The organism is Dactylosporangium sp. CS-047395 (genome assembly GCF_050942185.1).
In the GTDB taxonomy this organism is placed as follows: domain Bacteria; phylum Actinomycetota; class Actinomycetes; order Mycobacteriales; family Micromonosporaceae; genus Dactylosporangium.
This window is the reverse complement of the sequence record NZ_CP192015.1, coordinates 6,722,877-6,838,219: the sequence shown is the minus strand read 5'-3', so window position 1 is coordinate 6,838,219 and position 115,343 is coordinate 6,722,877. Positions and strand designations below refer to the sequence as shown.

The window sequence follows — 115,343 nt, the reverse complement described above, 5'->3', positions numbered from 1 at the left end:
AACTGCGAGGCCCCCGCCCGCCCCGCCGCGGCCGAGCGTACCCAGCCGACCGTGAGCGCGCCGAGCTGCGCCGCGCACACGAGCACGAGCAGCGCGGCCACGGTGACCGCGCCGCCGAGTCCCGGGATGAGCAGCCCGGCGGTGGCCAGACCGCGCGCGACGACGGCGGCCACGGGCGACAGGAAGACCGCGAACAGCAGGCTGCCCTGCCAGGACCCGCGCAGTTCACCGAACAGCTCCCGCAGGTTGTCGACGAACTCCGCGCGGTCCTCCCGATCGGTCAGCACGCCACTACAGAAGCGCACCGGGGCGTTCTGATACGTCACGGCGTGATATCAACTGCGCTGTGTCCGAAGACGAGCCACCCCCGAAACAGTCCTATACGTTCCTCATCGTGTGCGGCGGCCTCGCGCTGCTGATCCTGATCGGCGCCGCGATCTACATCGGCCTTGACCTGCGCTCCGCGAACCAGGTGACCGCCGAGCGCGAGGCCGCCGACCAAGCCACGGCCTCATCGGTCGCGCCCGGCTGCGGCCGGCACGGCTGCGCCCCCGGGCGGAGCCTGCCGGTCATGTTCGACATCTGGTTGTCCGCCGCCGGTCTGGAGATCGTCTCCACCGGCGACGGGCAGCGCACCGGCACGAACGTCCTCTCGCTCGGGTTCCCGGGCGGCGGCGCCCTGACGGCCCACGTGTCGCACGACAAGAGCGTGCTGAACGAGGTCGACTGCGTGCTCACCGCCAACACCGGTTCGCCCGGCACGTTCGACTCCACGGGCATGACCATGCTGCAGGACTGCGCCGCTGCGACCCTGTCCGCCGGGGCCGACTCCACGCCCCGCTCGCAGACCTGGATCGGCCAGATCGTCGCCAAGCCGGAGACCGGCAGGTGGACCTGTGGCGCGGTCGCGATGCAGGCGACTTCCGACCCGGACCACCTCGAGATCGATGTGTTCCCCGCCCCCGACCCGAACGCGGCCTGCGGCTCCTTCTGAACCCGAGGTCGCGGTGTTGTCATGAACCCGTGCGGTGTGTTCGTCATGGCCGCCGGGCAGGTTGGAATCGGGCAGCCGACGGGGAGCACTCGGGTTCCGGGGCGTTGCGTCGCCGCGGTCCGCGGATAGGCTGGTTCATGGTGTGGAGGCCTGAGATGGCGCCGCTGCCGACCGAGGTGCGCGTGACTGCGGGCGGGCCGGTCGAGTTCCGGTTCGAGCGGCGCGGCGACGACGTCCTGCTCATCCTGCACGGCGGGCACATGCGCGCCGGGCTGGCCCTGGGGGAGGAGCCGTTCGCCGCGGCCGGTTTCTCGATCCTGGCGCCCTCGCGGCCCGGGTACGGGCGGACCCCGGTGCGCAGCGGCCGTACCGTGGTCGCGTACACGGACACCGTCCGGGCGCTGTGCGCGGACCTGGGTGTGGCCCGCGTCGCGGCGGTCGTCGGGATCTCCGGCGGCGGCCCGACCGCGGTCGCGCTGGCCGCCCGGCATCCGGACCTGGTCGAGCGGCTGGTCCTCATCAGCGCGGTCGGCCCGCTGCCGTGGCCGGACCGGCGGACCCGCATCGGCGGCTGGATCGTCTTCGCGCCCGGCGTCGAGGCGGCCACGTGGGCGGGCATCCGGATGCTGCTGCGCGCCCGGGGCCGGCGGGCGCTGGGCTCGTTGCTGTCCCCGCTGTCGACCGGCCGCGGACCGGCGGAGCTGACCGGCGACGACGCCGGGCTGCTGCTGCGGCTGTTCGCGGCGATGCGGTCGGGCCGCGGCTTCGTGCGGGACCTGCGCCCGGCGCCGGACCTGTGCGCCGCGGTGGCCCAGCCGGCGCTGGTGGTCGCCTCGCGCACCGACGGCGGGGTGCCGTTCGCGCACGCCGAGGCGCTCGTCGCCGGGCTGCCCCGCGCCGAGCTGGTGGAGAGCCGGGCCGCGGGGCACTTCGTGTGGTGCGCGCCGGACTGGCCCGCGCTCGCCGCCCGGATCGACACCTTCCTGCGCCTCCCGGCCGATTAGCCTGGGCCCGGCGGCCGCGCGCCGAGGCAGGACCGGACCGGGGGCTTCGGCGCGCGGCCGCCGGCGAACCGTCAGGCGAAGGCGAGGTAGCGCAACCACAGGTAGACCGCGGAGATGGCGACGGTGACGGCGGCGGCGACAAGGCCGTACTTGGTGAACTGCCAGAAGCTGATCCGCTGCCCGGCCCGCTCGGCCAGGCCGAGAATGACGACGTTGGCCGACGCGCCGACGGCGGTGGCGTTGCCGCCGAGGTCGGCGCCGAGGGCCAGGGCCCACCACAGCACGTGCGGGCCGCCGTGGCTGCCCTCGGCGGCGGCGAGGTCGGCGACGATCGGGGTCATCGTGGCGACGTACGGAATGTTGTCGACGATCGCCGAGAGCACCGCGGACCCGCCGAGCAGCCCCATCGCGGCCAGGTGCGGGTCCCCGGCGACCGCGTCGGCGATCGAGCGGGACAAGGTGCCGACGGCGCCGGTGTGCACGAGCGCGCCGACCATGACGAACAGCCCGGCGAAGAACGCGAGGGTCGGCCATTCGACGTCCTTGACGACCTCGCCGGCGTCCAGCCGGGACAGCGCCAGCAGCCCCAGGCCGCCGACGATCGCCACCACGGACGGCTCGAGGTGCACGACCGAGTGCAGGACGAACGCGGCGGTGACGAGCGCGAGCACGGCCAGGCTGACCACGAGCAGCCGCGGGTCCCGGATCGCGTCGCGCTCCCGCAGCCGCGTCACCGTGGCGGCCCGCTCCGGGTCGTAGCGGAACGCGGAGCGGAACATCACCCGGCACAGCGCGACGAACACGACGACCAGCACCCCGATCAGCGGGGCGAGGTGATTGAGGAAGTCGTTGTACGACAGCCCGGCCCGGCTGGCGATGATGATGTTGGGCGGGTCGCCGACGAGCGTCGAGGTGCCGCCGATGTTGCTGGCCATGGCCTCGGCGATGAGGTACGGCGCGACCGGCACCGCGAGGCGCTGGCAGACCAGGAACGTGACCGGGGCGATGAGCAGCACGGTGGTGACGTTGTCCAGCATCGCCGAGGCGACCGCGGTCACCACGACGAGGATGACCATGACCGGGAACGGCCGGCCGCGGGCGCGTTTGACCGCCCAGATGGCCAGGTACTCGAATGCACCGGTCCGTTTGAGCACGGCGACGACGAGCATCATGCCGAGCAGCAGGACGATGACGTTCCAGTCGATGCCGGACTCGGGGGAGAAGAACGCGTGTTCGGCGTCGGTGGCGCCGATCAGCAGCATCAGGACCGCCCCGCCGAGCGCGGCGGCGACGCGGTGGACCCACTCGGTGGCGATCAGCACGTACGCGCCGGCGAACACGGCGACGGCGATCCAGGCGGTGATCGTCACTCGGCGAGCATCCGGTCGAGCAAAGCGTCCAGGGTGATCGCGCCGAGCAGCTGGCGCTGCTTGTCCACGACGGCGACGAGTGGCGTCCGGGTGCGGGCCATCACGGCGGCGATCTCCAGTACCGTGGCGGCCGCATCGACAACGGCCAGCTCACGCTTCTCCGAGGGCAGGGCCTGCGCCACGGTACGGTCGCCGAGCTCGCGCAGCAGCAGGTCCGCGGCGGACTCGTCGACGACTCGCGCGAGGGCCGGATCGTCCTGGCAGTACTGCGGTATCGCCATGCGCAGCACCTGCGTGCCGGCCAGGATCGTGAACGGGTAGCCGCGCTCGTCGAGCACGATCAGCCCCGGCAGGTCCTGCCCGGCCAGGAGCCGCGCCGCCTCGATCGCCGGAGTGTCGAGACGTACCACCGGAAACTCGGCGGCGAGATCTCGGGCCTTCATGGCGTGGTCCCTTCGGTCGGCGGGCGGCGCAGCAAGTGCCGGCCCTTTGGTGGCGAGCCGTCACCGGCCCGGGCATCGCGGTGGCCTACCGCACCACGCCGGTCTGGTGGGCGTAGATGACGGCGTGGATGCGGTCGCGCAGGCCGAGCTTGGCCAGGATCCGGCTGACGTGCGTCTTGACCGTGCCCTCGGAGATCGCCAGCCGGGCGCCGATCTCCTGGTTCGACAGGCCCTCGGCGATGCGTTCCAGCACGTCGCGCTCGCGGGCGGTCAGGGCGGCCAGCGGCGCGGTGTCGACGGTCCGCGGGCCGGTGGCGACGAAGTGCTGCACGAGGCGGCGGGTGACGGTCGGGGCGGCGACGTTGTGCCCGCCCGCGACGGCCCGCACGGCCTGCAGCAGCTCGCCGTCGAGGGTGTCCTTGAGCAGGAAGCCGGCCGCGCCCGCGCGCAGGCCCGCGTAGACGTACTCGTCCAGGTCGAACGTCGTCAGGATGATCACGTGCGGTGGCTCCCCGGCCGGGTGCGCGGCCCGGATGCGGCGGGTCGCCTCGATGCCGTCGATGCCGGGCATGCGCACGTCCATGAGCACGACGTCCGGGCGGGTGGCGGCGACGACCGTCAGCACCTGCAGCCCGTCGGCGGCCTCGCCGATGACGGACATGTCGTCGGTACCATCGATGATCATGTGAAAACCGGCCCGCACCAGCAGCTGGTCGTCGGCGATGACGAGACGGATCACGCGACGAGCTCCGCGGGCGTGGCGGCGACGGGGAGCCGGGCCCGCACCTCGAACCCGCCGCCGTCCGCGGGTCCGGCCCGCAGGTCGCCGCCCAGGGCGCGGACCCGCTCGGCGAGACCGCGCAGGCCGTTGCCCGGCACCGGCGCGGGGACCGGGGCGCCGTCGTCGGCCACCCGGACGGTCACACCGGCGGCGTCGAACGCCAGGCCGACCGTGCAGCGGGCCCCCGGCGTCGCGTGCTTGAGCGCGTTCGTCAGCGCCTCCTGCACGATCCGGTAGGTCGCCAGCTCGACGACGGCCGGCAGCGTCGGCGGCTCCCCGGTGACCCGGAGGTCGACCGGGGTGCCGCTGTCCCGCACCCGGTCGATCAGGGCCGGCAGGGTGGCCAGGCCCGGCTGGGGCGCGAGCTCCGGGTGCGGTCCGGTGTGCACCAGGCCGAGCAGCCGGCGCATCTCGGCCAGTGAGGCGCGGCCGGTGGTGACGATGTTGCCCAGCGCCGCGTCGGTGCGGTCGGGCTGCCGGGTGAGCATCGCCTTCGCGCCCTGTGCCTGCACGACCATCACGGACAGCCCGTGCGCGACGACGTCGTGCAGCTCGCGGGTGATGCGGCCGCGCTCGGCGGCGACGGCGAGGGCGGTGCGCTGCTGCTGTTCGCGTTGAAGGTCGTCGGCGCGGGCCTGCAGCGTCGCCAGGTGGGCCCGCCGGGTCCGCGCGCTGTCGGCGACCGCCCAGGTGGCCGCGAGCAGTAGCGCGGGCACGCTCACCGACCGGACGACCTCGAGCAGGACCGGCAGGAGGTTGCCGTCCAGCATGCCGTACGCCGCCTTGCCCAGCCGTTCGCCGCCGGTGGCCGGGGACGCGGCGCTCGGCCCGGCGAACAGCGCGAGATGGTTGCCCAGGCCACCGGCGAACAGCACCGCCTCGGCGGCGACCAGCACGGCGACCACGGTCCGGCGGGCGTGGTGGGAGCCGGCCAGCGCGTACATGGCGACGAGCACGGCGGCGTCCAGCGGCGGCGACTTGAGGAACGGGTCGAGCAGGTGCGCGCCGGCCGAGACGCCGGCCAGGAGCATCGCGGCGAGCGGCCGGCGGTGCCGCAGCGGAATCGCGGCGACGGCCGGCACGGCGAACAGCCACCACCACAGCACGTGGGTGCGCCACGCCGCCGCCGAGCCGAACGTGTAGAGGACCTTGTCGTCCGGTTCGAGGAACATCCGGGCGGTGTCGCTCCACAGGAGGGTCGCAGCGGCGAGCACGGCGACGAGCGCGACGTCCAGCCAGAGCCGGCGGCGCCCGGGACTGAGCTGCATCGGCCCAGCGTACGTGGGGCAGCGGGGCCGGACATCCGTCGTAGGACAGATGCCGGGGTCGGCCGGCGGCCAGACGCGCGCGGCGGCCCGGGCGGCGAACCTGGGGCCATGACACGTCGACCGTTGATGGTGATCGCCTTGCTGGCCGCGCTGACCGGCGGGCTGACCGGCGGCCTCGCCGGCTGCTCGTCCGGCTCCGGCGGCCCGGGTGCGGCGCCGAGCGCGAGCTTCGACTCGGACCGGGCGCTGAGCATCGGGCGCCGCTTCGCGCAGTGCGCCCGCGACCACGGGTACCCGGCCTTCCCGGACCCCGACATCCAGAACGGCGATCTGGTCTGGCCGGCGCAGGGCCCGGACCTCAAGGAGCAAATCCGCTCGATCATGGAGCAGCAGCCCGAGTGCAAGGCGATCATGGACGAGTCGATGTCGCTGGCGGACCCGCACCGGGACCCGACGCCGAGCGCCGAGGACATGCAGAAGCTGCGCGCCTTCGCCAAGTGCATGCGCGACCAGGGCATCGAGGGCTTCCCCGACCCGAAGCCCGACGGCACCTTCCCGCTCGTCGGTACCCCGCTGGAGCAGGAGGGCAAGTCCGAGCGGGTGCTGAGCGCCATCGACGCGTGCAAGCACCTGTACGACAAGAAGATCGCGATCTCGTGAGGGGCCGGGGATGGACGGGCGGCGCCGCGGTGCTCGCGGTCGCGGCCGGCCTGGTCGGCTGGGCGGTGACCCGCCGGCCCGCCGCCGCGCCGGTCGCCGGGCCGCAGGTGCGCACGACGACCGCGCCGGTGGCCCGCGGGGATGTGACGGCCCGCGTGCAGGTGGCCGGCGCGCTGGGCTTCGACGGGGCGTACACGGTCGTCAGCCGGCTTCCAGGGGGCGTGGTGACCGCCGTGGCCGCGCCCGGGACCGCGGTCGTGCGCGGCGCGGACCTGTTCGCGGTCGGCGGCGTCCCGGCGGTGCTGCTCTACGGCACCACGCCCGCCTACCGCGACTTCGCCCTCGGGATGAGCGACGGCGCCGACGTGCAGCAGCTCGAGCAGAACCTCGTCGAGCTCGGCCTCGACCCGCAGCACGCCATCACCGTCGACGGGCACTTCACCGACGCCACGGCGACGGCGATCCGGCGCTGGCAGAAGGCCCGCGGCCGGCCCGTCGCCGAGCGCACCGGGCAGCTGCCGCTCGGCCAGATCGTGTTCCTGCCCGGCGCGCTGCGCGTCGGCGAGGCGCTCGTCCAGCCCGGCGGCTCGGCCGGGCCCGGCGCGCCGGTGCTGTCGGCCTCCTCGACCGCCCGCGTCGTGCGCGTGGCGCTGACCGCCTCCCGGCAGGCCACCGTCCACGCCGGCGACCCGGTGCAGGTGTCGGTGCCCGGCCTGAACGCGGCGGTCGCCGGCACGGTGCGCGAGATCGGCACGGTCGCCACGGTGGGCACCGAGAGCAACGGGCAGGCCGGGCCGGCGACGGTACCGATGATCGTCACCGTCACGCTCCCGCCCGGCGCGCCGGTGCTCGACCAGGCCCCCGTGCAGGTCTCGATCACCGGGGCGCAGCGGCGCGGCGTGCTGCTCGTCCCGGTGACCGCGCTGCTGGCCGGGGCGGGCGGCGGCTACCAGGTCGCCGTCGTGGACGCGGCGGGCCGGCGGCTCGTGACGGTACAACCGGGGCTCTTCGACGAGAACGCCGGCACGGTCGAGGTCTCCGGCGAGGGACTGGCCGAGGGCGCCCGGGTCGAGGTGCCGGCCTCGTGAGCGACGTCGTGCTGCGCCTGCACAACGCGGGCCGGACCTACCCGGGCACCCCGCCGGTCGAGTCGCTGCGGGGCGTGGACCTGACCGTGGGTACCGGCGAGATGGTGGCCGTCGTCGGGCCCTCCGGCTCCGGCAAGACCACCCTGCTCAACCTCGCCGCCGGCCTGGACCGCCCCACGTCGGGCACGGTCCACCTGGCCGGCCGGGCCGTCGCCGACCTCACCGACCGGCAGCTGTCCGGCCTGCGCGCACACGCCCTCGGGGTGGTGTTCCAGCAGTTCTTCCTCCTCGACCAGCTGTCCTCAGTGGACAACGTCGCCACCGGCCTGCTGTACCGCGGTGTGCCCGCCCGGCACCGCCGGCGCGCCGCGGCCGAGGCGCTGGAGCGGGTGGGTCTCGCGCATCGGGCCGTACACCAGGCGGGCAAACTCTCCGGCGGCGAGCGCCAGCGCGTGGCGATCGCCCGCGCCATCGTCGGGCGGCCCGCGCTGGTCCTCGCCGACGAGCCGACCGGCAACCTCGACAGCGCCACCGGCGCCCAGATCCTCGCCCTGCTGCAGGACCTGCACGCCGGCGGTGTGACCCTGCTCGTCATCACCCACGACGCCACCGTCGCCGCCGCCTGCCCCCGCCGGGTCCGGCTGCACGACGGGCGGATCGTCGCCGACTCCGACTCCGACTCCGACTCCGGAGGAGCCGCATGAGATCCCGGGTGCTCGCCGCGGACCTGCTGCCCCTGGCCACCCTCGGCCTGCGCAGCCGCACCCTGCGCGCCGCACTGTCCACATTGGGCATCGCGATCGGCATCGCCGCCATCGCCGGCGTGCTCGGCATCGCCCGCTCCAGCCAGGCCGACCTCCTGGCCCGGATCGACCGCCTCGGCACCGACCTGCTCACCGTGGCCAACGGCACCCGCGTCGGCGGCGACGAGGCCAAGCTGCCGGCGACCGCCCCGACCGGCGTCGCGCGCACGGCGGGCGTGGAAAAGGTCACCGCCACCGCCGCCATCCGAGGTGTCCAGGTCTTCCGCACAGACAAGATTCCGTCGTACCGCGGCGGCGGCATCGAGGTCCGCACGACCGACCCCACGCTGCTCGACACCCTCGGCGGCCACCTCGGCACGGGCGTCTTCCTCAACGAGGCCACCGGCCGCTACCCGGTCGCCGTCCTCGGCCACGCCGCCGCCTCGACGCTCGGCATCACCAGCGCCGGCCCCGGCACCCGCATCTGGGTGGACTCGCACTGGTTCGTCGTCGCCGGCATCCTGCGCCCCTTCGAACTCGCCCCGGAGATCGACCGCGCCGTGCTGATCGGGGAGCCGGTAGCCGCCGAGTACTTCGGCTACGACGGCCACCCGACCCGCCTGTACGTGCGTACCGACCCCGACCGCACCTCGTCGGTCGCGACAGCGCTGGGCCGGGCGGCCAACCCGACCGAGCCCGGCAGCGTCACGGTCAGCCGCCCGTCGGACGCCCTGGCCTCCCGCCTGCTCGTCGCCGACTCGACGACCGCCCTGTTGCTCGGCCTCGGCGCCGTGGCCCTGCTCGTCGGCGGCGTCGGCATCGCCAACGTCATGGTCATCTCCGTGCTGGAGCGGCGTACCGAGATCGGCCTGCGCCGCGCCCTCGGCGCCACCCGCGGCCACATCGCGGTGCAATTTCTCGGTGAGTCGCTGCTGCTGTCGGCCTTGGGCGGCGTGGCCGGCACGGTGCTGGCCGCCGCCGTCACGTACGGGGTGGCGACGTACCGCGGCTGGCAACCGCTGCTGCCGGCGAACGGGGTGTGGGCGGGGCTCGGCGCCGCCCTGGTCATCGGGGCGGCCGCGGGCCTCTACCCGGCGGTCCGCGCCGCCCGCCTGAACCCCACCGACGCCCTGCGGACCACGTGAGCGGGGTTTCCGACAGTACGGTGTACCGCCTCCGGGATCCGCGGGATGCTGCCGTCATGTCGCTCAATCTGCTGCCGTTACCCGTCGACATCCCGTGGCGGCGCGTGCTCGCCAGCGGCGACATGCTGGCCGGTGGGGTGGACTTCGCGCGGTACCCGCTGAAGTGGCGCAGTTCCCTCGCGCTGTTCTACTTCCTGCCGGAGGTGGACCAGCCCGAGTACGCCGACAGCCGGATCGTCTACTTCCGGGTCGTCTGCTCGATCACCGGATACCAGCCGACCCGGGAGGAGCTGCCGGCCCGGCCGCAGGGCGAGGACGCGTACGCCGCCGCGGCCTGGACCACGATCTCGCGGTTCCTGGACAGCTACTTCCCGTGCGTCGGTGCGCTGGCGCAGGTGGCGTTCACGTCCGGGCCCGGGCTCGTGCGCGGCCGGGACTTCGCGTCGATGCCGGTGATCACCGACTTCGAGCCGAAGAAGCGCGAGGTGTTCGAGGCCGTCACCGAGACCGGCGAGCTGATGAGCCGCTCCTCGACCGGGCTGCAGGTGACGAAGGGCAACAGCTCGACGCGCTCGACGGAGTCGTCGGACAAGGAGTCGGGGTCGCTGGCGATCGCGGCCGGCGTGCCCGGGTACGGCTCGATCGCCGGCACCTACGGCCTGGAGTCGACGACGAAGCAGGGCTGGAGCAGCACCCAGGTCGACATCAACCAGTCCGACGCCAGCCAGGAGCGGCGCGAGACCACGTCGCACACCACGCAGCTGACCCAGATGTACCACCAGCTCGACTCGTACCACCTGGGGACCAACCGGGCGCTGTTCGTGCTCTTCCCGCGCCCGCACACGCTCGCCGCGCAGCTCGGCGACGGCAAGGACGGCCTGAACTGGATGCGCAAGCTGGAGGGCATCCAGGAGTTCTTCTTCGTCGTCGAACAGCCGAAGAGCGCCAGGATGCTGTGCCTGTCGGCGCATCTGGACACCATGCACGTGGCCCGGACGACGCACACGGTCACCCGGATGGTCCGCGACCAGTTCCAGCAGCCGGGCGAGGTCAAGGTCGACCACTGGTTCACCAACCCGTCCGCCGACTCCCCGCAGACGTTCGTCGACGAGGTGAAGCTGCCGGCCGGGTTCCGGGTCGACAAGTCGCGCGGCAACGGCGGCTACGACGAGCACCTCACGGACATCATCAACGCCGACCGGGTGGTGACGGTCTTCAACGACTACATCCAGATCGTGACGACGGCGTACCCGAACCCGCCGAAGCCGCCCGCCCATCCGGAGAGCTACCCGTCCACCCCGATGACGCGTGCCGTGCTGACCGCGACCTACGTCGTCTACGGCGAGCAGGCCGAGCCGCACCCGGTCGTCGACGAGGTGGTCAGCAGCGGCGCCTTCGCCACCGGCCGGCACCTGCAGGCGTGCCTGGAGTTCGGCGAGGAGGGCCGCCCGCCGCGCATCCACACCCCGGACGACCGCGACCGGCTGGAGCAGGAGCACCCGTACGTGACGTTCGAGGCGCCGCTGCCGCAGAAGTTCTCGCTGCCGGACGGGCACGACACCCAGCTGCGGGGCGTCAACGCGATGGCCGCGGACCTCAAGGAGTTCATCGTCGCGAGCGTCAACAGCCCGCGCCGGTACGCGGTGGGCGAGCACACGTTCGCCGAGACGGATCTCGCCACCCGGGCCCTGCTGGCCCCGCGGCTGCGCGACCGGCTGCGCGAGGGCCACGACCGGGTCGTGCTGTCCCGCCGGTTGCGTGAGGAGCTCGGCGAGGCCGCCGACCGGGTCGCCGCGCTGCCGCTGTCCGAGCTGGCGGCCGGGTCGGCGGCCGACCTCGCGGACCGGCTGGCCGTCTCGCCGCAGACGCTGCAGCGGGTCCGCCTGGAGCAGGTCGGCCTGGCCGTCACCCGGACTACGGCCGCCGCTGAGCGGCCGCCAGGTCCTGCAGGTACTGCGACGTGAGCCAGGGCGGCGAGGCGATCGGCGCGGTCGGCGGCACGTCGATGTAGCTCGGCCAGTCGCCGACGAAGCGGACGGTGAAGCGCTGGCCGGGTGTCCGCACGCCGAGCCGGCCGAGCTCGTTGGAGACCATCCGCCCGAACGCCCCGTTGATCTCCTGCTCGCCGAAGTAGTACGTGGTGCCGATGTTCCCGCCGCGCCGCCACGAGCCGCCCATGAGGTCGTCGATGGGGTGCATCGCCTGCAGTCCCTCGCGGTCGTGGCCCATGAGGTCCATCCAGCGGCGGGCCCAGCGGCGCAGGCGGTTGTCCAGCGCGACGGGGCGGACGCCGCGCTCGAAGTACCCCTGCTCGGTCATCGCCCACTCCAGCACGGACCGCACCCAGTTGGCGGTGGTGGGGTTGATCCGCATCACCGGGTCGTAGGGGATGATCACCTCGGGCAGCGGCGGCCCCTCGAGTTCGGCGGCCACGACGGGCAGCGCCCGGCTGCGCTGGGCCGTCGCCACCGCGCCCACCGCCGGCGCGACGGCCCGCCGCCAGCCGAGGGCGTCGGCGGCCAGCGAGGCCACATATCCGACGCCCTTGAACACCTCGGCGAGGCGCGTCTCGACGAGCATGATGTCGAGGGCGTCGAGGTCGGTGTCGGACCAGCCGATCCCGCGCAGGCCGTGCTTGCCGATGGCCAGCAGGTTGCCCGGCAGGTTGATCAGCCGGGCGAGGAAGTTGCTGACGCCGATGAACGTGTTGGCCAGGAGGTTCGTCACGACGTTGCCGGTGTCGACGCCCCGGTGCTGCGGGAGCAGGTCGCTGGGGTCGTGCGGGTCGTAGTACCAGAGCGGCTTCTTCGCTTCTTCGGAGAACCAGTCCCAGGCCTGCCGCGGCAGGCTCGGCGGGCCGAGCGCCTGCTTGGCCCATCCGGTGGGGTCGGCGTGATCGGCGGGGTTGTGGCCGGCGAACACGTAGGGCGAGGGGCTGTCGGCGTAGAGCAGGGGATCGCGGTCGAGGAAGGCGCCGAGGGCGGGGGCGTAGAGGCGCTGCGGCGTCGCGTACAGGCCGGTGTCACCCAGCGGCGGCATGCCCCGCCACCGGACGCCGTCGGGGACGCCGGGCTCGGGCGTGCCGTCGGCGGCGAACCCGGCCGGGGCGCCGAACGGGTCGTACCGCAGCCGCCGCCGGACGCCCCCGGCGGCGTCGGTGACGAGGATCGTCGACCACGCGTCGTCCTGGTGCTGGTAGTGCGGACCGGCGCCGTCGACCACGCACAGCGGCGCCGGCCACAGCGGGTGCGGCGAGGTCTGCCGCAGCCCGCCGCCGATCGTCTCGTGCACGGCGTCCCCGGCGTACCACCGCTCGAACGACGTCCCGCCGCTGGTGCCGGACCGGACCCGCGCCAACGGGTCCCGGCGCAGCTCCGCCACGACGGTGCCGGTGGCCGTGTCGGTGACGGCGACGACCCGGCCGAGGGCGTCGAGGCGGTAGCGGAACCGGCCGTCGGCGGTGCACCGGCCGTCCGGGCCGTAGCTCAGCACCTCGGCACCGGCCTGCACGATGCGGTGGTCGGGCCCGGTGCCGTAGGCCAGGTCGGGAACCCCGCCGTTGCGGCCGCGGCGGGCCACCCGGCCGTCCCCGCCGTCGAGGTCGTAGGCGACCCCGGGCGCGCCGGCCGCGCCGAGCCTTGCCGCGTCGACCTGGGCCGCCTGGGCCGCCGCGGTGCTCGCGTCCGGCAGCGGGCCGAGGCCGAGGCCCCAGCGCGCCTCGACGAGCCGCCCGGCCCCGTCGAACCCGTGCAGGACGTCGGCGCCCGGTGCGCCGAGACACTGCACGAGCGCCCGGTGGCCCCGGTCGTCGTGGCGGATGCGGCACGACTCCAGCAGGGCCTCGCCGGTGCGGTAGTCCACGCGGACCGGACGACCCAGCGTGTCGTGGCCGTAGTCGGCGCGCACCCCGTTGCCGTAGGTCGCGCGGTCGAGGTGGCCCTGGGCGGTGTACGCCAGGTCGAGCAGGACGTCGCCGGGTGTGCCGCCCAGCGCGCCGGCCGCCGTCAGCACGACCCGCGCCGGGCGGCCGTCCGGGGTCTGCTCGGTGCGTTCGGTACGCCCGTCGGGGTACACGAGGTCGACGGCGCCGGTCGTGTCGTCGTACGCCAGCCGCACCGTCCGCCCGGCCGCCCGCTCCTCGACGAGCCGCCCGAGGCTGTCGAACCGGCGGCGGACCTCGGTCACCCCGTCGGCCGCCCGGGTCAGCCGGCCCAGACCGTCGTACCCGAACTCGTACGGCGGCACCGGGTCGTAGCCGGGCGCGGCGGCCGACGTCAGCGCGACCGGCCCCGGATGCGCCCCGAACGTCAGCGTGGTCTCGTTGCCCGACGGCATCCGCCGGCGCAGCGACCGCTGGACCGGGTCGAAGGACCGCTGCCAGGTCAGGCCGTCGGGCCCGGTGACCGCGACCGGTTCGCCGAAGGCGTCGCGCTGCCAGGTGGTGCCCCGGCCGGCCGGGTCGGTGCAGGTCACGGCCCGGCCGTCGGCGTCGTACCCGACCCGCGTGCGCAGCGCCAGCCCGGCCGGGTCGACGACGGTCGCCGTCACGTTGCCGTGCGCGTCGGTCTCGAAGTCGGTACGCACGCCCTCACTGACCCGTTCCGCCAGGACGTCCCGGTTGTCGTAGCGCAACTGCGTCACGTCGCCCGCCACATGGCTGCCGGTGAGGCGTCCGCGGCCGTCGTAGGTGTAGGCGTGCACCGTGGACACGCCCTGCTCGCTGACCGTCAGGCTGACGAGGTCGCCGGCCGGGTCGTAGCCGAGGGTGCGCACGCCGCCCAGCGGGTCGGTGGCCGAGGACAACCGACCGCAGCCGTCGTACCGGTACGTCCACGGCGCACCCCGCGGCGGCTGGACCGCGATCACGTTGTCGTCGGCGTCGTAGCGGTAGCTCGTCGTCAGCGGCACGGCCGCCGCCGGGTCGGTGTCGAACGCCCAGTTCGTCTGCGACCGGGTCCGGCCGCGCTCGTCGTAGTCCCAGGTGGTGCGGGCCAGCGGCGTGCCGTCGGCCTCGGTGACGGCCAGCGCCACCACCCGGTCGCCGGCGCCCCAGGTGTACGTGCACACCGCGCCGGAGGGCCGGGTGACGCTGCGGATGCGGCCCCACACGTCGTACCCGTAGCGGGTCACCTGGCCGAGCGGGTTCGTCGCCCGGGTCACCCGGCCGGCGACGTCGTGCGCGTATGTGGAGGTCCGCGCGGCGCTCGTGCCGGTGGCCTCGGTCCGGCGGACGAGGGCGCCGTTCTCGCCGTACACGCTGTCGACGCGCAGCCCGCCGGGGCTCCAGGTGGTGACCGCGCGGCCGTCCGCGTCGAGTTTCTGCCGGTACCGCCGTTCGGCCGGGTCCCCGGCGGCGGCGATCGCCTGCACCGCGTGGCCGAGGGCGTCGCGCACGATCCGGTCGGTGAGCTCCTCCCCGGGCCGGGCGCCGGGCCGGGTCAGCTGGACGAGGCCGCCGGAGTCGTCCAGCCACCACCGGGTCACCGCCGCGACCCCGTCCACCTCGGGCGCGGTGACCTCCTCGAGCTGCCCGAGCAGGTTGTGCCGCAGCCCGGTGCGCCGCCCGCCGGGCGCGGTCAGGGCCGCGGGGAAGCCGAGCGGGTCGTAGTCGACGGCGGTGGCGAGCGCGGCGGTGTCCGGATCGGTGACCGTCCGGTGGATGCAGCCGCCGGTGCGCCCGCCGCTCAGGTACTCCATTGCCACGCGGCGCCCCGCGGCGGATGTCGCGGCGACCGGCTGACCGGCGGGATTGTGCTCGATGGTCAGTACCGACGGCTGGATCGTGCCGTCGTCGAGGGTCGCGGCCGGCAGCTCGACGCGGGCGAGCCGTCCGGTGCCGCCGGCCGGCGCGACGTCGAAGTCGTAGCGCAGCCGCGTGGTGCCCTGCCCCTCGGTGCTGACCTCGGTCGGCAACTGGTACCGCGGCTCGTACTTCGCCGCGAACAGGGTGCGGCTCGGCACGATCCCGGTGACCGGCGCGGCGATCTCGACCCGCAGCAGGTTCCCGCGCGCACACGGGTCCGGATTGCCGGTGTCGTAGGTGCGCAGCATCCGGATCCCGGACGGCCCGACCGCCTCGACGGTGTTCCCGGCCGCGTCGTAGGCGGCCCGCGTCACCACCACCCGCGCGGTGCGGTCGCGGTTGAGCCGGAACCGATGGTCGAGCAGATCGCCGCGCCAGTTGAAGGTGTACGTGTGCAGCGCCCCGTCCGGCCGCCGCACGCACGACCGGGCCGCGGGGACGTCGAGGTTCTCCTCCAGCGACGGGACGTACTGGATCGGCTCGTACCCGAAGCGGTACTCGTAGTCGCCCGCCAGCTGCCGGGTCACGGCGTTGAACGACCAGCCCTCGCCCGGCCCCGCGTACTCGTTGTGCACCGCCACCCGCCCGTCGGCGTCGACGATCCGCAGGATGTTGTGCCGCATCGCCGGGTGCTCGGCGCTCGCGTCGTACTCGTACCGGGTGACCACGCCGCCCGGGTAGCGCGCGGTGCCGGGCTGGATCACGCGCACCAGATGCGCGGCCTCCCCGTCGTGGTCGTAGCGCACCTCCCGCACCCCGGTGTCGTCGGTGACGTGTTCGAGGAGGCCGCAGTCGCCGTACCGCAGCAGCAACCCGCGCCCGGCGTCGTCGAGCACGGCCGCCAGCCGGTCCTGGCTGTCGTAGCTGAACCGCAGCCGGTTGCCGAACCGGTCGGCAACGCCCGTCAACGGCGTGCGCAGCCCGTCACCCCACCCCGCGGGCCGGCTGAACTGCCAGCGCAGCCCCTGCGGATGGACCAGCTTGAACCCGTCGGCGGTACGCTCGAGGCGCGCGGTGAGCCCGGCCTCCGGCTCGAACCCGTCCGCCACGGCGGTGAACCGCCGCTCGGCCAGCCGCCCGGTCCACAGCGCCACGTCGCCGCCGGTGAGCGGGCGCAGGAAGACGTTGTAGTTGTGGTCCCACCCGTACCCGAACGGCCCGTAGTAGGGTCGCCCGCTGCGATAGCACCGCTCGAACCGAATCGGCAACAGCGGCGTCGGCACCACCAGATCCGTCCCCGCCACCGTGAACGCCCCGGTGAAGAGGTCAACGGGATCCGCCTCAGCGGCCGGCCGCGCGGCACTCGGCCCGGCGTGCGACGGGTGCGGCTGCCCCGGCTCGGGCTCGTTGCGCTCGGCCCGGCGCAGCATCGCCTCAACCTCCGCCGGCGTGAACCCGGGATTGAGGATCGCCCCGACGACGCTGGGCGGCTTCGGCTCGACCCGCTCGAACACCGCATCCGAGGGCCGCTTCGGATCAACAGCAGTCGGCGACGGTACCCGCGTGATCTTCACATTCGCCCGCACGTCCGGCGCGTCCTGCTCGCGCGGCGAGTCCTCCCCGTTGGGCGCCACCGGCGCGCCTTGACCCGCGGGCGGCCGCTTGGGCGTGACCGGCTGCGGCGGCGGCTTCGGCGGCACCCGCGCGGCCGTCTCCTCACGGCAGGCCCGCTCGGCCCGCGCCAGCGCCTGCACATCGGCCCCGACCCCGACCGCGGCGTTCTTGTTGGCCTCCTCGTAGAGCTGCTCGAACATCTCACACGCGGAGTCGGTCTGCAGGATGATCCGCCCGTCGCCCTTGTACGAGGACTCGTCGCTGATGATGTAGATGTCGCCGTTCCAGTCGTCCGCCACGAGGCCCGCCCTCCCCGGCCGCCCGCACTTCCCCCCGGCTTCCCCTGCCCGGATGCTACGAGCGCAGCCCCCGCAGCGAACCACTTCGGACGGGACTTCGACACCTCTAGGCTGGCCGCAACCAGGACGACCGATCCGCCACACCCGGGAGACCGCCGTGCCCGACGCCGCCATCGCCGAGTGGTCGGCGCGATCCTGGCGGTCGGCCCCGCTCGTGGCGTTCGACCTGGAGGGCACCGGCGCCCAGGACGGCGACGGCGAGGCGATCCTGGAACTCGCCGCCATCCGGCTGCTGGACGGCGCGCCGGACATGGCCACCGCCTACGCCACGGTGATCAACCCGGGCCGGCCGGTGCCGCGGCGCGCCTGGATCGCGCCGAGCCTGACCGGCGACGTGCTCGCCGGCGCGCCGCGCCTGGACGCCGTGGAACCAGGGTTGGCCGCCCGGCTCGACGGGTGCGTGCTCGTCGGGCACAACATCGGTGTCGACTGGCGGCTGCTGCACCGGCGCTGTCCGGCGGTCGCGCCCGCGGCGCTGCTCGACACGCTCAAGCTCGCCAGAGCGCTCGCCGTTCCCGGGTCGCACAGCCTCACCGCGCTGCTCGACACGCTCGGCTTGACGGCCGAGGTCGACGCGGCCGGGAGCCGGCCGCACCGGGCCCTGTGGGACGCGGCCGGGGCGGCGGTGCTGCTCCGCGGACTGGTCAGCCGCTCGTGGGGCGGCGACCCGACGCTGGCCGAGCTCCTGAGCGCCGGGCAGCGGCCGTCGGCCGACACGCTGTTCTGAAGGGCTCCTGACCAGGCGCCGGCCGGCCCTGCGGGACGATGACGGAACAGATCCGATCGGCGGTCATGCCGTCCGGACCGTCGACGGCAACTTTTCCGGCTCGTGTACACCGACACGGTCACCGCCGGCGGCAAGCGCACCTACGAGTTCCAGATCACGCTGTGGCTCATCCAGTGACGGCGAAGCCCGGCTCGGCCTTGAACCGCGGATCGAGCCGGACGGTCGGCAGCAGCCGGCGCATGAGCTGCCGGGCGAGGGTCAGCGGATGCCCGGGGAATTCGGCGTCGTACCGCGGATCGTCCGCCCGGTGCGCCGGCAACCCGCCGGTCAGGTCCGGCGCGTAGGGCGAGGGCACGAAGAAGTCGTTCGGGCCGAGCCGGTCCATGAGGACAGCCTCCCGGAATCCCGTCGCGCCGTGCTCGGGCGCCTGGAGTTTCAGGACCGTGCTGCAGGTCGCGCGGGGGATCGTGCAGGAGGCGAGGAACACCTGCCCGTGCCCCTGCGGATGGCGGATCTTCACGAGCTGGCGCACGGCCGGCACGCCGTCGACGAGTTCGACGTCGGAGTCGATGAGCCCGGCGCCGGCGGCCGCGGTGTGCCGGGCCAGGGCCGCTCGCAACGGCGGCACCGGATCGAGCGGGGCGGGCAGGTCCGGCGGCAGGTCGAAGAAGTGCAGGCTCAACACGATGCCGTGCTCGTCCTGCCAGGCGAGTTCGTCCAGCGGCTGGAAACCGCTGAGGTCGAGTTGCGTGATCGGCGTCCCCGTCATGGTCAGCATTCTCACCGATCCCGCCGTGTGCCGCCGGCCCGGTCTCGGGGATGCTGGGGGGCGTGGAGTACGTGTCCAGAGTGCCGCGACCGCCGCTGGACGGGCTGATCGACGACCTCTACTACCTGGAGGGCGCGCCGCCGTACGCGCGGCTGGTGCTGCCGCCGATGCCCGCCGCGTTGCTCATCGTCAACCTCGGGGCGCCGTTCCGGGTCCGGGGCGGCGGGGACGTCGCGACGGGGGAGTACGCCGACGGCTGCGTGGTCACCACCCCCACCCGCGCGCTGGAGTTCGGGTACCCGCCGCAGACCCGCTCCGTCGGCGCGCACATCAAGCCGTGGGGGCTGGCGCCGTTCCTGGCGATGCCGGCGGCCGAACTGTGCGACCGGCCGGTGACGATCGAACAGGTCTGGGGCCGGCGCGCCGCCGCCGAGCTGCGCGACCGGATGGCCGGCGCGGGCGGGCCGCAGCAGATGCTGACGCTGCTCGAGGAGGAGCTGATGCGCCGCTTGTACGAGACGACAGGGCTGGGCCTGGTCCGCCACCTGAGCAGCGTCATCGCGGCCACCGGCGGAACCGTGGCGATCGGGGACCTGGGCGCGGCGGCGGGCGTCAGCAGTACACATATGGCCCAGGGTTTCAAAAAGCTCATCGGCGTCACGCCGAAACGGCTGGCCCGCACCCACCGCTTCGCCGCGGCCGTGTTCGCGCTCGATCCGGAGGGGCCGGTCGACTGGGCCGACCTCGCGAGCCGGGCCGGCTACTTCGACCAGGCCCACTTCGGCCACGAGTTCCGGGCGTTCACCGGCCTGACCCCGACCCGGTACGTCGAGGTCCGGCGCCGGTTCCGGCGCGAGCACCCCGGCCACGCGTTCGAGGGCTGGCCGCTGCCGCTGGATTGATTTCTTACAAGAACGCCCGCCCTTCGGCACGCTACTTTGCGGACAGTCAACGTTTGTGGACAGTCAACTTTTGTGGCAGTCAACGCGGAGGAGCGCACCGTGGGCAAGGTGGTCATGTACGGCTCGGTCTCGGTCGACGGCTTCATCGCGGACGAGCACGACCAGCCGGGCCCGCTGTTCGACTGGCTGACGGGCGGCGACGTCCCGCTGGACGAGAGCGGTTTCCTGAAGGTGTCGCGGACGTCGTACGAGTACATCCGGCCGTACTGGGACCAGATCGGCGTGACCATCGCCGGCCGCCACGTCTTCGACCTGACCGACGGCTGGGACGGCAAGCCGCCGAGCGGGATCGACCACGTCGTCGTCGTGACCCACCGCCCGGCCCCCGACGACTGGGACCCCGCGGCGCCGTTCCACTTCGTCTCCGGCGTCGAGGCAGCCGTGGCGAAGGCGCGGGAGCTCGCGGGCGACCGGACCGTGGAGGTCGCGGCGGGCGACGTGGGCGGGCAGGTGCTCGCGGCGGGGCTGGTCGACGAGGTCCGCATGGACATGGTGCCGGTGGTGTTCGGGTCGGGCAAGCGGTACTTCGGCTCGGTCGACGCGCAGCACCTGCTGGAGGACCCGGACGTGGCGATCCAGGGCAACCGGGTGCTGCACCTGCGCTACCAGGTCCGCCGCTGAGCGCTCACAGCCATCCCTCGTCCCGGGCGCGGATCAGCGCTTCGGTGCGGTTGGCCGCGCCGATCTTCGTGTACAGATCGCGCAGCAGGCGGAACATCATGCGCTCCGAGTACCCGGCCCGCTCGGCGAGGCGGGCCACGCTGTCCCCGGCCGCCAGATGGTGCAGCCACTGCTGCTCGTCGACGGTCGGCGCCTCCGGTTGCGGCTCCAGCCGGTCGGGCCGGGCCAGCGCCCGCAGGACGGCGGTCGGCAGCAGCGTGTCGCCCCGCACGGCCGCCTCGAACGCGGAGCGCAGGGCGTCCAGCGGCGCATCGCGCGGCACCGCACCGGACGCACCCGCCGCGAGCGCCCGCACGTAAGACGGCACGCTCGCGTCCTCGAGCAGCGCGAGCACCGTCGGCGCCGCGGACGTGTTGCACATCTGCGCCAGCGCGGTCCAGTCGGCGGCTGCCCGTACCGTGAACAGCACCATCCGCGGCTCGTCGACCCGCGCCCAGGCGAGCACGTCCTCGGGCGCCTCGGACGCGAAGCCGGCCGCGGCGAGCAGGGTCATGACGCCATGGCGGAACGACGGCAGCGGATCGCTGACGGCGATCCGGAGCACCGTCGGGACCTGCGGCGTCCTCGGCGAGCGGTCTGGCATCGATCGTGATGGTGCCGGATCCCCGTGTGCCGGGGACGGTGCCGCGCCGGGCTGTGGCGGCATCCTGACCGTCTGGATGCGTCATGGACCCGCGGGGACCGGGTTGCCTAGCGTCGAAGGGGCGCAATCCACCTCCGGACGATGGGTGGGGGCCATGTTCAACCGGCGCTTTCTGTTCCAACGCGACGATCCTGGCGGAGATAGCTCGGGTTTCAGCGCGCGCTCCGTGCTGATCGTGCTTGGCTTGGTCGCCGCCCTGATCTGCATCGGGTGGTTGCTCAACGGTCGATGACGCCGGCGGCACGGCGCAGACGGGCCAGCACGGCAGGATCGCCCGCCGGCTCGAACTGGTCGAGCAGCATCGACAGGCGCCGGATCACGCCCGGTGCCCTGGTGAGTCGCCGTGCCGTGCGAAACTCCCGGCACGCCCGGTCGGTGACCGGCTCCGCGGGCCGGTTCTGCCCGGCGCGGGCGAGGGCGACCCCACCTGTCGCGAGCCCGAGGAGATCGAACTCGTGGTAGCCGGCGTGCGGTGCGGGGCGGCCGAGCAGTTCCGAAGCGTCGGTGAAGGCCTGCTCCGCCGCGGCGGGCTCCCGCTGCCGGAGTCGGATCATGCCCTGGTAGATGTACCCCTGGGCGGTGGCATCGTGCCGCACCGCCGCCGTGACGAACTCATCGGCCTTCGCGTCGTCGCCGGCATGCAGGCACGCGAGCGTCAGGATCTCGTTGGCCTCGCGCGCCAGCGAACGGTTGCCGATCTCCATGCCGATCCGGGCGGCCTCCTCGGCTCGGCGTACAGCGTCCGCGCTGTTGCCATGATCAAGCAGCAGATGGGCGAGGAAAATCAGGACAGATGCGGCTGTCGGCCTGGATCGGGCCTCGTCGGCCAGGCGGAGGGCGCCCGTCAGCTCGGCCTCGGCTTCCCGGTAGCGGTCAGCGTTCACCTCCAACTGCCCGCGTGTGGCCTGGATCGCGATCCGCCGCTCCACGGCCTGAGGGTCATCGGCCCGCGCGGCGAGCCGGTCGGCCCGGGCCAGCAGGCGGCGCATCCGCCGGAAGCGCCCCATCCGGCTGGCGCTCATGGCGAGGTGGAGATACGTCGTAGCACGCACGGGGCGATAGCGGCCATCCAGCAGCAGCCCCAACAGCGCGAGCCGGTAGAGCCGGTCCCCGGTCCGGGCCTCGCCCAGCCGGTGATGGGCCTGCGCGCGGTACGGCAGCAGCCGGAACAACGTCTCGGTCGCCAAGCGTCGCAAAGCCAGCCGGCTGGCCTTCCGCACCAGGTACAGCACCTCGGCCGGATCGTGCTCGGGCTCATGGGCCCAGACGAGGTCGCAGAGGCGCCTGAGCTCGCGGCGACCATCACCGTCGAAGGAGCCGGCCAGCCCCTCCAGCCGCCGGACCAGCAGCTTGCCGTGGCCCATCCGCTGGAGATGGCGGGCGTTGATCTCGCGGATGAGGTCCATGGCGCGGGCCGCGTCGCCGGCCTCGAGGCGGAGGTCGATCTCGGCGAGGTGTGCGCGCAGGTCGTGCACCTCGATGATCTGGTCGTCGGGCCGGCGGGTCGCCGCGAAGTAGTCGCCCGCCCGCTCCCGCAGCGCCGCCAGGTCGAACGAGGCGTGGCCGGAGGGGATCGTGTCGAGCAGGCACTCGCGGTCGGTCGGTGGCGTGAAGTACAACGGACGGCCGTCTTCGAAATCGCGGCGGATGAGGCGGCGCTCGTGCAACTCGGCCAGCGCGGCCGCGCTGCCCGCGCCGATGGTGAGGCCGTCGAGCAGGTAGTCGACCGCGGCTGCGCTGACTGGGCGGCCGAATACCGCCAGCGCCTGCACGGCACGTTTCTCGTCGATTTCGAGGCGTTCGACGGTCCGGGCGAGCAGGCGCGGCACGACGTTGGCGGCGTTCGAGGCCTCCTCGGCGAAGGTGATGACGCTGCTGATCGTGTCGCCGCGGCCGGGTTCGAGCAGCCCGTAGGCGAGTTCGAGCGCGCGCGGCACGCCGTGGGTGGCGCCGATGAGCCAGTCGAGCTCCTGCTGACTCGTGCCGTCGAGCGGGCCGTGGCCCTGCTCCGCCAACACTTTGAGGAACTCGAGCGCATAGTCGTGTTCCAGTCCCTCGTCGAGGCGCAGGGGCGTGGCGCCAAGCGGCGGGGCCGCGCCGGGCTGCGCGACGAGAACCGTCGTGACCCGATGACCTCCGCGCCGGACGAGATGGTCGACGAGATCGCGTAGCTCGGGATCATCGATGCGGCCGTCCCCGTCGAGCAGCGCCTCGGCATTGTCGATGACGACGATGGCCCCCCGGCGGCCCAGCGCGTCGAGCACGACGTCGAGCCGGTCGCGCCAGTGGGCCGAGCGCCGCTGGCCGCTCGGGACGGCAGGATGGTCGGCGGGCAGCATCCGCACCAGGTACCGCAGCAGCTCCGGCGCATTGACCGGCCGATACCCGTACACGGGCAGGTAGATGAACGCCTCGACGTCGAGCAGGTCCGGTTCGGCGCGCAGCCGGTGCAGGAGCCGGCCCATCAGTCCGGTCTTGCCGTTGCCTGGTGGCCCGAGCAGGGCGATCAGCGGCACGTCGGGCGCCCCGATCATCCGGACCAGCTCGGCCAGGTACAGGTCCCGGTCCTGGAAATGCCCGTCGGGCACGACCGGCGGTTCGATCGGCACGTAGAGCGGGCCGGCCTCTCGCTCGGCGGGGTCCGGGCCGCGGTCGCGGGCCCGGCCGGCGTCGATCGCCTCGATCGCGTCAGTGCGGCGCGCCTCGGCCGCGTCCGGATCGGCGATGTACGCCCGAATCCGCTCGATCTTCTCGTCGAGCCGCCGCACGTACGGCCGTGCGCCGGCCTCGCCGAGCCGCTGGAAGAGCTGCTCGCGGCGCCTGACCAGCGAGGCGAGCTGGCGTTCGGCAGAGCCGGCCGCGCGCAGCCTCCGCTCCAGGTCTTTCCAGCGGCTCGCCGCCGGTCCGTGGGCCTCGACGCAGTCCAGATCCGCCGCCCACTCGGGTTGGTGGGCATGGGGATCGACGCGGACCGCGATGACATCCATCCCCATCTCGCGGGCGCGGCGCACGTCGTGGCGGCCGGACTCCGACCCGGTGGACGACAGCACCAGCAGCAACAGGTCGGCCGCGAGGAGATCGTCGCCGTTGTCCTGCCACACCTGCGCGGGTGTTCCGGTGTACAGCAGCCACTGGGTCAGCTCGGCGGCGAACACTTCACGGCTGGGCGCCTGGGTGCTCGCCGTGACGAGGTGGTTGCCGGTCGGGTGGTCGGCGGGGGCGTCGGCCCGCAACCGAGCCACCAGCTCGAGGTACAGATCCCGGAGCGGACTCGACGTCGGCATGAGGAGGATGATCAGCGGCAGTAACCAGTCATGGGCCTGCGCCTCGCGGACCACGCGTTTGTACAGGCCGGACCGGGTGCCGTCGAGCTTGTCGAGGTCTTGGCCGAGAGACAGCAGAAGCGTGTCGAGGTCATTGCGGTCGCCGGACCGTTCGAGCTCGTCGCACACCACCAGGAACTGGGCGGTGGTCAGCCTCACGATGGGCATGGAGTCACGCCCGGGGTTCCAGGGCGGCGCCGGTGTTCCAGCTGAGGGTGGCCGCCCGCAGTGCCGCGATCGGAATCCCCTCGTTGTAGGCGGCCGGCCGGGTGTTGTCCGCGTCGCCGCTGTGGTGCATGGCGAGCAGCTCCCCGTCGGAGCCGAAGCACGGGCCGCCGGATGAGCCGCAGGCGGTCGCGGCGGTGTACCGGACCCGCGTTCCGCTCCGGTTGTGCCCCAGCAGCTTGCCGAACGCGACCTGCATGGGCTCGCCCTTCGGGTGCTGCACGATGTACACCACCGGGTCCGCGTCCGGGTCGCCTCTGCCGGGCGGCAGCCGCAGCCAGCCGCGCGGGTCGGTGGTCTCGGCCGGTTCGTCGCCGGGCCGTCCGTCGAGGCGCAGCAGCGCGAAGTCGAGCTCGTCCGGGCCGGGCTCACCGGTCGGATGGCGTTCGAGGTCGTGCCGGCTGCCGGGCTGCCCGGTGACGAGCCACTCCCGGTGCAGGCCGAGCACCGTGGCGGGCTCGAGGCCGCGGCCGTCGGCGGCCCGCTTGTGGTCGAAGCGGACCGTGACGTCGGCCGGGCGGGCCGCGCCGGCGAGGACGCGCTCCAGGACGTGGTACGCGGTCAGCACCAGGCTGGGGCCGACGAGGAATCCGGTGCCGGTCTTCGAGTTTCGCCCGGCCGGCACCGAGACCTGGCACACCCGGCCCTCGATCTCCAGCAGGCGGGTGCGCCACGCCACGATGTCCAGCGGGGTGTTGCCGCTGACATAGGCCTCGAGCCGCCGGCCCTCCACCCGCTCGCCGGTTGGCAGCACGAACGTCGGCGGCACCGTCGAGCGACGCGCGAAGGCGGCCAGCCCCGGGTCCTCCGGGCGCTCCGCGCTGGCCGCGTCCACGAGTGCGCGCCACCACAGCTCGCGGCTCGCGGCCTTGATCACGCTGAGTAGGGCGGTGTGGAATCGTTCGGACCGGGCGGCGTAGCGGTCGAGCCGCTTGTCGAACCGCCCCAGCAGCAGCCCCTCGAAGTCGTCCTCGTCGAAGGCGGCGAAGAGCAGGTCGCGCAGCTGGACCATCTCCGGGCCGCTCATTTGCGGTCGGGCCATGGCGGGCTCCCTCGGTCGAAGCCATCGACACCCGTTGCTATCGCGTACCGTATGCAGGCTTTAGCCGGACAGCAACGGCCGAACGGTCGGCAATGTGACCCGTCCGCTCGGTGGAGTCGCATTGACCGTGCGTGACGGCCGGAGGAGAGTCCTGCCTGAGCACACCGGCCGCGAGGGGGCGGAACCATGGCGTTCGAGATCATCGAGGGGCCGGGCGGCGTGACGACGCCGTACGGCGTGGTGCCCTTCGACGAGCACGGGAACTGCACCGGCCCGGCGGCCCGCGACGAGGCCGTCGCCCGGGCCGCCGAGGCGACCGACGTCTTCCTGTTCAGCCACGGGTGGAACAACGACTGGGCGGCCGCCACCGGCCGGTACCGCGAGTTCATCGCGCGCTACGGCGAGGCCCGCCAGACCGGTTGGCCCGCACCCGACCGGCCCTACCGGCCGCTGGCGATCGGGGTGTTCTGGCCCAGCACCGCGCTCGTCGCCCCATGGGAGCGGGCGCCGGACATCGCCGCGTCCGTGGCCCGTGACGCGCAGCGCAGCGACGAACTGCTCGCGCTCGGCGCCGCGCTGGCACCGGCCGATGCCGGGCGCCTCTACGAACTGCTCGACCGCGGCCGGCTTACCGCCGCCGAGGCCGCGGAGGTGGCGCATCTGCTCGCGCCGGCGCTCGACGGGCCGGCCGACGAGCTGCGCGCGGCCGGTACCAGCGCCGAGGATGCCGAGGAACTGGTCAAGGCCTGGGGCAGGATGGACAACCCGGCCGCGTCCAGCGAGGCCGGGGAGGACATCCCGGACGACGACGAGCCGGAACCGGGGGCCGCGCCGGCCGTCGCCGGCGGCCTGGGCTGGCTCGACCCGCGCGGGATCATCCGGGCGGCGACGGTGCTGCTCATGAAGGACCGGGCCGGGCGGGTCGGCGCGGCCGGCGTGGCGCCGCTGCTCGAGGCGCTGTGCCGTGCGCCGGGCAATCCGCGGGTACACCTGATCGGGCATTCCTATGGCGCGAAGGTCCTGCTCAGCGCCTTGTGCACGGCCCCGGCCGACACCCCGCCGGTCGACTCGGTCCTGCTGCTGCAACCGGCCGTGTCGGCCTGGTGCTTCGCCGGCGCCGGACACGTGCCCGGCAGCGACGGGCCCGGCGGATACCACGCCGCGCCCGAACGCAGCCGCGAGCCGATCGTGACCACCTTCAGCCGCCACGACGTGCCGCTGACCCGGCTCTTCCACTGGGCGGTGCGGCGGGCCTCCGACCTCGGCGAGGTCTCCATCGCGGCCGGCCCGCCGAGCCGATACGCGGCACTCGGCGGCTTCGGGCCGCAGGGGCGCGACGACGACGTGCGGGTCCTCGATCCCGTGCAACCGCCGCAGGTGTACCCGCTGGGCCCGGACCAGCGCCGCATCATCGCCGTGCGCGCGGACACGGTGATCGGCGGGCACGGCGCGGTGACGAACCCCGCCACCGCGTGGATGCTGCTGAGCCAGGTCCGGGCCGGCCCGGCGGCCGCACCGCAGAACACCGTCCTGCGCATCCGTCTGGACCGCACCGGCCCCGGCCCCGCACGGGCCGCGTTCGAGCTGCACCCCACCGACGGGATGGTGGTGCCGATCGGCTCGGTGCCGGTGCGGCAGCTGGGCCTGCCCGACGTCATCCGGTCCGCCAGGGACGTCCGCGAGTCCGGCTTCACGCTGCCGGCGAGGATGAGGGATCTGCTGGCGCAGTGGCTCGTCGACCACCGTCGCGCACCGCTGTGGCTGGACCTGTCGGCGCCGCGCGGGTACCTGCACCTGGTGCCGTGGGAGCGGCTGCTGTCCGCGCCGCTGGGCCGGACCGTGCTGCGGCTGCCCGACTTCACGGTGCCCAGCAACGCGACCGGCGAGAGCCTGCGGATCGTCCTCGTGGCGAGCGAGCCCCGGACGACGTCGATGACCCTCAAGGCCCGGACGGTCGCCGACCTGGCCCTGCACTGGCGGCAGTTGACCGGCCGGCGGGTTTACCTGCACGTGTTCACGGATGTGCTCGGGCACGATCAGCTGCGCACCGACCTCGGGCACCTCGATGGTGTCACGGTCGCCGGTCCGCCGCCCTCGACCGGGTGGCTGGGCTGGATCGAGGACCAGCTGGCGGGTACGGCGATCGACGTGCTGCACTTCGTCGGTCACGGCTACCTCGCCGGGGAACATGGCTGCCTGGCGCTGGCCGCCGACGCGGTGGGCGGCGACGAGGCGACCGCCCGGCTCATCGGCCCGGCCGAGCTCGACGATTTCATGTGCCGGACCGGGGCCTGGTCGCTGTGCGTCTCGGCGATGCCCTGGAACGCGAGTATCGCCGGGCTGCGCGAGCTGGCCGACGCCACGGCGCGCATCCGGCCCGGCGTCACGATGCTGCACGACCTCATGTACGACGATGACCTCAAGCAGTTCGGCGCGGCCGTGGGGCTGTTCTTCGGCGGGACGGCGCCGGCTCAGCCGCTGCCCGCGGTGGCCGGGTGGACAGAGCCCGGCGCATCTGGGCCGCGGGCAACGTTCTCGCCGTACGAGAGCGCGACGACGCTGTTCGACGCGGGGGAGTACCTGTCCGACACCCGCCAGGTGCTGGCCCTCGACCGCACCCCGACGTGGGTCGCGACCGGCACCCGCATCCTGGAGGGCGCCCAGGTCGACTGGTCCGGCCCGAGCGGCGCCCCGGACGACCCGGACGCGATCGCGGCCCTGCGCGACGTGACCGAGCTGTTCAACGCCCATGTGCGTCGCCAGACCGGGGGAACGTCATGACGCCCCGGCTCTACATCGAGTTCTTCGAGACCCCGCGCATCGATGCCCCGCCCGAGGTGAGCGTCCGGCTGCGGGAGCCGGGCGGCCGGCCGACCCAGCACACGTTCGACTGCTCCGCCGATGACCCGGTGTTCGCCGCGCTGCGCTCCGGCAGTACCGACGAGGAGGTGGTCCGGGCGGCCGGCGAGCGCCTCTTCGCGGCGCTGTGCACCAACCCGGTGCTCGTCGAGGACCTCAGCGCGGCACTGCTCATCCAACTCCCCGAGCGGCGGCCGATCTACCTCGACGTCAGCAGCCTCAGCGCCGGGCAGAACCTGCCGTGGGAGGCGCTGTTCGCGCCGGCCCTGGGCGACTTCCTCGGCCTCGACGAGCGTTGGCCGGTCGGGCGGATCATCACCGGGCGGCGCACCGACGGACTCGGCGAGCACCGGCTCGCGGGGCCGCTGCGCATCGCCGCCGTACTGTCCTGTCTCGACGTGCCGGCGCTGGAGCAGTGGGAGGCGATGCGCTCCGCCCTCGACCTGGCCGCGGTGCCGATCTCGGTGCTGCTGATCGCGAGCGAGAACGACCTCCTCGGCGCGGTGCGCCGTGACCGCCCGGCGTGGCTGCACGACGCGGTGAAGGTCCCCGAGGACGAGGCGGCGCTGCGCAGGCTGATCGGCGGCTTCGAGCCGCACGTGCTGCACCTGTTCTGCCACGGCTCGGCCGACCGGGGCGGGCCGCACCTGGAGATCGCGGTCTCCAGCGACTGGGACGCCGGCATCCCCGAGCGCAGCCACTTCCTGGAGGCCGCGGGCGTACGGGCCCTGGTCGAGCCGCCGACGCCACCGCCCTGGCTCGTCGTGCTCAACGCGTGCGCCACCGCCGCCACGCCGGACGACGCCGGGCCCACCGTGTCCGCCGACACCGGCCCGCAGGCGCTCGCCAGCGCGCTCGTCGGCGAGTTCGGGCTGCCGGCGGTGATCGGTATGCGCGAACCGGTGCTGAGCCAGGACGCGGCGAGCTTCGCCCGGATGCTGTACGAGCGCCTGCTGACGATGCTCGCCAAGGGTCCGGCCGCCGAACCGTCGCGTGTGGTCGTCGACTGGGCCGGACTCGTCGTCTCCGCCCGCGACGCCCTGCGCCGGCGGGGCGGCCTGCTGCCGAGCGCCGCGGCCCGCCGGCACCCCCAGTGGACGCTGCCGGTCGTCACCGTGCGGCCCGAGGCGTTCGAGCTGGAGATGCACGCCGAGCCGCCGCCCGGACCCCGCCGCCAGGTGCAGCTGCGCGCCGAACTGTTGCAACAGCTGGTGTCCCGGCTGCCCGCCGATACCCCGGCCGAGACGCTCGCCGCGCTCGAGGAGGAGCTGCGCCACGCCCGGACCGAGGTTGATCGGGAGGAATGAGCGGCCATGGCCGAAGATGACGACCTGGTGGCGGCGCTCGAGGAGGACGGCGTACCGCCGCTGCCCGCGGACCGCATGCTGGCGCTCAACGGTTGGTCGGCCGGAGCGGCGTTGGCCGCGCCGGTCGCCGAGCGCCGGGCCCGCTGGATCACCGGCCTGTCGCCGGTCGCTCGCGGCCGGATGCTCGCCCCGGCCGGTCTCGACCCGTGGCGGTGGCAGGACGAGCGGCTCGGCTGGGGGCTGGTGCTGCCCGAGCGCGAGGAGCTCAGCGTCGCGCAGCGGGCCCGGCCCGACGACGCGCCCGAGCCGATCCGGCAGCTGTTCGCCGACCGCCCGGGCGCGAAGGTGCTGCGCTACCGGACAGGCAAGCGGCTGGCCGACTTCACGCTGCGCGACTACACCGCCGACGGGCGCCGCCTCCCGCACATCGCCGGCCCGACCGGGACGGGCCCCGGGCAGATTCCGGCGTACCTGCTCATCGCGGCCTCGCCGCGCGAGATCCCCTGGACCGTGCAGTACGCGCTCAATCTCGTGCGCAACGTCGGGCGCCTCGATCTCGACGAGGACGGGCTCGCCAACTACGTCACCGCACTGCGCGACGGGTGGAAATCGGCCTCGGCACGGTACGACAGCCCGGTTGTCTGGTCCGTCGACGACGGCTCGAGCATCACCGCTCTCATGCGCGACGCGATCGGCGAGCCGCTCGCCGGGAAGCTCCGCGGTGACAAGGACATGCCCCGGACCTGCTTCATCGACGGGCGCACCGAGCCGGCCGACGGCGCCGCGCTGATCGCCGCACTGGAGCGGCAGCGGCCCGCGCTCATCGTCACCACCAGCCACGGGGTGACCCCGCCCCCGGTTGACGCCGACCGGCTCGGCCTGCCCGTCGACGCCACCGGCCGCCCCCTTGACCTGGCACGGCTGCTGCGCGACTGGCAACCCGACGGCGCGATCTGGTACGCGCACGCCTGCTGCTCGGCCGGCAGCGACGGGCCCAGCCAGTACGACGGCCTCTTCGAACCGGGCTCCATGGTCGCCCGCGCCCTCGCCGACGCCGCCACGCTCGGCCCCCGCACGGCCGCGCTGCCCCGCGCCCTGCTCGGCGCGGCCCGCCCGGCCCGCGGCTTCATCGGCCAGGTCGAGCCGACGTTCGACTGGACGCTGCGGTTCCCGGCCACCCGCCAGCGCCTCACCGAAGACCTGCGCCGCACGCTGTACGAAGAACTGTGCGCCGGGCGCCCCGCCGGCTACGCGCTGCACTGGGTGCACGGGACCGTCAACGGGTTGCAGTACTTCACGGAGAAGGCGGTCAAGCGCTACAACGAACTGCCGCCCGGTCCGGAGCAGGACGAGGCGCTGGACATGGCGCTGTACCACAAGGTGACGGGCCTGGACCGCACCGCCACGGTCCTGCTCGGCGACCCGACGGTCGCACTCCTGCCGCCCGCGGCCTAGCAGAATGCCGGGATGACGTTGAGGATCGCCAGCACCCAGCCCGCCGGTGCCGTTGACCCGCGCGAGAACGGCCGCTCCGCGCGTGAGCTGATGCGGGTGGCCGCCGCCGATAACGTGCGCCTGGTCCAGTTTCCCGAGGGCTTTCTCTCCGGCTACGCCAAGGAACAGGTCGCCGACTGGAGCGACGTCGACTGGCCCGCCGTCCGCGAAGAAATCGAGGAGATCGCCGCCCTCGCCGCCCAGCTCAGGATCTGGGTGGTCATGGGGTCGGGCGCAGGCGCACGCCGCGATCCAGAATTACTGGCTCAGCCTCTCGGTGCCGGCGCAGTGTGCGGGGCTCATGCGTTCGACGATCTTCGGGCCGGACGGGAGCGAGCTGGCCGAGGTCGCCGGGCCCGGGCAGGTGGCCGCCGTGGTGCTCGATCGCGACGCGGCGGAGTTTCGCATCGCGTTGCGGCATGCGCGGCCGTGGCGGGCCGAGGCGGGTCGGGGTGACATCTACCGTAGCCGGCGGGTCGAGGACGGGCGGAGCAGCGATCGCACGGGGTTGTGACGCATTTGTACGACCTGTGGGGTGGGGCCTGCGGGGTGGGCCGCTGGATGTACCGCTCGGTAACGTCCACATGCCCGTGCTGGTCGTTTGCCATTGCCACATGGCGCCGGTGTGGGCCCGTCGAGTCGCGATCGTTGCGAGCCGGGGAACCAGGTAGTCCGGGGTGAATCCGTCGGCCTCCCGTCAGTGGAGGTCGTGGTAGGGCGTGCTTCCCGTCCGAATCCGTCAGCTAACCCGGTAGGCGGTATCGGAAGGAGCCTTGATGCACCAACGCTTCACCGCGCTGTTCCACCGGCCGGCCCACGCGATGCGCGAAAAAGCGCTCGAAAAAGCGCGTGGGAAAGCCCTGCGCCGGCCCGTTCCGGCAGTACTCGGGGCGGCCTCGCTGATGGTGGTCTCCGTGGCCACCGCGGCGTTGTTCAACGCGGGCGGCAAGCCGGCCGCCGAGGCCCACCCGGTGGGTACCGCCGCGCTGAGCACCGCCACGCCGCCCGCCCAACCCAAGGCGACGGCGCCGGCCCCGGATCTGCTCGACACCGCGCCCGCCGCGAACACGGTCAACTTCGACTTCCAGTTTCAGCCCAACTTCTACTACTGCGGCCCGGCATCGACCCGGATCGCGCTGACGTCGGTCGGCGCCGACCTGTCGCAGGACGACGTGGCGCATCGGCTCGGCACCACGGTCAACGGCACCAACTCGGTCGCCGACGTGACGCGGGCCATGAACAGCGTGCTCGGCAAGCCGGTCTACGAGGCCCGCTTCATCAACGGGCAGCGGGCCTCGGCCGGCGAGGCGCGGGAGCTGCAGTACGACGCGGTCCGCGCGTTGAGCACCGGCCGGGCCCTGGTCGCCAACATCGTCGGCGGCGCCACGGACGAGTCCGGCACGTACCACGAGTTCTCCGGCGGACACTACATCTCGCTCGTCGGGTACCGCGACCACGGCCGTTCCGTGCTCATCGCCGACCCGTCGGGGATGTTCGGCCCGCGCACCTACTGGATGTCGACGGACGCCCTGGCCAACTGGGCCGCCAAGCGCGGCTACGTGGCCTGAACCACCGGTGTGGGAGGCGGCCACCGGCGGTCGCCTCCCAGCGCCGACAGCTCGTCGAACGTCGCGCGCGACGGCAGGTGGGTGAGCAGGTGCCGGACGTTGCGCTTGGCGAACCGCACGTCCTCGTCGCCGGTCGCGGTCAGCGCCAGGTCGATCTGGCCGGCGACGTAGTTCTGCAGCGCGGTCGCGGTACCGCGGAAAGAAAGTCTTGGAACGGCACTCGCGCGGGCCCGATAGCCGTCGAGCAGCGCCCGCGCCGCGGCGACGTTGATCCCGGCGCCGGGCTGCACCGTCCAGTTGACCAGTGCGGAGCTCAGCTCCCAGGCCGGCGGCAACCCGGCCGCATGCTCCCACCCGGTGACGACCAGCGCGCCCGCGCCCTTGCGGACGTTGCCGGGCGTGAGGTTGTTGTGGCACAGGACGGGCTCGTCGATCGGCGCCCGGTCCTCGGCCAGCGTTTGCAAATACCGCAGCGTCGGTACTGCCTGTGCCAACTCCGCCGCCCACCCCGCCCTCTGGTCCGCGGCGAGGTCCGCCAGCTCGGACCAGCCCCGCCGCTCGAACCGCACCGAGCTCCACGGGCACAACCCCGGCGGCGGTACGCGCAACCCGTGGATCGTGGCCAGGACGCGGCCCACCGCACCGGCCACGGCCGCGCTCACCGGGGCGGCGAGCGGCGGGCCGGAGTGCATCCAGGAGTACACCCGCCAGCTTTTGCCTTTGACGGTCTCGGTCACGCTGCCGGCGATGCTGCGCACCGGTGCCGGTAGCGTCACCCCGGCGAGCGCCGCGGCCTCCTGGAAGCGCGCGTTGTCCTCGCCGTCGGTCGGCGGGTGGACGTCGTCCACGGTCCGCGGCGCCCACCGGCCCCGGTCGGTCTCCAGCGACCAGCGGCGCCCGATCTCGTCGGGGCGGGAGACCGACCGCATCGGCGCGGTCACGGTGCCGAGCCCGAACCGGTCGGCGAGCTCCTGGGCGAGGTCCGGCTCGGCCACGGCGCCGTGGTCCTGGCGGCGGGCCACCTCGGACTTGAGCTCGGCCCAGCCGCCGAAGCCGTACTGCTCGGCGATGGACGCCTGCGCCCCCGCGAGCGTCGCGCCGGGGTCGGTGTCGCGCAGGCCGGCCAGCAGGTCCTTGGCCTGCCGGCGCAGATGGTCGAGGTTGGGATGGTCGGGCAGCGTCTTCACGGCGGCACCTCACTCCAGGCAGCGGTCACCAGAGAGGTTGGCTTCGAGCCTGCCGGCGGATTCCGGTGCGCACCCCACGCGCTGATGGCAGCTTACTGCAGGCCGTGGGCGAGCAGGCTCTCCGCCGTCTCGGCGATCGTGTCGGCGATCGGGCGGGGCTTCCAGCCCAGCACCCGCTCGGCCTTGGCGCTGGTGGCGTCGAAGTCCCGGCCGAGCTGCGGGCGCAGCGCGCGCAGCGGCGGGCTGACCAGGCTCAGCGCCCGGGCCACCAGCAGCGGCATCTCCCGGGCCGACACCTTCGCCGCGCGCGGGCCGAGCCGCTCGCGCAGGATGCGGGCCACCTCGGCGACCCGCAGGCTGCGCCCGGCGACGGCGAGGAACCGCTCACCGGCGGCGGCCGGGTCGGTCATCGCCCGCAGGTGCAGGTCGGCGACGTCGCGTACGTCCACCCAGCCGGACCCGAACGGCGGGCACGCCGGCAGCGCGCCGGTGAGCATGCCGCGGATCACGCGCAGCGACGGCGGGTCGTCGGGGCCGAGCACCGGCCCGAGGACCGCGCCGGGGTGCACGGCCGCGAGCTCCAGCGCCCCGCCCTCCTCCGCGATAAATTGCCAGGCGGCCCGCTCCGCGAGGGTCTTCGACCGCTGGTACGGCGCGATGTCCGCCTCGACGTCGGTCCAGTCCTCCTCGGTGAACGGCGTCGAGCGCGGCGCGTGCCCGTAGGCGATGGCGCCCAGCGCGCTGGTCAGCACCACCCGGCGGACCCCGGCGTCACGGGCGGCCCGCAGCACGCGCAGCACGCCGTCGCGGGCCGTGGCGATCATGGCCGCCTCGCTCTCCGGCGCGTTGCGCAGCGTCGGCGAGGCGACGTGCAGCACGTACTCACATCCGGTGACCGCCTCCGCCCACCCCTCGTCGCGCTGCAGGTCGGCCGGGACAACGGTCAGCCGCGCGTCGTCGAACTCGGCGGCGGCGTGCAGCTGTTCGCGCAGGGCGGGCTCGCGGCGCCGGTCGCGGACGGTGGCGCGCACGTCGTACCCGGCCTCGAGCAGGGCCAGCGCGCACCAGCCCCCGATGAACCCGGAACCGCCGGTGACCAGGACGGTCGTCATCCAATACTCCTCGGTCGCACGTATCTGGAGAGGTCTCCAGATACGGTAGTGGAGAGGTCTCCGGATAGCAAGCGGTCCCGGTCGCCGGCGCGGGCATGAACCGGCCCTCGCTGGGCAGTGCACCGCGGACCGGGAGGGGTGCACGTGCCGACCAGCGAGGTTGCGACGCCCGCGCTGTCCGGGGCGGTGGTCGTCGGGGTCGACGGCTCGGCCGGCGGCGAGCGCGCGATCCGGTGGGCCGCCGCCGACGCGGCCCGGCGCGGACGGCCGATGCACCTGCTGCACGTGTGCGAGGGTCCGGCGCTGGTCCACCCGCCGCCGGGGCTGTGGCTGCCGGTGCCCGCCGAACCGGGCGTGGCCGGCCACGCGGCCCGGCTGCTCGAATCGGCCGCCGGCCTCGTCCGCCAGGCGGCCGCCGGGGTGCACGTCACGACGCAGGCCGTCGGCGGCCGGCCGATCCCGACCCTGCTGGCCACGTCCGAACGGGCCGGGTCGATCGTGCTCGGCCGGCGTACCGGCGGCGAGTTCAACACCCTGCTCGGCGGCTCGACCGTCGCCGCGCTCGCCGCGCTCGCCGCCTGTCCCGTCGTCGTGGTGCGGGAACGGTCCGGCGGGAGCGGCCCGAACGCCGGGCGCGTGGTCGTCGGGGTCGACGGCACCGCGGCCTCGGAGCCGGCCCTCGCCTACGCCTACGAACAGGCGGCGGCGCGCGGGGCCGGCCTCACCGCGATCCACGCGTACCAGCTACCGGTCGATCCCGCCCTCGGCGGCCGCCTGCCCGGCTCGTTCGAACTCGGCGCCCGGCACGACGCCGCCCGGCGCGTGCTGGACGAGGCGACGTCCGGCTGGCATCGCCGGCACCCGGACGTCGACCTGCGGCTGCACGCCGAGCTCGGCGGCGCGGCCGGTGCGCTCACCCGGGCCGGCCTCGACGCCCAGCTCCTCGTCGTCGCGGCCCACGGGCACGGGGCGCTCGGCCGGCTGCTGCTCGGATCCGTCAGCCGGGCCATGGTGCACCACGCACCCTGTCCGGTGGCCGTCGTCCGGGCCGACCGGGCCAACGGACCCGCCAACGGACCCGCCACCGGACCCGGCGCCGCCCCGGTGGTCCCGCGCGGTCCGGTCAGAGCCCGAGGTCGCTGAGCAGCCGGTGGGCGTGCCGGCGGGCGCCGACCACGGCGCCGATCGGGGCCGCCGGTGCCGCGGCGGGGTGGCGGGCCGCGACGTCGGCCGCGCTCAGCAACAGGTTGACGGTGAAGGGCTCGACGATGTCGGCGCCGATGACCCGCCGCATGACGGCCGAGCGGGCGGCGGCGTCCGGCGCGGCGAAGGCCAGGGCGGCCAGGTCGCGGCCGGCGAGGTACAGCCCGGCATGGGTGAAGCCGGTCAGCGCGAGCTGCCGCGACGGCTGCCGGACGACGTCGCGCAGCGTCAGCCGGCCGTGGGCGAAGGTTCGGTCGCGCTCGCACCGGCGCAGCAGCGCGCCGATCCGGTCCGCCTCGTCGGGGCTCAGGTGCCCGGTCCGCCGGTGCCCGCCGATCCAGTCGTGGTAGTCGACCGTCCAGCGGTGCAGGTCGGCCGGCTCGGGGTGCCAGGCCGACAGCAGGGCCGCCAGATGGAGCACCTCGTCCCACTCCCCGGGCGCCATGGCGGGGACGTGGCCGGGATGCCGCTGCAGCGGCCGGCCGAGCGGGCGCGAGACGACGAGGGTGCAGGCGTCGTTCCAGCGATGCTCCTCCGCCGGCAGCCGCGGCGGGTTCAGGCAGAACGCCTGGGCGACCCGGAGCCGGCGCTGGAACCGGCGGGCCGCGGCCGGGTGGTCCGCCGTGCGGATGACGACCGTCACCGGTTCGTCGTGCCAGCGGCCGGTGACGGTGAGCCCGGAGGCGGTGTGCCGGGGGCGGGTGCGGTGGTCCAGCACGAGCGTGGGCGTGCGCACCGCCGGCGTCCAGAGCTGCCGGTCGGGGCCCGGCCGGGCGGGCGGCCCGATCACCGCGGCGGGCGGCTCCGGCGGCCGGGGCCCGGGCCGCGTCGCGGTACGGCGCGACTGCAGCATGCGGCTGCACCGGGCGGCGATGCGGGCGAGCAGCGCGAGATCCTCGGCGCTCCACGACCGCGGGGCGACGTCGATCGCGCAGAGCGCGCCGAGGACGTGGCCGTCGCGGTCGTGCACCGGCACCCCGGCGTAGGCGACAACGCCGAGATCGCGGATCGCCTCGCTGGTGTGCAGCACCGGATCGCGGCGCACGTCGGTGAACGCGAGGGGGGCGTCGGCGCCGACGACGTACTGGCACACGGAATGGGTCAGCGGCGTCTCGCGGCGGTGCTGCCACGGTTCCGGCAGCCCGACCGCGCCCGGCATGACCTGGCGGTGCCGCTCCACGAGGACGAGCAGCGCCACCGGAACGCACAGGGCCCGGGCGGCCAGGTGCGCGAGCCGGTCGCACCACGGCACCGGCTGCGCGTCGAGGCCCGTGCCGGCGACCGCGTGCAGCCTGGCCGCGTCCCGGATCGCCGCCGCGCTGGTGAGCACGTCGATCACGGCACCTCCTGCCCGCCGGGTCGCGGCGCATGCAGTGTGGTTGACATACGTCCAGTTGTAATCGGCGGGTACACATGCTGTCATCGGCCGTGTAGCCGCCATACCGGCACGAACCGGGCATGGGCCGGACAGCCTTCAGGCGGGCGGTACCCGTCCGGCCGGACGGGCGCGGCCCGCCGGTGTGGCCACCCCGAGCCCGGCGAACGAGCGTCCGTTCCCGCGGCCGCCCCGGTCCGCGTCACCGCGCCGGGCCCGGCTCGCCGTGCAGGCGCAGCCAGCCGGTGCGTACCGCCGCCGGGGTGACCGGGAAGCGGGCGGCGTCGTCGGCCGGTGCGATGTCGTAGGCCGTGACGCCGCCGCTGCCGTCCGGCTCCGCCCAGGACCACACGCCGTTGACCTGTGGTGGCCGGGGCAGCACGATCGTCGGGGCGGTGCCGGGCGGGGCCGGCGGCCGCAGGTCGCTCAGCAGCGGGCCGAAGCGGACGGTCAGGGCCATCGCCGCCATCGCGTCGGCGATCAGGCGCTGGGGCAGGCGCAGGGTCTGTACCGGCAGAACGTCTGTCACCAGGTGGACCGGCAGGTGCGGGTCCATCAGCAGGGTGAGGTCGGTGCGGGCCGCCTCGTCGAAGCGGATCGTCGGGAAGGCGCCCGGGGCGATCGGCTGGACGTAGCCGGTGGTCAGGTCGCGCGGGCGGTAGGCGGCCCGGAACTGGGGCCCGCTCAGGTAGCCGATCAGCCCGTCGCCGCGCAGGGCGGCATCGCCGACGCGCACCGGGAACGGATGGTCGGCGACGGTCGACGGGACCGGGGCGACCGTGTGCGGCCAGCGCGGGTCGGTGCGCGGCGGCCGGCCGGGCGTGCCGCGCAGGGCGGCGCAGACCAGGGCGAGCGGGCGGCCCGCGAGCGCGGCCAGGTAGGTCTCGTCGCCGCCGCCCGGCGGGTCGATGGTCCACAGCGTGGTGTCGATGGTGCGCAGCAGGTCCGCGAAGGCCGCCGGGCCGGCCGCCACCAGGTCGTGCAGGAACCCGGCGAGGACCGGGAACGGTTCGGTGAGGGCGGCGAGGGTGCCGGCGGCCGAGCCGGGCGCGGGCAGCCAGGACAGCCGCGGCCCGTCCGGCCCGGCCGTCTCGGTCAGCTCGCCCAGGGCGGCCCCTTCCGGGGCGTAACAGGCGAGGGCCTCGTCGAGCGGGCTCGGTACGATCCAGGCGCACACCAGATCCGCGGCCGAGCCGGGGTCGTGCCCGCCCGGGGCGGTGCCGGGGCCGCCCGGCGTCCAGCTGACGTCGAGCCGGGCCGGTTCCAGCAGCCGTGGCGGCAGTTGGGCGTAGCGCGGGCCGAGGGGCTGGTGCGGTACGAGTCCCTCGCCGAGCGCCGGGCTGAGGCTCCCTGCCCCCGTGGCGTCGAAGACGTCGACCCGCTGCCCGAACCGGTCGACCACGCTGACCCGCAGGAACGTGAACTGCCCGGCCCGCATCTGCTGGAACCCGCCCGGCTGGTCGGCCATCGGCATCGCGACCGCACCGCCGCCGATCAGGTCCGCGATCGTCAGGTCCGGCGGCAGGACGACGGCGGTGGCGTCCGGGGCGCGCAGGCTCACCGGATCGCGCAGCGCCAGCTGTTCGTTGAAGCCACTCAGCGCCTGCGAGAGCAGATCCCAGGAGTCGACGGCGGCGGCGAACGACGACAGCGCGGCCGCCGCCGGCTCCGGCAGCGTGGAAAGGTACGTGTCCAGGCGGGCCTTGAAACCGGCCGAGGGCTGCGGGGTCAGCAGGCTGCGGCCGCTGAGCACCATCGGCGGGCCCGGCACCTGACCGGGCTGCGGCCCGGGATAGGCCCAGGTGGTCGGCCAGCTCGCGCGGTACGCGGTTCCGTCGAAGCTCCACAGGCCCATCGCGAGCGGGTGGTAGCTGACCTGCCACTCCAGGAACAGCGGGGCCCAGGGCTGGGTCCAGGGCTGCGGCAGGATGGCCGGCAGCGGCCCGTTCGTGCTCGACCCGCTCGCCATCAGCGCTTCGGCCGCGCCGGCCAGCTCCTCCTCCGCCGCCGGCCGCCCGGCCGCGCGGGCCGCGATGGCGGCGACGGCGCCGGCGTGCACCGGGTCGAGCAGGTACGTCTCCATCTGCAGGGCGACGAACGCGGACACCACCGTGGTGGAGATGTCGGACGCGACGGGGAAGGCCGCGACCGCCGGCAGGGTCGGGAGCATGTTCACGGTCACCAGGATGTCGATGTCCGGCGGCGCGATCGTGCCGTCCGGGAACCGCCCGTCCGGCCCGGCCGGATCCCCCTCGGCGGACCGGGCGGCCAGCGGCAGGGACAGCGCGCCGACCGTACCCGTGCGGCAGGGCAGCAGCCCGCGCGCGTCGGCCCCGAGGTGCTCGTCGAACGCGCCGGCGCGGACACCCGCGATCACCACCACCGGGTCGGCCGCGATCCGGAACGCGGGCAGCTCGGCGCGCTTGAGCACCGTGCCCGGGGGCAGTGGGTGCCGGGCGGTGTAGGCGTCGATCGCGGCGGCCAGCTCCCGCGCCGAGGCACCCCACGGCATCCGGGCCCGCGCCTGCTCGACCTGCCGGCGCAGCGCGGCGACCCGCCCGGCCAGGCTCTGCGGCCGGGCCGGGTCGAGTTCGGCGGCGAACTGCGCGTCGGTCAGGTCCGGGGCGACGGCCGGCCCGGCGTTGCGGCGGCCGCGCTTCCACCACAGCTCGTACAGGTCCCGCTGGAGCGCCCCCAGCCGGCGCGCGGCCTGATCGTGGGCCCGCTGGACCTCGTTCAGCCCGGCGAGCCAGTCCGGGTCGGCGGGCGGGCGGCCGGTGCCGGGCGCCGCCCCGTCGTCACCGTCCTCGGCCGGGACCACCTGCCACACCGACCCGCCGGGGCGTGCCCCGAACCAGGCGTCGTGGATGCGGGCGCCGAGCTGCGCCGGTCCGTCCGGCTCGTCGAGGGTGTGCAGCAGGTCGTACTGGAACGCCTCGAGCAGATCCGGATCGAACCCGGATCCGGGCCGGTCGGCGGCGCGCAGCAGCGCGGTGACGGCGTCGACGGTGGTGTTGCCGACGGCGATCGCGGCCGCTTCCGGCCGGGCGGCGACGGCCGTGCGCGAGTAGGTCAGGGCCCGGATCGCCCCGTGGCAGACCGTCGTGTCGGCCGCGCAATCGGGCGGCGCGGACCAGCCGAGCTCGGCGAGCCGGGCGGCGAGACCGGCGGCCTGGCGCGCGGGCGCGAGCACGTCCGCGGCGGGGTCCGCGTACCAGCCGACGACCTGATAGGACAGGATCGTGCCGTCCGCGACGTCGTCCGCCGGGTCGTGCAGGGAGAACACCCCGGCGGCATGCGGCTGGTACGCCGCGAAGGCGATGTTCCCGGGCGCCACCGCGGTGAGGAACGGGGCCCGGCGGGTCCGTGGCTCGCGCCAGGCGGCGAGGGAGTGCACGCGGCCGATCCGCGTCGGCGTCGGGGTCGGTGCGGCCGGGTCGAGGTAGGGCGACGCGCCGTCGGGACCGAGGTAGTCGCTCTCCACGGACCCAGCCGCGGGTCCGGTCCGCGCCGCCGGGCGGCTGGTCCGGCCGGGTCGCGATCCGGGTCACCAGCCACCGGTTCGGCGCCGCCGGATAGGTCGTCGTGCCGTCCGCCGGGTCGTGCCGCCCGGTGCGCAGCGCGGCGGGCAGGACCCACTGGAGGTGGACGCCGTCACGGTCGGGACGGGCGGCCCAGCCGGACCCGGTCTCGGTGAAGGGCCGGGGCTCGGGCGAACCGAAGCCGGGCAGCTGGGCGTAGTCCATGTCCCAGCGGGTGAAGCCCTGGGCCCGCACGCCCGGGTTGACCAGGAGCGCCTGGAGCTGGATCGGGACCAGCAACGCGACGGACACAGGACTCACGCCTTCCCGCTGTTCGAGGTGGTGTGCAGGGTGAGCCGGTGGGCCGCGGCGAGCAGTTCGGTGGCGAAAAGAGCGGATCCCATCGGTACCGCGATGCCGGGCATCACCTCCCGCAGCCGTGCGTCGATGGCCTCGGCGAGCTCCTGCACCCGGACGACGGAGGCGTCGACGGTCCGGGTGAACGCGGCGTGCAGACCGGGCTGCCCGGGCGCCGGGAATCGGCTGCCGAGCTCGGTGCCGTCGGGCCGGCGCAGGACCACGCCGTCGTCGGCGTCGAAGGCGAAGTGCAGGCCGTGCCAGGGCTCGGTGAGCGTGACGGTGTCCGGCACGCCGTCGAACAGCGCGAGCAGGATCGTGTCGGCGAGCCGGTCCAGGCGCAGCAGCGGCACAGGCTCGCCACCGGCGCGGCCCTCGACGGCGAGGCCGGGCCATCCGGCGATCACGGCCGAGCGCAGCAGCAGTCCGGTACGCCGCTGCGGTCCGTCCACTGTGTCCGGTGGGGCGGGCGCCACCCCGGCCGCGGCGGAGGCGGCCATCCCGGCCGGTGCGGTGCCACCGGTGGGCACGTGCAGATCCGGGCGGCCCCGGTCGGCCGCGCGGACCGCGCCGACCTTCGCGGCGACGAGGTCGACCAGCGGCCGGCTGATCGCCTGATGCAGTTCCAGGTCGCGGCTGCCCTCGACGCCGATGCTCAGGGCCCCGTCGATCAGGGCCGCGATCCAGCCGCTGTCGAGGTAGAAGAAGCGCAGCGACTCGACGGGCAGCATGCGCTCGTCCGGGATCAGGTGGTGGAACGGGACCCGGTGCAGCAGCGCGAGCTCGGCCAGCCAGCCGGTGGCGGCGTCGGTGGCCGGGCCGCGGGCGTGCTCGGCCAGCAGTTGCTGGACGTCGGCGCGGGACAGGAGATCCTTGAGCTGCTCGACCGGGTCGAACCCGCCGCCGCGCCCCGGCCGGCGCGGGACGAAGCCACCCGGCAGGTCCGGCTGCGGCGGCGTTGGCGGCGCCGCCTCGAATCCGTCAAATCCCTCGAATCCCTCGTCGCCGCCTTGGAGGTAGAGCGGCGAGAGCGGCAGGTCGACCGCCGCGGCGGCGGCCAAGGTGGGCAGCTCCGCCGGAGGCGCGGCCGGCACGGCGGTCAGCCGATCGCCGGCCCCGTCGGTCAGCAGACTCGCGAACATGTCCCGGCCGCGGACGGCGAGCAGGTCCGCAGCCGTCACCGCCGCCACCGCGGGCGGCGCGGGCGGTGGCGACGGGACCGGCGGTGAGGCCGGCGCGAGGTCGGCGAACAGGGGCGAATCGGCCCGGGCCCGCAGCGTACCCACGATCTGGAACGCGGCGCGGCGGGCGTTGACCATGGCCACCGCGAACCCCCGGTCGGCCAGCGCCGCGAGCCGCCCGGCCTCGAACGCCGCCGCGTAGGAGACGTCGAAGACGCCCTCGGACTGCGCGTAGATGGTCACCTCGGCGGCCGTGGCGTAGTGCGGGGTGCCGTCGACCGGTCCGGGCAGCGGCGGCGCGGGGTACGGCGTGAACGGCCCGCGGTACCAGGCGAAGGTCCGCTCCCCGGTCGGCAGCCGGTAGTCCAGGGCCGCATAGCCCTGCTGGAGCCGGGTCAGCGCCGCGGACGGCGGCGCGTCCGCCGGCACCGGGATGCGCGGCAGCAACGCGGTCGGACCGGCCGGGGCCAGACCGGTCAGCAGCCGCCCGAGGTCGCCGCCGGCGGCCGGGTTCGAGGTGAACGACCAGGAGGCGAGCACGGCCAGCCGCAGCCGGACGTCCGCGCCGTCCGCCGGGGTGCCGTCCGCGCCCGGCAGGTAGGCGGCGAGCCCTTCGAGGGACACAAGGCAGGCGAGGCTGGCCGCACCGTCCGCGGGCAGGCGGTTGGCCACGACGACGGCGTGCCAGCCGTCCCGGGCCGCCTCGCCGGCCGCGCGCGACGCGGTGTCGGTACGCCGCACATGCGCCAGCAGCCGCGCCTCCCCGCCGGTGGGTGCGATCGCGGTGAACCGCTGCCGGGGCAGGGTCAGGCTGGTCATCTCGGCGGCGAGCACCTGCGGGGACAGCCCGTCCGCGGCGATCGCCGGTGGGCGCACCGCCGGGTCGGACCGGTCCAGGAACTGCGCGACGGTACCGCTGTGCAGCGCCGGACCGGACCCCAGTTCGTCGGCCCGCAACACCAGCAGCGCCAGCCAGGGTGCGTCCGGGTCGGCGCTCAGCCGGCGTTCCCAGGGCAGGGTGCGCCGGTTGAGCACGATCGACGGCAGTGTGGCGCCGAAGTCGCCGGAGCTGTTCGCGGGCGGGTACACCTCGCCGACGTCACCGGCGTCGAGCACGAACCGCGGCGCGTCGACGGTGAAGGACTGCGACCGCGGCGCGAAGTAGGCGCCGGTGGACAGGTCGTCGATGCGCTGCTCGGCGGTCAGCTCGTAGGTCCCCGCCGCCAGGCCGGGCCGGAACCCGTCGTAGAACTGCACAGCGCCCGGCGGCAGCGTCGGCTCGCTCATCGACTTTCCTCTCCAGCTGGTACCGCCCCGGCGTCCACCGGTGCGGCTGGTCTCCGCTCGCGCGCGGTCCGGTCAGGCCGCGGCGCCGCTCGCGCGCGGTCCGGTCGGGCCGCGGCGCCGGTCGGCACGGTCCGGTCAGGCCGCGGCGCCGGTCGGCAAGTTCCGGTCAGGGCGCGGCGCCGGTCAGCATCGGCTCGTCGGTGAACAGCGTCCCGGCGGCCGCGGCGAAGGCGTCGAGCGGGCCGTTGGCCGGCGGTGCCGCGCCGAGGTCGCCGAGGGCCGCGAACAGGGCGGTGCGCGCGGCCACGGCGGCCGGGCCGGCGATCTGCGCCGCGATCGCGCCGACCGCCCCGGCGTGGGCGGCCACCGCGCCGACCGGCTCCGCGGCGGTGCTCAGGGGCAGGGTCGCGCCGGTCGGAAGCTCGGTGACGCCGAGGGTGCCGGCGGCGTCGACCGGTCCGCCGCTCCACCCGGCGGTCGCGGCCGGCGCGGTGAGGGTCAGGCCGGTGAGCCGGTCGGGGACCAGTTGCGCGTCGCCCGGGTCGAGCGTCGCCCCGGTCCCGGTGCCCCACAGCGCGGCCGGCACGTCCGCGGTGACGCCGGTCGCGTGCCAGCCGGTCGCGGTCAGGTCGATCTCGGTGGCGCCGCCGCCGGCGATGCGCCGCAGGACCACCGTCTGGCGCACCGTCAGGCCGGTCCGGCGCAGGGGCCTGATGGCGACCGCCGGCCCGGACAGGACCGGGTCCTGCGCCGCCGAGCCGAGCAGCACCTCGGTGACCGGCACGGCGTTGCGCAGGGTCACGGCGAAGCCGTCGGCCCGCACCGGCCACGGCGCCGGTTCCGCCGCCCCGCCCGGCTCGCCGGGACCGGCCTGCGGCGCGGCCAGCCCGGCGGTCGCGGCGAACGTGGTGCTCGCCGCGGGTGCCGGCAGCAGGTCCTGGAAGCCGGCCCAGTCCAGCCGCGGTGCCTCGCCCGGGTCCTCGGGCGCGCCGAAGGCGACGGTGAACGTGACGACCCACAGCCGGACCGTGACCGTGCCGCCGGTCGGGGGTCCCCACAGCTCCAGCTGCGCGCCCGCCTCGAGGTGCAGGGTCTTCGACGTGAACAGCAGGTTGGCCGTGTACTCGATGCCGACGCTGACCCCGACCCTGGTCCGGAACCGGAACGGCGCCCACGCGACCAGCAGGTCCGCCTGCGCGGTGAACCAGGCGGTCAGGCTGCCGTCGTGGTAGCGCACGTCCAGTGTCCCGCCGGCCATGATCGCCGACGGGGTCAGGGCGAAGTAGGCGGTGCCGGAGATGCGGACCGCCGCGTCGAGCGACCAGCTGAACCCGACCCGCGGTACGACCGGGTAGTGGTCCGGCGCGTCGAACGCCGGGTGGTAGCCGCCGACCGTGATCGCGAAGTCGCCCGCGTTGCGGTGCTCGCCGAACCAGGCGTAGAAGGCAAACCCGCCAGTCAGCACGCACGCCGGGTCGAGCAGGTACGAGTTGCGGGTCAGTGCCGCGGAGAGCGCGAAGACCCCCTCGCCGGGGCGCAGCACGCTGCGGAGCTGGAGCTGCAGTTGTGCGTACGGGCGCGCGGCCCCGCTCGACGGGAACCGGGCGGTGGTGACCCCGAGCAGCAGGACGGTCAGGGCGTTGCCGAGCTCCACGGCCAGCAGGGCGGTCGTGTCGACCTGCCGGTACGTGTGGAAGCGCACCCCGGCGGCCAGCCACGTCTGCCCCGCCGCGGGCCGCAGCCACGGTTGCGGGCCGCCGGTGAGGGCGGCCAGCGCCTGCGCCGCACCGCTGTCCGCCGCCGGCTCGGCCAGGCCCGCCACGAACGGGAACTCGGCCACCTCGGTCACCGCGGGCAACCGGAGCGTGGAGTTGTAGCCGAAGCCGGCCGCCAGCGCGGTGACCGAGAAGGCGGGCGGCCCGCCGAACGCCGCGCCGGCGCGCAGGAACAGGAACATCGACGGCAGCCCGTCGACCTCGGTGTACGAGCCGTACGCCAGGGCGCCCCAGGACTGCGCGGTGACCGCCGCGCCGCCGTCGTAGCGGAACGCGGCACCGTCGGCCGGTGGGACCGCGGTGAACCCGCCGAGGATCGCCAGCGGCGGGTTGGCGTAGGACAGGGCCAGGCCGCGCAGCGCGAACCGGGGCGCGAAGTCGGTCACCGGCACGCCGATCGCCGCGCCCTGCAGGACCAACGAGAATCCGTCGGCCTCCAGCGAACCGTCGAGCAGGAACCACACCGCGGCGTCGGCGAACCGGGCCCCGACCCGGTCCAGGGTGACCGGCCCGAACGCCTTCTGCACGTCGAACCACACCGTGCCGTCCGGATCCGGCGGTGCGGCGACCACCCCGCCGGGGCCGGACGACGGGCCGACAACAGAAGACGCCGGGCCGACAATAGAAGACGCCGGGCCGACAACAGAAGACGCCGGGCCGACAGGAGGAGACGCCGGGGCCGGGGCGGCACCGAGGGCGATCGGGATGTGCTGCGCGCCGAAGCGCAGCACGGCCGCCACGGCGAGGGCGGCGCCGGTGCCCTGCTCCGGGAACCGCGGATAGCCGACCGGCACGAGGGCGTTCGCGTCGGAAGCCAGCTCCGGCGTGATCGGGGCGCCGGACAGCACCACCTGGAACTGCTCGGCCGAGCAGGTCTCGTCGCCGCCGAGCGCGGCGCCGACCAGCGGCAGGTCCGACAGCCCGACCGAGCCGCCGACGGCCAGCGTGGCCAGGTAGTGGGGGCCGCCGTCCGGCGCGGCGGGCAGCGCGACGAAGACCGCCGCGCCGTGGGCCGCCGACCGGGCGGCGACCATCAGCCGCCGGGTGGCCGAATCGTAGGTCAGGTCCGCGCCGGTCAGGGTCAGGTCCAGGCCCGGCGGGAGCGGCGGCACCGGCAGGTCCAGCCCCGCGGCCAGGTCGTTGAGGGAGAGCGGAGGCTGCTGCGGATCGGCCGCCCAGTGCGCGTCGATGCTCGTGTCGCTGTGCCCGTCGCGCCGGTCGAGCGCCACGGCGCAGACCATCCGGCCGATCGTCAGCGTGGCGGTGGCGCGGACCGAGAACCCGTCGGCGTCGTCCGCGGTGACGTCGACGTGCAGCTTCAGGGCGAGCTGGCCGGCGCCGCCGAGCGGCAGCCGCACGTGGGCGGTGCAGGTGAAGTTGCGGTCGGTGTCGAACCGTACGAGGAGCTCGTCGACGAGCATGCCGGTCAGGGCGGGCGGCAGGGCGACGGCCCCGAACCGCCCGGCCAGGTCGGCGATCAGCGCGCCGGCCGTGATGCTTCCCCGCTCGCTGGTGGCGCCGGTGAACACCCACACATCACCGGTAGCGGGCCGGCGCGCCTCGATCAGCAGGGCGGCGCCGCCCAGGTCGAGGCCGGCCACGAGCGCGCCGGAGAAGCCGGTCGGCCCCTTGGTCACCGTCAGGCTCACCTCGCGCAGCGCGAGCGGGCCGATCGCGAGGTCGTCGTCGGCGGCGGTCAGCTCGAACGTGTAGGTCCCCGGGTCCGGCTGCGCGCGCAGGGCCAGTTCGGTGACGACGATGTCGGGGAAGCCCCGGGCGGTGCCGAAGCAGAACTCGAACAGCCGCCGGAGCCGGATGCCGGTGCCGGCGGCGAGCCGCCCGGCGAACCCGAAGTCGGGCAGGTCCACGCTGACGTCGATGCGGACCCCGGCGAGCGTGACGTGGCCGGCCAGCACGGCGTGGCGCAGCGCCCCGGCGTACGGGTCGAAGCCGATGGTCACCCCGTCGATCCCGATCTCGCCGAGGCCGACCGCATCCGTGCCGCTGCGGACCGCCTCCCGCAAGGCTTCGCCGCCGACGAACCCGGCGACGTCGGCCAGGCTCGGCAGGACCCCGTCGGCCGGGACGATGCTCAGCTCCCACGGTCCGCGGCCGCCGAAGTCGACCGCGACCGTGCACTCGCGCCCGATCGTCAGCGTGGCCTGCAGCCGCGCGCCGAACCAGGCGGACGACAGGCCGCTGGGGCTCGACCGGTGCGTCCGGCTGAGCGTGAAGCCGACGGAGCGCAGGACGAGCCGGTCGGGCACGACCACCCAGTCGACGGCCGCGCCCAGCCGCAGCACCAGGGCGCTCACCGGCGTCGGGCCGTTGCCGATCAGCAGGTCGAGCCCGTCGATGCCGACCTCGGCGGCGAGGGGCCCGGCGACCGGGAGGGCGGTGGCCGGGGGCGCACCGCTCAGCAGCGTCATGAGGTCGGCGAGGCTGCGGGCCGGGTGCCCGTCCGTGCCCAGGGTGCAGCGCAGCCCGTCGCCGGTGACCTGGCCGGCGACCGGCAGCGCCAGCGGACCGAGGTGCAGGACCGCGTCGAGGGCGGCGCCGACTTCGGCGACGCCGCCGGCCGCGGCGCGCCCGACGGTCAGCGTGACCGTGCCGGGTGCGAGCGCGTCCGGGCCGAGCGCGCTGACCGGCCACGCGCCGCCCGCCCGGCCGCTGACGGTCAGGCGCTGCGGCCAGACGGTGGTGTCGGTGAGGGCGAAGGACACGGCGGCGAGTTCGAGCCGTCCGCCGGGCAGGCCGCGCAGGAAGCCGGCCAGCCGGGCGTCGTCGATGGTGCCCTGGTCCAGGGTCAGGCGTCCGGCGGTGACCTGCGACTCCAGCCGGGTCTTGAGGTCATCCAGCGGAAGGCCGGCGATGTCCATCCGTTGCCCCTCAGTAGATCGTGTACGTGTGGGCCGCCGGAACCGGCAGGTAGCGAATCCAGCAGGTGACGGTGCACCGCCCGGTGGCCGGGGCGGCCGCATTCGTCGCCGCGGCCGCGGCCGCACCCGCGCCGGCGGCCGCCCCGGCGCCTGCCCCGCCGAGCACCGCGGCGGCGTGCGTCGCCTGCTGGACCAGGTTCAGCAGGGTCGCGTGCACGACTCCGCCCAGGGAGCCCGCGAGGCCGGCGGCGGCGGCGGCGACCGCGGCCTCATTCGCCGGCACCGGCACCGCCGCACCGGTCGCCGCGGCGTGGACGGCCGCGACGATGGCCGCCGCCCCACCGGCGATCGTCCCCGGCGCCGCGCCCGCCGCGACGGTCGCCGCGATCGCCGCCGGTGTGGCGCCGAAGCCGTGCGCCGCGCCGAGGGCGGCCTGGACGACGGCGGTGACCCTGAGGTCGCGCGGGCCCGCCGAGAGCACCGCCTTGGCCAGCTCCGGCAGCAGCCCGCCGGGCAGCGCGAGACCCAGGACGCCGGCCGTCTGGGCGGCCCCGGTCACGAGGGCGGTCGCGAGCAGGCCCCGGGCGTCGTACTGCGACTGGGCCTGGGTGACGTCCAGCCGAACGTGTCCCGGCCGGACGGGACCGGCCAGCGGCACCGGGTCGCCCGCGATCTCGGAGCAGTCTCCGCCCGCATGTTGCGGCCCACCTACATTGTGCGGGAACTGGTATCCGGTCAGAAAGTTGGGAATCGGCCGGAACTGTGGCGGCGGCGGGGTGGCGGCGTCGGGATAGCCGTCCAGGATGGCGACGGTCCGGTCGGCCGGGTGGTAGTACTGGTTGCTCGTCGAGCAGGAGATGATGACGGCCTCCGGGCGCATCCGCCTGATGAACGAGCGGCTGGAGGCCGTGTCCGCACCGTGGTGGCTCGCCTTCACGACGTGCACGCGGCCGGCGACCGAGTCCTGGTCGTTGAGGTATTCGGCGATGGTCCGTTCCTGGCCCGATTCGATGTCGCCGCCGATGTAGTACCGGAATGTGCCGAACCGCAGCTCGAAGGCGAGGCTCATCTCGTTCTTGATCTTCTCGGCGTTGCCGAGCGGGGCGACGGCGCGGTAGAGCGAGTTGCCGGCGTCCTCGCGGACGAACCGGTTCACGGCGATGCACGTCATCGTGGGCGCGTTGGGCCGGGGCTGGTTGATCGGCTCCCCGCCCGAGTCGGTCCACAGGATCTCCCGGCCGACCAGCCAGTACGGATGCCACCACTCGGCCAGGTGGGCCGGGTTGATCACGGCTGCGCCCGGCACCACCAGCGGCGGCGGCGCGTTGACCGCCGGGTTGTGCGGCACCGCGCCGTGCGTGAGGAACGTCCTGGGCTGGATGCGGACGTTGTTCACCGCACCGGGGCGCACCCGCACACCGCCCCGCTCCTTGACCGGCTCCTGGATGTTGGCGACGTTGCGGGTCACCCGGACCCTCCCGGGCCGGACCCCGATCGCGTCCGCGTAGAGGCGGTAGTTGACCTCGTCCCCGGGCGGCTCGCCCTGGTCGAAGACGAGGGTGTGGTCGTAGATCCCGGCGCCGTGGCGTTCCAGGAGGTTGCGGACGCCGTTCATGTGGTCCGCGTCGTAGTGCGTCACCACGACGATGTCGAGCGGGTGCTGGCCGGGCCCGATGCCGAGATTGGCGGTGTTGGTCAGGTAGTCGTGGACCCTGTTGCCGGCCGGGACCCGGCCCCCGTCGACGAGGCAGGTGCGCATGGACGGTCCGTGCATATGACCGACGCCGTCGTCCTGGGCCACGATCAGCGTCGCGTCGCCGGAGCCGCCGATGTCGATGTGGTGGATCTCGAGGGTCCAGGTCATCGGCGCGGCTCCCGGCGGCTCGGCCCGCGGCACCGCCACGAGATCGTTTCCGTGCCGGAGCCTATCGACCGCCGGCCGGCGGCAATGTAAGTGATCCGACTCGGCGGGAGTGACGGCGCCCGGACGTGTCGTCACCGTGGGTGAGCAGGGATCCAACGAAAAGTTAACAGAATTCCAACGCCCCCCGGGCACCATCGATGGACGGCTATTCAACGGGGAGGTCGGGTGCTGTACGTCGCGCTGTTCGGCCGGCTGCTCGTCGCCACCGTCTTCGCGGTCTCGGCGTTCACCAAGCTCCGCAGCCGCGGCGCGTTCGGGGCGTTCCGGCGCTCGACGCGCCGCATGGGCATCCTCCCGGAGCGGCTCGTGCAGCCCGTGGCCGCACTCGTGGTCGGGTGCGAGGTGGCGATCGTCGGGCTGCTGGCGGTACCGACGCGGATGACGGGAATCGTCGGACTCGCGTTGGCCGCGGCACTGCTGGCCGGACTGGCCGGGGCGATCGGCATCGTGGTGCGGCGCGGGACGGTGACGACGTGCCAGTGCTTCGGGCACAGCGCGATGCCGCTGGGGACGTTCCACATTGGACGCAACCTGGTGCTGATCGCGATCGCCGCCGCGGCCGCCGTCGGCACCGGGAGCGCGGACGCCGACCCGGAGCTGGGCGGGGCGCTGCTCGCCGCCCTCCTCGGGGTGCTCGGCGGCGCGCTGGTCACCGTGCTGGACGACGTGCGGTCGCTCCTGCACCCACCGAAGACTTCTGCCATCCGGCAGGGGAGTGCTCATCCCACGAGGAGGAGATCGACATGAAGAAGCTGACCCACAGCCTGCTCAAGCTGGTCGTGCCCACGGCCGACGCGAAGGCGACGCCGGTCCGCGGCACGTGCGGCTTCGGCTGCGGCAGCAACGGCGTGCTCAGCGCGAAGGGCGCCGACGGCCGCCGGCCCTGCTGCTGACGATTTCCCCGAACACCGGGCCCGGCGGTGCGCACCGCCGGGCCCGGCCCTCCGACGAAGGAGAGTCCCGATGCTCGTCACGCTCACCGTGGTGCTCACGATCGCCGTCGCGCTCAACATCGTGCTGACCTTCGCCCTGCTGAAGCGGGTGGCGGGCAGCGAGGCCCGGCTGGCCACCCTCGAGCGGGGGGTGCCGACGATGTCCGACATCGGCGAGCGGATCGAGGACTTCACCGCCACGACGACGGCGGGGGAGACGCTGACCCGGGACGAGCTTGCCGACGGTACCGTCATCGGCTTCTTCGACCCCGACTGCGAGGTCTGCCAGTCGCACGTGGTCGCGTTCACCGCCGCCGCCACCGCGCTCGGCGACCCGGCGCGGACCCTCGCCGTCGTGCGGGAGGCGGAGGAGGCCGAGCTCATGGTCGCGGCGTTCGGGCCCGGCGTGCGCACGGTGATCGAGCGCCGCCGCGGGCCGGTCGCGCGCGCGTTCCACGTGATGGCGACCCCGTCGTTCTGCACCGTCGGGCCGGGCCAGACCATCGCCAGCCACGACTATCAGCAGCCGGCCCTGGTCTGACCGGCATGAGCGGAGCACAGCGGCTCGGGCTCGCGCCGGCCAGGATCGCCGCCCACGTGCGGGCCGCCGTGGGGCTCGCGGTGGCCGCGGCGCCCGGCCGGACCGCCGTCCTGACCGCCGGCACCCTGCTCACCGCGGGCCTGCCGGTGGCCGCGGCGCTGCTCACCCGGGCGGTCGTCGACGGGATCGCCCGCGGCGCCACCGGGCCGGGCTGGACCGGGGCGGTGGCCGCGCTGGCCGGCGTCGGGGTGCTGGTCGGGCTCGGGCCGGCGATCCTCGCGTACGTGCGGGCCGACGTCGAACGGGCGGTCGCCCTGCTGGCCAAGGACCGGCTGTTCCGGGCGGTCGACAGGGTGGTGGGCGTGGCGCGGTTCGAGGACCCGGAGTACCTCGACCGGCTCATGCTCGCCGACGAGTCCGGTGGCCGCGGCCCCGGCCAGGTCATCGACAGCGCGTTCGGCGTGTTCGGGGCCGTGCTCACCGTCGGCGGCCTGGTCGCTTCACTGTGGACGGTCAGCCCGGCCGTCGCCGTCGCCGTGCTGCTGTCCGGGCTGCCGGTGCTCGCCGCCGAGCTGATCCTGGGCCGCGAGCGCGCCTGGACCGAGTGGGACATCAGCCCGGCCAAGCGCCGCGAGCTGTTCTACCGCGACATGCTCGCCACCGAGCAGGCGGCCAAGGAGGTCCGGCTGTTCCGCCTCGGCGGCTTCCTGCGCGAGCGGATGCTGCGCGAACGGCGCAGCGCCCAGGCGGCCGAGCACACCACCGACCGCCGCGCCATGCTCGTGCAGGCGGGCCTGGCCACCACCGCCGCCGTCGTGGCCGGCGCGGCCCTGCTCATCGTGACCGCCCAGTCCCGCGCGGGCGCGCACAGCGTCGGCGACATCGCGATGTTCCTGGCCGCCGTCCTCGGCGTGCAGACCGCCCTGGCCACCGCGGCCGCCCAGGCGGCCAAGGCGATCCAGGCCCTGCTGCTCTTCGACAGCTACCGATCGGTCCTCGCCGACCCGCCCGACCTCCCGGTGCCTGCCAGAAGTGCGAAGACCCCACCGTTGCGCACCGGCATCGAGCTGCGCGACGTGTGGTTCCGTTACGGGCCAAACCATCCGTGGGTACTGCGTGGGCTCACCCTGACGCTCCCCGCCGGCCGCGCCACGGCCCTGGTCGGCCGCAACGGCTGCGGCAAGTCCACGCTCGTCAAGCTGCTGTGCCGCTTCTACGACCCGACCCGCGGCGCGATCCTCTGGGACGGCGTCGACCTGCGCGAGCTCGACCCGGCCGACCTGCGCGCCCGGATCAGCGCCGTCTTCCAGGACTACGTCAACTACGAGCTCAGCGCGGCCGAGAACATCGGCGTCGGCGACCTGCCCGCCCTCGACGACCGCCCGCGCATCCACGCCGCGGCCGACCGGGCCGGCATCCACGAGCTGCTGGCCGGGCTCCCCGCCGGGTACGACACCATGCTGGGGCGCCGCTTCAACGCCCCCGACGCCAAGGGCACCGACACCACCGGCGTCAACCCGTCCGGCGGCCAGCGCCAGCGCATCGCCATCGCCCGCGCGTTCCTGCGCGACTCCCGCGACCTGGTCATCCTGGACGAGCCCAGCGCCGGCCTGGACGCCGCCGCCGAGCACGAGGTCCACGCCCGCCTGCGCGCCCAACGCGAGGGCCTGACGAGCGTCCTGATCTCCCACCGCCTCAACGCCATCCGCGAGGCCGACGACATCGTGGTCCTGTCCGGCGGCACCGTCCACGAGCGCGGCGACCACGCCACACTGCTGGCCACGGGCGGCGAGTACGCGACCCTGTTCGCCCTGCAGGCCTCCGGCTACCAACCGGCGGAAGCGTGAGTCCAATGTGGATGGCGCTGCCGCTGCTGGCTCTCGTCGCCGTGCTCGTCTGGGCGAGGCGCAACCTGGTGCTGGTGCGCGTCGACGGCCCGAGCATGCTGCCCACCCTGGCCGACGGCGCGCAGATTCTGGCCCGCCGCACGACCCGCGCGGCCACCGGACGGCTCGTGCTGCTGGCGCCGGCGGCGGAGGCTGGAGCGGTACAACAGGGGGATCCTGGTCGGTTGTGGTTCGTGAAGCGCCTCGTGGCCACGGCGGGGGAGCCGGTGCCGGCCAAGCTGACCGGATTCGCGGCACTCGCCGGGCACGTCACGGTGCCGCCCGGCTGCCTGGTGGTGACCGGCGACAACCCTGCCGAGAGCTACGATTCGCGCCAGGAGGGCCCGATCCCAGCCTCCCGCCTGCGCGCGGTGGTGCTGCTGCGGCGATAGTCCCACCGCCACCGTGCGGCCGGGAGCATCGCGCCGTACGCCAGGCCGGCGAACAGCACGAACAGCGGCGGAGTCCACAGTGGAGCGGCTAGCGCCACGATCCCCCCGACGGCCGCCCAGCGACGCCGGTGGGGCGCGCGGCCGGCCCAGCGCAGCAGCACCGCGAGCCCGGCGAACGCGACCGTGAGGGCCGGGACGTCCGCGAACCGGTGCAGCGGATCGGCCATCGCGTAGGCGGCTACGCTCAGCGCGAACCCCGGCACCGTCACGGCGGCGAGCAGACCCGCGCGCGGGCCGGGCAGCGTCCACCGCCGGCCGAGGTGGACCAGCGCGACAGCGGCGACGAGGGCCGCCGCGGCGAGGCTGAAGCGCAGGCCGTCCACGGTGAGCATCGGCTGGTGACCGCGCAGCCGGGCGAGCAGCACCACGACGTCCGGGATCAGCCGGGCCACGCCCGGCAGGACTAGCAGAGGGTCTCAAGCATGATGCTTGACAGGTGGCTATAGTGATTGCAGATCGCAATCACTTTGGCGGAGGGGAACCCGTGCTGACGCAGGTCGCGGATGGTGTGCTGGTCCACGAGAGCGAGTTCATCAAGAGCAACGGCATCGTCGTGCAGGGGCCAGACGGGGTGCTGCTCGTCGACCCCGGCGTGGTGGAGCAGGAGATCGCCTGCCTCGCGCGGGACCTGGCGGGCCGGGCCGTCGTCGCGGGCTTCTCGACGCATCCCGACTGGGACCACGTGCTCTGGCTGCCCAGCCTCGGCGAGGCGCCGCGCTACGGCACCGCCGAGTGCGCCGCCGCCATCCGCGAGCAGCTGGCCGACCCGGACGCGAAGACCGCCATCCGCGACCACCTGGAGGGCACCGGCATCGAGGACGACGTGCCGCTCGAGCTGCTCGGTCTCGTCACCGCCCTGCCCGCCGGGGCCACCGAGTTCCCCTGGGACGGCCCGCGGGTGCGGATCCTGGAGCACCGGGCCCACGCCCAGGGCCATGCGGCGCTGTTCATCGAGGAGCGCGGGGTACTCCTCGCCGGCGACATGCTCTCCGATGTCCTGGTGCCGATGCTCGACTGGGAGGATTCCGGCGACCCGATCGCGGCGTACCTCGCGGCGCTGGACCTGCTGGAGCGCACGGCCGGCGGGGCCGAGGTCGTCGTGCCCGGGCACGGGTCGGTGGGCGGGGCCGGTCAGGTCAAGGCGCGCATCGACCTCGACCGCGCGTACGTGCTCGCCCTGCGCGACGGGCACACCCCCGACGACCCGCGCATCGGCCCGAACGCCCCGGCCGGCTGGGAGTGGGTCAACGACGTGCACCAGGGGCAGGTCCAGCAGCGGGCGGCCCGTTGACGATGCCCGCCAGCCGCCCGGCCACGGCAGGACGGTGTCCCGTGCCCGTCGGGCCGCCGAGGCCGTGTCGGCGCGGAGGCCCGTCGTAGCCGGGTGGGCCGGATCGCGAACTGATGAGGACCGGGGCCGAAGGGTTTGGCGGACTCGGCCTGGGTGGGGCGGGTGATTGCGTACGTTCGCCCGTATTGCCGCATTTGCGGTTTTCTCCCCGGGAGGGATCGCCCGTGCGTGCACGATTGCTGGTCAGACTGAGCCTCGCGGCGGCCGCTGTGCCGGGGCTTGCCTTCGCCTCTCCTGGCGTGGACCCGACAGCGGACCCGTCGGCTTCCGCCACGGTCTCCGCGTCCGTTTCCGAGTCGCCGTCGCCGAGTGGCGAGCCTTCGGTGAGCGTTCAGCCTTCGTCAGATCCGGTTGATGACTGGCCGACCGGGGCTTGGCCCTACTGCACGAGCGACCTCGCCCAGTACTGCATCGAGTCCGCCTCCGTCACCCCGGGCAACGGCGACCCGGCCCACGAGGTCAACGGCAGCGTCACCACGTTGCCGGGGGTGGTGAAGTCGTTCAACTGGGCGGTCAGCGGGTACGACGGGGACGGTCTGATCCGGCTCACCGTGCGCACCGGGGATTTTCAGCCTCGGTACACCATGTCGCTCGCCGAGGGGCTGGAGCTCACGCGGTCGGCCGGGAAGCTGGTCATCGAGGGGCGCAACACGCACATCGACTGGATCAGCGGGGACGCGGCGGCCGCTTGCGTTGCCGGGCGGGACTGTGGCGATGACACCACGCGGGCCGATGCGCTCGGCAGTGGGATGCGGTTCATGGGGAACACGCAGGACATGGCGACCTGGGACGCGCCGGAGCGGGCGGCCCTGGACGGGTTCTATCTCGCCTCCGATGCGCAGGCCCGGCCTACGACCATCATGTTCGGGACCTATCCGGAGCCGTACTGGTCGCTGCCGTACCTCGGCAACCCCCATCTCGACGTCGACGGGAAGCCGGTCCGGGGCGGGTTCAACGCGTTCATGCCGGCCGGGTACTTCACCGCTACCGGGACCACCGCGCACGAGGCGGCGACGGTCGGGTTCGATGTGCAGAGTACCGACGCCGGGAGTGGTGAGAAGGTCAGCGTGCCGGTCACCGTCGAGGAGCGGGACGGCGGGGTGATGCTGACCGTCACCGACCTCGGGTACTCCATCCACGAGATCACCGTCTACAACAGAGCATCCACGGCGCCCACCCCGACGCCGACGACGCCGACCACGCCGACGACGCCGACCACGCCGACAACGCCGACGACGCCGGCTCCGACGCCGACGACGCCCAAGCCGACGACGCCGTCGACCGCGGTGCCGGCGACGCCGGCGGGGGTGGCGGCCAAAGGCGGGGCGGGGACGATCGCGGTTTCGTGGGCATCGGGCGGTACCGACGCGGAAAGCTATGTCGCCACAGCACAACCCGGCGCGCATCAGTGCACCGCGCAGGCGCCGCGGACCGGGTGCGAGATCGGCGGGTTGACGGACGGGACGCCGTACACCGTGACGGTCACCGCGAGCGGGGCCGGTGGGACGTCCGCGGCCAGTGACGCGGTCACCGCCACGCCGGCCAGTCCGCAGATTCCGGCCACGGTGCCGGTCGGGGACGGGCCGTTGAGCCGGGGGCCGGCCACGGGGCAGACGCGGACGATCACCGTCAGCGGGGACGGGTTCGCGCCGAACTCGCCGGTCACCATCGCGATCTACTCGACGCCGGTCGCGCTGGCCACCGGGACCGCGGACGGCAGCGGGCATGCCGAGCTGCAGGTGGTCATTCCGAACAGCTACGCCGGGGATCACACGCTCGCGCTGGCCGGGATCGCGCCCGGTGGCGGGCCGCGGGTGCTGACGCTCGCCGTGAAGGTGGCCGCCGCCGGGACGCTGCCGGTCACCGGGCCGCCGGTGGTGCCGCTGACCGCCTACGGCGCCGCGCTCGTGCTGCTCGGGCTGCTGGTCCGCGGCGCCACGCGGGAACGGGCCGTGTCGGTCAGCCGATGACCCGGCGCCGGCCGGCGAGGTAGCCGAAGACCACCAGGACCACGTCCAGCCCGATGATGCCGGCCAGGGCCGGGGTCCACGAGCCGGTGGCGTCGTGCAGGGCGCCGACCACGATCGGGCCGGCCGCCGCCACGAGGTACCCGACCGACTGGGCCATGCCCGACAGCGCGGCCGCCTGCGTGTGGTGGGTGGTGCGCAGGCCGAAGAACGACAGGGCGAGGACGATGCCGCAGCCGCCCGCGATGCCGGCGAGGCTGCTCCAGACCGCGCTGTACTGCGGGGCGAGCAGGATGCCGGCGGTTGCCAGGCCGTACAGGACGGGGGTCATGACACCCAGGAAACGCTGGTCCCGGAAGCGCGCGATCAGCGCCGAGCAGGCCACGCTGCCCGCGATGCCGAAGCCGTTGAGCAGCAACTGGTGCACGCCGGCGGCGGTCGCGCCGATGCCGGCCGCGGACTCGATCGACGGCAGCCAGGTGATGAGGATGTAGTAGCCGGTCGACTGCAGGGCCATGAACGCGGTGACCTGCCAGCCGAGCGCGGTCCGCCACGGGTTGCGCCCGGCCGGTCGCGCGGGCCCGGCGACGTCCGCGGGCGGCGTGGTCCGCCGGCTCAGCTGCGGCAGCATGACGGCGATCGCGATCAGGGCGAGGCCGGCCCACATGCCCAGCGGCAGTCGCCAGCCGGCCGCGGTCAAGGCCGCCACCGGTACCGCCACCCCGGCCGCCGTCGCCGCGAACACCGACTGCACCGCGGAGTAGGCGCCGGTCACCTGCCCGATCCTGGTCGGGAAGTCGCGTTTCACCAGCGCCGGCAGCACGACGTTGAGCACCGCGATGGCCACCCCGAGCAGCGCGGTCCCGAGCCACAGCAGCGGCCGTCCGGGCAGCGAGCGCAGGACCAGCCCGGCGGTCAGCCCGGCCAGCCCGCTGCCGAGCGCCCGTTCGAGCCCGATCCGCCGGGCCAGCGCCGGCGCGAACGGCGACACCACCGCGAACGCGATGAGCGGCAGGCTGATCAGCGCCGACGCGGTCAGCGAGGACAGCCCGAGGTCGTCGCGCAGTTCGGCGAGCACGGGCCCGACGGTCGTGATGCCGGCCCGCAGGTTCCCGGCGACGAGCAGGAGCCCGGCCAGCACCAGGGCGGGGCTGAGCGTGCGTACGCGGGCGGGGGCCTGTTCAGTGATCGTCATTGCTGGTGTTCCCGTTGCAGTTCGAGGCGAAGGCGTGGGCGAGGACGGCCATGCGCTCGGCCGCGGCGGCCGCCGCGCCGGGGTCGCGGGCCTGGACGGCGGCGACGATCGCGGCGTGCGCGGCGTCGATCTCGGGCAGCTCGTCCGCGTACGCGGCCAGGTCGACATCGGGCGCGTTCAGCCGCATCAGGGACTGCTCGTTGCCGCCGGCCCCCCGGTACAGCTCGGCCAGCAGCGCGTTGCCCGACGCCTCCATGAGCAGCCGATGGAAGGCGATGTCGGCGGCGGCGTACGCGGCCCCGTCGGCCGCGGCCGCCCGCGCGGCGAGCGCCTCGCCGAGTCGCGCACGCTGCTCGGGGGTGGCCCTGGTCGCGGCGAGGCGGGCTCCCTCGCGTTCGAGCAGGAGCCGCACCTCGGCGACGTCGTCGGCCCGGTCGTGCGCCAGCCGCCGCGCGAGCGCCGGGGCGAGGTCGCTGGTGGCCAGGACGAACGTGCCGTACCCGGCGCGCGCGCCGAGCAGCCCCGCGTGCACGAGCGAGCGCAGCCCCTCCCGGACGCTGTTGCGGCTGACCCCGAGCTCGCGGGTGAGCTCGTGCTCGGTGGGGAGCAGGGCGCCGACCGGGAACTCGCCATCGGCGATGCGGCGCCGCAGCTGGTCGGCGACCTGCTCGGCCAGGGACACGTTCGGCGTCAGTCGGGGCACGCGCCCAGTCAAGCATTGAGCCAATTGTTGGACAAATGATTGTGCCGCAGGTCATGTCAGGCGCGGGGGAGGCGGACGGCGATCTCCACGCGGCGGTTGAAGGCGCGTCCCTTGAGGTTTGCGCTGCCGTCCGGGTTGGTCTCCTCGACCAGCGGGCGCGTGCGGCCGAACCCGATCGCGTCCACGCCGGTCGCCTTCAGGCCGTGGGCGGTCAGGTAGTGCTGGACCGTCGTGGCGCGCTGCACCGACAGGGTCTGGTTGCCCGCGGCGTTGCCGGTCGCGTCGGTGTGGCCGCGGACCTGGACGGCGCCGCCCGGGAGCTTGGCGTTCAGGACGGCGACGGCGCGGTCCATCTGGTCGGGGGCGTTGAGTTCGGCGTGGCCGGTGGCGAACAGGTTGTCGCTGTTGAAGATGAGGACGAAGACGCGCTCGTCGGTGTCGGCGGCGCGGGCGAAGATCATCTCGGCCGAGATGCCGGTGAGGTCGATGTCCACCCCGGGCAGGCGGTACAGCGAGTCCTTGACCAGCGTTGTGCCCTCTTCGGGCTCGTGGGCGGTACCGATGCTGCACGGGATTTTCAGGACCAGGCCACCGCCGAAGTCCTGGGTCGAGCAGAGGGGGTCGGGGGTGCCGTCGTCGTTGTAGTCGTCCAGGGCCGGGGTGCCGGCGGACGCCGAGGTCGCGGCCGACGACGGCGGCGGGGGCAGCGGAAGCGGCAGGGCGGTGTGGCCGGTGGAGCAGGCGGCGAGGGCGAACAGGGCGGCGAGCGGCAGAAGACGGCGCATGGGGCACTCCGGTTCGAGGGGTCGGGGGCGTTCTTCGTTGGTACCGGTACGCGTGCGGCATCGAGATCCGTGCCAGCACGGGACCAGGTTCCGGGCCGGCCCGTTCCCGGGACCAGAGGCCACGGTCTCGGCCGCTTCCCGGTCCGGCGGGACGATCTCCCGGCCGGTCCGGGAACGGCGGCGATTGCGGCGGCGCAACCGGTCCGGCATCGTCAGCGGCATGAGCGCCGTCGCCGGGTCGCGTACCGCCTGGGCCGTGGCCTGCCTCGGGGTCACCGCGCTCGGGGTCGCCGTCGCCGTGACCGCGCTCGTGGCCGTGCCGGTGCCGTCGCCCGAGTTCCGGGACAGCATGATCGACTGTGTCGCCTACCTCATCCCGTACGGGCTGGCCGGCGCCTTCCTCATCCACCGCCGCCCCGACCTTCCGTTCGGCTGGCTGCTGGGCGGGTCGGCGGTGCTCCTGGCCGTCGCGGGCGCCGCGGAGGGGGCCGGGGGCTGGGCCCTGCTGCACGAGCGGGGCGGAGACTGGCCGATGCTGCTGGTCGCGACGGGCGGGTTCGAGTTCGTGGCGGTGGCCGTACAAGGGCTGATCAATGTCCGGTTTCCCGGCGGACGGATCGAGTCCCGCACCGGGCGCGTCCTCAACGCGCTCATGGTCGGCGGGCTGGTGCTCATGGTCGTCGGCGGGTTCCTCGGCTCCGAGACGGCCGGCACGATCTCGGCGCAGGCCGGGCGGACCGTGCGCAACCCGCTCACCGGGGACGGCCCGCTCGCGCACCTTGCCGACTTCGCGCAGATCGGCGGCCCGCTCGTGGTGCTGATCGGCCTGCTCGCCGGGCTGCACATCGTCGTGCGCGCCCGCCGGGCCCGCGGCGTGCAGCGCCAGCAGCTGCTGTGGCGGGCGATCGGCGTCGTGCAGGCCCTGCTGCTGTTCCCGCTGGTGGTCCTCGACCTCGTGCCGTCCGCGGCGTTCATCGCCGACGGGACGGTCTTCGTGGCCACCCTCGTCGTGCCTATCCTGGTGTACCGCCTGTGGGACATCGACACCGTCATCCGCCGCTCCATCGGGTACGCCGCGGTGACCGTCCTGCTCGCCGTGGCCTACCTGGCCGTGGCCGCGCTCGGGGCCGCCGTCGCGTCGCAGTGGGCCGGCATCGTGGCCGGCGGGTTCGTGGTCGCGCTGGCGTACGGTCCCGCCCGCACCGCCACCCAGCGCTGGCTGGACCGGCGCTTCTACGGGTTACGCAGCGACCCGTACCGGACGATGAGCGACCTCAACCGCCGCCTGGCCGCCGTCGCCGAGCCCGGCACGGTGCTCCCGGCCGCGGTGAGCGGGGTGGCGCGGTCGCTGCGGCTGCCGTACGTCGCGATCGAGCGCGACGGCCAGTTCGTCGCCGCGCACGGCACCCCGACCGGCGGCTCGCCGCAGCGCTGGCCGCTGACCTACCGCGGCGCCCCGGTCGGCGCGCTGCTGGCCCATCCGCGCTCCGGCGAGACGGAGTTCGGCCACCGCGACCGCGCCGTGCTCGGCGACCTGGCCGCTCAGCTGGGCGCGGCCGTGCACGCCGAGGCGTTGACCGCCGACCTGATCGAGTCGCGGCAGCGCCTGGTCACCGCCCGCGAGGACGAGCGCCGCCGCCTGCGCCGCGAGCTGCACGACAGCCTGGGCCCGATGCTGACCGGGTTCGGCCTGAACGTCGACGCGGCCCGGGCAAGGCTGGCCACGGTACCGTCCGCCGCCGCCGCTGACGCCACGCTCGTCCGCGCCCGCGAGGTGGCCACCCGGGCCATCGACGAGCTGCGCGGGATCGTCTACGACCTGCGCCCGCCGGCCCTCGACGACCTGGGGCTGGTCGGCGCGGTGCGGGCGAACGCGGCCCGGCTCGCGGAGGGTTCCGGCCTGACCGTGGTGGTGACCCCGGACGACGCCGGCGACCTGCCCGCCGCGGTGGAGGTGGCCGCGTTCCGCATCGCCGTGGAGGCGATCAGCAACGTCGTCCGCCACGCCCGGGCGAGCACCTGCACCGTCACCTTCGAACGCGCCGGCGGCCCCAGCCTGACCGTGGCCGTCACCGACGACGACCCGGGCGCCGCGGGCTGGACCCCCGGCGTAGGTTTGCTGAGCATGCGCGAGCGCGCGGGCGAACTGGGCGGCTCCTTCACCGCGGGCCCGAGCCCGTCCGGCGGCCGCGTCCACGCCCGCCTCCCACTGGCGGCCGCCTCATGATCTCGATCCTGATCGCCGACGACCACCCGATGGTCCGCGAGGGCCTGCAGGCCGTGTTCGCCGCCACCGACGACATCACCGTGGTCGGCGAGGCGGTCGACGGCGCCGAGGCGGTCGCGCTGACGGCGTCGCTGCACCCGCGGGTGGTCCTCATGGATCTGCAGATGCCCGGCCTGCACGGCATCGAGGCGACCCGCCGGATCGCCGCCGACCACCCCGGCACCGCCGTCCTCGTGCTCACCATGTTCGAGCACGACGACATGGTCTTCGCCGCTGTGGCCGCGGGCGCGGTCGGCTACCTGCTCAAGGGCGCGGGCGGGGCGGACATCGTGACGGCGGTCCGCGCGGCGGGCGCCGGCCAGGCCGTCTTCGGCGCCGCCCTGGCCGCCCGCCTGCGCACGTTCTTCGCCGCCCCGCCACCACCGGAGCGCGCCGCGTTCCCACAACTGACGGCGCGGGAGCGGGTGATCCTGAACGGGATCGCGGCCGGGCTGACGAACGCGCAGATCGCGCAGCAGGAGTACCTGTCGGTGAAGACGATCGCCAACAACGTCTCCACGATCCTGGCCAAGCTGCACCTGACCGAGCGCGGCCAGGCCATCGTCGCCGCCCGCGAGGCCGGCCTGGGCCGCCGGCCGCCCGACTAGCGCTGGGCGTCCTACCGGCCGCCGGCGAGGATCAGCACGCCGATGCCGATCAGCACCACGGGCAGCAGCACGTGCCCCCACCGGCTGAGGGCGCGGGCGACCAAGGGCCGGGTCGCGAAGTACCGCCCCGCCGCGATCCACAGCGCCACCAGCACCAGGAACACCAGGACGTACCCGCTCATCCCGGCGGGGCCGGCCGTGGCGAGGACCGGGACGTACACGCCGATGTTGTCGCCGCCGTTGGCGAAGGTCACCGCCGCCACCTCCAGGGCGCGTGGGGCGGCCCGGCCGGTGGTGGGGGAGTCGGGGTCGTCGTGGCGGTGGCGCCAGGCCTGGACGGCGGCTCGGATGCCCAGGGCGAGCGGGAGCAGGCCGAGGTACGCGACGGCCGGCTCCGGCAGGAAGGTCGCACCGAATGCGGCGGCGACGGCCACGCCCAGGATGGCGGCGAACCCGAGGTACTGGCCGATCGCGATGCTCCGCGCGGCGTGGCGGTGGCCGGCGCCCTGGGCGAAGAACAGCGCGAGCACCACGAGGTCGTCGAGGTTGGTGACGGCGAACAGGCCCGCGGCCTGGGCGAGGAGGATCAACGGCGGGCGGCCATCACGGCCATGGCGCGTGCCGCCGAGCGGGCCAGGCGTTCCTGGTCGCGGCGGCGGGTGGCGGTGGCCGAGAGGAGCCACAGCAGGCCCAGCAGTTCGTGGTCGTCGCCGCGCAAGGGGTGGACGTTGACGGCCTTGAAGCCGCTGGCGGGCATCGAGGGCAGGGCGGGGCCGTCGTCGGCCAGGGCGGCGGCGCCCGTGGAGGCGTCGGCCGAGGCCAGGTGGCGCAGCAGCACGTCGGGCACGCCGCGGCTGGCCACGACGCGCAGCATGCGGATGTCGGGGTCGTACTGCTGCAGGGTGCACGCGTCGGCGACGGTTGTGGCGGCGATGAGGATGGCCTCGTGTACCGTCCGCGGGTCGGCCAGGGCCAGGAAGTCCCCGGCGGCCAGGGTGGTGGCGTCGGCGACCAGCCGCGTGCGGTACGTGTCCAGCACGGCGCGGCGGCTGGCGCGCATCTCGGCGTCGATCAGACCCTGGTGGCCGCCGCGGGGCCGGCCGGCGGCGGATGCGGAGGCCTGCTGCGTGCCCATCACCGCCTCGCCCGAGTCGTCCGTCCTCGACCCGACGCTACGCGCGTCGGCCCGAATTCGCGCCTCGACGGGCCGGAGGTTCAGTGGTTCGCGTGGTAGTGCCAGGCGATCTGCTGGTCGCTGAGCTGCGAAGAGTATACGGCGAGCTCGTCGAGAGCACCCACCAGAAAATCATTGAGCGGCCGGTTGGGCCAGCCGGTCAGGTCGCAGCCGCCGTAGCGCCACCAGCCGGTGTAGCTCTGGGCGGCGGTGTTGGCGGCCGAGGCGACGAGGGCACCGTCGACGTACAGGCGCATCCCGGCGGGGCCCAGCGACGCGGCGGCGTAGTGCCAGGCGCCGTCGGTGTAGACCGGCCCGGCGGGGGAGCGCACGACGACCGTGCCGCCGTTGTACGCCCCGAAGGACAACCGGCCGCCCGAATCCAGGTACAGGACGCGGTCGCGAAACGCCGAGGGGCCCGTCGGGGCGTCCTGCAGGCCGATCAGGGCGCCGCCGGAGCGGGTGCGGAACCAGCCCTCGACGGTGACCGCGGCCGGGTTCGTGACCGGCGCATTGGTGTACAGGTTGGTGATCCCCCGCAGGCCGATCGCCGTCGCCGCGGTCTGGCCGCCCTGGGCGCCCTGCAGCGCACCCGGCAGGCCCGCGGTGATCGGGTCCGGCGGCGCGCCGGCGCCCACGTCGAGGGGGGTGCCGGCGTACAGGGCGGCGACCTCGGCGCTACCCAGCGCGCGGCCGAACACCCGCACGTCGTCGACGCCGCCGGTGAACGGGCCGGCCCGCAGCGCGCCGGTGCCGTTCCAGCGCGGGGTGTGGGTCGCCGTGCCGGCTTGCGCGCCGTTCACGAACAGCGTCAGGGTCGAGCCGCCGTCGTAGACGCCGACGAGGTGCGTCCAAGCAGCAGCCGCAGCGGTACTGCCGGTCGCCTCGTCGACCGCCGCCGCCGCGCTGTCGCCCTGGGTGGCCGCGAACGACCACCGGCCGGCCGCGTTGATCCGCAGCGCGGCCGCGAAGCCGGTGCCGCCGCTGATCGACAGGACCGTGCCGGCGGCCGTGGACCCCGGGTTGGCCCACGCGGCGAATGTGAACGGGGCGTCGGTGCGGGCGCTGGGCACGGTACCGGTAACGCTGCCGTTGGCACTTCCATCGAGCGTGACCGCGGTGCCGGAGCCCGCTGGTCCAGTTGTCCAGCCCGCCCCGGCGCCGAGGGTGCCGGCGTTCGCGGTCACGCCCCCGGCGGAGTCGGCCGCGGTGGTGCCGGTGCCCTCGGCGAAGGACCAGTGGGTGGTCTCGCCGGTGCCGTAGGCCGCCCTGATCTCGGCCGCGGACAGCGCCCGGCGATAGGTTCGCACGTCGTCGACGCGGCCGTCGAACGCGTCGGTCCACGCGCCGTTCCACCAGCTGCGCCCGGCCTGCAGCGCCCCGGTGGCGTCCCAGACGCCGGTGTGACCGCTGTAGCTGCCTTCGAGGACGCCGTTGACGTACAACTGGATGGTTCCCGATGCGGTGACGACGCCGGCCAGGTGCACCCAGGTGTCCGTGGCGGGCGCGGTCGTCGAGCTGGCCGAGTCGCTGACGGGGCCGGTCGAGTCGGTCCGGGTGAGCAGCATGCGCCACTTCGCGGCGGTGTTGTCGTACTTGAGGATGAAGCCGCTGCTGGTCGTGCCGGCCTGGCTCAGCACGGCCCGGTTGCCGCTCAGGGTGTGCGGGTTGGCCCAGGCCATGACCGTGAACGCCTGGCTGGTCCGCACCGCGGGCTGGCTGCCGGCGGCGTAGCTGGTCGCGGCGCTGCCGGTGAAGGACAGCGCCGAGTGCACCCCGTCGCGCCCGGTGGCCCAGGTCGCGGCGCTGCCGAGGGTCGCCTGGTTCGCCGCGCCGGAAGCGTCGCCGGCCGTGGTGCCGGTGTTCTCGTCGGCCGGCCACCACGTCGATGCGCCGGCATTTCCGCCGGTGTACGTCCCGAGGTGCGAAGATCCCGATGCGTCCCCGGCCGGCGAGGTCGCGGCGGCCGACACGGCGTCCTCGGCCCGATGGTAGGCGTAGGGGGCATCCGCGGTCACGGTCGCCGGATAGGTCCCGAAGGAGGCCGCCGCCGACAGGGTGTTCGCGCTGGTCGTGGCGTCGCTGAAGGCCGCGCCGACGCCGGCCGGGACGACCAGCGACAGCACGGCGAGCAGCGGCACGCACCACGACAGCAGGCGCATTACGTGTTCTGGGCTTCCCAGGTGAAGGTGGCCGAGGCCGTACTGTTCTGAGCCGCGTTGTTGTCCTGCACCTGGTACTTGAACTGGTACGTCTTCGTCGCGTTCGTGGTCGCCGCCCAGGAGCTCACGCCGGTGGCGTAGGAGTTGCTGGCGGTGTTGAACGTGCTGAGGGTCTTGGTGGTGTCGGCGAGGCCGGTGGCGTTGAAGTCGTTGCCGGCCGACACGAAGTCGGAGCAGTCGGAGGCGCTGCCGGTGCCCTCGTTGATCTGCAGCGTCAGGTACTGCCCCAGCGTCCCGGTCAGGTCACTGTTCTTGAGGTACAGCTTCACCACGGCGGCCAGCGACCCGGTGTAGGTGATCTTCACGCAGGCGGTGCCGGTGCTGCCGGGCTTCACCGCCGACGCCGTGAACAGCGCCGTGGCCGGCGAGTTGGCCCCGAACGACACGGTCCCGGTGGACCACGTGTTGGACCCGTTGTTCGTGGTGGCCGAGAACGCCGCGAACGACGCCTGCCAGATGAGCACCCCGGCGACCGACAGTCCCGCGAACAGTGCGAGCGACTTCATTCGACAACCGTGGACGCCTCAGGTTGCCGTCCGGGTGGCCGAATGGTGGCGTGCATGGTCCGATTGCTGCGCTCGGCCGCCCGGGCGATCCTGTCCTGCCTGGCCGCCCTCCTGGTCACCACGCTGGCCCCGGCCCTGTTCGGGTGGCACAGCAGCGTCGTGCTGACCGGCTCCATGCGGCCCGCGATCGACCCCGGCGACCTGGTGGTGGCCTCTCCGGCCCGCGCCGCCGACCTGCGCCCGGGCCAGGTGGTCGTGGTGGAGAACCCGGCCCGACCCGGCACCCTGCTCATGCACCGCCTGGTCCGCCGCAATCCCGACGGCACCCTGGTCACCAAGGGCGATGCGAACGCGGTCGAGGACAGCACGACGGTACCGGCGGCGAACGTCAAAGGACTCGCCCGGCTGCGGGTGCCGTGGGTGGGCCGGCCCGCGCTCTGGCTGCGCACCGGGGACTGGCCGGCGCTGTCCGGCACGTTCGCGGCGCTGCTCGCGCTCGCGGCGGCGGCCTCCTCGAACGAGCGGGGTGGCCGGCACCGGGCTATGGGAGGAGCGCGGCCATCAGGGACTGGATCCGGGCGTACACCGCGGATCCGCTCATGGTGGCCGCCCGGGCCAGCAGCGTCGGCCGGTCGTCGCCCAGCACGGCCGCGAGGCGCTCGCCACGCCCGGGTGGGAAGAACCGGCTGACGTTCGCGCCGGCCCGGGTGCCCAGCGCCCACAGCTCCCGCGCGGCCGCGGCGTCACCCCGGAACGCGGCGAGTTCGGCCCCGCCCATCGCCCACGTGCCGAGCAGCGGCCGGTCGTGCGCGGCGAGCACCTCGGCCCTGGTCCGCCGCAGCTCGCCGGCGGCTTCAGCGCCGCCGGCCCACAAATGGATGACGGCGGCCGCGATGCGCAGCGCCGGGTCGGCCTTGGGCCGGTCGGCGAATTCCCGGGCCTCGTCGTACCGTCCGCGCCGCCAGGCCAGCTCCGCCAGCCCGAGATCGGCCTGGCCGGCGGCCTCGTCCTCGGGGTCGACGCCGAGGAGCCGTTGCTCGGCGGCCTCGTCGCCGGCGAGGGCGAGCTGGGTGTCGAGCAGGACGCGGGTCTCCCGGGCGTCCTGGGCGGCGCCGAGCAGCTGCAGGTGGTGCTCGCTGCGGCGCAGCCACTGGCCGCCGCCGGTGGCGTGCCCGGCGGCGTGGGCGGCCATGCCCATGCCCCAGTGGTCGCCGGCCGCCTCGAACCGCCGATAGGCCAGCACGGCGTCCCCGGCGGCGTGCTCGGTCAGCACGGCCCGGATGAAGTGGCCCATGCCCTGGACGTACGGGTCGGGATGCTCGACGAGGTTCGCGGCGTCGGCGAGGCTCCGGTCGGGGTCGGCGTGTTCGAGCCCGGGCAGCGCCGCCGCGAGCGCGGTCTGGCGGGGTGAGACGTCCTGCGGGCGTTCGGCGAACAGGGTGCGCAGGGCCTGCCGGGCGAGCGCGATGAGGCGGGCCGGCCCCGTACTGCCCGCGTTGAGCGCGATCAGCACACACACCTGCGCGAGCCGGTCGGCGTGCGGCAGGGGACGGCCGCTCGCCGCGCCGTGCAGGATCGCGGACCGGCGGCGCGCACCGGGGTCGTCGAGGTGCAGCAGGCGGCGGGCCCAGGCGGTCGTCTCGGCGTGCCGGCCGCGCACCGTCCACAGCTGGAAAAGGGCGAGCGCGAGGTCGGCCGCGGCCGGTTCGTCGCCGCGCTCCAGGCTCCAGCGCAGCGCAGCGACGAGCGTGTCCTGCTCAGCGGCAGTGCGCTCGAGGGTGCCGAGCTGCCCCGGCCCGATGAACGCTCCGGCGAGGCCGACCGCGTGCGGCACGGCCCAGGCGACGAGTGCTTCCATCGCAGCATCGCGGCCGCCGGACGCGTCGAGGCGGGCCTCACCGTATTCGCGGACGGTTTCAAGCATGCGGTACCGCCCGTCCTCCATCCGCAGCAGCGACTGCTCGACGAGCACCGCCAGGCTCTTGCGCTGTCCGCCCACCGCCTCGGCCAGCTCGGCGGTGAACGGGCCCGGGATGACGGCCAGGCGTTCGAGGAGGCGCTGCTCGGCCGGGGCGAGCAGCTCCCGGCTCCAGTCGACCATCGCCCACAGCCCGGCGTGCCGCTCGGGCAGCCCGCGCAGCGCGTGGTCGAGCAGCCCGAACCGGTCGTCGAGCCCGGCGAGGACGTCCCCGATCGGCATGTGCCGCAGCCGCGCCGCCGCCAGCTCCAGCGCGAGCGGCAGGTTGTCCAGACGGCGGCAGAGCTCTTCGGCGCCTTCTTCGATCACCGCCCCACCCGCCTGAGCCCGCGCGGTGAGCAGCGCCACGGCGGCGTCGTCGTCGAGCATCGGCAGCCGGTGGACGACCTCACCGACCAGCCCGAGCGCCGCCCGGCTGGTGGCCAGCACCCCGAACCCGGGCGCCGCCGCGTCGAGCAACGCCGCCACCCCAGCCGCCGCGGCATCGAGGACGTGCTCACAGTTGTCCAGTACGAGCAGCCCGTCGAGCTCGGGCCCGGCGGCGGGCAGCGCGGCGAGCACCTCGGCGGGCGCGCGTACCCCGGCCAGCTCGACCACCCGGACCGGCCGGCCGCTCCGGCTCTCGGCCCGCGCGATCTCGGCCGCGAGCCGGGTCTTGCCCGCCCCGCCGGTCGCGACGACGGTCACCAGCGGTGCCTCTCGCAACGCCCGCCCGACCGCGGCCAGGTCCGCGTCCCGCCCGACGAGCGGCGTCCGCGGCCGCTGCCAGGCCCCGGGCAGCCGGCCGCCTCCGAACGTCCGCTCACCCGGCAACCGGACCACCACGTGCGGCCCGGTCCCGTGCGCCCGCTCGGGCGTCACCGGTCCGCGTAGCAGGGCCAGGTGGGCGTCGGCGAGCGCGGGGGAGAGGCCCGCGCCGTAACGCTCGGCCAGCCCGCCCCGCACCCGCTCGACCAGCTCCAGCGCCTCTGCGTCCCGCCCCTGCGCCGCGAGCACCCGCACGAGCAGCGCCGCCGCGCGCTCATCGGGCGGTACCAGAGAAGCGAGCCGGTGCAGGTCGCCCTCCTCGGCCGGCCGCCCGCCGACGAGCGCGGCCTCCGCTTGCAACGTCACCACCTCGCCGAACAGCCGGACGAGTCCCGCCTCGGTCAGCTCGGGCCGGGGCGGGAACAGCCCCCGGGCCTCCGCGGCGAGCGCGCCCGCCCGGTCCACATCGCCGTCCCGCAACGCCCGGCGGCCCCGATCGGCCAGCTCCCGGACCATGACCGCGTCGATCTCCACGGCGTCGAGAGGGATCCGATACCCGCCCGGCGCCGCCGCCACCACAAGCCCGAGCCGCCGCGCCCGCCCGGCGAGCGCCTGCACGGCCCCAGCGGTGTCCGACGGCGGCTCGGCCCCGCCCCACACGGCGTCGGTCAGCGCGCCGAGCGACACCGTGCGCCCCCGGGCGTCGAGCAGCGCGCGGATCAGCGCGGCGAGCCGCTCGCCCCGCACCGGGCGGCCGTCCACCGCCAGGGCGCCGAGCGTCGTGATCCGCACGCTCCCATCATGACGTGAGGACGGCGATCAGCTTGTCGACGGCGTCGTCGCTCGCCAGGATCTCGTTGAGCTCGCCGGCCTCGGCCGCCGTGGCGGCGCTGCGCGCGAACATCGCCGGCTCGTACGCGGCCAGCGCCGCCTCCACATCCCCCGGATGCGCCGCGATCGCCGCCCCGAGCTCGGCCCCGTCCAGCATCGCCTGGTTCGCCCCTTCCCCGTCGGGCGGCTGCAGGTGCGCCGCGTCCCCGAGCAGCGTCACGCCGGCGACCCGGTCCCACCGGTGCCCGACCGGCAGCGCGTACTGCGCCCGGCGCACCGGCGCCGTGTCGCTCGCGGTGAACAGGGCGGCGATCGCGGGCGCCCAGCCGTCCACCTCGCGGGCGACGTCGGCGGTCGCGAACCAGTCGAGGGGCCGGGACAGCACCAGGTACGCGCGCAGATTCCCGGCGGTCTCCCGGTGCGCCAGGAACCACTTCCCGGGCTCGTCCCGGTCGAACACGAACAACGACCCGCCACCGACCACCCGCGCCGTGTCCGGATGCCGCCGATCCCCGTCGGACAGGAACGTCTCGACCGCGCAGCGCCCGGTGTACCACGGTGTGGCGGACGACACCAGCGGCCGGACCCGCGACCAGGCCCCGTCCGCCCCGACGAGCAGGTCGGTGACGACCTCGCCGCCGTCGGCAAAGCGCACCGCGTGCCGCCCGCCGCCGAGGGCCCGCACCTCGCGGGCCTTGTGCCCCCAGCGCACGGTCCCGGCCGGCAGCGAGTCGAGCAGCATCGCGCGCAACCCGGCCCGCTGCACCTCGGGGCTCGCGCCGGACCCGTCGTCGGGCTTGTCGAGCAGCACGGTGCCGTCCCGGTCGGCGACCCGGATGCTCTGCCGCCCGGCGAGCACGAGCCGCCGGAACGGCTCCGTGAGGCCGGCCGCCTCGAGGGCCGGTTGCCCGTTGTACTCGTGAATGTCGATCAACCCGCCCTGGGCCCGAGCGGTGGCCGACGCGTCGGCCTCGTAGACGACGGACGGGATGCCGTGCACGTGCAGGACCCGGGCCAGGGTGAGGCCGCCGAGTCCCGCGCCGACGATGGTGACTGGAGTGCTCATGCCGTCGAGCCTGCGCGCCGCCACCGACACGGCGGCGACACGCGAACGACACCGCCCTGTGCCGCCGGTCACGGCTTGACGCGGGCCCGGTCTCCCCTTCACTATGGTTTCACTAGTAACCTAGTGAAACGGAATTTCGGGTGATCGAGTTCCACCTTGACCCGCGCTCGGGCATCGCGCCGTACCTGCAGCTCGTCCGCCAGGTGCGCCAGGCGCTGCTGCTCGGCCTGCTCGCCGAGGGCGACAAGCTGCCCACGGTCAAGGAGGTCGTCGCCAAGGTGGCGATCAACCCGAACACCGTGAGCAAGGCGTACCGCGAACTCGAGCACCTCGGCCTCGCCTCGGCCAAGCCCGGCGTGGGCACCTTCATCACCCGCTCGCTCGGCGAGGCGTCGCTGACCGACCACGGCCCGCTGCAGCAGGAGCTGCGCGCGTGGCTGACCAAGGCCCGCGCCGCCGGCCTGACCGACCCGGGCATCGAGGCGATGTTCCAGAACACCCTGCGCGCGAGCGCCGAAGAGGAGCAATGAACGCGATCCTGCAGGCCCAGGCGCTGGGCAAGCGATACGGGCAGCGCCAGGCGCTGTCCGACTGCACCCTCGAGCTCCCACCGGGCCACGTCGTCGGCCTGGTCGGCCCGAACGGCGCCGGCAAGACCACCCTGCTGAAACTCGCCTGCGGCATGCTCGCTCCGACCACGGGGCGGATCGAGGTGCTCGGCGAGGCGCCCAGCGGGACGACGGCGCACCTGGCCCGCGTCGGGTACGTCGCGCAGGACACCCCCACCTACGCGAGCCTGTCCGTCGCCGACCACCTGCGCTTCGGCGCCCGGACGAACCCCGGCTGGGACGCGGACCTGGCCCGCGACCGCATCGAGCGGCTCGGCCTCAACCCGAAACAGAAGGCCGGCAAGCTCTCCGGCGGCCAGCGCGCCCAGCTGGCCCTGACCGTCGCCGTGGCCAAGCGCCCCGAACTGCTCATCCTCGACGAGCCGGTGGCAAGCCTCGACCCGCTGGCCCGCCGCGACTTCCTGCGCCACCTGATGGAGTCGGTCGCCGAGCACGGCACCAGCGTCATCCTCTCCTCCCACCTGGTCTCCGACCTCGAACGCGTCTGCGACTACCTGGTCGTGCTGGTCGACTCCCGGGTACGCCTCACCGGCGAGACCGACGACCTGCTCGCCCAGCACCACCGCCTGGTGTGCACCCGCCGTTCAGGGGACGACCTGCCCGCGGTCCTCGAGGTCATCTCGGCGGAGCACACCGACCGCCAGTCCACCTTCGTCGTGCGCGCCGACGGTGACCTGCCGGCCGGTGACTGGTCCGCCGAACGGCTCGGCCTGGAAGACCTCGTCCTGACCTACATGGAGCGCCCCCGATGATCTGGATGACCTGGCGGCAGTTCCGGACCCAGGCCCTGACCGTCCTGGCCCTCACCGCCGCGGCGGCGACCGGCTTCCTGATCAGCGGACTGCTGCTGCACCACCGGCTCGCCGCCGCCCTGGCCGCCTGCGCCCCGGCCAACGCCTGCGACGGCTCCACCCCCGCCGCCCGGGAGCTGGGGTCAAGGGTCGCCCAGGTGTACGACAGCGCCCAGCCCGCGTTCGAGCTGCTGCAGGTGCTGGTGCTGGCGGTACCGGCGCTGCTGGGCATGTTCTGGGGCGCCCCGCTGATCGGCCGCGAACTGGAGACCGGCACCCACCAGCTGGCGTGGAGCCAGACCGTGACCCGCACCCGCTGGCTCGCCACGAAGCTCGCGGTCGTCGGCGCCGCCGCGATCGCCGTGGCCGCCGTCTTCAGTTTGCTGATGACCTGGTGGGCCGCCCCGCTGGACGACCTCAACGGCAACCGCTGGCCGGCGACGACCTTCGCCACCCGCGACCTCGTCCCACTCGGCTACGCCGCGTTCACGTTCGCCCTGGCCGCCACCCTGGGCCTCCTGCTGCGCCGCACCCTGCCGGCCATGGCCGTCACGCTCGTCGTGTTCGTGGCCGTCCAACTGTTCGTGCCCGGCTTCGTCCGTCCCCACCTGCTCCCGGCGACCACCACCACCTACGCCATCGACGAGGCCACCGCGAGCAGCTTCCAGGGCTACACGGGCACCCGCGCGGACTTTCACTTCGCCCTGCCGACCCCGCGCGGGGCGTGGCTGACCGACCGGCCGCCGGTACAGAACGCCGCGGGCCAGGCGGTCAGCATGGACGCCCACGCCGCCTGCTTCCCAGGCCTGGACGGCGACGGCTCGACCGGCGAACCGGACTTCGGCCGGATCGGCGCCTGCCTGGCCGGGGACAACCTCCACCAGTCGGTGACCTACCACCCGGCAAGCCACTACTGGCCGCTGCAGTGGATGGAAACGGGCCTGCTGTTCGCCCTCGCCGGAGCCCTGGCCGCCACCTGCTTCTGGTCCCTCCGCCGCCGGCAGCAGTGACCGCGCGTCAGGTGCCGACGTACTTGCCGAGCCAGTGGGCGCGGATGAGTTCGATCGGGGCCGAGCTCAGGTGGTGCGTGGTGCGGCGGCCGTGGGTGTGGCTGGTGATCAGCCCCGCCGCCCGCAGGACCATCAGGTGCTTGCGCACGCCGAAGCGGCTGATCGGCAGGTAGTGCTCCAGCTCCGAAGCCGTCCGGCCGTCGCGTTCCAGCAGCAGGTCCAGGATGTGGCGGCGGTCGGCGTTGGCCAGGGCGTGGAACACCCGGTTGTCGCTCATCGGCCTGAGGATAGGTGACTGATCGGTCACATGGAAGTCAGTAGATTTCCGGGCCGGCCGGAAGCGTGGGCCAGCCGAACGCGTCCGAGGCCGGCAACAGCGTCCCCGGCCGCAGCTCGCGGACCCGGCCGGCGGCCGCGAGGGCAGTCAGCCGGGGGCCGCCCAGGTACACCGAGCTGAGGTCGCGAATGTCGCACGCCAGGTCGGCCGGGTCCGTCGTGGCGACACACTGCGCGCCGTCCGGGTCGCCCGTCAGGCGCCATAGGCCGACGTTCTCCTCGATGACGGTGTCGGTGAGCTCGAAGACCACGTCGACCGGGGCGCTGTACCGGCGGGCGGTCAGCGCCTGCTCCACGTGCACGATGCGCGCCCACAAAGCGTCGATCAGCCTCGCGCCGAGGCGGTTGGGCTCGTTGACCAGGTGCAGCAGGGGCTCGTCGACGGCGGCGAAGTCGTAGTGGACGGTGCGCGTCAGGTCGATCGCGAGCAGGAAGCGCCAGACCGCCAGGTAGGCGTCCGGGCTGTCGGCGACCACCTCGTCGACGCGGGCCTCGCAGGCCGGGCCGGTCGGGGTCCAGTTGAAGCTCGTGCGGTACAACCCGTAGCCGTCCACCGCCCCGTCGACCTCGTGCACCACGCAGAGCCGCTCGCCCGCGCCGCCGCGGTGGGACGGGCTGTCGTCCAGGACGTGCTCCCAGTCGACCGCGCTGCGGCTGGAGTAGCCGGGGCGGTCCTGGCGGGCGGCGTCGTACACCTTGGTCAGGGTCGGCAGCAGGTCGTGGGGCGCGCCGATGCGCATCCGGCCGGGGACCTCGCGGTCCGGCAGGCTCAGTTCGTGGTTCTCGATGGCGAGGGTCAGGCGCTGGCTGGCGATGCCGCAGCCGTACCGTGGATAGATCCTTCCCTCGCTCGGCCACATGATGGCCAGCGGCTCGCCGGCGGTGCGGGTGTCGCGCAGCTCCTGGCGGAACAGGCGGGTCAGCAGGCCCTGCCGCCGGTGCGTGGCGGCGACCGCGGCCAGGGTGAAGTGCGAGGCCGGCACGACGGCGCCGGGGACGCTCAGGTCGCGGGTGCGCGCCGAGAGGTGGCCGACCACGAGGTCCTCGTCGGTAATGACGAGCGAGCGCTCGGCTTCGAAGATGGGCCGGAACTGCTCGCGGAACTCCGCACCGGAAGGGTTGTGGTAGTTGATGGTGAGCAGGTGCGCGATGGCGTCCCAGTCCTGCGGGGTCGCGGTGCGCATCGGCAGAGCGGTCATGCCAATTGTTTACCGCGCCGAAAGGGCTCCGGCCGTCTTCGATCGTGCGTTGTTTCAACACCTGACGAATGCGATGAGGTCCGCACGTTGAAAGATGACAGCGGCCCGCCTGATAGGCAGTGGTTCGGCTTATAACGACAGGCGCAGGGCCGCGAGCATCTCCACGATCGCGGCCTTGTACAGCTTTTCCGGCCGCCGCGTGTGCGTGCTGAGCCGGCCGCGGATTTCCAGCGCCAGCAGCCCGTGCAGCGCGGCCCACTGGCGCAGGGCGAGCGCGGCGGCGGCCGGTGGCACGCCCGGGAACGCGGCGCGCACGTCCTGCACGAGCGCGGTCGGGAAGTCGGTCCACTCGTGCTCGGTCGGTGCGGGCCCGCCGTCGAGCGGCCACGCCGCCGCGACCAGCGCGATGAACCCGGCGCAGGCCCGGTTCTCGATCAGCGCGACGGTGCCGTCCTCGGGCGGCCGGTAGCCGGAGATCGGATCGCCGAACACCAGCCGGAACCCGGCCGGGTTGGCCATCGCCCAGGTGCGGAACGCGGTCACCCAGGCCTGCAGCCGGCCGGACTTGTCCTCCGCCGGCAGCGCGTCGCGGGCGGTCTCCATGGCATCGACCATGGCCAGGCTCTCGTCGATGGTCAGGGCTGTGATCAGGGCGTCGCGGGTCGGGTAGTACGCGTACAGCGCGCTCGGGGTGAGCCCCATGTGCCGGGCGATGGCGCGCAGCGTCACGGCGTCGGGCCCGCCTCTGGTCATCAGCGTCGTCGCGACGGTTTTGATCTCCTTGACCGTGAACGCCCGCAGTCGTTCGCGCCGGTTCTGACTGGACCCATTCACGATTTGCACCATACCCAAACAGTGCGCCGAAAGTGCTCCGCGCCGATTTCGGAATGTCAATTGATGCGGCGTGGGACGTATGTTAACTCATCGGTAGGTTCGGCGAAACGGCGTCGATCGTACCGCGTCAATTCGCACCCGATGGAAGGACCCCGGCGGCAATCAGCAACGGCGAAGATGCCCGCGGTGGGGGTGCCTCGCGACCATTGGCGGTGCCGCGTGACCGGTGACCCCGCACGACGGCCGGCCGGAAAATCGGCGAGGGGGACCGCGCCCGGGCGCGATCCCCCTCGTTCGTCCGGAGACCGGACTCAGATCACGTGCACGTCCGGCACGTAGAGGATCCAGCGGCCGCCGGCCTCCCGGAACGTGCGCTCCTTGGCCATGATCTCGTCGGCGTGGTTCCAGGCGAACAGCAGCGCGTAGTCCGGGTACGGGTCGCGGAACGCGTCCGGGGTGCGGACCGGGATGTGCGAGCCGGGCGCCAGGCGGCCCTGCTTGCCCGGGGTCGTGTCGCAGATGTACGGCACCAGCCCCGAGTCGATCCCGCAGAACATCGTCACCGTCGCGCTCTTGGACGTGGCCCCGTAGCCGAGAATGCGCTTGCCGTCGCCGTGCAGGTCCTTGAGCAGCCGCACCAGGTCGTCGCGGATGCCGTTGATGCGGCCGGCGAACCCGGCGAACGTCTCGTGCCGGCCCAGCTGCATCTCCCGCTCCTGCTCCAGCAGCGCCAGCAGCGACGCGCTGGGCTCGCGCACACCCGGGCGGGCCACCGTGTAGCGGATCGAGCCGCCGTGCACCGGCATGTGCTCGGCGTCGACGAGCTGGAAGCCGTACTGCTCGGCCGCGGCCCGCACCGACTCCACGCTGAAGAGGTAGAAGTGCTCGTCGTAGATCTGGTCGAAGTACGTGCGGGCGATGATGTCGCCGAGGTAGCGGTCCTCGAAGATGAACACGCCCTGCGGGGCCAGCAGCGCGTCGACGCCGCCGAAGACCGAGTCGAGGTACGGGATGTGGCTGATCGTGTTCGCGGAGAAGATGACGTCGGCGGGGCCCTCCTTCGCGCGCACGTCGGCGGCGGTGGCGCGCTCGAAGAAGTCGATGCGGACCCGGATGCCGTTCTCCTCGGCCACCCGCGCGGCCCCGCCCGACGGGTCGACGCCGAGGTGGCGCACGCCGGCCTCGTGGATGGCCCGGAGCATGACGCCGTCGTTGCAGCCGATCTCGACCAGGAACTTGTCCTCGCCGTTGAGGTCGGTGGCCAGCAGGTGCTCGGCGTAGTGCTCGAAGTGCTTGCGCATCAAGGACGAACCCGACGCGCGGTACACGTAGCCGTCATGGAACATGAGCTGCCGGGGCACCTCGTGCACCTGCTGCACCATCGTGCACGCGGTGCAGATGCCGACCGCCAGCCGGTAGTAGCGCTCGTGGGGCACGTCCTCCGGCTTGAGGAACCCGTTGGACAGCGGCTGGCGGCCGAAGTCCAGGCATTCGTACACGGTGCCGCCGCAGATGCGGCAGGGCACCATGGTGGGCAGGGTCTTGCTGAGGTCCATGCCGGTCACCCCTTCGGTGGTGGCGGAGGTCGTGGACGCAGCATGTGCCAGCTGAAGTGCGGCTGTCTTATCTCAGACTGCTGACGTAAAAGCCCCCAAAAGGCGCGCTCCGCACGCAGGGAGATGCACCCCCGCGCCCGCCCGCCCGACGATGGCCGCGACACCGGTGGCGCCGCCGCCGACGACCGAGACCAGCAGGGGGAGTCCCGATGCGGGTGCTGTTCGCCGTCTATCCGTCCCGCGCCCACCTCTACCCGGTCGCGCCGACCGCGTGGGCGCTGCAGAGCGCGGGCCACGAAGTACGGCTGGCCACGTTCGCCGGGTTCGCCGGGGACATCGCGGCCGCCGGGCTCACCCCGGTGCCCCTGGGCGACGCCGGCATCCCGGAGGTCCGCCTGGCCGGGGACACCCCGCCGCCGCGCAGCGCCGAGGAGGTCGAGCGGGCCGCCGACGAGCTGGGGCTGGCCGGGCCGGAGCGCGAGCACTGGTACGTGTTCCACCAGTACCTGACCGCGGCCGCCGGCGACTACGTGCGCCTCGACCGCGCCGAGTTCGCCGATCTCGTGCAGTTCGCCCAGGACTGGAAGCCGGACCTGGTGATCTGGGACGGCACCATGCCCGGCGGGGCGATCGCGGCCCGGGTCGCCGGCGCGGCCCACGCCCGGTTCGTCTTCGGCCTGGACTACGTCGCCTGGAGCATGCGGAAGCTGGGCGGGACGAACGCGAACCCGCTCGCCGAGCTGCTGGCCCCGGCGGCCGCGCGCTACGGCGTGACGATCGACGACGAGCTGCTGCTCGGCCAGCGCACCATCGACCCCACGCCGGCCCCGATGCGGCTGCCGATCGAGGTCGCCGGGCACGTGCCGGTGCGCTGGATTCCGTACAGTGGCGGCAGCAATTTCGAGGCCTGGCTGCACCGCCGCCCGGAGCCGCCGCGGCAGCCCCGCATCGCGTTCACGCTGGGCGAGTCGACCCGCCGGTTCACCCGCGGCGACTGGGACCGCACGCCGCGCATCATGGAGGCGCTGCACGGCCTGGACGTCGAGGTGGTGGCCACGCTCAACGCCACCCAGCTCGACGGGCTGCAGCCGCCGCCGAACGTGCGCACCGTGGAATGGGTGCCGCTAACCCACCTCCTGCCCACGTGTTCCGCGCTCATCCATCACGGCGGCATGGGCACCTTCTCGGCCGCCTCGGCCTATTCGGTACCGCAACTGGTCTGCGACACCGAGGAGTCCAACCTCATCCGCAAGGTCGTCGTGCCGGCCAGTGAGGTCGCAGAAGTCGCGGCGGTCGGCGAGATCGGCATGGCCCTCGGGTTCGACGAGGACGCCCCGATGCCCGAGGCGCCGGGCGTGCGCTGGACCCTGCCGGCCAAGAAGCTGGAGGCCACGCCGACCGCCGACTACGTCATCGGCTTCGGCGCGGGGGCCCGGCTCAACCACCGCGAGAGCAGCCCCGAGCAGATGCGCAAGCAGATCGAGCAGGTGGTCGGCGACCCGGCCTTCCGCGACGGCGCCGCGCGGCTGCACGAGGCGTGGGCGAGCAACCCGACGCCGGTGCGGATCGTGCCGGCGCTCGAGGACCTCGCGGCGCGAAGCGGCCTCGCCGCGCGCAAGATCACCCGAGCGGGGTAGTTTCTGCAGTTGACGAACCATACTTGTTTCTAGCAAGCTCGTCTGTGTCGCCGGACCGACCGAAGGGAGCACCCGCGTGACCCTCAGCGCCGAGGCCGAGGTGGCGCCGCGCGCCGGACGACGCGAGTGGCTGGGCCTCGCCGTGCTGGCGCTGCCCACGCTCGTGGTGTCGGTCGACATCAGCGTGCTGTTCCTCGCCCTGCCCCACGTGGTCGCCGATCTGCACGCCTCGACCGTCGAGCAGCTGTGGATCACCGACATCTACCCGTTCATGGTGGCCGGCTTCCTGATCACCATGGGCTCGATCGGCGACCGGATCGGCCGCCGCAAGCTGCTCGTCATCGGTGCGGCCGTGTTCGCGCTCGCCTCGCTGCTGGCCGCGTACGCCGGCAGCCCCGCGATCCTGATCGCCGCCCGGGCCGGCATGGGCATCGCCGGCGCCACCCTGGCCCCCTCGTCGCTGGCCCTGATCAGCATGATGTTCCGGGATCAGCGGCAGCAGGGCACCGCCATCGCGATCTGGATGACCGCGTTCATGGCCGGCGTCGCGTTCGGTCCGGCCGTCGGCGGGGCGCTGCTCTCGGCGTTCTGGTGGGGCTCGGTGTTCCTGGTCAGCGCCGTGTTCATGGCGGTGCTGTTCGTCGCCGGCCCGTTCGTGCTGCCGGAGATGAAGAACCCGCAACCCGGTCCGCTCGACGCGCCCAGCGTGGTGCTGTCCCTGCTGGCCATCCTGCCGGTGATCTACGGGCTCAAGGAGCTCGCCCGGCACGGGTGGGAGACGGTGCCGATCCTGGCCGTGGTCGCCGGCCTCGCCTTCGCCTTCCTTTTCGTGTACCGCCAGCGCCGGCTTCCGGTCCCCATGCTCGACATCGGCCTGTTCGCGAACAGGGCCTTCACCACGATCATGATCACCGGCATGCTGGTGGGCGCGTTGCAGTCGGGCACCGGCCTGTTCGTCTCGCTGTACATGCAGATGGTCAAAGGCCTCTCACCGCTCGCCGCCGGCCTCTGGGGCATCCCGCCCGCGATCGCGCTCGTCGTCGGCATCAACCTCGCCCCGCAGCTGGCCCGGAAGATCAAGCCGGGCGTGGTGCTGGCCGTGGGCCTGGTCGTGGCGGCCGTCGGGCAGCTGGTGCTGAGCCAGGTCGGCCCGGGCACCGCCCTCGCCGTCGTGCTGGTCGCGCTCGCGATCGTGTTCCTCGGCATGGGCCCGAGCGGCGCCCTGGTCAACCAGATCATGCTCAGCATCGTCCCGCCGGAGAAGGTCGGCACCGCGGCGTCGACGTCCGGCACCGGCGGCGAGCTCGGCGTCGCGTTCGGCATCGCCGCCCTGGGCAGCATCGGCGGCGCGGTGTACCGCGTGCAGATCGACGACACGCTCCCGGCCGGACTGCCCGCACCCGCCGCGGACGCCGCCCGCGAGAGCGTGGCCGGGGCGGTCGCCGTCTCCGGATCGCTGCCCAGCGACCTCGCGAACGCGGTGCTGACCGCGGCGCGGGACGCCTTCACCACCGGCCTCAACATCGTGGCCGGCATCAATGCGGCCGGCTTCGTCCTCCTTGCCGTGGTGGTCTTCCTCGGGCTGCGCGCCGTAGGACCGCTCGGCGCCCAGCCGGGCCCGCCTGTCGAACGTGTCACCGAGAAGGTCGATCAGTAAAAGCAAGACAATCGCACGGAAGGTAACTCTGTCATGAGCGATGTCTCGACCAAGGTCCAGCAGCGCGTCCAGGAGGCGCTCGACGATCTCGTGGGCTCCGGCGCCGAGGTCGGCGTCCAGGTCGCGGTGTACCACAAGGGCGAGCAGGTCGTCGACGCCGTCGCCGGCGCGGCCGACCCCGACACCGGTGCCCAGGTCGCGCCGGAGACGCTGTTCTACACCTCGTCGGTGGCCAAGGGGGTCGCCTCCACCGTCCTGCACGTCCTCGCCGAGCGCGGCGCGATCGACTACGACACCCCGATCGCCGAGGTGTGGCCGGAGTTCGGCGCGCACGGCAAGGAGAAGGCGACGGTACGCCACGCGCTGACCCACTCGGCCGGCGTACCCGGGCTGCCGGGCGACCTCACGCCCGAGGACCTCACCGACTGGCAGAAGATGACCGGCATCATCGCCGACGAGAAGCCGTGGTGGGAGCCGGGCACCGCGACCGGCTACCACGCCATCTCCTACGGCTACATCATCGGCGAGATCGTCCGCCGGGTGACCGGCAAGCCGATCTCCGAGGTGCTGCGCGACGAGGTCGCCACCCCGCTCGGCGTCGCCGACGAGCTGTTCTTCGGCGCCCCGAAGTCCGCGCTCAAGCAGGTGGCGAAGTCGGTCGAGCCGCCGTACGCGGCCCAGATGCGCGAGGGCATGCCCGCCGAGTTCCCGCTGTTCAAGGCGGCCCCGCCGGCCGTGCTGCCGACCGCGGAGTTCGCCAACCGCACCGACGTGCTGACCGCCGACATCCCGGCCGGCGGCGTCATGTCGGCCCGCGCGGTCGCGAAGATGTACGCGGCCCTGCTCGGCGAGGTCGACGGCGTCCGGCTCGTCTCCAAGGCCCGCCTGGACGAGATCACCACGGTCGCGCAGACCGGCCAGGACCAGATCATGGGCTTCCCGGCCTCCCGTGGCCTGGGCTACGACATCGGCTTCATGGGGCCGCTGAACAGCCCGACCCTGTTCGGCATGGCGGGGACCGCCGGCACCGCGGGGTACGCCGACAAGGGCAGCGGGATGACGATCGCCCTGGGCAAGAACAACGTGACCTTCGGCCAGTTCGACACCTTCAACCGCATCGGCGAGATCGTCCAGAAGACCCTCGCCGAGGGCTGAGCGAAGCGGGAACGGGCCGGTCCACAGTGGACCGGCCCGTTCCTCATACCACCCCGCGCTTGCGCAGCAGGGGCAGGACGCCCTCGCCGAACGCGTGCGCCTCTTCGAGGTGCGGCTGGGCGGAGAGGATCAGGTGGTCGACGCCGAGCCCGTGGTACTCCTCGATCCGGTCGGCGACGTCCTCGTGGCTGCCGACGAGGGCCGTGCCGACCCCGGGCCGGACGAGGCCGTAGCCGGCCCAGACGTTCGGGTACACCTCGAGCTCGTCCGTCCGCCCGCCGTGCAGCGCGGCCATCCGGCGCTGGCCCTCCGAGTCCGACGCCCGGAACCGTTGCTGGGCCTGGCGGATCCGCGCCGGGTCCATGGTTTCGAGAAGGCGCCGGGCGACCGCCCAGGCCTCGGCGGGGGTGTCACGGGCGATGACATGGAAGCGCACACCGGTCTCCAACGCGCGCCCCTGCGCCTGCGCCGCCTCCCGGGCCGCCGCCACGAACCGCGCGGTCGCCGCCGGCGGCTCGCCCCAGTTGAGCAGGACGTCGCCGTGGCGGGCGGCGATCGCGCGGGCCGCGTCGGAGGAGCCGCCGAGGTAGATGCGGGGCCGCTGGGTGTGCGGGCGGGCCAGCATGCCGCCGGTGATGTCGTAGTGCGCGCCGTGGAAGTCGAAGCGCTCGCCGGACCAGGCCCGGTGGAACACGTCGAGGAACTCGCCGGTGCGCTCGTAGCGCTGGGCGTAGGGCACCGGGTCGCCGTACCGGCGCTGCTCGTCGGCGTCGCCGCCGGTGACGATGTTGAACTCCAGCCGGCCGCCGCTCACCCGCTGCAGCGTCGCCGCCGCCTGCGCCACGAGGACCGGCGAGGCGAGGCCCGGCCGGAGCGCGACCAGGAAGTTGATCCGCCGGGTCAGCATGGCCAGGGCGGCCGTCATCACCCACGGGTCCTCGCAGAACAGGCCGAACGGGGTCAGCATGCCGGCGAACCCGAACCGCTCGGCGGCCAGCGCGACCTCGGTCAGGTACGCCAGGTCGGGCTCGCGCCGCGCGCCGGGCGAACCGGAACCGTCGGACCGCTTCGCGAGCTCCTTGCCGTCGCCGTGCAGCGGCAGGAACCAGTGCAACCGGAGGCTCATGCCGACCCCCGGGCGAACGCGGCGGCGGCGACGACGTCGAGCAGGTCCGGCCCGCTCGCCTGGTAGGCCGCGTGCCACAGGGCCCGGCGATACCAGCGGTGCAGCGGGAACTCCCACGTGACGCCCATCCCGCCGCACACCTGGATCGCCGTCTCGCAGGTCAGCAGGGCCGCGCTCGTGGCGGCATGTGCGGCGGCGGCCACCGCGGCCCCGTCGCCGGGCACGCACGCGGCGCGATAGGCGAGCGAGCGCGCGAACTCCACGGCCGCGTACCCGTCGGCGAGGGGGTGGGCGACCGCCTGGAACCCGCCGATGACCTTGCCGAACTGCTCACGGGTCCGGGCGTGGTCGAGCCCGAACTGCAGCGCCCGGTCGGCCACCCCGACCGCCTCGCACGCCCGCAGCACCTCGGCCGCCCGCTCGGCGGCGGCCCGGACCCGCGGCGTGTCGGCCGGGCCGGCCAGCAGGCGGGCGGCGGTGGCGCGCAGGACGCCGTCGGCCTCGGCCCGCAGCGGGTCCGGGCCCTCGACCGGGGTCCAGGCCACGGCGGCGACCCGGAACAGCGCCGGCCCGTCGGGGGTGCCGGCGGGGACGATCACCTCGTCGACGCTCGCGGCGTCGGGCACGTGGCGCAGGACGCCGTCGATCCGCCAGCCGGCGCCGTCGCGGACCGCCGTGCAGTCGGCGTCGCGGGCCAGGACCGCGGGGGCGTTGCCGTCGTGGCCGGCGGCGACCGCGACGGCGCTGACCCACCACGGGGCGGGCAGCAGGGCGCGGCCGCACTCCTCGGCGACCAGGGCCAGCTCCGGCAGCCCGGCGTCGCGGTCGAGCCAGCCGAGCTGGCGCAGCTGCGGCCACACCGCGGGATCGTGGCGCGGGCCGTCGCCGTCGGCGAGCTCGCCGACCCGGCCCGGCGGGTACCGGTGGGTCAGGAACCGCCGCGCCTCCTGCCGGATGGCGAGCTGGGTGTCGCTGGGGGCGAAGTGCATGTCGGCGTCTCCGTTCAGCGGGAGCGGGGCAGGGCCAGGACCCGCTCGGCGATGATGCCGCGCAGGATCTCCGACGTGCCGCCCTCGATGCTGTTGGCCCGGCTGCGCAGCCGCTGCCGCAGCCAGAAGCGCAGTTGGGCGTCGCGGTCGGCGGGCCCGTCGCGGTGGCGGGCCAGCAGGTCCAGCGCGATCGCGGCGAGCCGCTGGTTGAGCCGGGACCAGTGCAGCTTCAGCACCGACGCCTCCGGTCCGGGCTCGCCGGTGCGTTCCAGCGCGGCCAGGGCGCGATAGCCGGTGTACCGCAACCCCTCCAGCCCCACCGCCAGCTCCGCGACCTCGCGGCGCACGGCCGGTTCCCGGTCCGCGCCCAGGTCGGAGGCGAGCCGGATGAGCCGGTCGAGCTGGACCGCGAGCCGGGTGGTCAGCGTGATGCCGAACGTGCCGCGCTCGTGGGCGAGGGTCGTCATCGCCACCCGCCAGCCGTCGCCGGGCGCCCCGACGAGGGCCGAGGCCGGCACCACGACGCCGTCGAGCACGATCTGGTTGAAGTCGGCGTCGCCGGACAGCTGCCGCAGCGGCCGGGTCTGCACGCCGCGGGCGCGCATGTCGAGCACGAAGCAGGACAGGCCGTGGTGCTTGGCCCCGCCCGGCTCGGTGCGGGCGAGCAGCAGGCAGAAGTCGGCGAGGTGGGCGTAGGAGGACCAGACCTTCTCGCCGTCGACGACGTAGTGCTCGCCGTCGCGCACGGCGCGGGTGCGGATGGCGGCCAGGTCGGAGCCGGCGCCGGGCTCGGAGAAGCCCTGGCAGAACATCGCCTCGCCGGACAGGATCCGCGGCAGCAGGGTGCGGCGCTGCTCGTCGGTGCCGTACCGCACGAGCGTCGGCCCCACCATGTTCAGCCCGATGACGTTGACGTGGTCCGGCGCCCCGGCGAGCGCGCACTCCTCGGCGAAGATGGCCTGGTGCCCGGAGGGCAGGCCGCGCCCGCCGAAGTCGACCGGCCAGGTGAGCCCGGCGTACCCGGCCTCGTGCAGCGCCTTGGCCCAGCCCCGCGGGTCGTCGTCGCCGGTCAGGCTCGCCCGCAGCCACGCGCGCAGCCCGGCCCGGAAGTCGGCCTCGTCCTCGGTGTCGCCCAGCAGCATGCAAGGGACGGTAGCCAGCGGCGGCGACCGCGCGGAAGCACGCGGAGCACAGTGCGCACCCTGGAAGAAACGGCAAGCAGCATGCCGGAAGATGCACCGCGGCAACGAAAACGGCCACCATCCGAGCATGCTCACCGATCGGACCCCGGTCATCGTCAGCGCCGCCCGCACCCCGATCGGCCGCCGCGCGGGCTGGTTGGCCGGGCTCAAGGCAGTACACCTGCTGCGTCATGTTCTGAACGAGGTCATCGATCGGGCCGGGATCGCGCCCGGGGACGTCGAGCAGATCATCGGCGGGTGCGTGACCCAGTCCGGCGAGCAGAGCCTGAACGTGACCCGCAACGCCTGGCTGAACGCGGGGCACGATCCGGCCGTCGGCTGCACCACCGTCGACGTCTCGTGCGGCTCCGGCCAGCAGGCCAACCACCTCGTCGCGGCGCTGATCGCGGCCGGCGTCATCGATGTCGGCATCGGCTGCGGCGTCGAGTCGATGAGCCGGGTGCCGATGGGCACGAATTTGTACCAGGGGCCGGGGCACTACAAGACCGCCGAGTACCCGTGGGACGACCCGCCGGACGCCCAGTTCGGCGGGGCCGAGCGGATCGCCGCGCGGCAGGGCGTGACCCGGGCCGACGCCGACGCGTTCGGCCTGCGCAGCCAGCGCCTCGCCGCGCAGGCGTGGGCCGAGGGACGGTACCGCGCCGAGGTCGCCCCGCTCGACGCCCCCGCGCTCGACCCGGCCGGCCGGCCCCGCCACGTCGATCGGGACCAGGGCCTGCGGGTGAGCACGCCGGAGCGGATGGCCGAGTTGCGCGGCAACGTCGAGGGCGCCGTGCACACCGCGGCCACCACGTCGCAGGTGTCCGACGGCGCGGCGGCGATCCTGTGGATGTCGCTGGGCCGGGCCCGCGCCCTCGGGCTCACCCCGCGGGCGGTGCTGGAGCACCAGGTGGTCACCGGCGCCGACCCGTACTACCTGCTCGACGGCCCGGTCGGCGCCACCGCCCGGCTCCTGGAACGGGCGGGCCGCAAGCTCGACGGGATCGACCGGTACGAGATCAACGAGGCCTTCGCGGCGGTGGTGCTGAACTGGGTCCAGCAGTGCGGGGCCGACCTGGACCGGGTCAACGTCAACGGCGGTGCGATCGCCCTCGGCCACCCGCTCGGCGCCACCGGCACCCGGCTGCTCGTCAGCGCCCTGCACGAGCTGGAGCGGGCCGGCGCCGAGACCGCCCTCATCGCCATGTGCTGCGGCGGATCGCTCGGCACGGCGTCCCTGCTGCGCAGATTGTGAGCCGAAGCATGCTGGCCGAGGAGTTCTACCGCGACGCCGACCCCGCCTCGATCGGGCCCCTCGCCCACCTGCGGGTGCTCGACGTGACCAAGGTCTGGTCCGGGCCGCTCGCCTCCGGGGTCCTGGCCGACCTCGGCGCCGACGTCATCCGGATCGAGCTGCCGTACGGCCGCGACGGCGACGTCCCGCCCCAGATCCCCGGCACCGGCCGGTCCTGGTTCCGCGAGACGGTCAACCGCAACAAGCGCAGTGTCGGGCTCGACCTGCGCGAGCCGGCCGGCCGGGAGCGGTTCCTGGAGCTCGTCGCGACCGCCGACGTGGTCGTGGAGAACTACCGGCCGGGCACCCTCGACGGCTGGGGCGTCGGCTACCGGCAGTGCCGCGAGGTGCGGCCCGGGATCGTGTTCGTCTCCGTCTCCGGCTGGGGCCAGTACGGCCCCGCCGCCGGCCGCGCCGCCTACGACCCGGCCGTGCAGGCCGCGGCCGGCTGGATGTCGCTCAACGGCGAACCCGGCGGCCCGCCGATGCGCGCCCCCACGTTCCTGGCCGACGAGCTCGCCGGGCTGCACGCGGCCATCGGCGCCCTGGCCGCGATCGTGCACCGGGACCGGACCGGCGACGGCCAGCACGTCGACGTGTCCATGATGGACACCCTGCTGGCCGGGAGCGCCGGCCTGCCGACCCTCGCCGCCGCCGGAGCGCCCCCGCGGCGCAGCGGCAACGAGACCGATTTCGTCGTACCGTCCAATGTGTACGCCTGCACCGACGGCTACGTGTACCTGGCGGTCGCCCTCAACAAGCACTGGCGGGAGCTCGCCGCGGCGATGGGCCGGCCCGAGCTCGGCCGCGCCCCCGGCTACGCCGGCAACGCCGAACGGATCGCGCACCGCGGCGACGTCGACGCGCTCGTCGCCGACTGGTGCGCCGGTCTGTCCATCCAGGACGTCCTCGACGCGCTGCAGCCGCGCGGGCTCGTCATCGCCCCCGTGCGCACCCTCGCGCAGGTGGTGGCCGACCCCGACCTGCACGCGCGCGGCACCCTGCAGCACGTGACCCTCACCAACGGCACCAGCGCCGTCATGGTCGCGCCACCGGCCAAATTCTCCCGCACGCCCACCCGGATCCGTTGCGGCGCACCGGAACCCGGCGAGCACAGCGCGGAAATCCTTGGTGAGGGGCCGTACGCAGCAACTGATGAGAAGACCGCGGCGAGCCCGGTTCGCTACGGTTGACGCAGCCCGCCCGGCCGAACCGCACGAGGCATCCGGGCATCGGAGTCCACCGACGGAACTCACGACACGCGCCCCGCGTGGCGTCGGTCAGCCATGGCCGGTTCCGCCACCAGGTGAGGAGACGACGTGGAGCAACAGCATCGGGTCCTGGTCACCGGTGCCTCGCGCGGTATCGGCCGGGCGGTCGCGCTGCGGCTGGCCCAGGACGGGTACGCGGTCGCCGGCTGCTACAGCAGCGACCAGTCCGCCGCCAAGCAGACCCAGGCCGACCTCGAGCAGCTCGGCGCCGCCTGTTTCTTCGACCGCTGCGACGTCGCCGACCCGGCTGCCGTCGAGGCCTTCGTCCACGACGCCGAGCAGCAGCTCGGCCCGTTCGCCGCCGTCGTCAACAACGCCGGCATCACCCGCGACGCGCCCATGGTGCTCGGCACCGACCTCGACTGGAACGCGGTGCTCGGCACCAACCTCACCGGCACCCGCAACGTGTGCAAGGCGCTCGCGTTCCGGTTCATGAAGGCCCGCCGCGGCAGCATCGTGAACCTGTCCTCGGTCGCCGGGGTGTACGGCAACGCCGGGCAGACCGCCTACGCCGCGACCAAGGCCGGCATCATCGGGCTGACCAAGTCGCTGGCCAAGGAGGTCGGCGGCTACGGCATCCGGGCCAACGTGGTCGCGCCCGGCTTCATCGAGACCGACATGACCGGTGTGCTGCCCACCCGCACCCGCGAGCAGGCGCTGCGCCAGATCCCGCTCAAGCGCTTCGGCACTCCCGAGGACGCCGCCGAGCTGGTCGCGTTCCTGCTCTCCGACCGGGCCAGCTACATCACCGGGCAGGTCTTCCAGGTCGACGGGGGGATCACGCTGTGACCGCCGTGCACTCCTGGGACATCGCGCCGCCGCCCCGCGCGGCCGCACCGATCGCCGCGGTCGAGCTCTGGTACCGCGAGCCCGCGGTTGATGAACAGCGGGCGACCGTGCGCGTCACGGTCGACGGGCAGGAGCCCAACCTGCGCGGGCACTTCCCCGGCCTGGCCATCTACCCGGGCGTCTTCGTCATCGAGACCCTCGAACAGGCGATGGCTCTCACCGTGCAGACCGAGCGGGATCCGGTCCTGCGCCGCATCGACTCGGTCCGGTTCCTGGCCCCGCTGCTCGACGGCGACGAGCTGACCCTGGCGGTCGTGGCCGTGCCCGACGGCGACGGCTGGCGGGTCACCGCGATCGGCACCCGCCGCGACGGCAGCGTGACCGCGCGGATCAAGGCCCGCTTCGAAAGGGCCGGCGATGACGATTGAGCACCCCGCGGTCCGCGCCGCGCTGCCCCAGCGGCACCCGCTGCTGCTCGTGGACCGGGTCCTGGACCTGGTGCCGGGCGAGCGGATCCACACCGTCAAGGCGGTCACCGGCACCGAGGGGTGCTACGCGAACCTGCCGGACGGGGCGGCGTCATGGCGGTACCGATATCCGCTGTCGTTGCTCGTCGAGTCGCTCGGGCAGAGCGCGGCGCTGCTGTGGCTGCACGACCACGGCCACGATCCCGGCGACGGGGCGGTGCTCATGTTCGCCGGCGCCCGGTCGTGGTCGTTCGACGGCTTCGCCTACCCCGGCGACGTCCTGCACCACCACGTGCGCCTGACGTCGGTCGTGGCCGACACCGCGTTCGCCGCCGGCGAGACGTGGGTCGGGGACCGGCGCATCGCGCACGTCGACACCGTCATCGCCGCGCGCCGCCCGGTGCGCGGTGACGTCCTGGCGAAGGGAACCCGTCCATGAATCCGACCATGCAGCACGAAGAGCAGCTGACCCGGTTGCGCGCGATGGTGGCCGAGGTGCTGGAGATCGAGCCGGAGGAGCTCAGCGACACCGGGGACTTCATGGAGGACTACGAGGCCGACTCGCTGCGCGCGATCGAGATCCTGGCCCGCATCGACAAGGAGTTCAAGGTCGAGATTCCGCAGGTCGAGCTGCCGGAGCTGCGCAACCTCAAGGCCGTCCAGGAAGCGATCATCCGGCACTCCGGCGGGCAGGGCTAGCCGTGACCCGCGTGGTGGTGACCGGGCTCGGCCCGGTGTCCAGCATCGGCATCGGCGCGCAGGCGTTCCTCGGCGCCCTGCACGCCGGCCGGTCCGGCATCTCGCCGATCACGAGCTTCGACCCGAGCGGCTTCCCGCACCGCAACGCGGGCGAGGTGCACGGGTTCGATCCGGCCGAGCACCTGCGGCGGATCGACCCGGCGCACTGGGGCCGGTCGAGCCAGTTCGCCGCGGCCGCGGCCCGGCTGGCCGTCGCCGACGGCCGGCTGGACCTCGGCCGGGTCGAGCCCGGGCGCGCCCACGCGGTCATCGGCACCACCAGCGGGGAGTCCGCCGTCGTGGAGGCGCTGACCGCGCAGATCCTCGAGCGCGGCTTCGCCGGGCAGGACCCCGACCTGGTGCGGCAGCTGCCGGCCAACCGGCTGGCCAACGCGGTCAGCGCCGAACTGGGCCTGCTCGGCGAGTCGCTGACCATCGCGACCGCCTGCTCGGCCAGCAACTACGCCATCGGCTACGCGTACGACCTGCTCATCACCGGCGAGGCCGACGTGGTCCTGGCCGGCGGGGCCGACTCCGTGTGCCGCTGGGCCCACGCCGGGTTCTTCCGGCTCGGGGCGCTCACCGACAGCATCTGCGCGCCGTTCGACCGGGACCGCTCCGGCATCCTCACCGGCGAGGGCGGCGCGGTGCTGCTGCTGGAGACGCTCGGGCACGCCATGTCCCGCGGCGCCCCGATCTACGCCGAGCTGCTCGGCTACGGCCTCAACTGCGACGCCACCCACCCGGTGGCGCCGGACACCGACAGCATCGCCGAGTGCATGCGCATCGCGCACCGCAACGCCGGGGTGAAGCCCGAGGAGGTCGACTACATCTGCGCCCACGGCACCGGCACCCCGGCCAACGACCTCGTCGAGGGCCGGGCCATCCTCGAGGTGTTCGGCCCGACCCCGCCCCCGGTCAGCTCGATCAAGTCGATGATCGGGCACACCATGGGCGCGGCCTGCGGCTTCGGCGCGATCGCGTCCGCCGCCGCCGTGCGCCGCGGGATCATCCCGCCGACCATCAACTGGCAGCACCCCGACCCCGAACTGCCGGGCATCGACCCGGTCCCCAACGCGGCCCGCACGGCCGACGTGCGCGTCGTGCAGAACGACGGGTTCGCGTTCGGCGGCAACAACGCCATCGTCATGCTGGGAGCGCTGACATGAGCCCGCTGTCGATCACCGGCTTCAGCGCCATCACGGCCGCGGAGCTCGTGGACGTGAGCGGCCTGTACGCCGAACCGCTCCCGTCCGCCCACGCCCACGCCCGGACCGCGTTCGTGGCCCGCGAGCACCTGGGCCGCAAGGGGACCAGCTCCTACGACCGGGCCACCGGCCTCGCTGTCGTGTGCTGCCAGGACGCCGTGCGGGCGGCCGGGCTGCAGCTGGACGCCACCACCGGCCGGCGCACCGGCGTCGCCCTCGGCACCAGCCTCGGCAGCTTCAAGTCGACCAGCGACTACACCCTGGAGACCCTGGTGCAGGAGCGGCCGTACCTGGTCAACCCGCTGCTGTTCCCCAACACGGTGATGAACGGCGCCGCCGGGCAGGTCGGCATCCGGCTCGGCCTGCGCGGCATCAACGCCACCATCGCCGGCGGGACGCTCGGGTTCCTCAACGCGCTGCGGTACGCCGCCAACGCCATCCGCCGCGGCTACGCCGACGCCATGCTGGCCGGCGCCGTGGAGGAGTTCACCCCGCACCGGGCCTGGGCCTCGCACCTGACCGGGGCCACCCGCGCGGTCCCGTCCGGCGAGGCGGCGGCCGTGTTCACCCTGACCGTCGCCGACCCTCCACCGTGGACCGGGCCGCGCCGGCTCGCCACCGTCCTCGCCGTGGCCACCGGCTTCGGGCCCGGCGGCTCCGACGCCGGTGACCTGGCGCTGGCCGGCTGCGTCCGGCGGGTGCTGCACGGCGCGAAGCTCGACCCGGTCGCGGTCGCCGCGGTGCACACCGGGGAGGCGGAGGCGGGGGAGCGGCAGGAGTACGGGCCGGTCGTCGCCGCGCTCGGCGGGGACGTGCCCCGGATGCTGCCGAAGCGCCGCTTCGGCGAGTGTGACGCCGCCTCGGGCGCGGTCGCGCTGGCCGCCGTCCTCGCCGCCCCGCCCGACGGCCTCGACGCGGCCCGGCGCGGACCCGAGGGCGGCGACGTGCACCTGTTCACCGCCCGCGGCCCCGACGGCGCGGTCGGCGCGGCCCTCATCGAGGTGTACCGGTGAGCGTCGCCATCGCCGCCAGCGCCGTGCGCACCTGCCTCGGCGCCGGCCCGGCCACCTTCGACGGGCTGCTCGCCGGTGCGTGCGGCGCCGGGCCCCTGCGCTCCGGCGACCCGGACCGGCTCAACGTCGCCACCGGATACCACATCGGCGCCGACGACGCCCGCCGGCCGCTTCGGGCCGGAGCCCTGCTGCGCGCCTGCCTCACCGAGGCCGTCGAGGCCGCCGGTCTCGACCTGGACCGGCAGCGGATCGCCGTGCTCGTCGGCACCGGCCTGCGCGAGCTCGCGGCCGTCGAGTCGGCTCCGGGCTCCATGGCGGCCGGCCGGCTCGACTTCGCCGACGTCGTCGCGGCCGTGGTGCCGCGGGCGACGGAGGTGCTGACCGTGGCCAACGCGTGCAGCGCCGGCGGGCACGTCCTCGCCCTGGCCCAGGACCTCCTCGACGCGGGCGACGCCGACGCCGTCGTGGTCGCCGCGGCCGACACCAGCACCCGGTCGATGCTGTCGATGATCGGCCGGGTCGCGCCCGAGCGCACCGACCGGGTCCGCCCGTTCGACCGCGACCGCGGCGGGGTGCTGCTCGGCGACGGCGCGGCCGCCCTCGTGCTCGTCCCGCCCGGGCGCCCCGGACCCGTCCTCGGCCGGGTGCTGGCCACCGGGCTGTCCTGCGACGCGAACCACCCGACGGCGCCGGACGTGGAGGGCATCACCCGGGCCGTCACCGACGCGTACCGGCGCGCCGGGCGGGAGCCGGCCGACACCGGCACCGTCGTCGCGCACGGCACCGGGACCGCCCTCAACGACCCGACCGAGTGCGCGGCGCTGCACGCGGTGCTGCCGACCGGCGCCGCCGGGCCGGTGGTGACCGCGGTGAAGGGCGCCGTCGGGCACACCTCCGGGGCCGCCGCGCTCATCAACGTGGACGTCGCCCTGCGCTCCCTCGCCGCCGGGGTCGTCCCGGCCGTCGTCGGGCTGCGCACGGTGCTGCCGGAGGGGGAGCAGCTGCGGTTCGTGCGCGATCAGCCGCGGCCGCTGCCGCCCGGACTGGTGCAGAGCAACGCGTTCGGGTTCGGCGGCGTGAACGCCGTGACCCTCCTGGAGGCACCGTGACGACCCACGCCGTAGTCCCCGGTCCGGTGCCGGCCGCACCGGACCGGATTCCACCCGCCGCCGCCCGGCGGTTGTCGGTCGACGGCGCCGCGCTGTACCTGCCCGGCGCCGTCCCGGCCGGTGCGCTGGAGGAAAGCCTCGGCCGGCCGGTCGGCGACTGGGCCCGCCGGCTCGCCGAACCGGCCGAACCGGCCGCCGTCGTGGGCCGCAAGGGGCTGCGCTACGCCGAGCCCGCGACCCGCCTGGCGCTGTGCGCCGTGCACCGGGCCCTCGGCCTGCCGCCGGCCGCCCGCCCGGCCCCGGTCCTGTCGGCCCGGACGGCGGTCATCGGCTGCAGCGACCTCGGCAACGTCGACGTGGTGGCCCGCGTGGCCCGCACCGTGGCCGAGGAGGGCAGCCGCGGGGTCTCCGTCCTCGACGCGCCCAACGTGTCGAGCAACGTGCTGGCCAGTACCGTCGCGCAGTGGTTCGGCTTCGGCGGCCCCAACCTCATGCTGTGCTCCGGGCCCGACGCCGGCTCGATCGGGCTGCGGCTCGCCGCGCGGCTGCTGCGCGCGGGCCGGGCCGACCGGGTCGTGCTCGTCGGCGCCGAACCGTCCGACGACGTCGCCGCCGCCCTGCACGCCGCCGACGGCCTGCCGCATCCGCTGACCGCCGGGGCCGCCTGCCTCATCCTGCGCGGCGCGGTGGACACCGGGCCGCTCGACGAGGACGCCGCGAAGGTCGTCGTCGGACCCGGCGGGTTCGAGCCGGCCGAGCACTGGGGCGACCACCGGGCCGCCCGCGACGTCGTGGCGCTCGCCCTCGCCGTGCACCTGGCCGCCGAGGAGGACACCACGGTCCTCGTACGGCGCCGCGACGGGTCGGCCTGCGCCCTGGTCGGTGACCGGTGAGCGGCGTCCGCGCGCACGTCCTGCGCGACGGCGACCCCCTCGTCGTGCTGGCGCACGGCCTCGAGGACTCGTGGCAGAGCTGGCACGCGTTCGCCCGCGGGCTCGACCCGGACTGGGGCGTCGTCGCGCTCGACCTGCCCTGGCGCACCGGGAACGACTACCGGTGGCGGACCCGCCCGGCCGGGCAGTGGCTCGCCGACGGCCTCGCCCAGGTCGGCCGGGTCCCCGACATGCTCGTCGCGCACTCGTTCGGCGGGAGCGCCGCCCTGCAACTCTGCGCCGGTACGGCCGGCGACATCGCCGGCACCGTCACCGTCATCTGCCCGATCTACCGCACCGCGCAGCAACCCGTGACGTGGAAGGCGTTCGAGCTGTCCCGGCTCACCTACACGCACCACATGCGCGACGGCGTGCGGGCCCGGCTCGGTCCCCGCGCGCGGCAGATGGAGCCCGGCGTGCTTGACACCATGATGGACCTCGCCCTGGAACGCGCCGGGCCGTCGGGGTTCTTCACCGTGTTCGACCAGTACCTCACCAGCCCCCAGCTGCCGCTCGCCGACGTCACCGAGCCGGTGCTCGTCATCGCCGGCGACGAGGACCCGACGCTCACCCACGAGGCCGCGCTGGCCCTGGCCGCCGCGATCCCGCACGGCAGCGTCCGCGCCCACGAGGGCTACGACCACTTCTGTCACATCCGCCATGCCGCCGCGGTCGCGGCTCAGGTGGCGGACTTCCACGCGACTCTCAGAACAGTGAGGCAACGGCCATGACCGTCACTGCGGCCCGGATCCCGTCGGTGTTGCACGCCCGCCCGGCGTTCGAGGGCGCCAACATCCGCACCTGGATCGGCTTCAAGCACTTCATGTACCTCGTCGAGGGGGCCGTGCTGCAGTACTGCCGCGACCAGGGCACCGGCGCGGCGCGGCTGTTCCACGACTTCGGCCGCGGGCTGGAGATCCTCGACTGCTCGGTGCAGCTGCCGGCCGTGCTGGAGCTCGACGACGAGGTCCGCGCCCAGGTCACCGCGGGCGCCGGCAACCGGCTCGACGTGCAGCTGTCCGTCGCGCGCGGCGGCGAGGACGTCACCGTGCTGCGCGGCAAGGTCGTCGTGGCGCTGCTGCCGGAGGCGAGCGCGCCCGGGCACAAGGACGTGCCCGGGCCGCTCGCCGCATTGCAGGCCGAGGCGTTCCCGGCCGCCGAGCCGCTGCGGCTGCGGCCCTGGGAGAACGCCGAGTCGGTGCTGCGCGGGCAGGGCGGGCTGCTGTGGTCGTGGCTCGCGCGGTACACCCTCTGCCACTATTCGGACCGGGTGCAGCACTCCGCCTATGTCCGGGCGCTCGAGGAGGTCGTCGACCGGTACCTCAACCAGCAGGGGATCTCCGTCGGCCGGATGCTGCGCGAGCGCGACTGGATCCCGGTCGTCTCCCGGGCCCGCGTGCGGCTGCTCGCGCCCGCGCACATGGAGGAGACGATCCACACCGTCTTCACCGTCACCGACATCCTGCGCGACGTCATGTTCGACGCGCGCATGGACTGCTACGTCCAGCGCGGCCAGCAGCTGATCCCCGTCGCGACGGCGAAGATCCTGCACGGCTACGCGATCGCGGCCGGACCCGGCGCCGGGGGCATGGCCGAGCTGGACGCCGAGGTCCTGGCCGCGTTGCGTGGTGTGTCATGAAAAAACGGCCGCAGTTGTACTTCTCGTTCCGCAGCCCCTACAGCTGGCTCGCCCTGCGCAAGCTGCGCACCACGATCGCCGACCTCGACGAGGTCTTCGACGTGCGGCCCTACTGGGACCCCGACGAGCAGACCAGCGCCTCCCTCGCGGCGCGCGGCGGCGAGTTCCACTACCAGCAGATGAGCCGGGCCAAGCACCTGTACATGCTGCTGGACACCAAGCGCCTGACCACCGCCTCCGGGGTCTCCATGGCGTGGCCGATCGACATCGACTCGTGGTGGGAACTGCCGCACCTCGCCTTCCTGTACGCGCGCCGCGCCGGTCGCGCGTGGCCGTTCTACGACGCGATCGTCGAGGCCCGCTGGGGCCGCGCCGAGGACATCTGCACCTCGGAGGTGGTCGCGGCGGCCGCCCGTACCGCCGGGCTGGACCCCGATGCGGTGCTGGCCGCGGCCGACGATCCGGAGATCCGCGCCGAGGCGGTCGACTGCCTGTACGCGGCCTACCGCGACGACATCTTCGGCATCCCGTACATCAAGTGGGGGCATCAGCGGTACTGGGGCCTCGACCGGGTGGACACGTTCCTGAGTGCGTTTCTGGAAGGAGCACGGTCATGAGTGAGGACGTCGTCGAGGACCGGGACGAAGAGCCGGACCCCTGGGAGGGCATCCCCCTCGCCCTGCTCGCCGGCGCGGCCGGCTACGACACCGACACCGCGGGCGGCTGCGGATGACCAGCGTCGTGACCACCGCGCCCGTCCGGCCGCAGCGCACCCCGCGGCAGGAACGGGTCGAGCGCAAGCGGCAGCTCGTCGCGGCGCTGCAGCTGTTCTCCCGGTTCGGCTTCGACGAGGGCGCCGGCGGGCACATCACCGCCCGCGACCCCGAGGACCCGGACAAGTTCTGGATCAACCCGTTCGGCGTCAACTTCGCCCACGTGCGCATGTCCGATCTCCTGCAGGTCGACGCGGCCGGCGCGGTCGTCGCCGGCACCGGACGGATCAACCCCGCCGGGTACACCATCCACGCCCGCATCCACGCCTCCCGCCCGGACGTCGTGGCGGCCGCGCACTCCCACTCCGTGCACGGCCGGGCCTGGGCGACGCTGGGCCGGCAGCTGGACCCGATCACCCAGGACGCGTGCGTGTTCTTCGAGGACCACGCGGTGTACGACGGCTTCGGCGGGGTCGTCCTGGACGCCGACGAGGGCCGCCAGATCGCCGAGCGGCTCGGCGGCAACAAGGCCGTCATCCTGCAGAACCACGGACTGCTCACGGTCGGCACCTCGGTGCAGGAGGCGGCCTGGTGGTTCATCGCCATGGAACGCTGCTGCCAGGTCCAGCTCCTGGCCGAGGCGGCCGGCACCCCGCGGCACATCCCGGCGCCGATCGCGCGGGCCACCGCCCGGATGATGGGCACCCCGGCGATGGCCAGGCTCAACTTCCGTCCCCTGTACGTCGACGTGCAGAACACGTCCCCGCAAGCCTTCGACGAGGCGTGAACCCCGATGCCTGCCCTGCTGGACCGGATCGTTGCCGCGCGCGGCGCTGACCGCGCGCTGGTCGTCGACACGCACACCACGCTCACGTGGCTCGAGCTCGCCGCGCGGGTCAACCGCTGGGGCCGGCTGCTGCGCGAGCACGGCCTGGGCCCCGGCGACCAGATCGCGTGCGTGACGGGCAACCGGGCGGAGAGCTTCGAGCTCGTGCTCGCCTGCCTGCACACCGGCATCACGCTGGTGCCGGTCAACTGGCACCTGACCGCGCCGGAGATCGCGCACATCCTGGCCGACTCGGGCAGCCGCGCGGTGATCGTCCAGCCGTCGTGCGTCGCGGCCGTCGCCGAGGCGGTGGCGTCGGCGCCGGACTGCAAACTGCGGATCGTGCTGGGCCCGGCGGCGGTCGCCGGCTTCGCGGCCGCGGCCGAGCTGCTGGCCACTGTGGACGGTGGGGAGCTGCCGGAGCAGACGTGCGGCGCGACGATGCTGTACACGTCCGGCACCACGGGCGCGCCCAAGGGCGTGGTGAACAACCTGTTCACGGTGGGCGCACCGTTCACGCGGGTGGACCGGCTGATGCGCTACGCGCACTCGGTGCTGCGCGTGCCGGCGGGGGAGCGGGTCCTGCTCGACGGACCCTGGTACCACTCGTCGCAGCTGTTCTTCGCCCTGCTCTCGTTGCTCCAGGGCAGCACGCTGGTGATCCGCTCGCAGTTCGACCCGGCCGAGACCCTGGCGGCGATCGACCGCGAACAGATCACGGCCGTCCACCTCGTGCCGACCCAGTTCGTCCGGCTGCTGCGCGTCGCCGACCGTTCCACCTTCGCGGGCACCAGCCTGCGCACGGTCTGGCACGGCGGCGGCGCGTGCCCGATCCCGGTCAAGCGCGACATGATCGCGTGGTGGGGCCCGGTGCTGACCGAGTACTACGGCGCCACCGAGGGCGGCGCCGTCACCCTCATCGACGCCGAGCAGTGGCTGGAACGGCCGGGCAGCGTCGGCCGCGCCCTGCCGGGTTGCGAGCTGGTCGTCGTCGACGCCGAGGGCCGCCCGGTCCCGCCCGGCGTCCGCGGCCGCGTGTACGTGCGGCGGCTGCACGGGAGCCGCTTCAAGTACCACAACGCCCCGGAGAAGACCCGCGGCGCGTACCTCGGCGACGACACCTTCACCTTCGGCGAGGTCGGCTTCCTGGACGACGACGGCTACCTGTTCCTCACCGGCCGCGCCCAGGACCTCATCGTCTCCGGCGGCGTGAACGTCTACCCGGCCGAGGTCGAGGCGGTGCTGTTGAGCCACCCCGCGGTCCACGACGCCGCCGTCATCGGCGTGCCCGACAACGAGTTCGGCGAACGCGTGGCCGCCGTCATCGTGCTCGGCGATCTCGCGGAACCGGAACGGGCGCTGGACGCCCACTGCCGCCGTTCCCTGGCCGGTTTCAAAGTTCCGCGGTTGTACTCCTTCGTGCCCGACCTCCCGCGCGAGCCCACCGGCAAACTGCGCAAGCACCTGCTCACCGCGCACTTCGAGGCTCGCCCCGACATCGCCCACCCGGCCACCTACGCCGCCGGCGTCCCCCACGCGGAGTTCGCCCGGCGCCGCCGTGAGTCCCCGGTGACGTGGGTCGACGAGCCCCTGCTGACCCGGCACAGCGCCGCCGGCCGGCTCACCCACCGCGGCGCCGGCTATTGGGCCGTGACCAGCCACGAGGCCGTCCTGGCCGCGTCCAGGCGCACCGAGGACTTCTCGTCGGCGTTGCAGGGCGCGTTCCTGGTCGACCCGCGCACCCCCGGCGACCTGCGCCAGGCCCGCCAGCTGCTGATCAGCATGGACGAGCCGGAGCACCTGCGCATCCGCCGCCTGGTGACGTCGGTCTTCACCCCCCGCTCGGTCAAGCAGCTCGCGGACAGCATCACCACCCACGCCGAACGCCTGACGCAGTCGGTCACGGCGCTGGGCGACTTCGACATCGTCACGGACCTGGCCCGCGAGCTCCCCCTGCTCGTCCTGTGCGACCTGCTGGGCGTCCCCGAGCGGGACCGCCACCTCCTGTACGCCTGGAGCAACCACCTCGTCGGCTTCGACGACCCCGAGTACGGCGGCGGCGACATCGACGTCTACCGCCGCACCTTCGCCGAGGCGTTCACCTACGCCCTGCACCTGGCCGCGGAGCGCCGCGCCCATCCGACCGACGACCTGATCAGCCGCTTGGCCAACGCCGAGGTCGACGGCCGCCGCCTGACCGACCGCGAGTTCTGCAACTTCTGGCTGCTCCTGGTCGTGGCCGGCAACGAGACCACCCGCCACCTGATCACCGGCTCCCTCCAGGCCCTGACCGACCACCCGTCCGAACGCCACCGCCTCATGACCGGCGCAGTCCCCATGTCCACGGCGGCCGACGAACTGCTGCGCTGGGTGACCCCGATCATGCAGTTCCGCCGCACCGCCCGCCACGACACCGACCTGTCCGGCCACCCGATCCGCGCCGGCGACAAGGTGGTCCTCTACTACACCGCGGCCAACCGCGACGAGCAGGTCTTCACCGACCCGGACCGGCTGGACCTGGGCCGCGACCCGAACCCGCACCTGGCCTTCGGCTCGGGCCCGCACTTCTGCCTCGGCTCCCACCTGGCCAAGCTGGAGCTGACCAGCCTCCTGACCGCGCTGCTCCCACACCTGGACCGCCTGGAACTGACCGGCCCGGCGGTGCGCATGGAGTCCAACTTCGTCAACGCCGTCAAGTCCCAGCCGGCCCGCTTCCGCCCGGCGCCGCGTTGATTTCGGGGACATCCGGCTGTGGCTTGGCCGAACGGGGGATGGGCGTTCCGGCAATCGGCGCCCGACGACGACCTGAGCGGCCAGGGCGGGCGCGAGCGGCGGCGAAACGCGAGACCGACTCCATAGAGTGACGATTGCGTCGCGCAAAGTGGCGCTTCGATCAACGGGGGGTCTCATGTTTCACGCCGTCACCGCCGGTGCCATGCTGCTGTCCTCGCTCGCCTCACCCGTCGCGCCCGTCGCGGCCGCCGCGCCGCCGCCGCCCGGGGAGGTCACGATCAGTGTGGTCACCGCCAACGGGTCCGGGTGTCCGGACGGCACCGCGGCGGTCGACGTCTCGACCGACAAGAAGGCGTTCACGGTCACCTACAGCGCCTACATGGCCCAGGTCGGGGTGGATACGAAACCGACCGACTTCCGCAAGAACTGTCAGCTCGCCCTCGACGTGAACATCCCGCAGGGCTTCACGTACGCGATCGCCGAGGCCGACTACCGCGGCTTCGCCCACCTCGAGCGCGGCGCGACCGGTACGGCGGTGGCGAGCTACTACTTCCAGGGCAACTCGCAGACCGCCCGGGCCACCCACCCGTTCAAGGGCCCGCTCGACGACAACTGGCAGACCAAGGACGTCGTCGGGGTGACCGCCCTGGTCTTCGAGCCGTGCGGCCAGCAGCGCAACATCAACATCAACACCGAGCTGCGGGTCGCCGCGGGGCGGTCCAACCCGAAGAAGACGACCAGCTTCATGAGCATGGACTCGACCGACGCCAGCTTCAGCACCGTGTACCAGCTGGCCTGGAAGCGTTGCCCGTAGCCACGCGGCAAGCCGGGTCCGGAGCACTCCGGGCCCGGCTTGACGAACGGGTCAGGCGGCCGGCAGTGCGCGGTTGAACGCCCGCAGGTCGGTGACGAGCAGGTCGCCCTGCTGCAGGGCGGCGAAGTGGCCGCCGCGGTCGAACTCGGTCCAGTGGGTCAGGGTCGGCAGCAGCGGCTCGGCGAACTTGCGGATCGGCGGGCACACCTCGTCCGGGAAGACCGCGATCCCGACCGGCACCGACAGCGGCCACGGGCCGGCCCAGGTGCGCATGAAGTCCTCGGGGAAGCGGGTCGACTCGAAGTACAGCTGGGCGCTCGGGCCGGAGGTGTTCGTCAGCCAGTAGATGGTGACGTCGGTGAGCATGCGGTCGCGGTTCACCGCGTCCTCGGGGCCCTTGTCGGCGCCGCTCCACTCCTTGAACTTCTCCACCACCCACGCCAGCTGGCCCACCGGGGAGTCGCTCAGGCCATAGGCGATGGTCTGCGGGCGGGTCGACTGGATCTGCTGCCAGCCCATGCCGTCCTGCTGGAAGCGGCCGGCCTTCTGCAGCTTGCGCAGGTCGCGCTCGTCGAGGTCGGCGAAGGCGTTCGGGTCGTCCATCGGGGGCATCGCCACGAACATGTTGAGGTGGACGCCGGCGACGTGGTCGGGGTCGGCCTCGGCCAGGCGCAGGGAGATGACCTTGCCCCAGTCGCCGCCCTGGGCGAGGTAGCGGTCGTAGCCCAGGCGGCGCATGAGCTCGGCCCAGGCGCGGGCCACCCGCGGGACGTCCCAGCCGGGCTCGGTCGGGGCGCTGGAGAAGCCGAAGCCGGGGATGGACGGGATGACGACGTGGAACGCGTCGGCCGGGTCGCCGCCGTGGGCGCGGGGGTCGGTCAGCGGGCCGACGATGTCCAGGAACTCGACGAACGAGCCCGGCCAGCCGTGGGTCAGGATGATCGGGGTGGCGTCCGGTTCGGCCGAGCGGACGTGCACGAAGTGGACGTCGACGCCGTCGATCTCCTCGATGAACTGCGGGAAGCTGTTCAGCCAACGCTCGGCGGCGCGCCAGTCGTAGCCGGCCTGCCAGTACTGGGTGAGCTCCCGGAGGTACTCCAGCGGGACGCCGCGCTCCCAGTCGGTGCCCGGTCCGGCCGGCGGCCAGCGGGTCTCCGCGAGGCGCCGGCGCAGGTCGTCGAGGTCTTTCGGGGGGATGGCGATCTGGAACGGTCGCATGAATCGTCCTCCTCAGCCGCGGCGCGCGGTGGCGACCGCGTCGGCGATGATCTCGCAGATGCCGTCGACTTCGGCCGGGCCGATCGACGTGCCGGTGGGCAGCGCGAGCACCCGCTGGGTGAGCGCCTCGGTCCGGGGCAGCGGCAGGGGAGCGTGCCGGCGGGGGTTCGACCGGTACGGCTCGATCTCGTGACAGCCCGGGTGGAAGTACTTGCGCGACAGCACGTTGTGCTCGTGCAGGATGCGGTGCACGTCGTCGCGGTGCAGCCCGGCGACCGATTCGTCGATCTCGACCACCAGGTACTGGTAGTTCGCCCGCTCCCCGGCCGCCTGTGGGCGCACCGTCACGCCGGGCACGGGGGCCAGGCGCGTGCGGTACAAGTCATCGTTGCGCTTGTTGATCGCGATGAAGTCGTCCATCGCCTCGATCGAGGTGAGGCCCATCGCCGCGTGCACCTCGCTCATCCGGCCGACGGTGCCGCGGCCGACCACCTCGCGGGTGCCGTCCTGGCCCATCGTGCGCATGGTGCGGGCCCGCTCGGCGAGGTCCGGGTCGTTGGTGACGATCGCGCCGCCCTCGAAGCTGTTCACGTACTTCGTGGCGTGGAAGCTGAACACCTCGGCCGCGCCGAAGCCGCCGATGGGCCGGTCCTGGTACGTGCACCCGAACGCGTGCGCCGCGTCCAGCAGCAGCGGGATCGCGTGCCGCTGCGCGACCTTGGCGAGCTGCTCGACCAGGCACGGATGGCCGAACACGTGCACGCCGAGGATCGCCTTCGTGCGCGGCCCGACGAGCAGTTCGACGTGCGCCGGGTCGGCGCTGCCGGTCGCCTCGTCCACCTCGCAGAACACCGGCACGAGGCCGATCCAGTCCATCGCGTGCGCGGTCGCGACCCAGGTGAACGACGGGATGATGATCTGGTCGCCGGGCTGCAGGCCGAGCGCCATGGCCGCGATCTGCAGGCCGTTGGTGGCGTTGGAGGTGGCCACGCAGTGCTCGGTGCCGGCGATCTGCGCGACGCGCTCCTCGAACTCGTGCAGCAGCGGGCCGCCGTTGGTCAGCCAGCGCCGGTCGAGGGCGCCGTCGATCCGCTTCGCCAGGACGGCCCGGTCGCCGATGTTCGGCCGGCCCACGTGGACGACGTCTTGAAACATGGGTTTGCGCAGCATCCGCCATTCCTCTCGGTGGGCCGGCCGCCGGGCCCGCACGGCGGCACCGGAAACCGCCGCACGAGGCGGGCGGAGCGGGCTTTGGTGCGCAGCGGCGCGAATGTGGCCTGACGCCGCCCGGCATCCGGTGCAGGCGTGCTGCGAATCATCGTCCGGCGCACCACGCAGCCATGTCATATCCGAGGGTGCGCACAACAAAGGCCGCGTCCGAAACGGACGCGGCCTTGCGGAACGGGGGATCAGGCGGGTTCGGCCACCGGCATCGGCTCGATGCGGAACACGTCGGCGAAGCGGTGCAGCAGGGCGATGTCGCCGTCGATGGTGACGCTGCCCTCGCGCACGGCGTCGTCCGGGTCGAGCTCGCCGGCCATCATCGCGCGCAGCGCCGGGCCGGCCGAGATGCGCAGGTCGGGGCGGTCGACGCCACCGGTGCCGGTCTGCAGGCCGGTGCGGTCGACGATCGCGTGCACCAGGATGTCGCCGAACTGCACCTCGTAGCGGGCCTTGAGGCCGCGCGCCTCCGCCGGGTGGTACGTCGTGCGGATCGCCATGATGAGCGAGTCGGCGGTCACGATGTCGGTGTCGAGCGGCTCGCCGAGCGCCTTGGCGCCCCAGCGACCGAGGGAGAGCACGACGTCGTTGAGCTCCTCGCCGTAGGGGCTGAGCCGGTAGACGACCGAACCGTCCGGGCGCGGCATGACCACCCGCTCCACGACACCGGCCGCCTCGAGCTCCTTGAGCCGGTCGGCGAGCACGTTGGTCGGGATGCCGGGCAGGCCGCGGTGCAGGTCGGTGTAGCGCTTGGCCGCGACGAGCAGGTCGCGCACGATCAGCATCGTCCAGCGCTCGCCGAGCAGCTCCATCGCCCGCGCGACGCCGCAGTACTGCCCGTACGTCTTCCTTGCCATGCAGCCAGTGTAGTCCGTTTCTGGATCGGCAACCACGCTTGTCCGGATGCAGTGCCGCTGGACTGGGCAATCTGTGAGAAGAGCCACCGCCGATCCGGTGGTTGACTCGGCATCGTCACCGCGGTGCGCGGCCCCCGACGGCGCGACGCGGTCCGGCCGTCGAGCCACGGCCGCATCCCTTCCACGGACGGAGGCCTCGTCGGCATGACCACCACCCAGACGTCCGAAACGGTCGTCCCCCTCTCCGCCAACCAGCAGTTCCTGTTCATGTTCGACCAGGGCGAGGAGGCCGGCTCGTTCGGCCCGTACCACCACATCGCCGCAGGCTGGCGGGTGCGCGGGCCGATCGACACGGCCCGCCTGCAGGCCGCCCTGGACGCCGTCGTGGTGCGTCACGAGGCGTTGCGCACGGTGATCGTCCGCGACGCCGAGCAGCCGTACCAGCGCATCTGCGCACCCGGCAGGGTCCGCCTGGACATCATCGAGCACCCGGAGCCGGACGAGTCGCGGCGCGACCTGCGCGCGCAGTGGGCGATGAACGACCTCGAGGCCGGCCGGTTCTCGATCAACGACCTGCCGCTGCTGCGCGCCGTGCTCGTCCGCCTCGCGCCCGACGACGCCGTGCTCGGGCTGCAGGCCCACCACTCGGCCGCCGACGCCTGGTCGATGCAGATCATCATGCGCGACGTGGCCAACCTCTACGCGGCCGCGGCCGGGTTCGCGGTCCCCGAGCTGCCCGAGGTCGCGCAGTACGCCGAGTTCGCGCGCCTGCAGCACGAGCTCGTCGCCGAGGACGTGGACCGCGAATACTGGCGCGAGAACCTCGACGGCGCCGAACTGCTCGCCCTGCCGACGGACTGGCCGCGCTCGGCCGGCCTGCCGAAGGCGTCATCGTGGCACCGCTTCACGATCGACCCCGAAACGACCGCATCTGTACTGTCCATCGCCCGCCACACGCGCAGCACCCCGTTCATCGTCCTGCTCGCGGCGTACTGCGCCACCGTGCAGCGCGCGTTCGGCCGCGCCGACGTGACGGTGCCGACGTTCTCGCCGGGCCGGGGCCTGCAGCGCTTCCAGGAGTCGGTCGGCTCCTTCTACAACTTCCTGCCCCTGCGCGTGCGGCTGTCCGGCGCCGCCTCGTTCCGCGAGGTCATCCTGCGCACCCGCGCGGCCTGCCTCGGCGCGTACGAGCACGAGCTCCTCTTCGGCCAGGTCGTCCAGGACACTCCGGCGGTCGCGGCCCCGATGGCCGACGACAACCTCGCCGCGTTCGTCTTCCAGGTCGAGCGCACCCTGTTCTCGGCCGAGGGCACCACGGTGGGCGACCTGAACTTCACCGAGATCCGCCGCAACGTCTCCTCCCCGGTGGGCGGCGACATCCCCGACGGCGCCCTGTGGACCCTCAGCGTCGAGGCCGGCGGCGACACGGTCGGCACGCTCGCGGTGAACAGCAACCGCTACGACTCGATGACCGCCGCCGCCATGGTGCTCGACTTCAAGCGGACGGTGACCGACCTGCTCGCCAACCCCGACGCGGACCTCACCGCCTGAGCGAACGGCGAAACGCGCACCGAGCGCAACGCGCGGTGCGCGGGCGTGAGCGTGCGCCCGTCCGTCCCCCCAACGCACGAAAGGAAACGCCATGTCCGGCAGCACCACCGACAGTTCGGTCGGGACCGTCAACAGCAGCGTCGAGCAGATCTGGTGCGCCGTGCTCGGCGTGGCGCCGGGGCCGAGCGACGAGACGTTCCTCGACCTGGGCGGCCAGTCCATCTCCGCGATGCTCATCGCCACCCGGGTGCGGGACGAGCTCGGGGTCGACATCGAGATCGGCGACCTGTTCGACGACCCGACGCTGGCCTCCCTGCAGGAGACGGTCCGCGCCAAGCACGCGGCCCGCGGCTGAACGAACAGCAGCGCAGGGGAGGAACCGTGAACGCCCGCCGTACCGAGCACGAAACGACATCGCCCGCGCAGGATCGCGCATGGTTTCTGCACCAGCTGATGCCCGGCTCGGCCGAGCAGAACCGCTGCCGGCAGTTCGCCGTCGTGGGGCCGCTGGATCTGGGCGCGGTACGGCGGGCGTGGGCCGCGGTGTCCGACCGGCACGAGCTGCTGCGCACCGTGTTTCTCGCGGTCGACGGCCGGCCGGTCCCCATCGTCCAGCGCGACGCCGACGCCGCGCTGGAGATCCTCGACCTGCGGGACCGCTGGACGTGGCCGGACTCGGAGGATGTCGCCGACCGTCTCGCCGCCGAGCGGATGGAACGCCCGCTCGACCCGGGCACCGGGCTGGTCGCCGTCACGCTCCTGGTGCTCGACGACGAGAACGCCCGCCTGCTGCTGGTCGCCGACGCCATGATCTGCGACGAGACCTCCGTCGGTATCGTCGCCGAGGAACTCGCGGCGGCGTACAACCGGAACCTCGACGAGCACGACAAGCCGGTCCAGTACCGCGCGGTCGCGGCGGTGGAGCGCCGCCGCACCCTCGAACCCGATCCGCAATGGGTGGCCAGCCGCGAGCCGAGGGCGGACGCGCTGGACCTCCCCGCCGACCGCGAACGTCCCCGCGGTCCGTGGGCCCCCAGCCAGGCGGTGCGCTTCGACTGGCCCGGGAGGTTCGCCCAGGTCGCCGACGCCGAGCCGGCCGAGGTACTGCTCGCCGCCCTGCACGCGCTGCTGCACCGCTACGACCCGGCCGGCCGCATCGCCGTCGCCGTGCCCGTCAGCACCCGCACGGCGCTCACCGAGAAGGTCGTCGGGCCGTTCGACAACCTCATGGTCGTCGCCGTCGACTTCGCCGAGGCGGCCACCTTCCGCCGCCTCCTGCGCGCCGTGCATCGCCAGGTCCGGACCGCCCTGCAGTACCGCAACCTGCCCTTCGACCACCTGGCCAGGCTGGCCGGGGGCGAGCGCGACCCCCGCCGCGCCGTGCTCTACGACGCCGTGTTCGCCGGGCCGGTCGCGCACCGGCCGATCCTGGCCTTCGGACCCGCGCAGGCGCTGCCGATGCGTGCCGCCAGTGGCGTCGCGCAGGCCGACCTCGCGCTGGTCGTCGACCGGCTGGAGCCGTCGGTGGTCGGATCGCTGCGGTACCGCACGGACATGTTCGACCACGCCACCGCCGAGCGCATCGCGGCCCAGCTGCGCGCCCTGGTCGAGGCGGCGATCGAGCACCCGGACGACCCGCTCGCCACGCTCACCCTCGACCCGGCGTGCGCGAGCCGCGCGGAGCCGGACGAGGTCGAGCACGAACGGGTGCACGACACGATCGCCGGCCTGGCCCGGACACACCCCGACGCACCCGCGGTGGCCGATGCGAACGGCGGGACGGTGACGTACGCGGACCTGTCCCGCCGCGCCGACGCCATAGCCGCCGCGATCGGCGATGCGACCGGCGCGCCCATCGCCGTGCGGATCGCCCCCAGCGCCGCGTTCGCCGCCGCCGCGACCGGCGTCCTCAGAGCCGGCGGTCACCTGATCTGCCTCGCCACCGAGGACAGCGGCGAGCGCGACCGCGAGATCCTGCGCGGCCTCGCGCCCCGCTGCCTGCTCGTCGACGAGGACAGCCCCTTCGCCACGTGGTACCGCACCGAGGGCACCGTCATCGACGTCACCACGGTCCCGGACGCGCCCCCGCCCCGGGCCGCGGGATCCTCCGCGGCCTACATCGCGTACACCTCGGGATCGACCGGCGTCCCCAAGGGCATCCGCCAGACCCACGCCGCCCTGGCCCAGTTCACCCACTGGTTCGCCGAGGAGTTCGGCATCGGCCCCGGCGTGCGCCTCGCCCAGTGGGCCGCCCCCGGGTACGACGCCAGCCTCATGGAGCTCTTCGCCGGCCTCACGTCCGGCGCCACGGTCTGCCCGGTCCCCGACGGCATCCGCGGCAACCCCGAGAAGCTCCTGCCGTGGCTGATCGGCGAGCGGATCACCGTCCTGCAGACCGTCCCGAGCTTCGCCCGCGAGCTGCGCCGGACCATCGCCGAGACCGCGAAACCGCCGGAACTGCGCACGCTGCTGCTCGCCGGTGAGCCGCTCCCCGGCGCCCTCGCCAACGACCTGCGCGCGCTGCTGCCCGGCATCCGCCTCGTGAACCTGTACGGCCCGACCGAAACCATCCTCGCCACCTGGCACGAGGTCCGCGGCGACGTGTCCGGCACCGTCCCGATCGGCCGCGCCATCCCCGGCCGGCACGTGGAGGTCCTCGACGAGCGCGGTGCGCCGTGCCCGGACGGGGTCACCGGCGACCTGGTCATCCGCAGCCCCTACGTGACGCCCGGGTACGTCGGCGTCGAGGCCCGCCCCGCGCACCTCTTCCCGGGACCGTATTACCGGACCGGGGATCGGGCGCGCAGACGGTACGACGGCGCCCTGGAATTTCGCGGGCGGACCGACCTGCAGATCAAGTTCTTCGGCCGGCGCCTGGAGCTGGCCGAGATCGAGGCGGCGCTCGCCGAGCACGAGTCGGTGGCCGCCTGTGCCGTGCTGCCGCTGGGCGACCAGGAGGGCCTGGTGACCCGGATCGTGGCCTATGTCGTGCCGCGCACGCAGCCCGCGCCGTCCACCGACGTGTGGCGGACCCACGTGCGGCGCCGGTTCGGCAAGGCCAAGCTGCCGCTGTCGTTCCGGACCGTGACCGCCCTGCCCCGCACCGCGGGCGGCAAGGTCGACCGGCACCGCCTGGCCGCCGGCGCCGCCCGGACGGCGACCCGGGCCGGCAATGTCAGGAAAACGATGCTCGAGAAGGCGCTGGGCGAGATCTGGCGCCGGCTCCTCGGCGGCCGCGTCCCGGCGACGGACGACACCTTCGCCGGCCTCGGCGGCCACTCACTGCTCCTGCTCCGCCTGGCCGCGCAGATCCGCGACCAGTTCGGGGCGGCCGTGCCGCTGTGGGAGCTCGCCGCCAACCCGACCCTGAGCGACCTGGCCGCGCTCGTCGAAGAAGCCGTCGTGGCCACGGCCAAGCCGTTCGACCGCCGTCCATCAGCTGAACCGTCTGCGATGAGGTGACAAGAAGTGACTGCAGTGGTACAAAAGGTAGCCGTCGACTTCGATGGTGAATCGCTCGACCTCCGCACCATTCGCCGGGTCGCCGAGGACCGGCTGCCGTGCGCGGTCTCCCCGCAGGCCCTGGCCAAGGCGGCGGCCAGCCGCAAGGTGTTCGAGGACATCGCCCGGCAGAACACCCCGATCTACGGCGTCACGACCGGCTACGGCGAGATGATCTACATGCAGGTCGACGCGGCTCAGGAGACCGAGCTGCAGACGAACCTGGTCCGCAGCCACTGCGCCGGCGTCGGCCCGCACTTCAACGAGGTCGAGGCCCGGGCCATGCTGGCCGCCCGGCTCAACGCGCTCGCCAAGGGCTACTCGGCGGTGCGGCCCGAGCTGCTGGAGCGGATGGCGCTCTACCTGAACCTCGGCATCACCCCGATGATCCCCGAGATCGGCTCGCTCGGCGCGAGCGGCGACCTGGCCCCGCTGTCGCACATCGCGGTCACCCTCATCGGCGAGGGCTACGTGCTGCGCGACGGCAAGCCCGTGCCGACCGCCGAGGTGCTGGCCGAGCACGGGATCGAGCCGCTGCAGCTGAAGTTCAAGGAGGGCCTGGCCCTCATCAACGGCACGTCCGCGATGACCGGCCTCGGCTCGCTCGTCGTCGACGGGGCACTGGACCAGGTCCGCCAGGCCGAGATCATCACCGCCCTCGTGGTGGAGACGATGCGCGGCTCGACCAGCCCGTTCCTGCCCGAGGGGCACGACATCGCCCGGCCGCACCAGGGCCAGATCGACACCGCGGCGAACATGCGGACCCTCATGCGCGACACCGCCCTGGCGGTCGAGCACGCCGAGCTGCGCGAGCAGGCCAAGCAGCAGAAGTCCGACGCGGCCGGCGAGGGCAACGTGGCCCGCACCGAGGTGTACATGCAGAAGGCCTACACCCTCCGCGCGATCCCGCAGGTCGTCGGGGCGGTGCGGGACACGCTGTACCACGCCGAGCGGACCCTGCGCACGGAGCTCAACTCGTCCAACGACAACCCGCTGTTCTTCGAGGGCCAGGAGGTCTTCCACGGCGCGAACTTCCACGGCCAGCCGGTCGCGTTCGCCATGGACTTCGTGACCATCGCGCTCACCCAGCTCGGCGTGTTCTCCGAGCGGCGCACCAACCGGCTGCTCAACCGGCACCTCAGCGACGGGCTGCCGGAGTTCCTGGTCGCCGGCGAGCCCGGCCTCAACAGCGGCTTCGCGGGCGCGCAGTACCCGGCGACGGCCCTGGTCGCCGAGAACCGCACCATCAACCCGGCCAGCACCCAGAGCGTCCCGTCCAACGGCGACAACCAGGACGTGGTCAGCATGGGCCTGATCGCCACCCGCAACGCCCGCCGGGTGCTGCAGAACAACACCGTCATCCTCGCCGTGGAACTGCTCGCCGCGGCGCAGGCGGTCGACCTGCACGGGTGCGCGGACCGGCTCAGCCCGTCGTCGCGGCAGGCGTACGAGTGGATTCGCGCCTTCATCCCGACCCTGGACCGGGACCGGTACATGGCCGACGACATCACCGCCGTGGCCACCGCGCTGGGCGAGGGCGGCCTGCTCGACGCGGTCACCGCGGACGGCACGCAGCTGCGCTAGGTACCCGAAAAGGCCCCGGCACCCGATGCGGATGCCGGGGCCTTTTCCTGCCTACAGGCCGCTGAGACCGTCGAGCGCCGCTCGGTGCAGCGAGTCGAACGAGGAGAGGTCCGGCACGGTCCAGCCGGATAGGTCGTACTCGGCCAGGCAGGTGTCCACAAAGGACTTGTAGTCGCGGATGTCGCCGTTCGCGAGCTGGCCGAAGAGCAGCTCCACCCGGGTGTTCTCGTGGTTGCCGGAGTAGTTGCGCTCGTACAGCTCGTGCCGGCTGCCGAACTCCGAGCCGATCGCGTCCCAGAGCAGCTTCATCACCTTCACCCGCTCGACGGACGAGGCGCCGTTGGAGCCGCGCAGGTACTTGTCCAGGTACGGCCGCACCTGCGGGTTGGCGAAGTCGTCGGTGCTCGAGTTGACGTAGATGAGCCCGCTGGCCACGTCCTGCTGGACGATCTCGCGAATCCGCGCGTAGCCGAGCTGCGAGAACCAGCGGTACGCCATGCCGTACGCCGGATTGGGCAGCACCGCCCCGTTCTTCCACGGCACCGGGTTGCGCGCGGCCGCGTCGGCCAGGCCCCAGAACAGGTTGCGCCAGGCCAGGATCTCGCCGAGGCGGGTCTGCACGCCGCGGAAGCCGTCGGTGCCGTTGATTTCCAGCGCCTTCACGACGAGCCCGGCGATGAACTCGAACTTGACCGCGAGGCGGATGCAGCCGTGGAAGGTCGCGCGTTCGATCATGCCGGACTGGCCGCCGAACATCTGCACCTTGGCCACGTTGCCGTAGATGAAGACGTTCTCCCACGGGATGAGCACCTTGTCGAGGACCAGGATGGTGTCGTTCTCGTCGAGCCGGCTGGACAGCGGGTAGTCGAAGGGCGAGCCCATCACGGCGGCGGCCGCGGAGTACGAGGGACGGCAGATGAGCTTCATCCCGACGGCGTTCATCGGGATGGTGGCCACGAGGGCGAACCGCTGGTCCTTCACCGGCAGGCCGAAGTGGGCGATGAAGTTGTAGTGGGTCAGCGCCGAGCCGGTCGCGACCACCTTCGCCCCGCTGACCACCAGGCCGGCGTCGGTCTCCCGCTCGACGTGCACGAACACGTCGGAGACCTCGTCGATCGGGCGGTTGCGGTCGACCGGCGGGTGCACGATCGCGTGGTTCCAGTACAGGACACGTTGCTGGGATTCGCGGTACCACCGCCGGGCGTTGTCCGCGTAGGGCTCGTAGAAGTCGGCGTTGGCGCCGAGCGTGCCCAGGAACGCCGCCTTGTAGTCGGGGCTGCGGCCCATGAAGCCGTAGTGCAGCCGCGACCAGGCGGCGATCGCGCGCTGGTCGGCGACGAGGTCCTCGGCGCTGTGCGGGGTGGTGAAGAACCGGTGCGTGAACCCGTCGCCGCCGCCGTCCGTGCGCGCGGTGAGGACGTCCTGCTGTGCGGGGTCGTGCAGCGCGTCGTACAACCGCGCGACCATGCGTGCCGGATTGCGGAACGCGACGTGCGTGGTGACGTCCTTGACCTGTTCGCCGTAGAGGTAGACCTCGCGCTCGTCGCGGAGGCTGTCGAGATATTCGGCGCCGGTGAGCGGCTTCGTGGTCATCGCCGGGTCCTCCCATGCTCGTGCGCCCGCCGGCGCGACAGGCCGGCGGGCGCGATCAGACGAAAACTCAGACCCAGGACAGCCCGTCGGGGGAGGCGCCCAGGCCGCCCGGCTCCAGCGGGCGGCCCTCGCCGGCCCCGGCGCCGATGACCGCGCGGGCCTGCAGCGCGGTGCCCTGCTCGAGCAGCTCGCCGGGCACCGCGCCGAACGTCTGCTCCTCGTCGTCCAGCCCGGCCTCGACCAGCTTGCTCAGGTGCTCGGAGTGCGCCTCGAACGCCGAGCGCACCTTGGCCACCGCGCTCAGCTCGTTGGTCGCCACGCCGCCGACGAGCTCGACGAACGCCTCCAGGTCGGGCACCGAGGCGTTGGTGATCTTCCGGGCCTGCCAGAAGTACGAGTCCTCGGACTGGTGCATGTCGTAGAAGCCGACCAGGAACTCGTAGAACAGGCCGTACTCGCGGCGGTAGCGGCGCTCGAACTCGGCGAAGGACTCCTTCTCCTGCACGTCGCCGGCGAGGCAGGAGTTGAGCGAACGGGCGGCGAGCAGCCCGCCGTAGGTGGCCAGGTGCACGCCGGAGGAGAACACCGGGTCGACGAAGCACGCGGCGTCACCGACGAGGACCATGCCGGGCGCGGAGAACGCGGTGTTGCAGTACGACCAGTCCTTGCGCACCCGCAGCTGCCCGTAGACGCCCTCGGTGACCCGGGTGGCGTTCTCGAGCATGTCGGCGATGCGCGGGCAGGAGGCGATGAACCGGCGCATGGCCTCCTCGGGGTCGCCCTGCACCAGGTTGGCCGCGTCCTGGTGGACGACCGCGCCGACGCTGGTGAGCGTGTCGGACAGCGGGATGTACCAGAACCAGCCGTGCTCGAACGTGCAGCTGAAGATGTTGCCGGACAGCGGCGGGGCCAGCCGCTTGCCGTCCTCGAAGTAGCCGAACAGCGCCAGGTTGCGGAAGAACGGCGAGTACTCGCGGCGGGCGCCGGACTTGTTCGACAGCCGGGTGGTGTTGCCGGAGGAGTCCACGACGTACCGCGCGCGGGCCTCCCGCGCCTGCCCGTCCTCGTCGGTGTAGCGCACGCCGACGACCCGGCCGTCCTCCTTGAGCACGTCGAGCACCGGGCTGTTCTCGTGCACCTCGACGCCGTTGCGCCGGGCGTTGTCCAGCAGGATCTTGTCGAACTTCATCCGCTCGACCTGGTAGGCGAAGGACGTCGGGCCGGCCATCCGGCGGGAGGCGGCGAAGTCGAACGTCCACGGGGTGTCGCTGGCGCCCCATTTGAAGGTACCGCCGCGCTTGATCGTGAAGTTCGCCTGCTTGAGCTCCTCGTCGACGCCGAGCAGGTTGGCGACGCCGTGCACGGTCGCCGGCAGCAGCGACTCGCCGATCTGGTACCGCGGGAAGGTCTCCTTCTCCAGCAGCAGCACCCGGTGCCCGCGCTTGGCGACGAGCGTGGACACGGTGCTGCCGGCGGGCCCGCCGCCCACCACGATGACGTCGTACGGCGTTTCGGAGTTCACGTGAGGCACCTCGCTGTGTCGGTAGGTCCGTATTCGGAATCGTCTTGGAAACACCGCGTCGAGGGCATCTCCGAGCATGCGAAGCCCGCTCCGCACGCCGGAAGATGCGCCGCTCAGGGGCCGGATGGCACGGTGGGCCGGACCGACCATCGCCCCTGAAGGAGGCGCACTGTGGTGTCCGCCGCTGTGCCGACGCAAGAAGCACCGACCGCGATCCCGTCCCGCGAGGAGCTGGTCCGCCGCGCCACCGGCCTGGCCGAGACGCTGCGCGCCAACACCCAGTGGTCGGAGGAGAACCGCCGGGTGCACGACGAGACGATCGCCGCCGCCGCCGAGGCCGGGCTGTTCCGGCTGCGCACGCCGAAGCGGTACGGCGGCTTCGAGGCCGACACCCGCACCATCTTCGAGGTCGCCACCGAGCTCGGCCGGGTCGACGGGGCGGCCTCGTGGGTCACCTCGGTGTACTGGATCCCGACCTGGATGACCTGCCTGCTGCCGGATCCGGCGCAGGACGAGGTGTTCGCCACCCCGGACGTGCGCATCTGCGGCACGCTGAGCCCGAGCGCGATGGCCGAGCCGGCCGAGGGCGGCATCGTCGTCAACGGCAAGTGGAGCTTCGTCAGCGGCGCCCTGCACGCCCAGTGGCAGCAGATCGTGGCGGTCCTGGTGCACCCCGAGCACGGCCCGGTCCCGATCATCGGCGTGGTCCCGATCGACGACCTGAAGATCGTGGACGACTGGCACACGTCGGGCCTGCGCGGCACCGGCAGCGTCACCACGATCGCCGAGAACGTCTTCGTGCCGGGGCACCGCTTCGTGCTGCTGCC

At 73.9% G+C, this 115,343-nt stretch carries 91 protein-coding genes, 1 pseudogene and 1 riboswitch (1 of these 93 only partly in view); of the genes and pseudogenes, 54 read left to right on the top strand and 38 right to left on the bottom strand.

Annotated features, from left to right (window positions below):
• Window positions 1-346 precede the first annotated feature (346 nt).
• Together ACQP00_RS32115 and ACQP00_RS32110 are read left to right on the top strand one after the other, a co-directional pair.
• The gene (locus ACQP00_RS32115) at window positions 347-994 is read left to right on the top strand and encodes a hypothetical protein (protein ID WP_433202310.1); all 648 of its coding nucleotides are present in this window, start codon (window positions 347-349) and stop codon (window positions 992-994) included.
• 155 nt (window positions 995-1,149) lie between these two features.
• Window positions 1,150-1,998: an alpha/beta fold hydrolase gene (locus ACQP00_RS32110; protein WP_433202307.1), complete on the top strand. Its 849-nt coding sequence runs from the start codon at window positions 1,150-1,152 to the stop codon at window positions 1,996-1,998.
• A gap of 71 nt (window positions 1,999-2,069) precedes the next feature.
• Here ACQP00_RS32110 and ACQP00_RS32105 read toward each other — a convergent pair whose 3' ends face one another.
• The 4 genes from ACQP00_RS32105 to ACQP00_RS32090 form a co-directional block, all read right to left on the bottom strand.
• Window positions 2,070-3,368: an SLC13 family permease gene (locus tag ACQP00_RS32105; RefSeq protein ID WP_433202304.1), complete on the bottom strand. Its 1,299-nt coding sequence runs from the start codon at window positions 3,366-3,368 to the stop codon at window positions 2,070-2,072.
• Entirely contained in the window at window positions 3,365-3,811 is a 447-nt protein-coding gene (locus ACQP00_RS32100; protein WP_433202302.1) for a CBS domain-containing protein, read from the bottom strand. Before ACQP00_RS32100 ends, ACQP00_RS32105 begins: the two co-directional genes overlap by 4 nt.
• A gap of 85 nt (window positions 3,812-3,896) precedes the next feature.
• Window positions 3,897-4,550, bottom strand: a complete 654-nt coding sequence (locus ACQP00_RS32095; RefSeq protein WP_433202299.1) for a response regulator — start codon at window positions 4,548-4,550, stop codon at window positions 3,897-3,899.
• The gene (locus ACQP00_RS32090; RefSeq protein WP_433202296.1) at window positions 4,547-5,860 is read right to left on the bottom strand and encodes a sensor histidine kinase; all 1,314 of its coding nucleotides are present in this window, start codon (window positions 5,858-5,860) and stop codon (window positions 4,547-4,549) included. Before ACQP00_RS32090 ends, ACQP00_RS32095 begins: the two co-directional genes overlap by 4 nt.
• Window positions 5,861-5,968: 108 nt before the next feature.
• On the opposite strand from ACQP00_RS32090, the gene ACQP00_RS32085 reads away from it, so the two are divergent.
• The 5 genes from ACQP00_RS32085 to ACQP00_RS32065 are packed head-to-tail and all read left to right on the top strand — an operon-like array spanning window position 5,969 to window position 11,460.
• Entirely contained in the window at window positions 5,969-6,520 is a 552-nt protein-coding gene (locus ACQP00_RS32085; RefSeq protein ID WP_433202294.1) for a hypothetical protein, read from the top strand.
• On the top strand, window positions 6,517-7,608 hold the full coding sequence (locus ACQP00_RS32080; RefSeq protein ID WP_433202291.1) for a peptidoglycan-binding protein: 1,092 nt from the start codon (window positions 6,517-6,519) through the stop codon (window positions 7,606-7,608). The genes ACQP00_RS32085 and ACQP00_RS32080 overlap by 4 nt, the downstream gene beginning before the upstream one ends.
• On the top strand, window positions 7,605-8,312 hold the full coding sequence (locus ACQP00_RS32075) for an ABC transporter ATP-binding protein (protein WP_433202288.1): 708 nt from the start codon (window positions 7,605-7,607) through the stop codon (window positions 8,310-8,312). Before ACQP00_RS32080 ends, ACQP00_RS32075 begins: the two co-directional genes overlap by 4 nt.
• On the top strand, window positions 8,309-9,496 hold the full coding sequence (locus ACQP00_RS32070; RefSeq protein ID WP_433202285.1) for an ABC transporter permease: 1,188 nt from the start codon (window positions 8,309-8,311) through the stop codon (window positions 9,494-9,496). Before ACQP00_RS32075 ends, ACQP00_RS32070 begins: the two co-directional genes overlap by 4 nt.
• Window positions 9,497-9,552: 56 nt before the next feature.
• Complete coding sequence (locus ACQP00_RS32065; RefSeq protein ID WP_433202282.1) at window positions 9,553-11,460, top strand: hypothetical protein; 1,908 nt, start codon at window positions 9,553-9,555, stop codon at window positions 11,458-11,460.
• On the opposite strand, the gene ACQP00_RS32060 is transcribed toward ACQP00_RS32065, so the two are convergent.
• Window positions 11,411-17,152: a DUF6531 domain-containing protein gene (locus tag ACQP00_RS32060; protein WP_433202279.1), complete on the bottom strand. Its 5,742-nt coding sequence runs from the start codon at window positions 17,150-17,152 to the stop codon at window positions 11,411-11,413. The two genes, ACQP00_RS32065 and ACQP00_RS32060, sit on opposite strands and share 50 nt — an antisense overlap.
• Before the next feature lie 157 nt (window positions 17,153-17,309).
• Here ACQP00_RS32060 and ACQP00_RS32055 point away from each other — a divergent pair, with 157 nt between their 5' ends.
• Complete coding sequence (locus tag ACQP00_RS32055) at window positions 17,310-17,939, top strand: 3'-5' exonuclease (protein ID WP_433202276.1); 630 nt, start codon at window positions 17,310-17,312, stop codon at window positions 17,937-17,939.
• A gap of 166 nt (window positions 17,940-18,105) precedes the next feature.
• On the opposite strand, the gene ACQP00_RS32050 is transcribed toward ACQP00_RS32055, so the two are convergent.
• Window positions 18,106-18,708: a hypothetical protein gene (locus ACQP00_RS32050; RefSeq protein WP_433202273.1), complete on the bottom strand. Its 603-nt coding sequence runs from the start codon at window positions 18,706-18,708 to the stop codon at window positions 18,106-18,108.
• Window positions 18,709-18,770: 62 nt separating this feature from the next.
• On the opposite strand from ACQP00_RS32050, the gene ACQP00_RS32045 reads away from it, so the two are divergent.
• Entirely contained in the window at window positions 18,771-19,610 is an 840-nt protein-coding gene (locus tag ACQP00_RS32045; RefSeq protein ID WP_433202270.1) for a helix-turn-helix domain-containing protein, read from the top strand.
• Window positions 19,611-19,709: 99 nt separating this feature from the next.
• The gene (locus tag ACQP00_RS32040; RefSeq protein ID WP_433224068.1) at window positions 19,710-20,291 is read left to right on the top strand and encodes a dihydrofolate reductase family protein; all 582 of its coding nucleotides are present in this window, start codon (window positions 19,710-19,712) and stop codon (window positions 20,289-20,291) included.
• Window positions 20,292-20,295: 4 nt separating this feature from the next.
• On the opposite strand, the gene ACQP00_RS32035 is transcribed toward ACQP00_RS32040, so the two are convergent.
• Window positions 20,296-20,934, bottom strand: coding sequence for a DNA-binding response regulator (locus ACQP00_RS32035; protein WP_433202267.1), 639 nt, complete (start codon window positions 20,932-20,934; stop codon window positions 20,296-20,298).
• Between the two features lie 154 nt (window positions 20,935-21,088).
• Here ACQP00_RS32035 and ACQP00_RS32030 point away from each other — a divergent pair, with 154 nt between their 5' ends.
• Entirely contained in the window at window positions 21,089-21,226 is a 138-nt protein-coding gene (locus tag ACQP00_RS32030; RefSeq protein WP_433202265.1) for a hypothetical protein, read from the top strand.
• On the opposite strand, the gene ACQP00_RS32025 is transcribed toward ACQP00_RS32030, so the two are convergent.
• Both ACQP00_RS32025 and ACQP00_RS32020 read right to left on the bottom strand, forming a co-directional pair.
• Entirely contained in the window at window positions 21,213-24,485 is a 3,273-nt protein-coding gene (locus tag ACQP00_RS32025; protein ID WP_433202262.1) for an AAA family ATPase, read from the bottom strand. The genes ACQP00_RS32030 and ACQP00_RS32025 overlap by 14 nt on opposite strands.
• 4 nt (window positions 24,486-24,489) lie before the next feature.
• Window positions 24,490-25,584 carry a trypsin-like peptidase domain-containing protein gene (locus ACQP00_RS32020; protein WP_433202260.1) on the bottom strand — a complete coding sequence of 365 codons (1,095 nt, stop codon included), beginning with the start codon at window positions 25,582-25,584 and terminating at the stop codon, window positions 24,490-24,492.
• A 186-nt stretch (window positions 25,585-25,770) separates the two neighbouring features.
• Here ACQP00_RS32020 and ACQP00_RS32015 point away from each other — a divergent pair, with 186 nt between their 5' ends.
• The 5 genes from ACQP00_RS32015 (at window position 25,771) to ACQP00_RS31995 (ending at window position 32,812) form a co-directional block, all read left to right on the top strand.
• Complete coding sequence (locus ACQP00_RS32015) at window positions 25,771-28,365, top strand: hypothetical protein (RefSeq protein ID WP_433202257.1); 2,595 nt, start codon at window positions 25,771-25,773, stop codon at window positions 28,363-28,365.
• Window positions 28,362-29,750, top strand: coding sequence for a CHAT domain-containing protein (locus ACQP00_RS32010; RefSeq protein ID WP_433202254.1), 1,389 nt, complete (start codon window positions 28,362-28,364; stop codon window positions 29,748-29,750). The genes ACQP00_RS32015 and ACQP00_RS32010 overlap by 4 nt, the downstream gene beginning before the upstream one ends.
• Before the next feature lie 6 nt (window positions 29,751-29,756).
• The gene (locus tag ACQP00_RS32005; RefSeq protein ID WP_433202251.1) at window positions 29,757-31,205 is read left to right on the top strand and encodes a hypothetical protein; all 1,449 of its coding nucleotides are present in this window, start codon (window positions 29,757-29,759) and stop codon (window positions 31,203-31,205) included.
• A 12-nt stretch (window positions 31,206-31,217) separates the two neighbouring features.
• Window positions 31,218-31,700 (top strand): nitrilase-related carbon-nitrogen hydrolase, encoded by a 483-nt coding sequence (locus ACQP00_RS32000; protein ID WP_433202248.1) that lies wholly within the window; start codon window positions 31,218-31,220, stop codon window positions 31,698-31,700.
• A gap of 166 nt (window positions 31,701-31,866) precedes the next feature.
• A riboswitch (cyclic di-AMP (ydaO/yuaA leader) is annotated at window positions 31,867-32,017 on the top strand.
• A 3-nt stretch (window positions 32,018-32,020) separates the two neighbouring features.
• On the top strand, window positions 32,021-32,812 hold the full coding sequence (locus ACQP00_RS31995; RefSeq protein ID WP_433202245.1) for a C39 family peptidase: 792 nt from the start codon (window positions 32,021-32,023) through the stop codon (window positions 32,810-32,812).
• On the opposite strand, the gene ACQP00_RS31990 is transcribed toward ACQP00_RS31995, so the two are convergent.
• Both ACQP00_RS31990 and ACQP00_RS31985 read right to left on the bottom strand, forming a co-directional pair.
• Window positions 32,800-33,999, bottom strand: coding sequence for a phosphotransferase family protein (locus tag ACQP00_RS31990; protein WP_433202242.1), 1,200 nt, complete (start codon window positions 33,997-33,999; stop codon window positions 32,800-32,802). The two genes, ACQP00_RS31995 and ACQP00_RS31990, sit on opposite strands and share 13 nt — an antisense overlap.
• Window positions 34,000-34,091: 92 nt before the next feature.
• A complete protein-coding gene (locus ACQP00_RS31985) occupies window positions 34,092-35,111 on the bottom strand; it encodes an SDR family oxidoreductase (RefSeq protein WP_433202239.1) in 1,020 nt (339 codons plus the stop codon).
• A gap of 144 nt (window positions 35,112-35,255) precedes the next feature.
• Between ACQP00_RS31985 and ACQP00_RS31980 the strand changes: the two genes are divergently transcribed.
• Window positions 35,256-36,254 carry a universal stress protein gene (locus ACQP00_RS31980; protein WP_433202236.1) on the top strand — a complete coding sequence of 333 codons (999 nt, stop codon included), beginning with the start codon at window positions 35,256-35,258 and terminating at the stop codon, window positions 36,252-36,254.
• Here the strand turns inward: ACQP00_RS31980 and ACQP00_RS31975 are convergent.
• The 5 genes from ACQP00_RS31975 to ACQP00_RS31955 form a co-directional block, all read right to left on the bottom strand.
• Window positions 36,235-37,653 (bottom strand): GAF domain-containing protein, encoded by a 1,419-nt coding sequence (locus ACQP00_RS31975; protein ID WP_433202233.1) that lies wholly within the window; start codon window positions 37,651-37,653, stop codon window positions 36,235-36,237. The genes ACQP00_RS31980 and ACQP00_RS31975 overlap by 20 nt on opposite strands.
• Window positions 37,654-37,891: 238 nt before the next feature.
• Window positions 37,892-41,173, bottom strand: a complete 3,282-nt coding sequence (locus ACQP00_RS31970) for a hypothetical protein (RefSeq protein WP_433202230.1) — start codon at window positions 41,171-41,173, stop codon at window positions 37,892-37,894.
• Between the two features lie 354 nt (window positions 41,174-41,527).
• Window positions 41,528-44,035, bottom strand: a complete 2,508-nt coding sequence (locus tag ACQP00_RS31965) for a hypothetical protein (protein ID WP_433202227.1) — start codon at window positions 44,033-44,035, stop codon at window positions 41,528-41,530.
• A gap of 166 nt (window positions 44,036-44,201) precedes the next feature.
• Window positions 44,202-48,689, bottom strand: a complete 4,488-nt coding sequence (locus tag ACQP00_RS31960; protein ID WP_433202224.1) for a DUF6603 domain-containing protein — start codon at window positions 48,687-48,689, stop codon at window positions 44,202-44,204.
• 10 nt (window positions 48,690-48,699) lie between these two features.
• Window positions 48,700-50,553, bottom strand: a complete 1,854-nt coding sequence (locus ACQP00_RS31955) for a ComEC/Rec2 family competence protein (RefSeq protein ID WP_433202221.1) — start codon at window positions 50,551-50,553, stop codon at window positions 48,700-48,702.
• A gap of 225 nt (window positions 50,554-50,778) precedes the next feature.
• Here ACQP00_RS31955 and ACQP00_RS31950 point away from each other — a divergent pair, with 225 nt between their 5' ends.
• The 5 genes from ACQP00_RS31950 to ACQP00_RS31930 all read left to right on the top strand — a co-directional run bounded on the left by ACQP00_RS31950 (window position 50,779) and on the right by ACQP00_RS31930 (window position 54,364).
• The gene (locus tag ACQP00_RS31950) at window positions 50,779-51,360 is read left to right on the top strand and encodes a MauE/DoxX family redox-associated membrane protein (protein ID WP_433202218.1); all 582 of its coding nucleotides are present in this window, start codon (window positions 50,779-50,781) and stop codon (window positions 51,358-51,360) included.
• The gene (locus ACQP00_RS31945) at window positions 51,357-51,506 is read left to right on the top strand and encodes a hypothetical protein (RefSeq protein WP_433202215.1); all 150 of its coding nucleotides are present in this window, start codon (window positions 51,357-51,359) and stop codon (window positions 51,504-51,506) included. The genes ACQP00_RS31950 and ACQP00_RS31945 overlap by 4 nt, the downstream gene beginning before the upstream one ends.
• A gap of 70 nt (window positions 51,507-51,576) precedes the next feature.
• Entirely contained in the window at window positions 51,577-52,086 is a 510-nt protein-coding gene (locus tag ACQP00_RS31940) for a hypothetical protein (protein WP_433202212.1), read from the top strand.
• A gap of 5 nt (window positions 52,087-52,091) precedes the next feature.
• Window positions 52,092-53,933 carry an ABC transporter ATP-binding protein gene (locus tag ACQP00_RS31935; protein WP_433202209.1) on the top strand — a complete coding sequence of 614 codons (1,842 nt, stop codon included), beginning with the start codon at window positions 52,092-52,094 and terminating at the stop codon, window positions 53,931-53,933.
• A gap of 5 nt (window positions 53,934-53,938) precedes the next feature.
• A complete protein-coding gene (locus tag ACQP00_RS31930; protein ID WP_433202206.1) occupies window positions 53,939-54,364 on the top strand; it encodes a S26 family signal peptidase in 426 nt (141 codons plus the stop codon).
• On the opposite strand, the gene ACQP00_RS31925 is transcribed toward ACQP00_RS31930, so the two are convergent.
• Complete coding sequence (locus ACQP00_RS31925; RefSeq protein WP_433202203.1) at window positions 54,295-54,816, bottom strand: hypothetical protein; 522 nt, start codon at window positions 54,814-54,816, stop codon at window positions 54,295-54,297. The genes ACQP00_RS31930 and ACQP00_RS31925 overlap by 70 nt on opposite strands.
• Before the next feature lie 92 nt (window positions 54,817-54,908).
• On the opposite strand from ACQP00_RS31925, the gene ACQP00_RS31920 reads away from it, so the two are divergent.
• Complete coding sequence (locus ACQP00_RS31920) at window positions 54,909-55,715, top strand: MBL fold metallo-hydrolase (protein ID WP_433202200.1); 807 nt, start codon at window positions 54,909-54,911, stop codon at window positions 55,713-55,715.
• Window positions 55,716-56,098: 383 nt separating this feature from the next.
• Window positions 56,099-57,745, top strand: a complete 1,647-nt coding sequence (locus tag ACQP00_RS31915; protein ID WP_433202197.1) for a fibronectin type III domain-containing protein — start codon at window positions 56,099-56,101, stop codon at window positions 57,743-57,745.
• Here ACQP00_RS31915 and ACQP00_RS31910 read toward each other — a convergent pair.
• Genes ACQP00_RS31910 through ACQP00_RS31900 form a run of 3 tightly spaced genes read right to left on the bottom strand, consistent with a single transcriptional unit; the run spans window position 57,735 to window position 60,425 of the window.
• Window positions 57,735-58,937: an MFS transporter gene (locus tag ACQP00_RS31910; RefSeq protein WP_433202194.1), complete on the bottom strand. Its 1,203-nt coding sequence runs from the start codon at window positions 58,935-58,937 to the stop codon at window positions 57,735-57,737. The two genes, ACQP00_RS31915 and ACQP00_RS31910, sit on opposite strands and share 11 nt — an antisense overlap.
• Window positions 58,924-59,640 carry a FadR/GntR family transcriptional regulator gene (locus tag ACQP00_RS31905; RefSeq protein WP_433202191.1) on the bottom strand — a complete coding sequence of 239 codons (717 nt, stop codon included), beginning with the start codon at window positions 59,638-59,640 and terminating at the stop codon, window positions 58,924-58,926. Before ACQP00_RS31905 ends, ACQP00_RS31910 begins: the two co-directional genes overlap by 14 nt.
• Window positions 59,641-59,696: 56 nt before the next feature.
• Window positions 59,697-60,425 carry an OmpA family protein gene (locus ACQP00_RS31900; protein WP_433202188.1) on the bottom strand — a complete coding sequence of 243 codons (729 nt, stop codon included), beginning with the start codon at window positions 60,423-60,425 and terminating at the stop codon, window positions 59,697-59,699.
• A 220-nt stretch (window positions 60,426-60,645) separates the two neighbouring features.
• Here ACQP00_RS31900 and ACQP00_RS31895 point away from each other — a divergent pair, with 220 nt between their 5' ends.
• Together ACQP00_RS31895 and ACQP00_RS31890 are read left to right on the top strand one after the other, a co-directional pair.
• Entirely contained in the window at window positions 60,646-62,652 is a 2,007-nt protein-coding gene (locus ACQP00_RS31895; protein WP_433202185.1) for a sensor histidine kinase, read from the top strand.
• Window positions 62,649-63,299, top strand: coding sequence for a response regulator (locus tag ACQP00_RS31890; RefSeq protein ID WP_433202182.1), 651 nt, complete (start codon window positions 62,649-62,651; stop codon window positions 63,297-63,299). Before ACQP00_RS31895 ends, ACQP00_RS31890 begins: the two co-directional genes overlap by 4 nt.
• Window positions 63,300-63,310: 11 nt before the next feature.
• Here the strand turns inward: ACQP00_RS31890 and ACQP00_RS31885 are convergent, their stop codons facing one another.
• From ACQP00_RS31885 to ACQP00_RS31870, 4 genes are all read right to left on the bottom strand, one after another.
• Window positions 63,311-63,889: a cadmium resistance transporter gene (locus ACQP00_RS31885; RefSeq protein WP_433202179.1), complete on the bottom strand. Its 579-nt coding sequence runs from the start codon at window positions 63,887-63,889 to the stop codon at window positions 63,311-63,313.
• Window positions 63,886-64,434 (bottom strand): hypothetical protein, encoded by a 549-nt coding sequence (locus ACQP00_RS31880; protein ID WP_433202176.1) that lies wholly within the window; start codon window positions 64,432-64,434, stop codon window positions 63,886-63,888. Before ACQP00_RS31880 ends, ACQP00_RS31885 begins: the two co-directional genes overlap by 4 nt.
• 80 nt (window positions 64,435-64,514) lie before the next feature.
• Window positions 64,515-66,635, bottom strand: a complete 2,121-nt coding sequence (locus ACQP00_RS31875) for a LamG domain-containing protein (RefSeq protein ID WP_433202173.1) — start codon at window positions 66,633-66,635, stop codon at window positions 64,515-64,517.
• Window positions 66,635-67,201, bottom strand: a complete 567-nt coding sequence (locus ACQP00_RS31870) for a hypothetical protein (protein WP_433202170.1) — start codon at window positions 67,199-67,201, stop codon at window positions 66,635-66,637. The genes ACQP00_RS31875 and ACQP00_RS31870 overlap by 1 nt, the downstream gene beginning before the upstream one ends.
• Window positions 67,202-67,243: 42 nt before the next feature.
• Between ACQP00_RS31870 and ACQP00_RS31865 the strand changes: the two are divergent.
• Window positions 67,244-67,570, top strand: a pseudogene (locus tag ACQP00_RS31865) (signal peptidase I); the annotation flags it as partial.
• A 172-nt stretch (window positions 67,571-67,742) separates the two neighbouring features.
• Here ACQP00_RS31865 and ACQP00_RS31860 read toward each other — a convergent pair.
• Both ACQP00_RS31860 and ACQP00_RS31855 read right to left on the bottom strand, forming a co-directional pair.
• Window positions 67,743-70,718 carry an ATP-binding protein gene (locus ACQP00_RS31860; RefSeq protein WP_433202167.1) on the bottom strand — a complete coding sequence of 992 codons (2,976 nt, stop codon included), beginning with the start codon at window positions 70,716-70,718 and terminating at the stop codon, window positions 67,743-67,745.
• Window positions 70,719-70,725: 7 nt separating this feature from the next.
• Complete coding sequence (locus ACQP00_RS31855) at window positions 70,726-71,823, bottom strand: FAD-dependent oxidoreductase (protein ID WP_433202164.1); 1,098 nt, start codon at window positions 71,821-71,823, stop codon at window positions 70,726-70,728.
• A gap of 140 nt (window positions 71,824-71,963) precedes the next feature.
• Between ACQP00_RS31855 and ACQP00_RS31850 the strand changes: the two genes are divergently transcribed.
• Genes ACQP00_RS31850 through ACQP00_RS31840 form a run of 3 tightly spaced genes read left to right on the top strand, consistent with a single transcriptional unit; the run spans window position 71,964 to window position 74,253 of the window.
• On the top strand, window positions 71,964-72,353 hold the full coding sequence (locus ACQP00_RS31850) for a GntR family transcriptional regulator (RefSeq protein WP_433202161.1): 390 nt from the start codon (window positions 71,964-71,966) through the stop codon (window positions 72,351-72,353).
• Entirely contained in the window at window positions 72,350-73,204 is an 855-nt protein-coding gene (locus ACQP00_RS31845) for an ABC transporter ATP-binding protein (RefSeq protein ID WP_433202158.1), read from the top strand. The genes ACQP00_RS31850 and ACQP00_RS31845 overlap by 4 nt, the downstream gene beginning before the upstream one ends.
• Window positions 73,201-74,253, top strand: a complete 1,053-nt coding sequence (locus ACQP00_RS31840; protein WP_433202155.1) for an ABC transporter permease subunit — start codon at window positions 73,201-73,203, stop codon at window positions 74,251-74,253. Before ACQP00_RS31845 ends, ACQP00_RS31840 begins: the two co-directional genes overlap by 4 nt.
• Window positions 74,254-74,260: 7 nt before the next feature.
• Here the strand turns inward: ACQP00_RS31840 and ACQP00_RS31835 are convergent, their stop codons facing one another.
• From ACQP00_RS31835 to ACQP00_RS31820, 4 genes are all read right to left on the bottom strand, one after another.
• Window positions 74,261-74,530: an ArsR/SmtB family transcription factor gene (locus tag ACQP00_RS31835; RefSeq protein ID WP_433202152.1), complete on the bottom strand. Its 270-nt coding sequence runs from the start codon at window positions 74,528-74,530 to the stop codon at window positions 74,261-74,263.
• 37 nt (window positions 74,531-74,567) lie between these two features.
• Complete coding sequence (locus ACQP00_RS31830; protein WP_433202149.1) at window positions 74,568-75,788, bottom strand: GNAT family N-acetyltransferase; 1,221 nt, start codon at window positions 75,786-75,788, stop codon at window positions 74,568-74,570.
• 129 nt (window positions 75,789-75,917) lie between these two features.
• Complete coding sequence (locus ACQP00_RS31825) at window positions 75,918-76,622, bottom strand: TetR/AcrR family transcriptional regulator (protein ID WP_433202146.1); 705 nt, start codon at window positions 76,620-76,622, stop codon at window positions 75,918-75,920.
• Window positions 76,623-76,933: 311 nt separating this feature from the next.
• A complete protein-coding gene (locus ACQP00_RS31820; protein WP_433202143.1) occupies window positions 76,934-78,178 on the bottom strand; it encodes a methyltransferase domain-containing protein in 1,245 nt (414 codons plus the stop codon).
• A gap of 209 nt (window positions 78,179-78,387) precedes the next feature.
• Here ACQP00_RS31820 and ACQP00_RS31815 point away from each other — a divergent pair, with 209 nt between their 5' ends.
• From ACQP00_RS31815 to ACQP00_RS31805, 3 genes are all read left to right on the top strand, one after another.
• On the top strand, window positions 78,388-79,815 hold the full coding sequence (locus ACQP00_RS31815; protein WP_433202140.1) for a nucleotide disphospho-sugar-binding domain-containing protein: 1,428 nt from the start codon (window positions 78,388-78,390) through the stop codon (window positions 79,813-79,815).
• 76 nt (window positions 79,816-79,891) lie between these two features.
• Window positions 79,892-81,472 carry an MFS transporter gene (locus ACQP00_RS31810; protein ID WP_433202137.1) on the top strand — a complete coding sequence of 527 codons (1,581 nt, stop codon included), beginning with the start codon at window positions 79,892-79,894 and terminating at the stop codon, window positions 81,470-81,472.
• Window positions 81,473-81,505: 33 nt separating this feature from the next.
• The gene (locus ACQP00_RS31805) at window positions 81,506-82,627 is read left to right on the top strand and encodes a serine hydrolase domain-containing protein (protein WP_433202134.1); all 1,122 of its coding nucleotides are present in this window, start codon (window positions 81,506-81,508) and stop codon (window positions 82,625-82,627) included.
• Between the two features lie 43 nt (window positions 82,628-82,670).
• Here the strand turns inward: ACQP00_RS31805 and ACQP00_RS31800 are convergent, their stop codons facing one another.
• The 3 genes from ACQP00_RS31800 to ACQP00_RS31790 are packed head-to-tail and all read right to left on the bottom strand — an operon-like array spanning window position 82,671 to window position 85,884.
• Complete coding sequence (locus ACQP00_RS31800) at window positions 82,671-83,753, bottom strand: LLM class flavin-dependent oxidoreductase (RefSeq protein WP_433202131.1); 1,083 nt, start codon at window positions 83,751-83,753, stop codon at window positions 82,671-82,673.
• Window positions 83,750-84,742, bottom strand: coding sequence for an acyl-CoA dehydrogenase family protein (locus ACQP00_RS31795; protein ID WP_433202130.1), 993 nt, complete (start codon window positions 84,740-84,742; stop codon window positions 83,750-83,752). The genes ACQP00_RS31800 and ACQP00_RS31795 overlap by 4 nt, the downstream gene beginning before the upstream one ends.
• 14 nt (window positions 84,743-84,756) lie before the next feature.
• Window positions 84,757-85,884, bottom strand: coding sequence for an acyl-CoA dehydrogenase family protein (locus tag ACQP00_RS31790; RefSeq protein ID WP_433202127.1), 1,128 nt, complete (start codon window positions 85,882-85,884; stop codon window positions 84,757-84,759).
• A 127-nt stretch (window positions 85,885-86,011) separates the two neighbouring features.
• On the opposite strand from ACQP00_RS31790, the gene ACQP00_RS31785 reads away from it, so the two are divergent.
• The 16 genes from ACQP00_RS31785 (at window position 86,012) to ACQP00_RS31710 (ending at window position 101,469) form a co-directional block, all read left to right on the top strand.
• Complete coding sequence (locus ACQP00_RS31785) at window positions 86,012-87,178, top strand: steroid 3-ketoacyl-CoA thiolase (protein WP_433202124.1); 1,167 nt, start codon at window positions 86,012-86,014, stop codon at window positions 87,176-87,178.
• An 8-nt stretch (window positions 87,179-87,186) separates the two neighbouring features.
• Window positions 87,187-88,410 (top strand): CaiB/BaiF CoA transferase family protein, encoded by a 1,224-nt coding sequence (locus ACQP00_RS31780; protein ID WP_433224066.1) that lies wholly within the window; start codon window positions 87,187-87,189, stop codon window positions 88,408-88,410.
• A gap of 126 nt (window positions 88,411-88,536) precedes the next feature.
• Complete coding sequence (gene fabG, locus ACQP00_RS31775) at window positions 88,537-89,277, top strand: 3-oxoacyl-[acyl-carrier-protein] reductase (RefSeq protein WP_433202121.1); 741 nt, start codon at window positions 88,537-88,539, stop codon at window positions 89,275-89,277.
• Window positions 89,274-89,705, top strand: coding sequence for a hypothetical protein (locus tag ACQP00_RS31770; RefSeq protein WP_433202118.1), 432 nt, complete (start codon window positions 89,274-89,276; stop codon window positions 89,703-89,705). Before fabG ends, ACQP00_RS31770 begins: the two co-directional genes overlap by 4 nt.
• Window positions 89,695-90,183 carry a 3-hydroxyacyl-ACP dehydratase FabZ family protein gene (locus ACQP00_RS31765; RefSeq protein ID WP_433202115.1) on the top strand — a complete coding sequence of 163 codons (489 nt, stop codon included), beginning with the start codon at window positions 89,695-89,697 and terminating at the stop codon, window positions 90,181-90,183. The genes ACQP00_RS31770 and ACQP00_RS31765 overlap by 11 nt, the downstream gene beginning before the upstream one ends.
• 8 nt (window positions 90,184-90,191) lie before the next feature.
• A complete protein-coding gene (locus tag ACQP00_RS31760) occupies window positions 90,192-90,443 on the top strand; it encodes an acyl carrier protein (RefSeq protein ID WP_433202112.1) in 252 nt (83 codons plus the stop codon).
• Between the two features lie 2 nt (window positions 90,444-90,445).
• Window positions 90,446-91,651: a beta-ketoacyl-[acyl-carrier-protein] synthase family protein gene (locus ACQP00_RS31755; RefSeq protein ID WP_433202109.1), complete on the top strand. Its 1,206-nt coding sequence runs from the start codon at window positions 90,446-90,448 to the stop codon at window positions 91,649-91,651.
• Window positions 91,648-92,703 carry a beta-ketoacyl synthase N-terminal-like domain-containing protein gene (locus tag ACQP00_RS31750; protein WP_433202106.1) on the top strand — a complete coding sequence of 352 codons (1,056 nt, stop codon included), beginning with the start codon at window positions 91,648-91,650 and terminating at the stop codon, window positions 92,701-92,703. The genes ACQP00_RS31755 and ACQP00_RS31750 overlap by 4 nt, the downstream gene beginning before the upstream one ends.
• Window positions 92,700-93,812, top strand: coding sequence for a beta-ketoacyl synthase N-terminal-like domain-containing protein (locus ACQP00_RS31745; protein WP_433202103.1), 1,113 nt, complete (start codon window positions 92,700-92,702; stop codon window positions 93,810-93,812). Before ACQP00_RS31750 ends, ACQP00_RS31745 begins: the two co-directional genes overlap by 4 nt.
• Complete coding sequence (locus ACQP00_RS31740; protein ID WP_433202100.1) at window positions 93,809-94,705, top strand: beta-ketoacyl synthase N-terminal-like domain-containing protein; 897 nt, start codon at window positions 93,809-93,811, stop codon at window positions 94,703-94,705. The genes ACQP00_RS31745 and ACQP00_RS31740 overlap by 4 nt, the downstream gene beginning before the upstream one ends.
• Window positions 94,702-95,475 (top strand): alpha/beta fold hydrolase, encoded by a 774-nt coding sequence (locus ACQP00_RS31735; protein WP_433202097.1) that lies wholly within the window; start codon window positions 94,702-94,704, stop codon window positions 95,473-95,475. The genes ACQP00_RS31740 and ACQP00_RS31735 overlap by 4 nt, the downstream gene beginning before the upstream one ends.
• The gene (locus ACQP00_RS31730) at window positions 95,472-96,383 is read left to right on the top strand and encodes a thioesterase family protein (RefSeq protein WP_433202094.1); all 912 of its coding nucleotides are present in this window, start codon (window positions 95,472-95,474) and stop codon (window positions 96,381-96,383) included. Before ACQP00_RS31735 ends, ACQP00_RS31730 begins: the two co-directional genes overlap by 4 nt.
• Window positions 96,380-97,000, top strand: a complete 621-nt coding sequence (locus tag ACQP00_RS31725; protein WP_433202091.1) for a 2-hydroxychromene-2-carboxylate isomerase — start codon at window positions 96,380-96,382, stop codon at window positions 96,998-97,000. The genes ACQP00_RS31730 and ACQP00_RS31725 overlap by 4 nt, the downstream gene beginning before the upstream one ends.
• A 112-nt stretch (window positions 97,001-97,112) precedes the next feature.
• Window positions 97,113-97,883, top strand: coding sequence for a class II aldolase/adducin family protein (locus ACQP00_RS31720; RefSeq protein ID WP_433202089.1), 771 nt, complete (start codon window positions 97,113-97,115; stop codon window positions 97,881-97,883).
• Window positions 97,884-97,889: 6 nt separating this feature from the next.
• The gene (locus tag ACQP00_RS31715) at window positions 97,890-100,655 is read left to right on the top strand and encodes a cytochrome P450 (RefSeq protein WP_433202086.1); all 2,766 of its coding nucleotides are present in this window, start codon (window positions 97,890-97,892) and stop codon (window positions 100,653-100,655) included.
• A gap of 175 nt (window positions 100,656-100,830) precedes the next feature.
• Window positions 100,831-101,469 carry a DUF4360 domain-containing protein gene (locus ACQP00_RS31710; RefSeq protein ID WP_433202083.1) on the top strand — a complete coding sequence of 213 codons (639 nt, stop codon included), beginning with the start codon at window positions 100,831-100,833 and terminating at the stop codon, window positions 101,467-101,469.
• A gap of 51 nt (window positions 101,470-101,520) precedes the next feature.
• Here ACQP00_RS31710 and ACQP00_RS31705 read toward each other — a convergent pair whose 3' ends face one another.
• The 3 genes from ACQP00_RS31705 to ACQP00_RS31695 all read right to left on the bottom strand — a co-directional run bounded on the left by ACQP00_RS31705 (window position 101,521) and on the right by ACQP00_RS31695 (window position 104,765).
• On the bottom strand, window positions 101,521-102,687 hold the full coding sequence (locus tag ACQP00_RS31705) for an epoxide hydrolase family protein (protein WP_433202080.1): 1,167 nt from the start codon (window positions 102,685-102,687) through the stop codon (window positions 101,521-101,523).
• Window positions 102,688-102,699: 12 nt separating this feature from the next.
• Complete coding sequence (locus ACQP00_RS31700; protein ID WP_433202077.1) at window positions 102,700-103,842, bottom strand: aminotransferase class I/II-fold pyridoxal phosphate-dependent enzyme; 1,143 nt, start codon at window positions 103,840-103,842, stop codon at window positions 102,700-102,702.
• Window positions 103,843-104,096: 254 nt separating this feature from the next.
• A complete protein-coding gene (locus tag ACQP00_RS31695; protein ID WP_433042385.1) occupies window positions 104,097-104,765 on the bottom strand; it encodes a winged helix-turn-helix transcriptional regulator in 669 nt (222 codons plus the stop codon).
• Window positions 104,766-104,969: 204 nt separating this feature from the next.
• Here ACQP00_RS31695 and ACQP00_RS31690 point away from each other — a divergent pair, with 204 nt between their 5' ends.
• The 4 genes from ACQP00_RS31690 (at window position 104,970) to cmdF (ending at window position 111,401) form a co-directional block, all read left to right on the top strand.
• Window positions 104,970-106,316 (top strand): condensation domain-containing protein, encoded by a 1,347-nt coding sequence (locus ACQP00_RS31690; protein WP_433202074.1) that lies wholly within the window; start codon window positions 104,970-104,972, stop codon window positions 106,314-106,316.
• A gap of 91 nt (window positions 106,317-106,407) precedes the next feature.
• Complete coding sequence (locus ACQP00_RS31685) at window positions 106,408-106,671, top strand: phosphopantetheine-binding protein (RefSeq protein ID WP_433042379.1); 264 nt, start codon at window positions 106,408-106,410, stop codon at window positions 106,669-106,671.
• Between the two features lie 26 nt (window positions 106,672-106,697).
• Window positions 106,698-109,778, top strand: a complete 3,081-nt coding sequence (locus ACQP00_RS31680) for an AMP-binding protein (RefSeq protein ID WP_433202071.1) — start codon at window positions 106,698-106,700, stop codon at window positions 109,776-109,778.
• A 6-nt stretch (window positions 109,779-109,784) separates the two neighbouring features.
• Window positions 109,785-111,401 carry a tyrosine 2,3-aminomutase gene (gene cmdF / locus ACQP00_RS31675; protein ID WP_433202068.1) on the top strand — a complete coding sequence of 539 codons (1,617 nt, stop codon included), beginning with the start codon at window positions 109,785-109,787 and terminating at the stop codon, window positions 111,399-111,401.
• A 51-nt stretch (window positions 111,402-111,452) separates the two neighbouring features.
• On the opposite strand, the gene ACQP00_RS31670 is transcribed toward cmdF, so the two are convergent.
• Together ACQP00_RS31670 and ACQP00_RS31665 are read right to left on the bottom strand one after the other, a co-directional pair.
• Window positions 111,453-112,994: a 4-hydroxyphenylacetate 3-hydroxylase family protein gene (locus ACQP00_RS31670; protein WP_433202065.1), complete on the bottom strand. Its 1,542-nt coding sequence runs from the start codon at window positions 112,992-112,994 to the stop codon at window positions 111,453-111,455.
• A gap of 67 nt (window positions 112,995-113,061) precedes the next feature.
• Window positions 113,062-114,516, bottom strand: coding sequence for an FAD-dependent oxidoreductase (locus tag ACQP00_RS31665; protein ID WP_433202062.1), 1,455 nt, complete (start codon window positions 114,514-114,516; stop codon window positions 113,062-113,064).
• 171 nt (window positions 114,517-114,687) lie between these two features.
• On the opposite strand from ACQP00_RS31665, the gene ACQP00_RS31660 reads away from it, so the two are divergent.
• Window positions 114,688-115,343 carry the 5' portion of an acyl-CoA dehydrogenase family protein gene (locus ACQP00_RS31660; RefSeq protein WP_433202059.1) on the top strand. The gene runs 553 nt beyond the window's last position, so only the first 656 of its 1,209 coding nucleotides appear in the window; its start codon is at window positions 114,688-114,690; its stop codon lies beyond the right edge, outside the window.

Excerpts from the sequence above, each read along its gene's own strand:
- ACQP00_RS31835 (WP_433202152.1), bottom strand. The coding sequence starts at position 74,530 with ATGAGCGACAACCGGGTGTTCCACGCCCTGGCCAACGCCGACCGCCGC.
- ACQP00_RS31765 (WP_433202115.1), top strand. The coding sequence starts at position 89,695 with ATGACGATTGAGCACCCCGCGGTCCGCGCCGCGCTGCCCCAGCGGCAC.
- ACQP00_RS31870 (WP_433202170.1), bottom strand. The coding sequence starts at position 67,201 with ATGAAGTCGCTCGCACTGTTCGCGGGACTGTCGGTCGCCGGGGTGCTC.
- ACQP00_RS31795 (WP_433202130.1), bottom strand. The coding sequence starts at position 84,742 with ATGCACTTCGCCCCCAGCGACACCCAGCTCGCCATCCGGCAGGAGGCG.
- ACQP00_RS31800 (WP_433202131.1), bottom strand. The coding sequence starts at position 83,753 with ATGAGCCTCCGGTTGCACTGGTTCCTGCCGCTGCACGGCGACGGCAAG.
- ACQP00_RS31845 (WP_433202158.1), top strand. The coding sequence starts at position 72,350 with ATGAACGCGATCCTGCAGGCCCAGGCGCTGGGCAAGCGATACGGGCAG.
- ACQP00_RS32010 (WP_433202254.1), top strand. The coding sequence starts at position 28,362 with ATGACGCCCCGGCTCTACATCGAGTTCTTCGAGACCCCGCGCATCGAT.
- ACQP00_RS31985 (WP_433202239.1), bottom strand. The coding sequence starts at position 35,111 with ATGACGACCGTCCTGGTCACCGGCGGTTCCGGGTTCATCGGGGGCTGG.
- ACQP00_RS31875 (WP_433202173.1), bottom strand. The coding sequence starts at position 66,635 with ATGCGCCTGCTGTCGTGGTGCGTGCCGCTGCTCGCCGTGCTGTCGCTG.
- ACQP00_RS32090 (WP_433202296.1), bottom strand. The coding sequence starts at position 5,860 with ATGCAGCTCAGTCCCGGGCGCCGCCGGCTCTGGCTGGACGTCGCGCTC.
- ACQP00_RS31785 (WP_433202124.1), top strand. The coding sequence starts at position 86,012 with ATGCTCACCGATCGGACCCCGGTCATCGTCAGCGCCGCCCGCACCCCG.
- ACQP00_RS32065 (WP_433202282.1), top strand. The coding sequence starts at position 9,553 with ATGTCGCTCAATCTGCTGCCGTTACCCGTCGACATCCCGTGGCGGCGC.
- ACQP00_RS31880 (WP_433202176.1), bottom strand. The coding sequence starts at position 64,434 with ATGGGCACGCAGCAGGCCTCCGCATCCGCCGCCGGCCGGCCCCGCGGC.
- ACQP00_RS32015 (WP_433202257.1), top strand. The coding sequence starts at position 25,771 with ATGGCGTTCGAGATCATCGAGGGGCCGGGCGGCGTGACGACGCCGTAC.
- ACQP00_RS31750 (WP_433202106.1), top strand. The coding sequence starts at position 91,648 with ATGAGCCCGCTGTCGATCACCGGCTTCAGCGCCATCACGGCCGCGGAG.
- ACQP00_RS31840 (WP_433202155.1), top strand. The coding sequence starts at position 73,201 with ATGATCTGGATGACCTGGCGGCAGTTCCGGACCCAGGCCCTGACCGTC.
- ACQP00_RS31685 (WP_433042379.1), top strand. The coding sequence starts at position 106,408 with ATGTCCGGCAGCACCACCGACAGTTCGGTCGGGACCGTCAACAGCAGC.
- ACQP00_RS31690 (WP_433202074.1), top strand. The coding sequence starts at position 104,970 with ATGACCACCACCCAGACGTCCGAAACGGTCGTCCCCCTCTCCGCCAAC.
- ACQP00_RS31725 (WP_433202091.1), top strand. The coding sequence starts at position 96,380 with ATGAAAAAACGGCCGCAGTTGTACTTCTCGTTCCGCAGCCCCTACAGC.
- ACQP00_RS31760 (WP_433202112.1), top strand. The coding sequence starts at position 90,192 with ATGCAGCACGAAGAGCAGCTGACCCGGTTGCGCGCGATGGTGGCCGAG.
- ACQP00_RS31670 (WP_433202065.1), bottom strand. The coding sequence starts at position 112,994 with ATGACCACGAAGCCGCTCACCGGCGCCGAATATCTCGACAGCCTCCGC.
- ACQP00_RS31940 (WP_433202212.1), top strand. The coding sequence starts at position 51,577 with ATGCTCGTCACGCTCACCGTGGTGCTCACGATCGCCGTCGCGCTCAAC.
- ACQP00_RS32000 (WP_433202248.1), top strand. The coding sequence starts at position 31,218 with ATGACGTTGAGGATCGCCAGCACCCAGCCCGCCGGTGCCGTTGACCCG.
- ACQP00_RS31955 (WP_433202221.1), bottom strand. The coding sequence starts at position 50,553 with ATGACCTGGACCCTCGAGATCCACCACATCGACATCGGCGGCTCCGGC.
- ACQP00_RS32110 (WP_433202307.1), top strand. The coding sequence starts at position 1,150 with ATGGCGCCGCTGCCGACCGAGGTGCGCGTGACTGCGGGCGGGCCGGTC.
- ACQP00_RS31935 (WP_433202209.1), top strand. The coding sequence starts at position 52,092 with ATGAGCGGAGCACAGCGGCTCGGGCTCGCGCCGGCCAGGATCGCCGCC.
- ACQP00_RS32035 (WP_433202267.1), bottom strand. The coding sequence starts at position 20,934 with ATGCCAGACCGCTCGCCGAGGACGCCGCAGGTCCCGACGGTGCTCCGG.
- ACQP00_RS31705 (WP_433202080.1), bottom strand. The coding sequence starts at position 102,687 with ATGCGACCGTTCCAGATCGCCATCCCCCCGAAAGACCTCGACGACCTG.
- ACQP00_RS31700 (WP_433202077.1), bottom strand. The coding sequence starts at position 103,842 with ATGTTTCAAGACGTCGTCCACGTGGGCCGGCCGAACATCGGCGACCGG.
- ACQP00_RS31945 (WP_433202215.1), top strand. The coding sequence starts at position 51,357 with ATGAAGAAGCTGACCCACAGCCTGCTCAAGCTGGTCGTGCCCACGGCC.
- ACQP00_RS31895 (WP_433202185.1), top strand. The coding sequence starts at position 60,646 with ATGAGCGCCGTCGCCGGGTCGCGTACCGCCTGGGCCGTGGCCTGCCTC.
- ACQP00_RS32025 (WP_433202262.1), bottom strand. The coding sequence starts at position 24,485 with ATGCCCATCGTGAGGCTGACCACCGCCCAGTTCCTGGTGGTGTGCGAC.
- ACQP00_RS31710 (WP_433202083.1), top strand. The coding sequence starts at position 100,831 with ATGTTTCACGCCGTCACCGCCGGTGCCATGCTGCTGTCCTCGCTCGCC.
- ACQP00_RS31900 (WP_433202188.1), bottom strand. The coding sequence starts at position 60,425 with ATGCGCCGTCTTCTGCCGCTCGCCGCCCTGTTCGCCCTCGCCGCCTGC.
- ACQP00_RS32085 (WP_433202294.1), top strand. The coding sequence starts at position 5,969 with ATGACACGTCGACCGTTGATGGTGATCGCCTTGCTGGCCGCGCTGACC.
- ACQP00_RS31960 (WP_433202224.1), bottom strand. The coding sequence starts at position 48,689 with ATGGACATCGCCGGCCTTCCGCTGGATGACCTCAAGACCCGGCTGGAG.
- ACQP00_RS32100 (WP_433202302.1), bottom strand. The coding sequence starts at position 3,811 with ATGAAGGCCCGAGATCTCGCCGCCGAGTTTCCGGTGGTACGTCTCGAC.
- ACQP00_RS31695 (WP_433042385.1), bottom strand. The coding sequence starts at position 104,765 with ATGGCAAGGAAGACGTACGGGCAGTACTGCGGCGTCGCGCGGGCGATG.
- ACQP00_RS31805 (WP_433202134.1), top strand. The coding sequence starts at position 81,506 with ATGAGCGATGTCTCGACCAAGGTCCAGCAGCGCGTCCAGGAGGCGCTC.
- ACQP00_RS31965 (WP_433202227.1), bottom strand. The coding sequence starts at position 44,035 with ATGAGCGAGCCGACGCTGCCGCCGGGCGCTGTGCAGTTCTACGACGGG.
- ACQP00_RS31890 (WP_433202182.1), top strand. The coding sequence starts at position 62,649 with ATGATCTCGATCCTGATCGCCGACGACCACCCGATGGTCCGCGAGGGC.
- ACQP00_RS32030 (WP_433202265.1), top strand. The coding sequence starts at position 21,089 with ATGTTCAACCGGCGCTTTCTGTTCCAACGCGACGATCCTGGCGGAGAT.
- ACQP00_RS31715 (WP_433202086.1), top strand. The coding sequence starts at position 97,890 with ATGCCTGCCCTGCTGGACCGGATCGTTGCCGCGCGCGGCGCTGACCGC.
- ACQP00_RS32020 (WP_433202260.1), bottom strand. The coding sequence starts at position 25,584 with ATGGCCCGACCGCAAATGAGCGGCCCGGAGATGGTCCAGCTGCGCGAC.
- ACQP00_RS31995 (WP_433202245.1), top strand. The coding sequence starts at position 32,021 with ATGCACCAACGCTTCACCGCGCTGTTCCACCGGCCGGCCCACGCGATG.
- ACQP00_RS31780 (WP_433224066.1), top strand. The coding sequence starts at position 87,187 with ATGCTGGCCGAGGAGTTCTACCGCGACGCCGACCCCGCCTCGATCGGG.
- ACQP00_RS31930 (WP_433202206.1), top strand. The coding sequence starts at position 53,939 with ATGTGGATGGCGCTGCCGCTGCTGGCTCTCGTCGCCGTGCTCGTCTGG.
- ACQP00_RS31790 (WP_433202127.1), bottom strand. The coding sequence starts at position 85,884 with ATGCTGCTGGGCGACACCGAGGACGAGGCCGACTTCCGGGCCGGGCTG.
- ACQP00_RS31910 (WP_433202194.1), bottom strand. The coding sequence starts at position 58,937 with ATGACGATCACTGAACAGGCCCCCGCCCGCGTACGCACGCTCAGCCCC.
- ACQP00_RS31820 (WP_433202143.1), bottom strand. The coding sequence starts at position 78,178 with ATGGACCTCAGCAAGACCCTGCCCACCATGGTGCCCTGCCGCATCTGC.
- ACQP00_RS32050 (WP_433202273.1), bottom strand. The coding sequence starts at position 18,708 with ATGACGGGGACGCCGATCACGCAACTCGACCTCAGCGGTTTCCAGCCG.
- ACQP00_RS31815 (WP_433202140.1), top strand. The coding sequence starts at position 78,388 with ATGCGGGTGCTGTTCGCCGTCTATCCGTCCCGCGCCCACCTCTACCCG.
- ACQP00_RS31730 (WP_433202094.1), top strand. The coding sequence starts at position 95,472 with ATGACCGTCACTGCGGCCCGGATCCCGTCGGTGTTGCACGCCCGCCCG.
- ACQP00_RS32005 (WP_433202251.1), top strand. The coding sequence starts at position 29,757 with ATGGCCGAAGATGACGACCTGGTGGCGGCGCTCGAGGAGGACGGCGTA.
- ACQP00_RS31830 (WP_433202149.1), bottom strand. The coding sequence starts at position 75,788 with ATGACCGCTCTGCCGATGCGCACCGCGACCCCGCAGGACTGGGACGCC.
- ACQP00_RS31855 (WP_433202164.1), bottom strand. The coding sequence starts at position 71,823 with ATGAGCACTCCAGTCACCATCGTCGGCGCGGGACTCGGCGGCCTCACC.
- ACQP00_RS32070 (WP_433202285.1), top strand. The coding sequence starts at position 8,309 with ATGAGATCCCGGGTGCTCGCCGCGGACCTGCTGCCCCTGGCCACCCTC.
- ACQP00_RS31720 (WP_433202089.1), top strand. The coding sequence starts at position 97,113 with ATGACCAGCGTCGTGACCACCGCGCCCGTCCGGCCGCAGCGCACCCCG.